The sequence below is a fragment of the Hydrogenophaga taeniospiralis genome (assembly GCF_020510445.1).
Taxonomy (GTDB): Bacteria; Pseudomonadota; Gammaproteobacteria; order Burkholderiales; family Burkholderiaceae_C; genus Hydrogenophaga.
Window position 1 is genome coordinate 1837438 of record NZ_JAHBAG010000001.1, and the last position, 112112, is coordinate 1949549.

The window sequence follows — 112112 nt, forward strand, 5'->3', positions numbered from 1 at the left end:
ACGAAGATCAGCTTGTAGTCCTTGTTGTACTTGCGGATGATGTCCCAGGTCGGGAATTTCTCGGCGTAGCGGCGCCGGTTGTTTTTCCACATGAAGTCGTACACGCAGTTGTGGAAGTAATAGAACTCCAGGTGCTTGAACTCGCTCTTGACGGCGCTGAACAGCTCCTCCACCCGCTGGATGTGTTCGTCCATCGTGCCGCCCACGTCCATCAGCAGCAGCACCTTCACGTTGTTGTGCCGCTCCGGGATCATCTTGATGTCGAGCCAGCCCGCGTTGGCGGCGGTGGCGCGGATCGTGTCGGGCAGGTCCAGCTCGAAGTCGTTGCCCTCGCGCGCGAACTTGCGCAGGCGGCGCAGCGCGACCTTGATGTTGCGCGTGCCGAGCTCCTGCGTGTCGTCGTAGTCGCGGTAGGCGCGCTGGTCCCAGACCTTCACGGCCGTCTTGTTGCCGCCCTTGCCACCGATGCGGATGCCCTGGGGGTTGGACCCGCCGTGGCCAAACGGCGAGGTGCCGCCGGTGCCGATCCACTTGCTGCCGCCCTCGTGGCGCTCCTTCTGTTCTTCGAGCCGCTTCTTGAGCGTCTCCATCAGCTCGTCCCAGTCCATCTTGGGCGCGTTCGCCTTCTGCTCGTCGGACAGCAGCCGCTCGATCTCCTGGCGCAGCCAGTCGGCGGGAATGGGCTTGGTGAAGTCCGCGATCAGCTCCACGCCCTTGAAGTAGGCGGCAAAGGCGCGGTCGAACTTGTCGTAGTGCTTCTCGTCCTTCACCAGCGCGGTGCGCGCCAGGTAATAGAAGTCGTCCATGGAACACGCATCGGGATTGCGCGGCCCCACCACATCGGCCTGCAGCGCTTCGAGCAGGGTCAGGTATTCCTTGACCGAGACCGGCAGCTTGGCCGAACGCAGGGTGTAGAAGAAGTCGATCAGCATGGCAAGACCTCCGGATGGGGGGCGCAAGGACTGTCGTTCAACGGTTCCTCTGGTTCATGAACACCAGCTTCTCGAACAGCGTGGTGTCCTGTTCGTTCTTGAGCAATGCGCCCACCAGCGGCGGGATGCTGACCTTGTTGTCGGCGCTTTGCAGCGCTTCGAGCGGAATGTCTTCGGCCATCAGGAGCTTGAGCCAGTCCAGCAGTTCGCTGGTGGACGGCTTCTTCTTCAGGCCGGGCAGGTTGCGCACGTCGAAGAAGGTCTTCATCGCGGCGGTGAGCAGTTCCTTTTTCAGCTCGGGGAAATGCACGTCCACGATCTTGTGCATGGTCTCGGCGTCGGGGAACTTGATGTAGTGGAAGAAGCAGCGGCGCAGGAAGGCGTCGGGCAGTTCCTTTTCGTTGTTGGAGGTGATGAACACCAGTGGGCGGTGTTTGGCGCGCACCAGCTCGCGCGTCTCGTAGCAGTAGAACTCCATGCGGTCGAGTTCGCGCAGCAGGTCGTTGGGAAATTCGATGTCGGCCTTGTCGATCTCGTCGATCAGCAGCGCCACCGGCTGGTCGGCGGTGAAGGCCTGCCAGAGCACGCCCTTGACGATGTAGTTGTGGATGTCCTTGACCTTCTCGTCGCCCAGCTGCGAGTCGCGCAGGCGGCTCACCGCGTCGTATTCGTACAGACCCTGCTGCGCCTTGGTGGTGCTCTTGATGTGCCACTGCAGCAGCGGCAGCTTGAGCGCCTGCGCCACTTCCTCGGCCAGCATGGTCTTGCCGGTGCCGGGCTCGCCCTTGACGAGCAGCGGGCGCTTGAGCGTGATGGCGGCGTTGACGGCCAGCATCAGGTCTTGCGTGGCGACGTAGTTTTCGGAGCCTTGGAATTTCATGGACGGGGTCGGGTGTGGTGGAGGTGGCGGGAGGGCCTTGGGGCCGGCCGATGCGGCATTCTGTGCGCGACTCGGGGGTGCGAAAGCCGGCGGCGTCAGGGTTATCAATAAGTCGGGGGTGATAGACCAGTCTATATAATCGAGCGTTGATTTTTATCAATCATCCATCTCATTGTGCTTGCAAAATGAACCAACTGTTGCCCATGATCGTCCGTTCCGTTGTCGCCGCTGCGACGTTTTCCGCAGCAGCACTGAGCGCTCAGGCTCAGGGTGTCACCGGCAGCGCCGAAGCCGGCCAGAAGAAGGCTGAAATGTGCATCGGTTGCCACGGCATTCCGGGCTACCAGAACAGTTTTCCCGAGATCCACAAGGTGCCCAAGATCTCCGGGCAGTCCGACAAGTACATCGTTTCCGCCCTGACCGCCTACAAGAAGGGCGACCGCAAGCACCCGTCCATGCGCGGCATCGCGGGCTCGCTGTCCGAGCAGGACATGGCCGATCTCGCAGCGTTCTACACCGCGCAGGGCGACCAGCCCGCCGACGAAGCCCCCAAGGCGGCCAACGTGGCCGCTGCGGCGCTGATCGAAAAAGGGGCCTGCGCGTCCTGCCACGGTGCCAACTTCAGCAAGCCGATCGACCCGAGCTACCCCAAGATCGGTGGCCAGCACGCCGACTACCTGTTTGTCGCGCTCAAGGCCTACACCGTCGAAGGCAACAAGGTCGTGGGCCGCTCCAACCCCATCATGGCCGGCGTCGCCAAGCAGTTCAAACCCGCCGAAATGCGCGAGATCGCCAAGTACCTGGCCTCGCTGGACGGTGAGCTCAAGACCGTGCCGCAGTCGCGTTTCCGCTGATCGGTGACCGCCCATGAAAAAGCCGCTCGATGAGCGGTTTTTTTTATTTCAGTCCTGCGTCGCTCGGCGGCGCACCTGGTCGATATAGGCCTGGCCGTCGGGCGGCCGGCCGGCGCGCTGGCTTTCCCAGAGCATGGTGCCCAGGCACTCCATCACCTCGTGGTGCGCGGCGTGCAGGTCGCCGCGCCGCGCCGCCAGCAGCTCCACCGCCTGGCGGATGCCCGGCGGCTGGTCGATGCTGCACTGTTCGCTGATGGACAGGTGCATGGACAGGTGCAGGAACGGGTTCTCGCGGGTGGCGCTGCCCGGTTCGCCCAGGCGAGCCAGGGCGGCGTCCACGTCGGCCAGCTCGGCGTGGTACTCGGGGTGCTCGGCGATCCACTGGCCCGCCAGCATCTCGATGGCCTCCATGGGCTGCTGTTGCAGGCTCTTGGCATAGACCGCGCAGAAGAAGCGGCGCACATCGGTTTGGGACGGACTGAACATGGGGGGATTGTCCCGCAAGCGGCCCGGCCCCTGGGTGGGCTTGGGTACAGTCGCTTGCCACCTTCAGGAGACACCCCATGACCCAGGCCTACATCTGCGACGCGATCCGCACCCCCTTCGGCCGCTATGGCGGCGCCCTCAGCAGCGTGCGCACCGACGACCTCGGCGCCATCCCGCTGCGCGCCCTGATGGCGCGCAACCCGGGCGTGGACTGGGCCGCCATCACCGACGTGCTCTACGGCTGCGCCAACCAGGCCGGTGAGGACAACCGCAACGTCGCCCGCATGAGCAGCCTGCTCGCCGGCCTGCCGCTGGACGTGCCCGGCGCCACCATCAACCGCCTGTGCGGCTCCGGCCTGGACGCCGTGGGCACGGCCGCCCGCGCCATCAAGGCCGGTGAGGCCGGCCTCATGATCGCCGGCGGCGTGGAAAGCATGAGCCGCGCCCCCTTCGTCATGCCCAAAGCCGAGAGCGCCTTCAGCCGCAACAACGCCGTCTACGACACCACCATCGGCTGGCGCTTCGTCAACAAACTCATGAAAGCCCAGTACGGCGTCGATTCCATGCCCGAAACGGCAGAGAACGTGGCGACCGAGTTCAAGATCGAGCGCGAAGCGCAGGACCGCATGGCCCTGGCCAGCCAGATGAAAGCCGTGGCGGCCATCAAAGCCGGCCACCTGGCGCGCGAGATCTGCCCGGTCAGCCTCCCGCAGAAGAAGGGCGACGCCCTCATCGTGGACACCGACGAACACCCGCGCGAGACCAGCCTCGAAGCCCTGGCCAGGCTCAAGGGCGTGGTCAAACCGGACGGCTCGGTGACGGCCGGCAACGCCAGCGGCGTGAACGACGGCGCCTGCGCCCTGCTGCTGGCCGACGAAGCCACGGCGGCGAAGAACGGTCTGACCCCCAAGGCCCGCATCGTCGGCATGGCCACGGCCGGCGTGGCCCCGCGCATCATGGGCATGGGCCCGGCCCCGGCCACGCAGAAGGTGCTGGCCCTCACCGGCCTCACGCTGGAGCAGCTCGACGTGATCGAACTCAACGAAGCCTTCGCCGCCCAGGGCCTGGCCGTTTTGCGCACCCTGGGCCTGCAGGACGACGATGAGCGCGTCAACGCCTGGGGCGGCGCCATCGCGCTGGGCCACCCGCTGGGCGCCAGCGGCGCACGCCTGGCCACCACGGCGGTCAACCGCCTGCACGCCACGGGCGGGCGCTACGCGCTGTGCACCATGTGCATCGGGGTGGGGCAGGGGATTGCGTTGGTCATCGAAAAAGTCTGATCCTTGATCACCGATCCGTATTTCTATCTGGTGGCGATCCCCGCCGTGCTGCTGCTGGGGGTGAGCAAGAGCGGCTTTGGCGCCGGCTTCGGCTCGCTTGCCGTGCCCATGATGGCGTTGGCGGTCACGGTGCCGCAGGCCGCGGCTATCCTGATGCCGGTGTTGCTGGTGATGGACCTGCTCGGCATGGCGGCGTTTCGCAAGAACGTGGATCGCCGGTTGCTGCGTTTCCTGCTGCCCTTCGGCCTGCTCGGCATCGTGGTCGGCGCGCTGTTGTTCAAACTGCTGGACGCCAAGGTGGTGGCCGGCATCGTGGGCGGTTTCACCCTGCTGTTTCTGGCCCAGCGCCTGCTGTTCCCGCCGAAGGCCGACAGCCCGCCGCCGCCGAAATGGGTGGGCGCCATCCTGACGGCGACCTCCGGGTTCACCAGCTTCATCGCCCACGCGGGCGGCCCGCCGATCAACGCCTACGTGATCCCGCTGCGGCTCTCGCCGGTGCTGTTCACCGGCACCATGGCCTTCTTCTTTTTCTTCATCAACATCGCGAAGTGGATTCCCTACGCCTGGCTGGGCCTGCTGGACCTGCGCAACATGTTGACCTCGCTGGCGCTGCTGCCGTTTGCGCCGATCGGGGTCTGGGTGGGGGTGCGCATCGCGCACCGCATCCAGCCGCGGTTGTTTTACCGGATGGTCTACGCCGGCATGTTTCTCACGGGCGTCAAGCTGGTGTGGGACGCGTGGCGCTGAGGGGCTGGCGATACCATAGGGCCTGTTTTCAGACAACGAGGAGGTCGGTATGCCTATCGTGGTGGTTGCGAATCCCAAGGGCGGGGTGGGGAAGTCCACCCTGTCCACCCATGTGGCGGGCTATTTCGCCGCCCAGGGCCATGCCGTCATGCTCGGAGACGCCGACCGCCAGCAGTCGGCGCGACTGTGGCTGCAACTGCGCCCTGCGGCCGCGCGCCCGATTCGCACCTGGGAGGTGTCCCACGACCTGATCGCGCGTCCTCCGCGCGGCACCTCCCACGTGGTGCTGGACACCCCCGCCGGTCTGCACGGCTGGCGCTTCAAGGACGTGATGCGCATGGCCGACAAGGTGCTGGTGCCGCTGCAGCCCAGCATCTTCGACATCTACGCCACGCGCGCCTTTCTCGACGAAATCGCCGAGTTCCGCAACGCCGACAAGCTCAAGATCGGCATCGTGGGCATGCGGGTGGATGCGCGCACCATCGCGGCCGACAAGCTGCAGGAGTTCGTCTCGGGCCTGGGCCTGCCGGTGCTGGGCTATCTGCGCGACACGCAGAACTACATCCACCTGGCCGCGCGTGGGCTCACGCTGTTCGACGTGGCGCCGGGGCGGGTGGAGAAAGACCTGCAGCAGTGGCAGGGCATCTGCGACTGGCTGGATCGGTAGGGCCCCCACGCTCCGCCGCTGCGCGGGTTGCTGCCCCCCGAGGGGGCTGTTTCGCCTTGGGGCGGCCCGGCGGCGAAACATGGCCCTCACATTCCGCCGTTGAGCGGATCGCTGTCCCGAGCGGGCTGATCCGGCTTGTCGCGAGGCCGACACCCGCCACCCGGCCGGCGGGCTAGAGTCGCATCCCATGAAAACCTTTGAAACCCTGGCCGATCTGGCGGCCTGCGTGGGTCAGGAAGTCGCGCTCAGCGACTGGGTCACGATCACCCAGGAACGTGTCAACCAGTTTGCCCAGGCCACCGGTGATCACCAGTGGATCCATGTGGACGTGGAGAAAGCGAAGCAGGGGCCGTTTGGCGGGACGATCGCGCACGGTTTCCTGACGCTGTCGCTGCTGCCGGTGTTTCTGGAGTCGGCGTTCGCGGTGCGCCAGTCCGGCATGGGCCTGAACTACGGGCTCAATCGGGTGCGCTTCACGGCGCCGGTGCCGGTGGGCAGCCGCCTGCGTGCGCGCCTGACCCTGCTGGCCGCCGAACCGATCGAACACCAGGGCCTGCAGCTGACGTGGTCGGTGGTGGTTGAGCGCGACGGGGCCGACAAGCCGGTGTGCGTGGCCGAGTCGCTGGTGCGGCTCTACCCCTGAGCCTTCGGCTGGCGCAATCAGCGGATCTTGACGAGCTGTTTGCGCTCCAGGCTGCCTTCAAACGCCCGGATCAGGTCGTTGATGCGTTCGGCGGCGATGGACTGGTTGTGGCGTTGGGAGATCAGCTGGTAGGCGTCGTTGCGCAGCATCCAGAGTTCCTGGGGTGTTTTGGCATTGTCGATTTTCAGGCGCAGGCGCTGCGCGGGCAGGCTGATGCAGTCTTCGATGCACGACAGCAGGGCCTGCCGGATGGTGGCCAGGTCTTTCACGCTGACCGGCTTTTTTGCGCCTTGGCGCGGTGTCAGGGCCGCCTGAACGATGCGGGCAATGGTGGGGATCAATGCGGTCTCCAGGCGGCCGGTGGGGTCGCGTGTGTCGGATGGGCCGCCGGCGTTCGTGACGGGCAGCGCGTGTCGGGAAGTGTGAGCATTGTGCGGCCGCTAGAGGGAATGGGGTGGGGCGTGCAGCTCACGAAAGAGTGAACTGCGTCACGCTGACGGGGCGCCAAAGCCCTGCTGCCGCCAGGCCTCGAAGACCACCACCGCCACCGCGTTGGACAGGTTGAGGCTGCGCTGGCCTTCGATCATGGGCAGGCGCAGGCGCTGCGTCGGGGCGAAGCGCTCGCGCAGGTCGGCGGGCAGTCCCCGGGTCTCGGAACCAAAGACCAGCCAGTCCCCCGGCTGGAAGCGGTTGTCGTACACCGACAGCGTGCCCCGGGTGGTGAGCGCGAACATGCGTTGTGGGTCGGGCTGTTCGGCGTGCAGGAAGCTGACCCAGTCGGCGTGGCGGCGCACGTCGGCGTATTCGTGGTAGTCCAGCCCGGCGCGACGCATCTGCTTGTCGTCCATCGAAAAGCCCAGGGGCTCGATGAGGTGCAGGGTGCAGCCGGTGTTGGCGCTGAGCCTGATCACGTTGCCGGTGTTGGGCGGGATTTCGGGCGCAACAAGGACGATGTGGAACATGGTTGCGCGGCAGGTACCGGTGGGCGTGGCAGAAATTGGAGCGGGCCAGTGGTCTGGTCTGTGGGCTCTCCCTGCAAGCTCGCGATGATAACGTTGGAATCGCGCTCCGCCTGACGGTGGCCCGCGGTTGCCGGGTGGCGGTCGTTCAGTGCGGCGGCGTGCGGGCCAGCACCAGCGCTTCGACCCGGTGAGCGCCCGCCTGCAGCAGGGCCTGGGCGGCGGTCTGCAGGGTGGCGCCGGTGGTGGTCACGTCGTCCACCAGCAGCACATGGGCCCGGGCCAACCGCTGCCGATGAAGCGGGTGGGCGGCGAACGCACCGCGCAGGTTGTGCAGGCGCTGCTCGCGCGGCAGGCTGTGCTGGTCCGGGGCTTCGCCGATGCGCAGCAGGGCATCGGCCAGCGCGGGGGGCATGGGGGTCGCCGTTGCGGCGGCTTGCCGGCGCAGCGCCTTCACCAGTTCCCAGGCCTGGTTGTAGCCACGGCTGGCCAGGCGCGGCGGGGTGAGCGGCACCGGCACCACCAGATCGTAGGGGCTGGACGGTGGCTGGGCCTGGTGCGCCCGCCACATCAGGGCGGCCAGGGTTCCGGCCCAACCGGGTTCGTTCCTGAATTTGAAGCGGGCGATCAGGGTGTCCCAGGGGTAGCTGTAGTCCACCGCCGCCACGCAGCGCTGCAGCGCTGCGGGCGCCGTTCGGGTCTGGCAGGCGCCACAGAGCGCCGGGCCAGTGGCCGCCAGAGGGGCGGCGCAGGCACCGCAGCGAGGCGTGGGTGCGGCAAAGCGCTGCTCGCAGGCCGTGCACACGGCCTGCGCTGGCCAGCCGCCGCACACCTGGCAGGTGGCGGGCAGGTGGCGCGTGAGCCGGGTCCACGTGTTGAACATGGGGCCAATATACTGGGCGGTCGGGCTGTGTCCCGTTTTCCGGGCCCGTTTCTGGCGCCCCTGTCCGGCGATGTCGCCCGCACACCACCCGCTCTGGTTTTCCCTTGAACAACACGCCCGAAGCCGAAACCCCCGTTCCGGGTCTGGACCCGGTCGCCGCGCAGCGCTGGCTGCGGCAACCCCGCACCCAGAGCCCCTGGCTGCACGAAGAGGTGGCCTCGCGCATGGCTGAGCGGCTGCAGTGGTTTCGCGACAAGCCCTCGAGCTGGCTGCACTGGGAGCCGGTGCTGGGCGGCCTTCAGGCTCACCAGCGCGTGCGGTCCTTGTTGCCGCAGGCGCGTTGTCATGTCGCCGCGCGGCAGTTGCCACAGGCCTTGCTGGCCACGCGCGAGCCGCTGTCGGCGTCGTGGAACCCCCTGAACTGGGTGCGGGGCAAGACACCCGCGGCCGCGCAGGACGAAACCCGCGTGGCCATGCTGTGGGCCAACATGGCGCTGCATCTGGAGCCACAACCCCAGGCCTTGCTGCGGCGCTGGCACGCGCACATCGAGACCAATGGTTTCCTGATGTTCTCCTGCCTGGGGCCGGACACCCTGCGCGAGCTCCGGCAGATCTACCAGCGCGCGGGCTGGCCCGAGCCCACCCATGCGTTCACGGACATGCACGACTGGGGCGACATGCTGGTGCACAGCGGTTTTGCCGAGCCGGTGATGGACATGGAGCGCATCACCTTGTCGTACAGCGCTGTGCCGCTCCTGCTCCAGGACCTGCGCGAGCTTGGCCGCAATCTGCACGCGGACCGGTTCGAGGGTTGGCGCTCGCGCGCCTGGCACGAGCGCTTGTGCCAGGCGCTGGAAGATGGGCTGCCCCGTTCGGAAGACGGGCGTCTGCTGCTGACCGTGGAGGTGATCTACGGTCATGCCTTCAAACCCGTTGCGCGGGCGCCACTGGGGTCCAGCACTGCGGTTTCGGTGGACGACATGCGGGCCATGCTGCGCTCCGGCCGCCGCTGAACCGGGCATTGCATCGCCGGCCGATGAGGTCGGCGAGGGGGTGGATGGGGCGCCCCGACAGGAAAGCCCCCCGTTTCTCGCCGCTACAATTGACATAAATCAAAGCCTTCGGGGTGCTTTCCCTGCAAGTACGCGCGGATTCTCGGATCGGTCGCGGATATGGCCAGCAATTGGTGCGTCAAACCTGCAACGCTTCCCCCGTGGGCAACCCTGTTCGCTGATGGACTGCGCTGGAGCTTGCGGTGCAGCGGTTCGGTCACGCCCGCGCAGCCCATGGCTGCGCTGGTCTTGCGGGGTTGCGGGGGTTGGGTATTCCCTGAGTGGGCGGCCCTATGAAAGTTTGTTCTAATCGGCATTGATATAAATCAATACTTATATTTGAGGCGCTTAAAGTGAGTACGACGAAGAAAACAGTTGATTCCATGCGTAAACGGCTGGTCACGGTGCGCGCGGCCGCCTCCACACTGGCGCTGAGCGCGGGTGTCTGGGCGACGCAGGCCGCCCATGCGGTGAACGACCTGCCCGGTGGTCCCGCTGTGAACCAGCTCAATTTCGCCCCGCCGGTCACCCGGATTGCCGAGGAGCAGCACTGGCTGCACTGGTTCATGATGGGCATCTGCGCGGTCATCTTCGTCGTGGTCTTCGGCGTGATGTTCTATTCCATCATCAAGCACCGCAAGTCGGTGGGCCACAAGTCGCAGGTGCTGGCCGAGCCGATCTGGGTGGAGCTGGGCTGGACCATCGTGCCGCTGCTGATCGTGATCGGCATGGCCCTGCCGGCCACCAAGGTGCTGGTGGCCCAGAAGGACACCACCAACAGCGACCTGACCATCAAGGCCACGGGCATGCAGTGGAAGTGGGGTTACGACTACATCAAGGGCGAGGGCGAGGGCATCGGTTTCCTCTCCACGCTGGACACCACCCAGCGCGAGATGTCCAGCCAGGGCAAGCCCGGGGGCGACGACTACCTGCTCAAGGTGGACCACCCGCTGGTGGTGCCCGTGGGCAAGAAGATCCGCATCATCACCACCGCCAACGACGTGATTCACGCCTGGATGGTGCCGGCCTTCGGCGTCAAGCAGGACGCCATCCCCGGCTTCGTGCGCGACACCTGGTTCCGTGCCGAAAAGACCGGTGATTTCTACGGCCAGTGTGCCGAACTGTGTGGCAAGGAGCACGCCTACATGCCCATCCACGTCAAGGTGGTCACGGCCGAGCAATACACCGCCTGGGTGACCGAGCAGCAAAAGGCCATGGCCGCGGCCGCCGACGACCCGAGCAAGGTCTGGGCCCTGGCCGACATGGTCAAGCGTGGTGAGTCCGTTTACGCGGCCAACTGCGTCGCCTGCCACCAGGCCAACGGCAAGGGCGCTGGCCCGATCAAGCCGCTGGACGGTTCGGCCATCGTGAACGATGCCGACAAAGGCAAGATGATGGCCGTGCTGCTCAATGGCGTCAAAGGCCCGGAGGCGGAGATGCCGGCCTGGAAACAGCTGTCGGACACCGAGCTGGCCGCCGTCATGACCTACGCCAAGAACAACTGGTCCAACAAAACCGAGCAGGTTGTGCAGCCTGCCGATGTGGTCGCTGCCCGCAAGTGATCCGGTTACAGAAAATCATTGAGTCTCAAAGGAATCGATCATGAGTGCAGTTCTCGACCACCACGATGCGCACGGTCACGACCACGACCACCACGCCCCGTCGGGCTGGCGCCGCTGGGTCTACGCCACCAACCACAAAGACATCGGCACGCTGTACCTGCTGTTCGCTTTCACCATGCTCATGGTGGGCGGCGTGCTTGCGCTGCTGATCCGCGCCGAGCTGTTCCAGCCCGGCCTGCAACTGGTCAATCCCGAGCTGTTCAACCAGCTCACCACCATGCACGGCCTGATCATGGTGTTCGGCGCCATCATGCCGGCCTTCGTGGGTTTCGCGAACTGGATGATCCCGCTGCAGATCGGCGCCGGTGACATGGCGTTCGCGCGCATGAACAACTTCAGCTTCTGGCTGATGATCCCCGCTGCGATCATGCTGGTGTCGTCGTTCTTCATGCCAGGCGGCGCCCCCGCCGCCGGCTGGACGCTCTACGCCCCGCTGACGCTGCAGATGGGCCCTTCGATGGATGCCGGCATTTTCGCGATGCACATCCTGGGTGCCTCGTCGATCATGGGTTCGATCAACATCATCGTGACCATCCTCAACATGCGCGCCCCCGGCATGACGCTGATGAAGATGCCCATGTTCTGCTGGACCTGGCTGATCACCGCCTACCTGCTGATCGCCGTGATGCCCGTGCTGGCTGGCGCCATCACCATGACGCTGACGGACCGCCACTTCGGCACCAGCTTCTTCAACCCCGCCGGCGGCGGCGACCCGGTGATGTACCAGCACATCTTCTGGTTCTTCGGCCACCCCGAGGTCTACATCATGATCCTGCCGGCCTTCGGCATCGTGAGCCAGGTCGTGCCCGCCTTCGCGCGCAAGAAGCTGTTCGGCTACGCCTCCATGGTGTACGCCACCGGCTCCATCGCCATCCTGTCCTTCGTCGTGTGGGCGCACCACATGTTCACCACCGGCATGCCGGTGACGGGCCAGCTGTTCTTCATGTACTCGACCATGCTGATCGCCGTGCCCACGGGCGTGAAGATCTTCAACTGGATCGCGACCATGTGGAAGGGTTCGATGACCTTCGAGACCCCGATGATGTGGGCCGTTGGCTTCATCTTCGTGTTCACCATCGGTGGCTTCACCGGGCTGATCCTGTCGGTCGCACCGATCGACATCCAGATGCAGGACACCTACTACGTGGTGGCCCACTTCCACTACGTGCTGGTGGCCGGTTCGCTGTTCGCCATGTTCGCCGGCATCTACTACTGGTTGCCCAAGTGGACCGGCGTGATGTACAGCGAAACCCGCGGCAAGATCCACTTCTGGTGGTCGATGATCTCGTTCAACGTCACCTTCTTCCCGATGCACTTCCTGGGCCTGGCCGGCATGCCGCGCCGCTACGCCGACTACCCGATGCAGTTCGCCGACTTCAACGCCATCGCCTCGGTGGGTGGTTTTGCCTTCGGTCTTGCACAGGTCTTCTTCTTCTTCGCCGTCGCGCTGCCTGCCATGCGTGGCAAGGGCGCCAAGGCGCCACAGAAGCCCTGGGAAGGCGCCGAGGGTCTGGAGTGGGAAGTGCCTTCGCCGGCCCCGTTCCACACCTTCGAGAACCCGCCCAAGCTGGATGCCAGCGCCACCAAGGTGATCGGCTGAACCCCGGCGCAGCAACGGTTGAAACATGACGCCTGACCAAAAAAAGAGCAACCTGCGCCTGGGTCTGATCCTGGGTTCGGTGGCGCTCGTCTTTTTCCTCGGTTTCGTGGGCAAGCTGGTGCTGTTCGGCGGCTGATGCCCGCCGACACGCCCGCACTTCCGAACCGGACACGCCCCATGGGACTTCGTCGCGAAAACCTCAAGATGGTGGGCAAGCTCGGCGTGATCACGCTGGGCATGTTCGGGTTCGGCTACGCCCTGGTCCCGGTCTACAACGCCATCTGCGAGATGACCGGCATCAACGTGCTGGCGCTCGCCGAGCGTGAGGTGCCGGGTGCCCGGCCCACCCTGCCGGTGAACACGCAGGTGGACCGCACGCGCAGCATCACGGTGGAGTTCGACGCGAATGCCCGCGGGCCCTGGCAGTTCAAGCCCGCGGTGCGTTCGCTTCAGGTGCATCCGGGCGAACTCACCACGGTGATGTACGAGTTCCAGAACGTCCAGAACCGCACCATGGCGGCGCAGGCGATCCCGAGTTACGCCCCCAAGCAGTCGGCGGCGCACTTCAACAAGCTGGAGTGTTTCTGTTTCAACCAGTACACGCTGGCGGCGGGCGAGAAAAAGGCCTGGCCGGTGGCGTTCGTGATCGATCCGAAGCTGCCCAAGGACGTGACCACCATCACGCTGTCCTACACCTTCTTCGAGGTGGGCGGCAAGGTGCCGGCGGCGCCCGAGGGCCATCTGCCTCAGGCCAGCGCCGTGCCGGCCGCCTCCTTGCCGGGGGCCGTATGACGCAGCCTGTGCACCAGCGCAAAGGTTCGCTCGTGGGCACGGTCAAGGCCGTGCTCTGGGGTTTTCTCGGTGTGCGGCGCAATGCCGACTACCAGGACGACATCGCCAAGCTCAATCCGATCCACATTCTGGTGGTGGGGGTGGTCATGGCCCTGCTGTTCGTGCTGGGCCTGATCCTGCTGGTGAACTGGGTCGTCGCCTGAGGCGGTGCCGTCGACAGCACAAGTTTTTTTCTTTCAGACATTCATACAAGCGCTTAGCAATTAGGAGTGAGCATGTCAGCAGCAACACACGGCACGACGCCTTATTACTTCGTCCCCGGGCCTTCGCGGCACCCGGTGATGGCGGCCATCGGGCTGTTTTTCGTCATCCTGGGCGCGGGCCAGTGGGTCAATGGCGCGGGCTGGGGCGCGTATTCGCTGGCCTTCGGTCTGGCCTTCTGGCTGATCGTGCTGTTCCAGTGGTTTAGCCAGTCGGTGGGTGAGAGCGAAAGCGGCCTGTACGGCCGCAAGATCGACCTGTCCTTCCGCTGGAGCATGAGCTGGTTCATCTTCTCGGAGGTGATGTTCTTCGGCGCCTTTTTCACCGCGCTGTGGTGGGCCCGTGTGCACTCGGTGCCTGCGCTGGGCAACATCGAGAACGCGCTGATCTGGCCCGACTTCACCGCGGTGTGGCCGAGTCTGCAGGCCGGCGCCACCGCCTCGCCGGCCGGCATCGTCGAGCCGTTCCAGACCATGGGCCCGTTCTGGTTGCCCACCATCAACACCGCGCTGCTGCTGTCCTCGGGCGTGACGCTGACCATCGCCCACCACGCCCTGCAGTCCGGTGAACGTGCCAAGACCATCGCGTTCATGTGGGTCACGGTGCTGCTCGGCATCACCTTCCTGTGCGTGCAGGGCTATGAATACGCTCACGCCTACAGCGAGCTGAACCTCAAGCTGTCTTCGGGTGTGTTTGGTTCGACCTTCTTCCTGCTCACGGGCTTCCACGGCTTCCACGTGCTGGTGGGCATGTTGATGCTGCTCTTCATCACCCTGCGCCTGCAGAAGGGCCACTTCACGGCACAGCGCCACTTCGGTTTCGAAGGCGCGGCCTGGTACTGGCACTTCGTGGACGTGGTGTGGCTGGGTCTGTACATCCTCGTGTACTGGATGTGATCGGCCGCCTGGGGTGGCATGCCACCCCATCCCCGCCAGCAACAAAAAAGCGCCCGCAGGCGCTTTTTTGTTGGTGGGCAATGGGATAGTGAGCCGGATCAGCGCTGCAATGGCAGCCCGGTGGGCTGGATCCAACCCATCAGGTAGCTGACCAGCACCACCACGAACAGCAGGATGGAAAAACCGACGCGAAACGCCAGTGCCCGTGCCATGTGGTTCTTGCGCGGCTTGTCGCTGCTGTCGGGCGATCCCTCGTCACCCCCCCGCATCATGAAAACCAGCGCGGCCGCCAGGCTGCCAATGATGGCGACGAAGGCCGCGATGACGAGTGTTTTCATGCGTGCGATTATCGGTTTCTTTTTTCCCCACCCGGGTGTTCCCGCATGAGTTCCCGCCACCTGCGTTTCTGGCTCGTCACGGCCGCCACCGTCTTCACCACGGCGACGACGGCGGCCCTGGGCGTGTGGCAGCTCGGACGCGCGGCGCAGAAGCAGGCGCTGCACGATCTGATCGACCAGCGCGGCCAGCTGGCGGCCTGGCGCGGGCCGGAGCTGCTGCGGGCGCCCGACCCGCAGGCCGGCCTGCACCGCCCGGTGACCCTGAGCGGGCGCTGGGTGCCCGAGGCCAGTGTGTTTCTGGACAACCGGCAGATGGGCGGTCGCACCGGTTTTTTCCTGGTCACGCCGTTGCGCATCGCGGGCAGCGAGCGGGCGGTGCTGGTGCAGCGCGGCTGGGTGCCTCGCGATTTCAACGACCGCAGCCGCCTGCCGGTCATCGACACCCCCACGGGCGAGGTCCGCGTCGAAGGGCGTTTGGCCCCGCCGCCGGGCCAGCTATATCAACTGGGCGAGGCGGGCACGGGGACGATCCGGCAAAATGTCGAACTCGCAGCGTTTGCGCAGGAGACCGGGCTGTCCCTGCTGAACGTTTCCGTCCTGCAGACCGGCGACACCGCCGACGGTCTGCAACGCGACTGGCCCCGCACCGGAGCCGACGTCTCCAGACACCACGGTTATGCATTGCAGTGGTTTGGCCTGTGTGCCCTTGCGGGTTTCCTGTATGTCTGGTTCCAATTCCTTTCCCCCCGCCGATCGCGCAAACCCCATGGCACAGACCCCCGATGAACCGCTGACCCTGACCGTGCACAGCCTGCCGCAGCTCGACCAGGCCAGCGCGCGCGACGCAGCGAGCACGCGCGCCGGGCGCTGGAAGATGCTGGCCCTGTTGCTGGTGAGCGCCGCGCCGGTGATCGCTTCGTATTTCACGTATTACGTGATCCGGCCCGAGGGCCGGCGCAACTACGGTGAACTGATCGACCCGCAGCGCCCGCTGCCCGTGTTCAGTGGCCGGGACGCGCAGGGTCGGCCCGTGCCCCTCACCGCGCTGAAAGACCAGTGGCTGCTCATCAGCGTGGCCGACAGCACCTGCGGCGAGGCCTGCCAGCAGCACCTGTACCTGCAGCGCCAGTTGCGGGAAACCCTGGGCAAGGAAAAAGACCGGTTGGACTGGGTGTGGCTGCGCACCGGCGACGCCGCGTTGCCCGAGCCGCTGCGCCAGGCCACGGCGGCGGCCCGGGTGTTGCAGGTGGACGCAGAGCAACTCGCGACCTGGCTGGTGCCCGCGCCGGGCCATCGCATCGAAGACCACCTGTACCTGGTGGACCCGCTGGGCAACTGGATGATGCGTTTCCCCGCCCCGCTCGACCCCAAACAGGCCAAGCGCGACCTGGACCGCCTGATGCGCGCCGCCGCGTTCTGGGACCATCCGGGTCGGCCGAACGACGCTGCGCCGGCGCCAACCCGCTGACCCTGGCCATGCAGACCCAGACCCTGTACGACCTCGCGCCTGTGGCCCGCATCATGCTTCTGGGCGTGGTGATCGCGCTTGGGCCGCTGGCCTGGGTGTGGCTGCGCAACCGGCGCGCCGAACCCACGCAACGCCTGCGGGTGCTGACACTGGTCACCCTGTTCCTCACCTTCGACCTGGTGCTGTTTGGCGCCTTCACCCGCCTGACCGACTCGGGCCTGGGTTGCCCGGACTGGCCGGGCTGCTACGGCAGCGTGAGCCCGGTGGGGGCGGGGGCTTCCATCGCCGCGGCGCAGGAGGCCATGCCCGGCGGCCCGGTCACTTTCTCCAAGGCCTGGGTCGAAATGATCCACCGTTACCTGGCCACGGCCGTGGGCGTGCTGATCCTGGTGCTGGTCATCGTGAGCTGGGTCGAGCGGCGGCGTCTGGCCGTGTCCTTCGCCTGGCCGTTGCTGACCCTGTTCTGGGTCTGCCTGCAGGGCGCGTTTGGCGCGCTGACGGTGACGATGAAGCTGTTCCCCGCCATCGTGACCCTGCACCTGCTGGGGGGGCTGGTGCTGCTCGCGCTGTTGCGCGCCCAGGCCGCCGGTTACGCCCACGCAACCCCAGGCGCTGCCGCTCCGGTGCCGCTGAGCGCGGGCCTGCGCGCCGCCCTGGGTCTGGTGTTTGCGCTGCTGTGGCTGCAGATTGCGCTGGGCGGCTGGGTCAGCACCAACTACGCCGTGCTCGCCTGCAGCGAGTTCCCCACCTGCCAGGGCAGCTGGTGGCCTGAGATGGATTTCCAGCGCGGCTTCGCACTGTGGCGTGCGCTGGGCCTGGACACGTTGGGTGAGGCGATCCCTTTTGCCGCGCTCACCGCCATCCACTACATACACCGGCTCAGCGCCTATGTGGTGCTGGCGGCCCTGTTCTGGCTCGCCTGGCGGCTGTGGCCGGTGGCGGGCATGCGCGCCACGGCGCGGCTGCTGATCGCCCTGGCCCTGTGGCAGTTCGCCAGCGGTCTGACCAACGTGGTGCTCGACTGGCCCCTGCTCGCGGCGGTGGGCCACACCGGTGGCGCCGCGGCGCTGGTCATCGTTCTGACGGGCGCGCTCTGCGGCACCCGAACCAACGCCGACACCGTGCGTTCCGTCCCCTTCAACACCTCCCAGGCGATCCGATGAGCTCCGCGTCCTCCACCCCCGCCGCCGTTGCCCTGCCGCCCACCTGGCGGCAGTTCTACGCGCTGACCAAGCCGCGCGTGATCCAGCTCATCGTGTTCTGCGCGCTCATCGGCATGGTGCTGGCCGTGCCCGGCGTGCCCACCTGGGCTGAGCTGCGGCTGGCCGCCATCGCGTCGCTGGGCATCTGGCTGGTGGCCGGCGCGGCCGCCGCGTTCAACTGCGTGGTGGAACAGCAGATCGACGCCAAGATGAAGCGCACCGCCTGGCGACCGACCGCCAAAGGCCAGCTCACCAACGCCAGGACGCTCAGCTTCTCCGCCGTGTTGTGTGGCGCCGGTTCGGCCGTGTTGTACTTCTGGGTGAATCCGCTCACCATGTGGCTGACCTTTGCCACCTTCGTCGGCTACGCGGTGGTCTACACCGTCATCCTCAAACCGCTCACGCCGCAGAACATCGTGATCGGCGGCGCATCGGGCGCCATGCCGCCGGTGCTGGGCTGGGCCGCCATGACCGGCGTGGTCTCGCCCGAGGCGCTGATCCTGTTCCTCATCATCTTCCTCTGGACGCCGCCGCACTTCTGGGCATTGGCGCTGTACCGCGTGGAGGACTACCGCAAGTCGGGCCTGCCCATGCTGCCCGTGACGCACGGTTCCGAATTCACGCGGCTGCAGATCTTCCTCTACACCCTGGTGCTGTTCGCCGCCTGCCTCATGCCCTTCATCATGCGCATGAGCGGCTGGTTCTACCTGGTGGCCGCGGTGGCCCTGAGCATCGGCTTCTGTGGCTACGCGTTCGTGCTCTGGCGCCACTACTCCGATGCGTTCGCCCGCAAGACCTTCCGTTTTTCGCTGATCCACCTCTCGCTGCTGTTCGCGGCGCTGCTCATCGATCATTACTTGTGAAACACCCCCGCCGCGCTTCGCGCGACCCCCTCAAGGGGGCGACACCAGCGGCCCGGCAGAGCCGGTTCCGCAGTGTCCTGGGTAGCATGCCTGCCGTACTGCCATGAAACCGACATCTCTTCTCCGCCGTGGTTGCCTTGTGCTGGCTCTGAGTGGTTTGCTGCTTGCGGCCTGCACCGACAAACCCGCCGACGCCACGGCCTCGGGCTTCTCCAGCATCGACATCACCGGCGCCGACTATGCCACCGGCTTCTCGCTGACCGACCACGACGGCAAGCCGCGCACCCTGGCCGACTTCCAGGGCAAGGTCGTGGTGATCTTCTTCGGCTACACCCAGTGCCCCGACGTGTGCCCCACCTCGATGAGCGAGCTGGCCGAGGCCAAGCGCCTGCTGGGCCCCGATGGCGAGCGCTTGCAAGGCCTGTTCGTGAGCGTGGACCCGGAGCGCGACACGCCCGAGGTGATGAAGGCCTACATGGCCAGCTTCGATCCCGGCTTTCTGGCGCTGTATGCCGCGCCCGACGCGCTGCCCGCGCTGACCAAGAGCTTCCGGATCTACTACAAGAAGGTCGAGGGCAAGACCCCCACCAGCTACACCATGGACCACTCCGCGGGCAGCTACGTCTACGACACGCAGGGACGCGTCCGCCTGTACACCCGCTACGGCAGCGGCGCGCAGGCGCTGGCCGGCGACGTGAAGAAGCTGCTGGACGAGGCGCGCTGAACCGCCAGAGAGGCCGCTGGCGCCATCACTAGAATCCCTGCGGGCTCTCATGTGGAGGAGCCCTTTTTCAGGAAACTATTGATGTCTCTTTCGACCATTCGTGCCGCTGCTTTGCTTTTGACGGCGGTGGCGCTGACCGCCTGTGGCTCCAGCCCCGAGAAATCCGCGGCACCGGAACTGCCCGGCAAATACACGCAGGCCTATGTTTCGACGGTCTCGGTCACCTTGCTGGACAAGGACCCGGACAACAACCGTGTGCAGGACAAACAGACTTTTGAAAAGAAGCTGCCCGGTGTGATCCAGGCGGCTCTGAAAGAGAGCGGCCTGGAGGTGTTGAGCGAACAACCCGGTCAGCGCGAAGGCGTGGTCGTGGTTCAGGCCAAGGTCAGCTACGACCCGGGGAACCAGGCTTTGCGCTGGGTGGGCGGCATTGTGGGCGCGGGCAAGGCCTCGGCCGATTTTTCCCTTGAAGCCATCGATGCCCGCACGGGCCAGGTGGTTGCGACGAAACAGGAAAGCGACACCAAACGCGGTGGCGCATTCGGTGGCAACTTCTACGAAGACGCGGCCGAAAAGCTGGGGGACGTGACCGAAGAGCTGGCCGAGACGCTGGCGCTCATCAAGCGCTGAGAGCGGCGCGGGCCGGCCCCCGTTGCCCGGCCCAGTCTCAGTCGACCTTCGCGCCGCTGAGTTGGACCATGCGCTGGTACTTGGTGCGCTCGCGGGTCATGAATTCGCCGAAGGCCTCGGGCGTGCTGGGCGCGGGCTCGGCCATCAGGCTTGCGAAGCGGGTCTTCACCTCGGAAGACTTCAAGGCCTCGCCGAAGGCCATGTTGAGCTTGCGCACCATCTCGGCCGGCGTGCCGGCGGGCACGACCAGGCCCCACCAGGTGTCGATCTCGAAACCCTTCAGCGTCTCTGCCACGGTGGGGACGTCGGGCATCACCGCGCTGCGCTGACCGGTGGTCACGGCCAGGGCCTTGAGCTTGCCCGAGCGGATGTTGGCCGCGGCGGTGGCGAGGTTGTCGAAGTTGAAATCGACCTGACCCGAGAGCAGGCCCAGTTGTGCGGGGTTGCCGCCGTTGTAGGGGATGTGCACGGCGAACACGCCGGCCTGGTTCTTGAACAGCTCGCCCGCGAGGTGGCCGGCGCTGCCGTTGCCGCCCGAGCCATAGTTGAGCTTGCCTGGGTTGGCCTTGCCGTAGGCGATCAGATCGGCCAGGCTGTGGATGCGCAGGCGCGCGGCGGCGTCGGCGTTCATCACCAGCACGTTGGGCACGCGCAGCATCTGCGTGACGGGCGCGAAGTCCTTGGCTGGGTCGTAGGGCAGCTTGCTGAACAGCCAGGGGTTGATGCCGTGCGAGGCGGTGGTCGCGATGCCCAGCGTGAGGCCATCGGGCGCGGCCTTGGCCACGGCGCTCACGCCGATGTTGCCGCCCGCACCCGGCTTGTTTTCCACGATCACGGTGCCCAGCGATCCCTTGACGGCATCGGCCAGGATGCGCGCCGTCACGTCGATCGGGCCGCCGGGGGCGAAGGGCACGATGATGCGCGTGGTGCCGCCGGCTTGGGCCTGAGCCAGCGTGGGCAAGGCCAGCGCCGAGGTGGCCAGGGCCATGGAGGTGATGAGGCGACGGCGGTTCAGCATGGTGGCGTGGTCTCCAGTCGGGGTGGGTGGACGGGCGGTCACACTTTGTCCGCGGCGCTGGTGAACGCGTCGGCGAAGAAGGCTTCTTCGGGCAGTCCGGCCCGCGCCACGTAGTCGCGCTTGGCCGACTCCACCACGATGGGCGCGCCGCAGGCATAGACCTGGTGGCCCGAGAGATCGGGGAAGTCCTGCAGCACGGCCTGGTGCACGAAGCCGGTGCGCCCGCTCCAGCCGTCTTCGGGCAGGGCATCGGAGACCACCGGCACGTAGCGCAGGTTCGGCATGCTGGCCAGCTGCGCCTCGATCCAGGCGCTCTGGTACAGATCGGCCGGGCGGCGGCCGCCCCAGTACAGGGTGGCGGGGCGCGTGATGCCCTTGAATTGCATGTGCTCGATGATGGCCTTGATGGGGGCGAAACCGGTGCCCGAGGCCAGCAGGATCAGCGGCAGCTCGCTGTCTTCGCGCAGGAAGAAGCCGCCGTAGGGGCCCTCGATGCGCAGGATGTCCTTTTCCTTCATGGTGCTGAACACGTGGTCGGTGAACTTGCCGCCCGGCATGTGGCGCAGGTGCAGTTCGAGGCCGGGCTGCGTGGCCTGGGTGTGGGGCGCGTTGGCCATGGAATAGCTGCGGCGCTCGCCGTCGCGCAGCAGGAATTCCACGTACTGGCCCGCGTGGTACTGGAAGGTGTCACTGGCGGGCAGCTGCAGGCGCATCACGATCACATCGGGCGAGACGCGCTCCAGCGCGTTCACGCGCACCGGCATCTTCTTGATGGGGAAGGCACCGGCCTCGGTCACCTGGCGCGATTCGAGCACCACGTCGTTCTGTGCCACGCCGCAGCAGGTCAACACGTAGCCGGCGGCCTCTTCCTCGGCGCTCAGGGCCTTGGCCTGGTGCGCGCCATGGACCACCTTGCCGCTGACCAGCTTGCATTTGCAGGAGCCGCAGGCGCCGTCCTTGCAGCCGTAGGGCAGACCGATGCCCTGACGGATGCCGGCGGCGAGGATGGTTTCTTCGGGGAGGGATTCGAACGCGCGTCCACTGGGCTGGACGGTGATGGTGAATGTCATACTGGCAGATCTGGGTGAGGTGGCGCACAAGCGGGCGCCACAGCGCGCCAGCAAACAAAGATTGTCGCAAATTCGGAACTCGCATGAGCCTCATCGGCGCTTTGCCCGCACGCTTCCGGCGTGAACGGGTCTTGATCATTGGCTGCGGCGACGTGGGGCTGCGCGCCGCGCGTGCGCTGGGCGGCGGTCGGCGGGCGCGCCTGTTCGCCCTCAGTTCCACGCCCGGGCGCCAGGCGGCGTTGCGGGCGCAGGGCATCACGCCCTTGTCGGGCGATCTGGACGACGCGCGCAGCCTGAGCCGCCTGGCCGGGCTGGGCACGCGGGTGCTGCATCTGGCCCCGCCGCCCTCGGGCGAACTGGCCGACTGGCGGCTGGACCCGCGCACCCGCGCCCTGGTGCGGGCGCTGGCGCAACGCTCCTTGCCCGCCGCGCTGGTGTATGGCTCGACCAGCGGGGTCTATGGCGACCGGCAGGGCCGCTGGGTGAGCGAAGCCACCCCCGCCCAGCCGCTCACGCCGCGCGCCTGGCGCCGGGTGGACGCCGAAGCCGCGGTGCACTGGCTGGGCCGCGCCACCGGCGTGCGCACCACGGCGCTGCGCATCCCCGGCATCTACGCGCCCGACCGCGAAGGCGGCACGCCGCGCGAGCGCCTGCTGCGCGGCACGCCGGTGCTGCGGGCCGAGGACGACGTGCACACCAACCACATCCACGCCGACGACCTGGCGCGCGCCTGCGTGCTGGCGCTCTGGCGCGGGCGGCCGCAGCGCAACGTCAACGTCTGCGACGACACCGAACTGAAGATGGGCGACTACTTCGATCTCGCGGCCGATCTCTACGGCCTGCCCCGGCCGCCCCGCGTGGCGCGCGATGCGGCGGGCGACCAGCTGCCGCTGGTGCTGCTGAGCTTCATGAGCGAGTCGCGCCGCCTGCACAACCAGCGCATGAAGACCGAGCTGGGCCTGCGTTTGCGGTACCCCACGGTGGCCGAGGGGCTGCGCGGCTGAAGTGCCTTGGTGGGGTCGTGGACGGTCACGGACCCATGGACCGCAGCACCACAACGGTGTAGATCAGATACACCGTCAGCAGCACCCCGGCTTCCACGCGGTTGATGCGCCCCGGGCCCCGAAAGCCCCAGCCCATCGCAAACAGCAGCACCGTGAGACCGGCCATCACGGGCAGGTCGCGGGTGAACACTTCGGTGTCCACGTCGATCGGTGCAATCACACCGGCCAGTCCCACCACGGCCAGGGTGTTGAACAGGCAGGAACCCAGGATGTTGCCCAGGGCAATGTCGTCTTCCCCTTTGCGGGCCGCCGTCACGCAGGCCGCCAGCTCGGGCAGCGAGGTGCCCACGGCCACCACCGTCAGGCCAATCACGAGGTCGCTCACGCCCAGCGACTGCGCGATGTCCACCGCGCCCCACACCAGTATGCGCGAGCTGCCCACCAGCACCAGCAACCCCACCACAAGCAGCAGCAGCGCGCGCCGCAAGGGCAGGGCGTGCGCGCGCAGCTCGGTGGCCGTCTCCCTGGCCAGCGTGTCGCCCTTGTTGCGGCGGGCCTCGACGATGGACCAGCTCACCAGTCCGGCGAACACCAGCAGCAGCACGGCCGCGTCGAGCCGCGACAACACCCCGTTCCACACCAGGAGGGCGGTGAGCGCGGTCACCGCCATCAGGATCGGCAGCTCCTTGCGCAGGACCACCGACTGCACCAGCACCGGTGCGAGCAGTGCCGTGACGCCCAGGATCAGCGCCATGTTGACGATGTTGGAGCCCCAGGCATTGCCCAGCGCCAGCCCGGGGTTGCCCTGGGCCGCCGCCAGGACCGACACCACCATCTCGGGCGCCGAAGTCCCAAAACCGACCACCAGCATGCCCACCAGCAGCGGCGGGACCGCGAAATGTTGGGCGGTGGCCGAGGCCCCGGCCACGAAACGATCGGCGCTCCAGACCAGCAGCAACAGACCGGCAAGGATGGCAAGCGATGGCAGCAGCATGGCGGGTCGGTCGGGCGTTGTTGGACAATGCCCGGATTGTGTCAGCTGACCCACGCCCCGATCATGAAGAGCCCAGCACCCCGGCGGCCCGCCCACCGGGCTTCTGGGACTCGCCCCTGCGTTCGCGGCTGGCGCTCACCGCGGGCGCCGTCGTGCTCATGCTGCTGTTGCTGTGGTGGTGGCGTCCCCTGCTGCTGATTCCCGGCACGCAGCCGCTGGTCATGTCCGGTGGCGACCCCTACCTGCGTGCCCTGATGCGCACCATCTCCGCGAGCGAGTCCAACGTGCTGCGGCCCTACCACGTGCTGCATGGAAACGATTACGTGTGGACGCTGGATGTGCACCCCAACCGCTGCGAATCCATCGGCCGGGGCCCCAACCGCGGCAACTGCTCCACCGCGGCCGGCCGCTACCAGTTGCTCTACAGCACCTGGCTGGAACTGGCGGCCCGCCACCACCCGCAGCGCACCGACGACCCGATGGACGCGACCGGCCTGAGCTTTGCACCCGTGTACCAGGACGAGGTGGTGCACGCCTGGCTGTCCGACCCGCGCTGGGGCAACCTGTCGGCGCAACTGCGCGCGGGTCGGGTGCAGCCGGTGCTGCGTCGCCTCTCGGGCACCTGGACCAGCCTCGGCTATGGCATTGAGAACAACAGCATGAGCCGCGAGCTGCCGGGCATCTACCGGCAGTTGCTCAAGGAAGAACTGGCACAGGCCGCGGAAGACGAAGAGGTACCCGCGCCGAAAAACAAGAAGGCCGCGCAGCGTTGACTGTGCGGCCTTGTCCGTGGTGCCCGGGGCCGGAACCGAAACAAGGCATGGCTTGACGCCGAGCCATCGCTGGCCATGGCGGGTGAAACATGGGGTGGCTCCAGGCACGGCGAGGGTGCCACACATCCGCCAAACGGGGGATGCGTCTCCAGCGGGCAGAGCCGCAAGTGCCCCCGATTTTCCTGCGCTCGGCGCACCCGTTTTCCGCAGTGGAAAAGAGGTGGCTGAACAGCCTCCGCACCCCGTTCGCTCCTGAGATGCGCGGCCGCGCGGCATCCCCTGTTTTAGGGTTGTGAGGCGCATGGGCGGCTCGTAGCATCCGCCCACCTTCCAAGTCTCCATGCCTCATCGGCCTCGCCCTGAACGGTCGGGCACAGATCAGGTCCAGATGCGGAGCCCTCAATTGGAGCTGTTGCCATGCCCATCCATCGCCTTGTTGAACTGCAGCGCGCTGCGATGGCTCCGCAACTGGCGACCGCGGCCACACGCCGGTCGGTGCGTGTGATGCCGGCTGCCGCCGGTAACCCGGTGTCACCCGCGCTGGACGCCACGGTGGCCACGGTGATTGCACCAAGGCAGGCGGACGCCGGCGCGCTGCGCGCCGTGCGGCTCGATCCGGGCGTGGCGCGCATGCGCCTGGACCGCCTCCGTCCGGAGCTGTTCGACCCGGTCAAACCGCTCGGCTTTGAGCGCAAGGACTCGCCGCACGCCATCAGCCCGGTGGCCCAACCGAGCGACGCCACGCTGTTCGAAGACGCGCACAGCGACGTGCGTTATTTTCTGCCGCGCTACCGGCTGCGCACCACGGCCCCGGGCCGCTACGACGTGAACGTGGTAGCCGACCCGCAGGCCAGCGGCCTGTGGGTGGTGAGTCTGGGTCTGGAGGCCTACCCGGCTCCCGAACTGGGCGATGCCGCGCGCACGGCCCAGACGCTGCCGCACCCGCTCGACGCGGCGCTGAGCTACCGTCTGCCCGGCTCCACGATCGAGCGGCGGCTGCCCGCCACCGAGCTGCTCAGCGATGCGCGCGGACCGGTGGTGATCTTTCGTCTGGGCCTGGCCGAGCGCGACGAACTGCTTGGTGCTTTCATGGCCCAGAGCGCCGGCGCCAGCCTGTCGGTCATGCGCCCGTACACCGTGGCGGTGCCGCTGGCGGCACCCGCGCCCACACCCGGCCCTGTGCCCGGGCGGCGCCCGCCAGTGGCCGTGCCCGTGCCACCGGGCATGCCGCGACCCAGGTTTCCGGTGGCGGACACGCTGCCCAGGCACAGCCTCAACCTGGCGGCCAACCGGCAACTGATGCTCAAGCGCCGCTTCGAGATCGACCCGCGGTTGGTGGCCGGGACCGGCATCGCCGCCGCCCCCGCGGCGGCCGTGCCGCAGCGCTACCGTGCCCTGACGCAGAGCCCGGCGGTGACCATGCCCTTGTGGTTCGACAGCGCGCTGCACGCCTACGTCTACCCCGGCGGCAGCCCCAGCGCCGGCAGCGCCGTGGCCAGCCTGCAGATGCACAGCGTGCCCTACAGCGCGCCCGGTCGCAGCGCCCGCCACCACAGCTATCTGCAAAGCAGCAGCCAGCCCACACGTTTTTATTTTTTGCCCGACGCGTTTCGCCTGGCGCGTACCGAACACCCGCCTTTCAAACCCGCGCTGGCCTTCGTGGTGGACCAGTCGCCCAGCACCGACCCGGGCGCGACGCAGACCGCGGTGGAGCTGATCGCCGACGTGCGCCCCGTGACCGACGGCAAGCGCCTGCTGGCCGCGCGCGAAGCCCTGAAAAGCAAGCTGCCCACCACCGGCGTGGCCCCGGGCGAGATTTCGTTGGAACCGTTGCTCGCCCCCTCGGTGCTGCGCCTGGGCCTGCCGCGCGGTGGGCGCATGCAGACGATCGAGGTGGCGGCCCAGGTCGATCTGGCCAACGGTTTTCAGCTGAACGAAAGCTTTGCGCTCGACGATTTTCAGGACGTGTTCGCCGCACTCATGGCGCCGCGATCGGCCGCCCTGCTGCAAGGCCACGTGGCGGTGTCCACCGGCCTGGGGGGCGGTGAAATCCTGGTGCCGGTGGAGCTGAACTTCCGCGCCCTCGAGGGCGAGCTGTTCCAGTACACCGAGACCACCGACAGCGCCACCGGCACGGTGGCGGTCCAGCTGATCAACCAGACCGGTGGCGCACTGCACATACCGGCCCTGCCGGTCTGGCTGAGCCGCGATGGCGCCATGGTGCCCGCGCGCACCGAGGGTCTGGACCTGAGCCAGGCGATCGAACTGCCGGCCGAGGGCGTGCTCGGTTTCCAGGTGCTGCCGGTCGATCCCTGGCCCGATGCGCTGCCCACCGGCCCGCTGGACGCGGTGTTCGACACCTCGGCCATCACCGCCGTGCCCGACCCCGAGGCGCTGTTCGCGCAGACCTTCGACAACAGCGTGGACCAAGAGACCGCGCGCGCCATCACCGTGATGACCGACGCCGAGGTGCTGACCAGCGCGCAGGCGCCCGACAAGGCCATTCGGTTCGTGATCATAGAGTTTCGCGGCAACAAGAGCGTGCGCCTGAGTGACAGCAAGCTCGAAGAAGCGGTGGAGGTGCCGGTGCCCTTGATGGACGTGCTGCTGCGGCGCGACACCGAGGGCCAGTACGAGTACCGCCAGACCGTGGTGTACCGCTCGGGCACGCAGACCAGCTCGGGCTGGCGCAAGACCGACCTGGGCCTGCTTTTCGTGCCTTTTGAAGGCGGAGACTGAGATGTTCGCTGGCCGCCCCGACTGGCACGCCCCCACCCATGTGGCGGGGCGGCCGGCGTATGCGGCTTTTGAACAGCCCGGGCGTTTCATGGTGGCGCCGCAGCGGCTGCGCACCGCTTCGCTGGCGCTGGACATCTATGAACAGGACCGTGGCGACGCCGGTCTTGAAAACTTCTCGCTGCTGCAGCTGGGTTTTGAGGCCGAGTACGGGTTGGAAGCGCTGCGCCAGGCCGCGCTGGAATGGCCGGTGTCGGCCGTCTTGGGCCCGTTGCCGGCCGAAGCCGCGTGGTTGCGGCTGCACGCGGTCCAGGCGCTTTCGCTGCCCCCCGAGGTGACGGCCTTGTTGAGCCTGGACCGGGTTGGCCTGGGCACCATGGGCCTCACGCTGCGCCTCGATGGCGCGGCCACCGAGCTGTTTGTGGGCAGCCTGCAAAGCGGGCTGCTCACGGTGGGCGCGCAGGCCTGGGTGCGGGTGCGCGGCGTGGCCGAGCGCTGGCCGCTGGCCGTGAGCTTCGATCCTGCGGCCTTGCGCGCGGCGCTGCCTGCACTGGAGCTGCCCTTGCCATCGCTGCGCCAGCGCCTGTTGGACGCCCCCGAGAGCCTGGGTTTCGCGGCCTTGCTCGAGGTGCCGCTCTCGAACCGGCCGCAGGCCGCCGACGCGCTGCTCGACCGCCTGGTCGAACGTTTCTGTGCCCTGATGCCCGGCCCGGCCGACGGCCCGGCGGCGGACGTGCGCGTGGTCTTCGATGCGGCCCTGATGCCGGCCGGTCGTGTGTCGTGGGCGCTGGATGAAGTCTTGCTGTGCCCGCGCCTGCTGGTGATGGACGCCGACCCGCTGGCGCCACTGCGCGAACTGCCGCCGGCCTCGTGGCCCGGGCAACTGGTGCGCCGCCACAGCGTGCCGGCCCTGGGCAGCGGCTGGCACAGCCTCACGCTCTTGCCCAACCTGCCGGGCCCGCGCGTGGGCCTGCTGCGCGCGCAAGTGGAGGTGATCGCGCCGCCCCGGCCGCCGGCCCGGCCCTTCAGCAGCCGCGCCTCGGCCACGCTGCCGGCCAACGACGCGCCGGTGCTGGTGAACCTGCGGCTCGCGCCCGACGAGCCGCTGCACTACCAATGGAAGATCAGCAGCTTCGTGCGGCAAGACGGCCACGCGGAGCTGGTGGAGGGCCCGGTCCAGACAGCGAACCGGCGCCACCTGGTCATCGGCGCCGATGCGCTGGGCCTGCGTTTTGTGGGCGTGGAGGCCGAGGCCGCTTTTCTGCGCGAAGCCCGCATCACGCTGAGCTGCCAGGGCCAACGCGCCGGCAAGCCCTGGGCGACGGAAGGCGCCATCGACAGCGCCCACCCGCGGCTCGCACTGGCCCTGCCGCCGGGGGTGACCGACGCCACCCTCAGCGCCACCGCCACCGCCCTGGCCGACGGCCGCACTTGCGCCACGCAGGCGCAGGCGGTGACCGAAAACCTGTACCTGGACGCCTTCAGCTTCGAGGGCAGCGGCGCACGTAGCCTGGCGCTGGAGTGCGACTTCGACGACGCCGCGCCGCAGGTGCTGATCGAGCTCGTGCCCGAAGACCGGGTCGACCAGGCCGGTCGGCGCGCCTTGCTGCGGCTCGCGCCGGCCGCGCCAGCAGCCACCTGGGGCTGGACCGCGCTGTCGCCGTTTCGCAGCGGCTACCGCTGGCGCTGGGCCGGCCAGGCCGAGTGGTCCGCCGCCACCTCACCCACGGTGCCGCTGCAACTTCGCAGCAGCCAGGACCCGACACGGAGCACACCATGAGCCTTGATCTGCACGGTCTTGTACTGACCCCCTTGCCCGAGCCGAACAGCTTCGCCTACCGGCCCGCCCGGCCCACGCTGGCACGCAACGACGACGGATCGGCGCAGTTCAGCTTCATCAAGGCCGGCAGCGTGAGCCTGCTGTCGTTCACCGCGGTGTGGGCGGCCCCGCAAGCCGCGCTCGACCAGGCGCGCGTCGACCTGGCCGCGCAACGGCAGTGCGCGCCCGACAAGATCGATCTGTTGCCCGAACCCCTGATCGCCAGCCCGGCCGAGCTGCGTTTTGGCGACGGCGCCGGCCAGTGGGTCACCGCCATCAGCACCGCCTCGTCGGGCGTGGCGCCGTTCCAGGCCGCCTTCAGTGCCATGTTGAATCCCGAGCAGGCGGACAAGCTGCGCCAGGCCGCGGCCGGTGAGACCGGCTGGGTGGGCGTGGCCTACCGCTTGACGCTCGCGGATGCGCCGGTGCGCAGCAGCACGCTGGACGCCCAGGCCTCGTTTCTGGGCGAGGCCAGCCTGAACCGCGGCGACCCGCAAGACCCCACCGTCGGTCTGCGCACCGAAGCCAGCGCCAGCCTGTCCGCCACCCACAGCAGCAGCCCCGCCGCGCCCGCCCCGGACGAAAGCTTTGGCGACGCCGCGCTGTGGGGCCTGCCCAAACCCTGACCGCTCTTTCAACGCCCTCTTCAACACCCCACCACCCAAGGACTTTCACCATGATGCAACTCGACAACGTTCGCCAACTGCTGGGTTTCCAGGTGCACGGCGACCACCAGAACGACCACACCTTTTACGTCTACCCCAACCGCCCGACCTTTGCGCGCATGGAGAACGGCGGCCTGGCGCTGCGTTTCGTGGAGTACGGCCAACTGCGCGAAGACGGAGGCAAGAAGTTCGGCGGCTTCGTGGCGTTTGATGCCGAGCTCACCGTGCCCGACGACGCCCTGGCCAAGATCACGGTGGAACTGCAGAAAGAGGTGGACGCCAAATACAAGAAGCGCGGCGCGCAGCCGCCCAAGGTGAAGATCGCCCCGATCCTCTGGACCGGCGGCACGGTGGAACTGCTGCTCACCGAAGGCGGCGCGCTGGTGGAGAAGGTGCGCGGCGCGGGCAAGCCTTCGCTCTATGGCCGCAACGTGGCCGCGTTCATGATGGAGCTCTCCGAGCTCGGCACCGCGATCTTCAAGGAAACGCTGAGCACCGGATCGGCCAGCGCCGTGACCGTGGTCTACAAGCTGGACCACTACATCCGCCTGCCCGAGATGAGCGCCTGGGGCACCTGGAACGCCTCCGAGTTCTACAGCTTCTTCCAGGACATCAACACCGAAGACAACTTCTGGAGCGAGGACAGCTACACCGAGGTGGTGAACTCCAGCCGCTACAAGAACGACGTCACCAAGACCCACTTCGAGTTCACCCAGACGCCCAATCTCTCGCCCGAAGAAAACGCCAAGCTCGAAGGCGATGTGCGCGCGCTCATCAACAAGCAGCTCGAAGCGGCGGTGCAGCGCAACATGCTCAAGGAGATCGCCGACGTCGACCCCAACGTGAAGGCCCTGCAAGAGGGCCAGGACATCGAGGACATCCGCCGCACCATCAACAAGAGCCAGATCGCCAACGTGCGCGTGGAGTGGAGCGAGGCCAAGACCATCATCACCAACAAGGCGCCGCAAGGCCAGCTGCCCACGGTGACCTCGCTCAAGGGCGCCGACGGCAAACCGGTGAAGTGGGAGGACTACTACAGCAAGCTCAGCGTCGACGAATTCCTGAAGACGGTGCAGGTGAACATGCGCGTCAACGCCAGCTTCGCCGACCTGCCGATCCACAGCGTGGAAGTGAAGATCAGCTACCCGCACGGCCCCAACGCCAAGACGCAGGAGTTCACCTTCACCAGCCCCGACGCGGTGGCCAAGTTCGAGTGCTTCGTGCACCAGGGCATCCGCAAGTTCAAGTACGCCTACACCGTCAACTACAAGAACAGCGCCTTCGTTTTCAAGAGCCCCGAGGTCGAGACCGACGACACCAACCTCACCATCAACGTCGACGACCTGGGCATCCTGGCGCTTGACATCGCCCCGGGCGACATCAACTTCGGCCAGGTCGACCGCGCGCTGATCACCGTGAGCTACGCCGGCGGGGCGCGGCCTTTCGAGGCCAAGTTCAACATGACCAAGGACAGCAACACCTTCAGTGTGCGCCAGGTCATCGAGCAGCGCCGCAGCGGCCCGGTACAGGTGCAGGTGGTCTACCAGATGGCCGACGGGCGCGAGATCAAGGGCCCGGTGCGCGAGCAGACCGCCAGCCAGCTCTACATCGACGATCCGTTCAGCGCCATGAAGACCATCGGCTTTCGCGCCGTCGGCGACCTGGAAAACGAGGTCGCCAGCATCACGGTCGACGCGGTCTACGAGGACGCGGGCAACAACTACCGCCAGCGTGTCAACAAGAACCTCAACAAGGACAACCCGGCCGACGACTGGACCTTTCCCGTGATCGACGACGCCCTGGGCGAGGTGCGCTACACCGCCACCGTGCTCTTCAAGGACGGCAAGATGAAGGAGCTGCCCGAGACGGTGGCCAAGCGATCCACCATCACCCTGGGCAGCGGCACGGTGGAGTTCCTGACCGTGAGCGTGGTGCCCGACCTGATGGACTGGGACCGGGCCAAGCTGGTCAACGTGGCGCTGTCCTATCAAGACACGGCCAACGGCGTGAACAGCCGCAACGAGTTGCGCTTCAAGTCCGGCGACGCGGAAAAGAGCTGGAAGGTCGCGCTCAAGGACGCGGCCAAGACCGAGTACGAGACCACGGTCACCTATTTCCTCCAGGACGGCAGCAAGAAGGTGGTCGGCCCGACCCGCCAGTCCGATCTGTCGGTGTTCCTTGAAATCCCCGCCTGAGCACCAGGAGAAAAACCATGCTCTTGCTCGACTCCCGTTCGCGCATCATCAACGGCCTCTCGGTATTCCCCGACCACGCCGACCCGGAGCAGTGGTACTACATGCCCACCGCGCCCCATCTGACCACCGTGCGCGACAGCGCGCTCGGGCTCGACATCCCGCAGTTCATGCTGCTGGGTTTTCGTGGCGACGCCGGCAACGGCGGTTTCCTGAACTTCGACTGCAACGTGGGCGCGAGCCAGCGCCAGGTCGATGACCTGGCGCGCGAGATCGCCAACGCCGAGAACCTGCGCAACGCGCCTCGCATCGCGCCGATCCCGCTCGAGGGCGGCACGGTGCGGCTGATGATGCTGGGCAAGGACAGCGCCGCGCCCCCGCCGACCGGAACGCCGGCCACGCCGGCCGGGCCGCAGTTCGTGCTGAAGATGGACCACAGCGCCAACCCCTCGCTTTACGGCGACAACCAGGCGGCGTTTTCGGTGCAGCTCGACCAGGACGGCTTCACCGTCATGCAGCAGGTGCTGGATGGCGAGATCCTGCCGGTGGCGGTGGTCTATTCGCTCGAGTTCCTGGGCCTGCGCCCGGCCTACAACATCCGCCTGAAGGTGGACTGGGACCGGGTGCAGAAGCACATGGACGAAAGCTTCTCGGCCAGCTTCCTGGTCGTCTCCACCGAGATCGGCAAGGCGGTCGACGAGCTGATCGACAAACGCGCCATCGTGCTCGAGTCCGACACCTTCGTGGCCGAGGGCGACGACACCAAGGGCATCATCGACCGGCGCGACGCCGCGCTGGCCCAGGTGCGCTCGATGATCACTGAGGCCTTCTTCAACGTCAGCCTGCCGCCCTGGACGCCCGAGAAGAAACCCGACTGGGAGCGCGCCATGGACGCCGTGGGCCGCTTTGCCGCGAACCAGTCGGCGCAGGCCGCGGGCGGGCCCGCCATGGGTCTGTTGCCCAGCTTCAGCTACAAGCGCATGGACTACAAGCGCATGGACAAGAAGGCGCTCAACGTCAATTTCTCCGAGCGCGTGGCGGTGAAGAAGCACATCCACCCGCAAGGCCATCTGCAGTCGCTGTTCGCCACGCTGCGCGACGGCCGCGTGCCGATGGACCGTTTCGTCAAGCAGGTCTCGCTCGACAACGAGTGGTTCAAGAAACGCAAGCTGCGCGTGACCGCGCGCAACGACCTGGCCGCCGACGACATCGCCAGCATCAACGTGCGCGCGGCCTATGGCGACAAGCCGCAAAACGCGCTGCTGACGCCCGCCGCGCTGGAAACCAAGTTCGAGTGGTTCAGCCAGATCGACGCCGGCAAACCGCTGCGCGACGTGGCGATGGAATTTGAAGTGCTGTTCAAGAACGTCGACACCACCAAGCGCCCCGCCAAACTCAAAAGCAAGCCCTGGACGGTGGACATCGACAACGTGGAGATCGTGCCGCGCGAGCTCTACAGCCTGATCACGGTTCCGGTGATCGCGGAGAACTTCCCCTGGGATCGCTACAGCTCGGTCGAGGTGCAGCTGCGCTACAGCGACGAAGCGAACGACATCGCTCAGCACGACACGCTGCGCCTGACCCAGGAGGCGCCGAGTGCGAACTGGAAGATGTTCGTGCTCGACCCGGACAAGACCACATTCGAGGTGAAGAAGGTCTTTCGCGCACTCGACAACCGCGATGTCGAACATGGCTGGCAGGCCAGCGACGAGACCCAGGTCACGCTGCGCAACCCCTTTCCCACGCGGCGCGTGGTGCAGGTGGTGCCCAGCGTCGACTGGACGCAGGTGCAGGAGGCCTTCGTCGACTTCCGCTACGAAGACCCGGCCAACAACGTGCTGGTCGAAGAGTCGATGAGCTTCACCGAGGGGTCGAGTTCGAAGGCCTTTTCCGTGGACCTGCGCAATCCGGCACAGAAGTCGGTGTTCTACCGCATCAGCCTGCAATACAAGGACAGCCGCTTTGTCGAGTTGCCCGAGTCCATGACCAACGCCAGCCGCATCGCGATCAAGCCCGACGCCAAGGGCCGGCGCATCGTCACCGTGCGCGCGCCGGCCGATTTTGAGCGGCGCCACCTGCGCAGGGCCAGCGTGTCGTTGCGTTTCGAGGACTTCGCCGGTGGCCTGTCGTTCGCCGACGACCTGGTGTTCGAGAACGGCCAGAGCTCGGGCGAGTTCGAGTACGACTACCTCGACCCCAACCGCATGCGCTTCGAATACCGAGTGCACTGGCTGTTTGAAAACGGCCTGGGCAAGGTGAGCGACTGGACCGCCAGCGCGGCCACCGAGCTGGCGCTGCGCATTCCCAACTGAACTTCCGCGAGAGGCCCCCCATGCTGCAACTCGATTCACGCTCGATCTCGATCGAAGGCGTCACGGTGTTTCGCGACCACGCCGATGCGTCCCAGTTCTGGTACCTGCCCGGGCCGGTGACGCTGGCGCGGCGCGAGGCCGACCAACGCACCCAGTTCACCTACCTCAAGTACAAGAACCGCGCCGGCGTGGCGCGGCGCGGCGGTGGCTTTCTGATGATCGAGACCCAGCTCAAGCTGGACGCCGATCTGGAGCGCCGCGTGCTCGAGCGCCTGCGCTCCATCAGCCGTGGCCAGCCACGCCTGGCGCCGGTGCCGTTCGACGACGGCACCGTGGCCTGCGTGGCGCTCAACCTGCAGGGCGCGGGCGGCACACGGGCCAGCCCATCGGCCAACGCGCCCGAGGGTTCGTTCAACGCGGTGGAAAGCATCCTGGGTGCGGGCAAGCCCTCGCTGGCCGGCAACAACACGGCGGTGTTCAGCCTGGAACTGTCGGCCGAAGGTGCGACCATCCTGGAGAAAGCCCTCAAGGATGGCACGACGCCGATCGGCGTGATCTACGACCTGAAATACACCGGTCTGCGACCGGCCTTCAACGTGAAGATCACCGCCGACTTCAACCAGGTGTTCACCCACTTCAGCACCTCGGCCGACGGTCAGCGCGGCTTTGTGCGCGCCGGCATCGACACCGGCTTCGAGCGCCTGGTGCGCAGCGGCGCGATCAAGATCGAGGTCGCCGACATGACCGGCACGCCCGAGAACGAGGCCCGCATCAAGGACGCGCTCGACTTCTTCAAGGCGCAGGTGCTCAGCACCTGGTTCACGCCGGTGCTCACGCCCGGTACCTTGGCCGCGACGGCGGCCAGCGCGGCGTCGCTGGACCAGGTGCGCGCCCTGGGCGAACAACTGCGCCCGCCGCAACCGCCCGCGCCCGCGCGCCCGGACGCCACACCCGCGGCGCCGGCCGCCGCCGACCCCGGTCCCAGCCCCACCGAAGGCACCGGCCATGGCCCCAGCGCCACGGGGTTGGCCGCGCCCAGCGCGTCGGCCGGTGCCAGCGCCAGCGACAGCCCGACCGAAGGCTCGGGCGAGCCGGCCACCAGCACGCCGCCGCCCGGTGGCGCGGGTGCACGCAGCGGCGCGGCCCCGGTGGCCGCGGCCGCCGACCGCAACGCCGCGGGCACACCGCAGCGCGATGACGCGGTGGCCGCGTTCCGGCTGCGCTCGATCCGCCAGGAAGAGCGGCGCACCGCGACCTTCGAATACAACCGCGCCGAGGCCCAGCAGCGCTCCTACGCGCCGCAAGGCTTCATCGGCCTGATGGCGCGCGAGCTCAACCGTCCGCCGTATTTCGTGGAGATCGATCTCGACGATCCGTTTTTCCAGACCCTCAAGATCGAGGCCAAGGCGCCGTTCGCGTTCGAGACCCTGGGCCTGAAAGAGATCCACCTGCAGCTGGACTACGGGCCGGTCAATGACCCGAACAACCACCGCCGCCAGGATCTTGTTTTCAACGCCGACGACCACGCGGCCCGGGCGGTGGAGTTCATGGTCAACCTCCGCAAAGACCAGACCTATGCCTGGCAGGCGCAGTACCACTTCGACCCCAACAGTGCCTGGGAAGGCGAACGCTTCAGCTATGACGCGCCGCGCGTGGCCGCGAGCGAAGACCGTACCCTGGTGCTCAACCCCATGGACGCGATCGGCTTTTTGCACATTCGCGTCGAGCCCGGTCGCATCGACCCGGGCGTGATCGACCACATCGAGCTGGATCTGAGCTATGAAGACCCGAGCGGCTGGAAGCGCGAGAAGAGCGGTCGCATCAACGCCGCCGCGCCGGCCGCGCTGGAATGGAAGCTGCGCGTCTCGCCGGCTTCCACACGCAGCTGGCGTTATCGGGTGCGCCACCACCTGAAAGACGGCAGCGTGGTCGAGCTGCCCGCGGTCAGCACGCGCGCCACCTCCGTCGTGATCGACGACCCCTACCCGGGCTCGCTCGATGTCACCATCTTCCCGATCGTGGACTTCAGCAGCGTGCGCGCCGCGATGCTGGATGTGAGCTACGCCGATCCGGCCCACCACTACGCGCGCCGCGAGCGCGTGCGCCTCACCCCCGAGATGACCGAGGCGCGGGTGCGCTTCTCCACGCCCGACCCCTTGAAGAAGCGCTTCAGCCACCAGCTCACCGTGGTGCACAGCGACGGCCGCACCGAGCGCCCGGCGCCGGTCGAGACCGAGGACGACGTGATCACCGTGGTGATCTGAGACCGCTGCCCCCCACATCCCCCCATTCGCATTCCGAGGAGATTTCACATGACCACCAAACGAGCCGTCATCGTCGGCGTGAACGACTACTCCGTGCAGGGCTACAACAGCCTGCGTTTCTGCGTGGCCGATGCGGCCTCGATGTACCACATGCTGGTCGACGCCTTCGGCTTCGCACCGCAGGACATCTTCTATCTCACCGATGGCGCGGCCACCTCGACCCGCATCCGCCAGGCGCTGCGCTACTGCGTGACCCAGTCGCAGCCGGGCGATGTGATCTGCTTCTACTACTCTGGCCACGGCGGGCGTGTGCCGCACCCGGTGGTGCCGACCCAGATGTTCGAGACCATCATCCCGTTCTCCGGCCAGCACATCAGTGACCACGAGATCCAGAGCCTGGCCGACTCGCTGGAACCCTCGGTTGCCAACTTCACCATCATCCTCGACAGCTGCCACTCGGGTGGCATGCACGACGAGAGCGAGATCGCGCGGCGTGCGCGCTCGCCGCAGTTCAGCGCCGATCTGCTGCAGCGGCTGGCCCAGTGCCGCACCCTGCTGCCCTGCGGCATCTGCCTGCCGCCGGCCAGCCGCTCGGTGCTGGACAACAACATCCGCAGCGTGACCACCCGCAACACCGGCGTGGTGGTGGAGGAAGACAACACGCGCCGTCTGGTACAGCAGGCCAAGTCCACGCTGATCGCGGCCAGCTCGGCCGCCCAGGTCGCCATGGAGACCGAGGCCATCGGCCACGGCCTGCTGACCAAGTCGTTCCTCGACCTGGTCAACGCCAGCAACTTCAGCATCGACCACCACGGGCTGATCGATTCGCTCACCACCTCTGTGGCTGCGCTGATGACCCAGCACTTCCCGGGTCAGCAGCAGACGCCGCAGCTGCGCGGCCAGGCCAACCGCATGGAAGAGACCTTCCTCGACGGTTGGCGCGATTCGCGCTGAGCCGGCCGTTCCACCCACCGAGGAGTTTTTATGCTCAGCCTGGAAAAGCCGCTCACCGTCGATGGCATCACCGTCTACCGCGATCACGCCGATGTGAATCAGTTCTGGTATCTGCCGGGGCCGGTCGGCCTGGCACGCCGTGCGGGGCCCGACAACCTGGCCGAATTCACATTCCTGAAATACAAGGCCGCCAGCGTGGACGTGGGCAAGACCGGCGGCGGTTTCGTGATGTTCAAGACCACGCTCAAGCTCACGCCGCAGCTGGAGTCGCGCATCCTGGGCCGCATCAATGCCGAACCCGGCGTGACGCCGCCGGTGCGTCTGGCCGCGGCGCCGTTTGAAGAAGGCACGGTGCAATGTCTGGCGCTGAACCTGCAAGGCTCGGGTGGCACCGCGGCCAGCGCCGCGCCCGAGGGCGCGTTCAACGCGGTCGAGCTGATCCTGGGCGCGTCCGTGCCGTCCATGGACAGCGAAAACGGCGCCGCTTTCAGCCTGGCGCTGTCCAAGGAGGGCGCGACGATTCTGGAGCAGGCCTTCAGCGACGGCATGGCGCCGATCGGCGTGATCTACAACATGAAGTACCTGGCGATGCGGCCCTCGATCGACGTGGAGATCACGGCCGATTTCGAGCGCATCTTCAACCACTTCAGCGCCAGCCTCGAAGCCCAGTACCAGTTCCTGCGCGGTGGCATCGAGGCGGCGTTCGAGTCGCTGGTGCAAAGCGGCGCGATCCACATCAAGGTGCTGAATTTCACCGACGAGGCCGATGAGCGCGAGCAGGAGAAGTGGGCGCTGGACTTTTTCAAGGACGATCTGCTGTCGAAGTGGTTCGAGCCCACGTTGACCCCGGGCCAGCTCGCCGCACAGCAGGCCACCAGCGACCCGCTGAGCGAGGTGATCGCCACCGGCCGCGACCTGCTGCGCGACGCCAACAACAGCACCAACACCCCCAGCACCCTCACGAACCCGGGCGGCACCAACACCAACCCCGGCGGTGCCACTGGCGGCGTGCAGCCTGCGGCCTTGACCGTGGAACAGCAAAGCCCCACGCCCCTGCCCGCCGGTCAGGGCGTCACCCACACGCCCGCGACCAGCGGTCTGGCCGAGACGGTCAGCATCACCGGTGCGGGCGCCAGTGTGCGGGTGGACGGGGCCCCGGTCACGCCCGATTCGGCCGGTCGCATCACGGTCACGGTGAACCCCGCCACCCAGAAGACCATCGAGGTGGAATGGCCCGCGCAGACCACCGAAGAGACTTTCGGCCTGTTCTTCGACTTCGACAAACCGGCCGAGGCCGGCTGGCGGGTCAACCCGCCCTCGACCGAGTACCGCGCCTACGTGGACAACAGCACCGCCGACCCGCGCTTTCAAAGCGCTTCGGGGACGCTGCGCATCGAAGGCGACGGCAATTGGAGCGGGCCGGAGCGCGGCGCCGATCGGCTGCGCGCCTGGATCCAAAGCCAGCCCGCGCCGCGCAACGTGCGCGTGGAAGCCTACGCCAGCCACGAGCACGCCGCGGGTCTCGCCGAATCACAGCGCGAGGCCTACAACCAGCGCCTGTCCGCCCGGCGCCGCGACGTGGCCCTGGCCATCGTGCAGCGCGCGGGTGGCACGGTCAGCGGCGGCAGCGCCAACGGCGACCATCCCGCGTCCAGCCGCCCCGGCACCCACAGCCCGATGGGCGGCGACCCCGACAACCGCGTGGCCCACATCATCGGCCGCACCGCGGGCACCACACCCTCGCGCTGGCGTGGCGTGCTGCGGCGGCCCGCGTCGAGTGCGCCTCCGCCGCCGCCCCCACCACCGCCTCCTCCGCCACCACCACCACCGCCGCCGCCGCCTCCTCCTCCGGCCCAGGGCGGCAGCTCGCTCCCGGTGGTGGCCAGCCTCAAGCTGAAGTTCGTGCGCCAGGAGGAACGCAAGAAGCTCACCCTGCGCTACAACCGCGCCGAGGCCACGCGCCGCAGCTACGCGCCGCAAGGTTTTTTTGGCCTGATGCTGGGCGATCTGCGCGACAAAGCCAAATACTTCAAGGAGATCGATCTCGACGATCCGTTCTTCCGCGAGTTCAAGGTCGAGGCCAGCATGCCGATCGACTTCGCGCCCATCGGCCTGGCCTCGGCCCAGGTCGCGCTGGACTACGGCGATCCGGCCAAACCGCAGGACCACAAGCACGCCGACTTCGTGTTCCTGCCGGGTGAGAACAAGGTCGAGACCTTCAAGGTGTTTCTCAACAGCACGCGCGACATCGACTACCAGGCCGGTTTCCAGTTCCACTTCGACCCGCAGTCGGGCTGGGCCGCCGACCGCCACTCCTACGACATCCCGGCCAAGAGCACGCTGGACCGCACGCTGTTCGTGAACCCCTACGAACACATCGAGTTCCGCGAGATCAGCGCGATCGCCGGCGACATCGACTGGGAGGTGGTCGAGTCGATCGAGCTCAACCTGAAGGCGCGCGGCTACGCCAGCCCGGAACCCCGCACCGTGCTCACGCTGCGCCGCGACAGCGCCCCGCAGATCTGGCGCCTGCGCGGGGCCAAACCCGCACCGGCCGACCGCGGGGTCGAGATGGAGCTGGTGCAGCGGCTGAAAGATGGCAGCGTCACGCGCCTGCCCGCCACCGACCTGGCGGTGTCGCAGATCGTGGTGCACGACCTGTTCGTGGGGGCGCTGCGGATCGAGTTCGTGCCCGCTTTCGACCCCGCCGCGGTGAACCGGGTGCTGGTCGATGTGGAATACCGCGATCCCGCCAACCAGTACGAGCGCACCGAGCGTCTGGAGATCCCGGGCACGGCCACCGACTCGGTGAAGCTGCGCATGGCCCTGCGCGACAAGAACCAGCGCCGCTACCGCTTCCGCCTGACCTTCATCGGCCCGAATCTGTTTCAGCAACGGGCCTGGGTGGAGACGGAGGAAGAGATCCAGCCGGTGAGCTGATGCCAGCCATGGTCGTTCACCCCGCCGAGATCCACAGTGCGTTGCCCAGCGCGGTGGGCCGCACGATGGACCGCCTTGAGCCCCTGCTGCCCGAGGCGGTGACCCGTGCCCGCGCGGCGCTGGCGCACAGCCTGGGTGCGGTCGGCCACTCGGTCTGGCCCGAAGTGGCCTGGCGCTTCAGCCGGCTCACCAACACCGGCCTGCCGATCGAGTTCGCTTGGTCCTCGCGCGAGGCGGCGCTGCGCTGCACGGTGGAAGTGGCGCCGCCCGAAACGCCCGACCACGAGCGCCTGGGGCTGGCGGCACGGTGCCTGGGCTGGCCGAACGAACCCAAGCACACGTTGGCGCCGTGGCAGGCGCTGCAACAGGGCCGGGACCTGCGCTTTGGCGCCTGGCTGGGAGCGCGTTTTTCGCGCGCCGGCAGCGCCACCAAGCTGTACGTCGATCTGCCGCCCGGGGCGCCGCTGTCGCAGCCTTGCTCACTGCGCTGGCTGCGCAGCCCCGCGCTGCGCTGGCGCATGGCCGGCCTGAACGCCGACCAGAGCCTGGAGCTGTATGCGCAGTGCGCCGATCTGGACCGGGAGCGCCTGCTGGGTTGGTGCCAGCGCTTCCTGGGCGCGTCGGCACCGGGCGTGGCCCTGGACCAGCGCCTGGCGCTGCTCTGCGGCGATCGGGACCTGCCCCGGCCATCGGGCCTGAGCCTGCTGTTCGACCGCGAAATGCGGCCCCGCGCCCTGACCTGGTTCTGTTTCGCCAAGGCCTTGTTCCGCGACGACCAGCAGGTGAGCGAGGCCCTGCGGTCGGCCGTGGACGGTGAACCCGCCGCGGTCTATGCCGCCCTGGCCGGCGGCCCGCCCGACGGCCGCTGGCGCCACGGCATGGTGGGCGCCGGCGTGGACGCGGGCGGCACCTCCTGGCTGCAGTGCGGACTGCGCCCCACATGAGCGACGCCCGGCCGTTCCGAAGGCGCTCAGCCCCGCAGTGCGCAGCACGGAGGGTCGTCCAATGAGCGACGCCCGGCCGTTCCGAAGGCGCTCGGCCCCGCAGTGCGCAGCACGGAGGGTCGTCCAGTGAGCGACGCCCGGCCGTTCCGAAGGCGCTCGGCCCCGCAGTGCGCAGCACGGAGGGTCGTCCAGTGAGCGCCAGCCAGGAGCCCATGGAAGGTCTTGTCGAGAGCGAGATGCACAGCGGTGGGCAGTGCGTGCCCGACCGCAACGGCTTTGCCACCGCCCTGGCTGTGCGCGCCTTGCGGCACGAAGGTCGCAAGCCGGGCCGGCCCATGCTGCGGGTGCTGGAGCGCTGTCGCTCGGCGCAGGGTGGCTTCGGTTTCTGGCCGCAGGGCCTGCGCCCGGTCTGGGCACCCCCATTGCCGGACGATGCCGACGACACCGCCATCATGGCGCTGGAGCTCTACCTGGCCGGGCGGCTGGACCGGACCGAAGCGCGGCGCATCGCCTGTCGGTGCATCGGCGTGCGCCGCATCGCCCGGCTGCCCGTGCTTCGCCCGCCCTGGCTGCAAGTGGGCGTGTTCGCGACCTGGAGCCGTTCGGGTGCGGGCCTGGACATGGTCGACTGCACCGTGATCACCAACGTGCTGGCGCTGCTGGCCGCGACCGGTCTGGAGGGCATCCCGGGCGCGCGCGAATCGCTGGCCCTGCTCGACCGGGCGTTGGACTGGGCCGGCGACGACGAAGCCCGCGCCAGCAGTCTGTCACCGTTCTACCCCGACGCCGCGGAGTGGTTGCCGGCTTTGAACAACGCGGCCGCGCTGGGCGCCAAAGGCCTCACGCGGCTGCAGGAGCGCGTGCAAAGCACGCCTTGGGGCCAGTCCGCCCAGCGGTTGTATGCGTCGCCCGAGCATGCGATCTGCTCCAGTCCCTATGGCCTCGCTGTGTGGCGTTCGCCGGCGCTGTGCGCTTTCCGGGCGGCCATCGCGCGGTAGGCGCCACAGCTTTCAGAGCCAGCGACCCAGACGGCCGTCGCGCCAAACGGCCAGCGCATGACCGACCAGACGCCGGTGTTCATGTTTCGAGGCGATGGCCGATGGGGCAAGAAAAAACCCGCAACGCCGGAGAGCGTGCGGGTTCTTGCGACCGTGTGAGGTGGTCTGACCTTGTTTGTGGTGCCCGGGGCCGGAATCGAACCGGCACGCCATCTCTGGCGGGGGATTTTGAGTCCCCTGCGTCTACCAATTTCACCACCCGGGCTGGAATCTGGGAGACGGAAATTATGGCACAGTGCGGCGTATGAACTACCCAACGATCGAAGACGCCATCGGCAAAACGCCGCTGGTGGCGCTGCAGCGGATTGGCGCGACGGAAAATCAGGCCCGGGGCAATGTGGTGCTGGGCAAGCTCGAAGGCAACAACCCGGCCGGCTCCGTGAAAGACCGGCCCGCGGTGTCCATGATCCGGCGCGCCGAGGAGCGCGGTGAAATCAAACCCGGCGACACCCTGATCGAGGCCACCTCGGGCAACACCGGCATCGCGCTGGCCATGGCGGCGGCCATCAAGGGCTACCGCATGGTGCTGATCATGCCGGAGGACCTGTCGATCGAGCGCGCCCAGACCATGAAGGCGTTTGGCGCCGAGCTGCTGCTCACGCCCAAGAGCGGCGGCATGGAGTACGCGCGCGACCTGGCCGACAAGATGGAGAAAGAGGGCAAGGGCCGGGTGCTCGACCAGTTCGCCAACGCCGACAATCCGCGCGTGCACTACGAGACCACCGGCCCCGAGCTGTGGGAGCAGACCGGCGGGCGCATCACGCACTTCGTCAGCGCCATGGGCACCACCGGCACCATCACCGGCGTCTCGCGTTTCCTGAAGGAAAAGAACCCCGCCATCCGCATCGTCGGCGCGCAGCCCAGTGAGGGTTCGCGCATCCCCGGCATCCGCAAGTGGCCGACCGAATACCTGCCCAAGATCTACGACCCGAGCGCGGTGGACGAGCTGGTCTACGTGAGCCAGTCCGATGCCGAAGAAATGTGCCGCCGCCTGGCGCGCGAAGAGGGCATCTTCGGTGGCATTTCCGCCGCCGGCGCCTGCTGGGTGGCCCAGCAGATCGCGCAGCAGGTGGAGCACGCCACCATCGTTTTCGTGGTCTGTGACCGGGGCGACCGCTACCTGTCCACCGGCGTGTTCCCCGCATAACATGACGCTCGCTCCGAAGTGCTTGCGGCGCCTTCCCCTGGGGCGACACCAGCCGTCCGTCCTGAGCTTGTCGAAGGGCGGCCCGGCGGTGTCCACGGTTGGGGGCCTTGGCTATCCGGGGAGGGGCCTGATCGCATGACGACAGACTTCCGCTTTTGCCCGGCTTGTGCCACCCCGCTGCGGCTCACGGGCGCCGAGGAGGATGGCGGTTTCAAGGAGCGGCTGCGTTGCCCCGCCTGCGACTTCACGCACTGGAACAACCCCACGCCGGTGCTGGCGGCCATTGTTGAGCTGCAAGGCCGTGTCCTGCTGGCGCGCAACGCCGCCTGGCAACACCGCATGTTTGGCCTGATCACCGGGTTCATGGAAGCCGGCGAGACGCCCGAGGAAGGGATACGGCGCGAGATCGCCGAAGAAACCAGCCTGGACGTGACCGAGCTGCGGCTGGTGGGGGTGCACGATTTCCAGCGCATGAACCAGATCATCATCACCTACCACGCCGTGGCCCAGGGCGAGGTCCGGCTTTCGCCCGAGCTGGTGGAGTACCGGCTGCTGGCACCCGAGCAGGTCAAATGCTGGCACGCCGGTACCGGTCTGGCGCTGGCCGACTGGCTGCGCAGCCGGGGCATCGAGCCAGCGTTCATGGATTGGCCACCGCCCGACACCACCACCGCGCCGGTCGATCGGGCCGACTGAAACACCGCGGGCCACGCGCCCGCGCCGTCCCGGCGGGCCGTGGCGCGGCTTAGAATCAGCGATCCAGAGGAACCCCCCATGCACGCCGACAAAGAACTTGATGCCCGTGGCCTGAATTGCCCGTTGCCCATTCTGAAGGCCAAGAAGGCCCTGGCCGACATGCACAGCGGTCAGGTGCTGCGCGTGATTTCCACCGACGCTGGATCGGTGCGCGATTTCCAGGCCTTCGCCAAGCAGACCGGCAACGAGCTGCTGGAGCAGCAGACGGTGGGTGGTGATCACTTCACCCTGATCAAACGCCGCTGAGCCGCCCGCGGCTCCCCCGGACCGCACCCCACGCACCGCCCTGCGCCATGGACGTCCTGCTGGTTGATCCCCTGGTCCCCGAAGCGCTGACCTGGCTGCAGGAGCGCCACGACGTCAGCTACCGGCCCGAGCTGGGCGACGACCCGATCAAGCTGCGCACGCACACCTACAAAACGCGTGCCATCGTGCTGCCGCCGCACGTGGTGGTGTCCCGCGAGTTCCTCGATTTTTCACCCAAGCTGCTGCTGATCGCGCGCATGCAGATCTCCAGCGACAACACCGACCTCGAAGCCTGCGCCCGGCGCCAGGTGCGGGTGGTCCAGGCGCGCAGCGCCACGGTGCGCTCCAACGCCGAATACCTGCTCTACGGCCTGCTCATGCTCTACCGCCGCGGCATGATCAGCGCGCTGCTGGGCCGCCAGCTCGCGCAGGTGCGCATGGGGCGCGAGCTCGCCGGCAGCACGGTGGGCCTGCTGGGGCTGGCGCCGGTGGCGCACGTCCTGGCGCCCATGCTCAAGGCGATGGGCGTGCGCCTGCTGGGCTACGACCCGGCCGTGCACCACGCCGCGCCGATCTGGGACAAGATCGGCGTGGAGCCGGTCACCCTGCCCGAGCTGTTGTCGCGCTCGGACGCGGTGTCCTTGCAGGTGGTGTACGCCGTGCGCTTTCGGGGCTGGCTCAATGACCATGTGCTGAACCATTGCAAGCCCGGCCAGCTCTGGGTGGGCGTGAGCCGCAGTTCCCTGTTCGACCCCGCGGCGCTGGCCCACGCCCTGACCGATGGCCGCATCGATGCCTGCCTGCTCGATGGGGCGAACCCGAACTTCGCCGCCGAAGGCTCGCCGCTGTTCGGCATTCCCAACCTGCACCTCACGCCGCGCCTGGGCTCACACACACGCGAGGCCAAGCTGCGCTCCAGCTGGTACGTGGCCCACCGCGTGCATGAAACGCTCACGCCTTCGACCACCCGTGGCGACCCCGGCATCCGGGCCAGCGACTTCGGCCTGCTGGACAGCCTGGACATCGCGGGAAACGACGATCCCCATTCGGTCTCGCCCTCGCAGTGGGGCTCATTCGAACCGCCCCGGCGATGAAGTCGCGCCGCCGGGCGGCGGCGCAGACTGTCCCGTTTTTCAGGCCCCGAGCCGCGCCAGTTGCTCGCGCACCTTGGCCAACGTGGCGCCGAAGTCGGCCACGCGCTTCTTCTCCTGCTCCAGCACCGCGGCCGGCGCCTTGGCCACGAAGGCTTCGTTGGCGAGCTTGGCCGTCGCCTTCGCGATCTCGCCTTCCAGCCGGGTGGCTTCCTTGGTCAGACGGGCCTTCTCGGCGGCCACGTCGATCTCCATGAACAGGCACAGGCGCGCCTCGCCCACCACGGCCACGGGTGCAGCCTGAGCCGCCGCGGCCCAGGCGGCCTCGTCGGTGAAGACCTTGACTTCGCTCAGCTTGGCCAGGCCCTGGAGCACCGCAGCGTTGGCCTGCATGAAGGCGGTGTCGCCCAGCACGTACAGCGGCAGTCGCGTGGCGGGTGACACGTTCATCTCGCCGCGCAGGGTGCGGCAGGCGTCCACCAGGCCTTTGAGCTTGGCCACGGCCGCTTCGGCGGCCTCGTCGATGCGCTCGGGCTGGCTCACCGGGTAGGCCGCCACGCTCACCGACTCACCGGCGCGGCCTGCCACAGGCGCGACCTTCTGCCACAGCTCTTCGGTGATGAACGGGATGACCGGGTGCGCCAGGCGCAGGATGGTCTCCAGCGTGCGGATCAGGGTGCGGCGCGTGGCGCGTTGCTGCGCCTCATTGCCGGTGTTGATCTGCACCTTGGCGATCTCCAGGTACCAGTCGCAGAACTCGTTCCAGACGAAGTCGTAGACCGTGTTGGCCACGTTGTCCAGCCGGTACTCGGCGAAGCCCTGGGCCACCTCGGCCTCCACGCGCTGCAGCTTGGAGACGATCCAGCGGTCGGCGGGGCTGAAGCTCAGGTAGCCGTGTGCCTTGCCGCCCACGTCGCAGTCGGCCTGGGTGTGCTCCAGCAGGCCGCAGTCCTGGCCCTCGCAGTTCATCAGCGTGAAGCGCGTGGCGTTCCAGAGCTTGTTGCAGAAGTTGCGGTAGCCCTCGCAGCGCTTGCTGTCGAAGTTGATGCTGCGGCCCAGCGAGGCCAGCGCGGCGAAGGTGAAGCGCAGCGCGTCGGCGCCGTAGGCCGGGATGCCGTCGGGGAACTCCTTTTCGGTCTGCTTGCGCACCTTGGGTGCGGTCTCGGGCTTGCGCAGGCCGGTCGTGCGTTTGTCCAGCAGGGGCGCGAGCGCGATGCCGTCGATCAGATCGACCGGGTCGAGCACGTTGCCTTCGCTCTTGCTCATCTTCTGGCCCTGCGCGTCGCGCACCAGGCCGTGGATGTAGACGTGCTTGAACGGCACGCGGCCGGTGAAGTGCGTCGTCATCATGATCATCCGGGCCACCCAGAAGAAGATGATGTCGTAGCCCGTGACCAGCACGGTGCTGGGCAGGTAGAGGTTGTAGTCGTCGGTGGCGCTGTTGCCTTGTTCTGGCCAGCCCATGGTCGAGAACGGCACAAGGGCGCTGGAGTACCAAGTATCGAGCACGTCTTCGTCGCGTCGTAGGCCGTGCTTATCGAATTGAGCAAGACGCTCTGCTGTGCTGCTTGTACCTTTGTGTGTCAGTTCTTCATAGTCGTCATCGGCTAGGACGTTTCTGAATTCCAAGAACTGCTCCTCGGCCTCCTCTTGGTTTCGGGCCACATAGACATTTCCTTCAGCGTCGTACCACGCCGGGATCTGGTGGCCCCACCAGAGCTGGCGGCTGATGCACCAGTCCTGGATGTTGTTCATCCACTGGTTGTAGGTGTTGACCCAGTTCTCGGGCACGAAGGTCACCTCGCCAGACTGCACGGCGGCAATCGCCTTGTCGGCGATGGAGGTGCCGCTGGTGTTGTGTTCATTGCCTTTGCTGGTCATGGCCACGAACCACTGGTCGGTCAGCATGGGTTCGATCACCTGGCCGGTGCGCGCGCAGCGCGGCACCATGAGCTTGTGTTTCTTGGTCTCGACCAGCAGGCCGGCGGCTTCGAGGTCGGCCACCACGGCCTTGCGCGCCACGAAGCGGTCCAGGCCGCGGTACTTCTCGGGCGCGTTGTCGTTGATGGTGGCGTTGAGCGCCAGCACGCCGATGATGGGCAACTGGTGGCGCTGGCCGACCGCGTAGTCGTTGGCGTCGTGCGCGGGGGTGACCTTGACCACGCCGGTGCCGAATTCGCGGTCCACATAGGCGTCGGCGATCACCGGGATCTCACGGTCGCACAGTGGCAGCTTCACGTACTGGCCGATCAGCGCGCTGTAGCGCTCGTCCTCGGGGTGAACCATCACGGCCACGTCACCCAGCAGGGTTTCGGGGCGGGTGGTGGCCACGGTCAGGTGACCGCTGCCGTTGACCAGCGGGTAGGCAATGTGCCAGAGCGAGCCGTCTTCCTCTTCACTTTCCACTTCCAGATCGGACACGGCCGACATCAGCACCGGGTCCCAGTTCACCAGGCGCTTGCCACGGTAGATCAGGCCCTGCTGGTACAGCTTCACGAAGGTGTCGGTGACGACCTTGCTGAGCTTCTCGTCCATGGTGAAGTACTCGCGGCTCCAGTCCACGGAATCGCCCATGCGGCGCATCTGCGTGGTGATGGTGTTGCCGCTTTCTTCCTTCCACTCCCAGACCTTGGCGACGAAGTTCTTGCGCGCTTCGGCGGGCGTGGGGCCCATGTCGTGGCGGCTGATGCCTTTTTCCTGCAGCTGGCGCTCCACCACGATCTGGGTGGCGATGCCGGCGTGGTCGGTGCCCGGCACCCAGACCGTGTTGGCGCCGCTCATGCGGTGGTAGCGCGTGAGGCTGTCCATGATGGTCTGGTTGAAGGCGTGGCCCATGTGCAGCGTGCCGGTCACGTTGGGCGGCGGCAGCTGGATGGCGAAGGACGGCGCGCCTTCCCTGGGCGCGCCCGTGCCACGGTAGCCCGCCACGCCGTGGCCCTGCTGTTCCCAGAACGGCCCCCAGTGGGCCTCGATGGCCGTGGGTTCAAAGGATTTGGACAGGCTGTTGAGGCCGGGTTGATCGGGGGTGTTTGACATGCTGGTTCCGGGGAGGGTTGCCGCGCCGAGCATGGCCCATGGAGGGCAGGGCCAGGCGGCGGAACCCCCGATTTTACGGGCCCGCCCGCGCCGCCGCCGGGCACGCGCCGGCGCTGTCAGACCTGACCGCGCCGGTCCGGGCGGGGCACCGCCATCGGGCAGAATGGCCCGCTTGTGGCGCCGGCCCGCTGGCCGCGCCGCGCACACCCGGGGGGACACACGATGAAGAAGGCTGGAATCGCTCTGTTGCTGCTGCTGGCGCTGCTGGTGGTGTATCTGCTGGTCTGGCCGGTGCCGATCGCTGCGGCGAGCTGGGCGCCCCTGGCGCCTCCGGGTTACCAGGGCGCGCATGCGGCGAACACCCGGCTGGCCGGTCTGCGCCTGATCGACCTGGGGGGCGAGGAAGGCCCCGAGCACGTGCGGATCGGCCCCGACGGTCGGCTCTACACCACGGTGGTCAGTGGCAAGGTGCTGCGCATGGCCCCCGATGGCTCGGACCTGCAGACGCACGTGAACACCGGCGGCCGGGTGCTGGGCTTCGATTTCGACCGCGAGGGCCGCCTGATCGCGGCCGATGCCATGCGCGGGCTGCTGCGCATCGGCGCCGGTGGCGAGGTCCAGGTGTTGAGCGACCGGCTGGGCGATGACCCGATCCGCTACGCCGACGCGGTGGTGGTCAGCCGCGACCCGGCCGCACCGCAGCAGATGTTCTTCACCGACGCCTCCACCCGCTTTGGCGCGCGCGAGTGGGGCGGCACCTTCGAGGCCAGCGTGCTCGACATCCTGGAGCAGTCGGCCACCGGCCGGGTGCTGGTCTACGGCGACGCCGATGGCCGCACCGCGCTGGTGGCCAAGGGCCTGTCGTTCGCCAACGGCATCGCGCTCTCGGCCGATGAGCAGACCCTGTTCGTCGCCGAAACCGGGCGCTACCGCATCTGGGCCATTCCCGCCTCGGCGCGCGGTCTGGACCTCAGCGGCGGCCCCACGGGCGGCGCACGCATCCTGCTCGACAACCTGCCGGGCTACCCCGACAACCTGATGCGCGGCGACGCCGGCCGCCTCTGGGTGGGCCTGGTCAAACCCCGCAACCCGGTGATCGACAACATGGCGGCCAAGCCCTGGCTGCGCGAGATGACGCTGCGCCTGCCGCGCTCGCTGTGGCCCGTGCCCAAGGCCTACGGCCACGTGGCAGCATTCACCGAGGACGGTCGCATCGTGGCCGACTGGCAGGACCCCTCGGGCCAGTACCCGGACACCACGGCCGTGACCGAAACGGCCGACCGGGTCTACATCCAGAGCCTGCACGCCCACAGCCTGGGCTGGATGCCGCGCCCGTCCACGCTGCCCTGAAGGCCCTGCCGCTTGGCGCTCAGGCGGTGGCCGGGGGCAGCTGGCGCGCCGCTTCGATGCACTCGCGCAGCACGCGCGCTTCGCCCACCTGGTTGGCCAGCAGCAGGATGAGCCGGGCGTTGAACAGCTCGGCCTCTTCGCGGCTCAGGCCCGCGTGGGCATCGAGCAGCTGTTCGTAGAACGCGTCGGCGTCCTGGAAATGGGGGTTCTGTTTCATGGAGTGTCTCCGCGCAGGCCCAGGGAGCGCTCAATGGCCGACACCAGGTGGCTGTCGACCGATTCGCCGGTGGCGGCCAGGTAGCCGTCGGGCCGCACCAGCGCCCAGGCGTGGCCGAACACGTGGCAGGCCCCCTGCAGGTGGCCCTGCGGGTCGCGCACATGTTCGAGCACCTGGGCCGGGGCGTCGGGGCCGAGCACCTGCACGCTGCGCACGGGGGAGTCGAAACACAGGCGGCGCAGGCGTTGCAGGGCCGCCGCCGACACATCGCCAAACACCAGCACCAGCAGATCGCCCACGGCCCAGTCGAGCAGGTCGTTCACGCAGCCGTGGCCGCCGTCGGCCCAGGCAAAACGCACGTTCTGCACCGACAGGCCGGCCCCGCCCCCGGGCGCGTAGGTGCAGGCGCTGGAATGGCTGTAGGGGTTGGCCACCGCCATGCGGCCGGTGTTGATGAGCGAGCGGGCAAACGGGAACTGCCGGGCCAGACCGATCGCGGCCTGGCGGAACAGGCGCTCGGCGCCGTCGGCCGGGCGCAGGAACCGCGCGGTGCGGTTGGTCACGCAGACGTTCTGCTGTGCGGCTTCCAGCCGTTCGTCGTTGTAGCTCGTCAGCAGCGAGGCGTCGGCCTTGCCGCGCAGGACGGCGGCGAGTTTCCAGGCCAGGTTGTCCGCATCGGCCACGCCGGTGTTGCCGCCGCGTGCGCCAAACGGGCTCACCACCTTGGCCGAATCGCCCATCAGGAAGACCCGGCCGTGGCGCATGGCGTGCACGCATTCGCTGCGGTAGGCGTAGGGGCCGACCCAGACGATCTCCACCGCCGCGTCGGGACCGAACTGGCGCGCCAGCCGCTCGCGCACGGCCGATTCGCGGCTCACCACCTCGGGGTCGCTGTCGGGCGCCATCTGGTAGTCGATGCGCCAGACGTCGTCGGCCATCAGGTGCTGCCAGACCGCGCGGTTCTCGTTGAACGGCGCTTCAATCCAGGTGTGGCGCTCCACCGGCGGGTGCCTGGAAAAGCGCACGTCGGCGATGCACCAGCGGTCGTCGCCCCGGCGCGAATCGAACGGCACCTGCAGCCACTGGCGCAGCGGGCTGTGCGAGCCCGTGGCGTCGATCACGTGTTCGGCTTCGATGCGGTAGCTGCCGGCGGGGGTTTCCACCGTGAGCGTGGCGCAGTCCTCGTTCTGCTCGAACCCCACCAGCCGGTTCTTCCAGCGCAGCTCCACGTGGCCGAGCTCCTGGATGCGCTCGACCAGGAAGCCCTCGATGTAGAACTGCTGGATGTTGATGAACGGCGGCTGGCGCGAGAGGTGGAAGCTGCCTTGCTGGCGCAGGTCGAAGCTGTAGACCTCGTCGGCGCCGGCGAAGGTGCGGCCCACGCTCCACTGCACGCCCTTGGCCGCGATGCGCTCGTAGATGCCCAGGCGCTCGAAGATCTCCAGCGACTTCTGCGTGTAGCAGATGCCGCGCGATGAAGCGCCCTTGACGCCCACCGTGTTGTCCTCGTCGATCAGCACCGCGCGCACGCCCAGGCGCGCCAGCGCACACGCCATGGTCAGCCCGGTGATGCCGCCCCCGGCGATCACCAACGGGTGGCGCACCGTGGTGCCGCTGTGCAGCTCGGGCGGCGGCACGAACGGGTACTCCGGCAGCTCGTACCCGGTGCCGCTGGTGTACTGATAACCGTTGGTGTGGGCCGCTTCCCGGTAGGCCAGGGTCGTGCTGTTCATGGGTGGGCTCCGGCCTCAGTTGGGGGTGTGGGCGCGCGCCGCCACCTCGGGGCGGTCGTTCTGCTGCGGCTTGAGCGGTGCGCTGGTCTTGCCCTCGGCGCGCTCGCGGCGCCACTGTTCCTTGCGCGCGTTCCATGCGGCCAGTCGGGCGTGGGCGGTCTTGCTGTCTTCCAGCATCTCGAACGCGTTGGCCAGCTGGGCAGTGAGTTCCAGCCGGATGCCGTTGGGGTCGAAGAAGTAGATGCTCTTGAAGATGTGGTGGTCGGTCACGCCCAGCACCTCGATGCCGCTGGCCTCCAGGCGGGTCTTGGTGTTCTCCAGCTCTTCGACCGTATCGACGCGAAAGCTGATGTGGTTGACCCACTTGGGCGTGTTCGGGCTGGGCAGGGCGGCCTCGTCGTCGCCGAGGTCGAAGAAGGCGATGAACGAACCGTCCTGCAGGCGGAAGAAGAAGTGCGTGTAGGGGCAGTACTCGCCGGTGCTGGGCACGAAGTCGCTCTGGATGATGTGGTAGAGCGGCAGGCCCAGGATGTCTTCGTAGAAGTGGCGCGTTTCTTCGGCGTCGCGCGCGCGGTAGGCGTAGTGGTGAAGCTGCTGGATGGGGGCCGGCGGGGGCAAGGGGGTGACGGTGGTCATGGCGGTCTCCTGATATTCACCTATGTGTAATTGATTTAACCCATCGAAATTCTAGAGGGGTGGTGAAGTGCTGTCAGTTTGAGGGTTTCCGGTGGCGCTGTCGATGATGTTGAGAATTGTTATCAAAGCTATCGCCTTCATAGATGCAAACAATATGTCACATAGCCCAGAACAATTAGACGGTCTCTTGCAAGGGGCGTAAGGTTTGCCGGTCCCATCGGGCCTGGCCTGATCCTGGCCTTCCGCTGGGCGTTTCTTCAACCACGACCAGGAGATACCCCATGGCTGCATTGAAAGGTTCAAAAACCGAGCAGTGCCTGAAAGACGCCTTCGCCGGCGAATCCCAGGCCAACCGCCGTTACCTGTACTTCGCGAACAAGGCCGACGTGGAAGGCCAGAACGACGTGGCGGCCCTGTTCCGCTCGACCGCCGAAGGCGAAACCGGCCACGCGCACGGCCACCTGGAGTTTCTGGAGCAGTCGGGCGACCCGGCCACCGGACTGCCCATCGGCCCCACACGCCAGAACCTGGAATCGGCCGTGGCCGGCGAAACCCACGAGTACACCGACATGTACCCGGGCATGGCCAAGACCGCGCGCGAAGAAGGTTTCGACGAAATCGCCGACTGGTTCGAGACCCTGGCCAAGGCGGAGCGCTCGCACGCGAACCGCTACACCAAGGCGCTGAATGAATTGGTGGATTGACGGTCTGAAACACCCCCGCCGCGCTGCGCGCGACCCCCTCAAGGGGGCAACGCTGGCGGCCCGGCGGAGCCGGTTCCGCGGCGTTCTGGGACTTCTCTCCGGACGCCGTTTTTGAAAGCGTTTTTAATTTTTCGAGCGCTTTCAAAAACCCACGATCCAACCCGCACAGACGAGGAGAAGAGACATGGCGACCGAAGGCAACCTGCAGGCACCGACGCGGCATGCGCTCGACTGGACGGGGCCCGACTTTTACGATGAAGGAAAGTGCTTTGTCGAGTTGGAGCGCATCTTCGACATCTGCCACGGTTGCCGGCGCTGTGTGAGTCTGTGCGGCGCGTTTCCCACCCTGTTCGATCTGGTCGACGAGAGTTCGACCCAGGAGGTGGACGGTGTCGCCAAGTCCGATTACTGGAAGGTGGTGGACCAGTGCTACATGTGCGACCTGTGCTACATGACCAAGTGCCCGTACACGCCGCCGCACGAATGGAACGTGGACTTCCCGCACACCATGCTGCGCGCCAAGGCCATCAAGTTCAAGCAGGGTGGGGTGAAGCTGGCCGAGCGTTTCCTCGCCTCCACCGACGTGCACGGTCAGTTCGCCGGCATTCCCGTCGTGGTGCAGGTGGCCAACGCGGTGAACAAGACCAAGGCCATGCGCAGCGTCATGGAAAGCGTGGCCGGGGTGGACAAGAACGCCTGGCTGCCCGAGCTGGCCACGAAAAAATTCCGCTCCGGCACGCCGCAGGCCACTTCGTCCAACGTGGTGGATGGCGAAAAGACACCGGGCAAGGTGGCGATCTTTTCCACCTGCTACATCAACTACAACGAACCCGGCATTGGGCTTGATCTGCTCAAGATCCTGAACCACAACGACATCCCGTACGTGATCGTCGAAAAGGAAAAATGCTGCGGCATGCCCAAGCTGGAGCTGGGCGATCTGGACTCGGTGCAGGCCAGCAAGGAAGCCAACATTCCGGTGCTGGCGAAGTACGCGAAAGACGGCTACGCCATCCTCGCCGCGGTGCCGAGCTGCGCGCTGATGTTCAAGCAGGAGATCCCGCTCATGTTCCCGGGCGACGCCGACGTGCAGCTCGTGAAGGAGCACCTGTGGGACCCGTTCGAATACCTCATGGCGCGCAAGCGCGACGGTCTCTTGAAGACCGAATTCCCGCAGCCGCTGGGCAACGTGAGCTACCAGATCCCCTGCCACGGCCGGGTGCAGAACATCGGCCGCAAGACCGAGGAGATGTTCAAGATGATTCCCGGCACCACGCTCAACACCATCGAGCGCTGCTCGGGCCACGCCGGCACCTTCGGCGTGAAGAAGGCCCACCACCACCAGGCCATGAAGATCGGCAAGCCGGTGTTCAAGGCCATGGCCACCATGAAGGACGGCGCCAAACCCGACTTCATCAGCTCCGACTGCCCGCTCGGCGGTCACCACATCGCCCAGGGGTTTGAAGTCAACGGCCTGGGCGCGCCGGAGCTGCAGCACCCGCTGTCGCTGGTCGCGCGCGCCTACGGCCTGAAGTAAGTGAAACGGGGTCAGATCCCCATTCAGGACAACGGCGCCATCGGAGAAAAAAGACATGCAACTCACCGGACACATCACCACCGACAGCCTCATGAGCCTGGAGGCCTACAGCAAGTGGCGCAAGGCGCACAAGCCCGAGGTCATCGCCCACCGCAAGCTGCGCAGCGTGCAGCTGGGCGAGCACATCAACCTGCAGTTCGAGAGCGAGACCACCATCCGCTACCAGATCCAGGAGATGCTGCGCATCGAAAAGATCTTCGAGGAAGAGGGCATCCAGCAGGAGATCGAGGCCTATGCGCCGCTGGTGCCCGATGGCAGCAACTGGAAGGCCACGGTGATGATCGAGTACACCGACGTCAACGAGCGCAAGCGCGAGCTGGCCCGCCTGATCGGCGTGGAAGACCGCTTGTTCGTCGAGGTCGACGGCCAGGCCCGTGTCTACGCCATCGCCGACGAAGACCTGGACCGCGAGAACGACGAAAAGACCTCGGCCGTGCACTTCGTGCGCTTCGAGCTCACGCCCTCCATGTGCGCCTCGGTCAAGGCCGGTGGTGCGGTCAAACTGGGCTGCGACCACACCAACTACCCCGCCCACACGCAGATCCCCATGGAAACCCTGGCCAGCCTGGCGGGGGATTTGAAGTGACTCAACCGGACCAGCTAGAAGTCCCTTCAGCGGCGGAACAACAGCTGGCAGAAGCGGCTGCCTGGTTCGAGAGTTGGCGCGAGCGGGCTCAAGGGGAACTGCTGCCGCCTGCGCGCGGCCTCAGCGACGAAGAAGTGAACGCTCTGGTGCACGAGCTGCGCTGAGGCCCTGCTGCACAATGCCCCGAACGATTCAAGGGGCGGCAGGATGGCAGACGACACCGAGAAAGACAACGGCGACTACCTGGGCTACGGCGTTTATGCGCGGACGCTGTGGGCGCGGATTCAGGCTGCGCTGGACAAAGACCTCGCCACAGGAAAAGCGCCGGGCGACGACCCCTTGGTCGTTGGCATCTTTGGCGAATGGGGGGCAGGGAAGTCCACGCTCTTAAAGCAAACCTTTGACCTTGCTGCGGATTTCCAAGCTCAACGGTCGCGCAGTCGCAGCGGCGCAGAAGGTGGATTCGGTGACCCAGGCTTTGGTTTGACGGTCCCGGTGCTATTTCAGCCCTGGAAATACGAACACGAGCCGCACCTGCTGGTTCCCCTGTTGTTGCACATCATTCAAGCCTTGCGCGACAGCATTCCCAAGGCGCAGACGATGCCGGAGAAGGCTGAGCAGGCGGCTGAAAAAGTCTGGGCTGCAAGCGTCGGTGCATTGCCCAATTTGGTGAAGGGGTTTGAGCAAATTTACAAGGCCACGGTGGCGGACTTTGCGATGGTCGATCCGGCCACGGCGGCAGGCGCCTCGGTGGGTTTCAAAACGGCGGGATGGCTAGCCAAGTGGCTCAAGAGGCCAGACGACGCTGACTGGTTGCGTGATTTCAAGTTCAGTTCCGAAGGCCGCTTCTATTACAACTTCCACAACGTCATGCTCACCTTGACTCGGCCTGGAAAGCGGGCTGAAGCCATTGGGGCATTGAAGTTTGACCCTACCGCCAGGATCAACTTCGTCATCTTCATCGACGACCTCGACCGCTGCCTGCCCGAAAAAGCCGTCGAAACCCTGGAACTCATCAAGACCGTCTTCAACCTGGAGAGCTTCGCCTTCGTGCTCGCGCTGGACGAGGAAGTGGTCGAGCGGGGCATCGGGCACCGCTACAAAGACTACGCACTGGTCAACAAGAAGCCCGAAATGCCCATCACCGGGTTTGAGTATCTGGAGAAGATCGTTCACCTGCCGTTTCGGTTGCCTCCGCTCACGGCGCGGCAGGCAATGTTGTTCGTGCGTCGACACGAAGCCGCTATTCAGCCAGACGCACAGCGTCGCTGGTTCGACGCGCCTTCCGTGGTCACCAAAACGGGGTCAAAAGAAGACGGCGAGGAAGTCCTTCGTGTTCGGGGGATAGACGCAGGGCAGCAACTCGATCTTCTGCCCTTGGTGCTGAGCTGCTTTGACCACTTTGTCCCGCGCAAGCTGATACGGCTTGTGGAGTTGATGAAGCAACTCACCGACGTCACCGATACCGTCGGGCGGCGTGCCATTGATCGGCGCTACGGTGGTCAGCTCGATCCGCGCGTGGTGATTGCCTTGGTTCTGCTGCAACTGTTTGCGCCCGAGCTGTACCGCTTCCTGCGCCGCCGACCCGAGGCGTTCTCCACTTTCCTGTCCGCGTTTGCGCCAAACGCCTCTCAGCCCTTGGGGCACCACGTGTCGGATGCCGATCTGTGCGACTGGGTGGTGCCACCAGTGGCCAAGCGGCGCGCCGCCCTGATCCAGAACGAGCGCGGCCTGACTGGGCTCATGGAACGCTTGTCCAGCGACATTGCCACGCACTGGGACAAGCCGCGCGAGCGGGCCAACGCACAGAACATCCGCCTGCCGCTGGTGCGGCTGCTGCTGGAACACCGTGCCTTGCACCGCAACGTGTTTGACCCGGTCAAGCTGTTTCAGGTCCTGGCAGCGGAGTTGCAGCACACCGGCCAGAACCCGGCGGCCGTGGTGTTGCGGCCCTACCTGAGCCTGTTGACCGAAAAGGTCGAGCGTAAAGCCGACGAACCCCGCGCTTACCGCCACCGGGTCCACCAATTGGAAGCCTTCTTTGACGACATGGTGTTTGACGAGGCGCCAGTTCGCGCCAACATCCTCGCGCGGCACGACGTGCCCGAAGATGCGTTCCTCAGTCGCCAGACGGTGCAGGGGCTGATGGAGCTGATCAGCAAGCGGTTCTACATTGTTTCAGAGGTGACCACTGCTTTTGAGGGTGAGGGCATAAGCCGGGCGCTGGCAACGGAACGCGCCAACATATTGCATGCACTCCTTCAACTGGACGAAGCCATTGCGGGAGGCGACAGACTGGTATGGGCTGAGATTCTGGAGTTGTTCCAGGGGTCGTATGAGACACCCTCGCCAGCCGTGGGTCTGGACAATCCCAGTGCCTCAGCCCACTTTTGGGAGCTTCAAAGCCGTTGGGGCTTTGACAAGCGGTTCGACAAGGACGCTCCGGGTTTGCCCACCGAGCGATGGCCCGCCAACGAAGATGCCACCAGCCAGGAGCCGATCAAGGGTTTCGTGAGGGTCGAACCTGAAAAAGACTTTGGCATCGGTTCAGAACACGATTCGGACAACCCGCCGAACACCGCCACGCTCAAGAACCCTTTCTACATGGCGCGCTTTCTTACCACTGTCGGCCAATACAAGCACTTTGTAGACGACGGCGGCTACACCAACAAGGACTGGTGGGATGAGCAGGGCCGGGCCTGGAAGGCCATGCAATGGGCGTCTGAAACCAACGAGCCCGACTTGCGCCAATGGCTGGACGAGCGCACCCAGGAGCAACGCACACAGCCCACGCGGTGGAAAGAACAGTTGCGCTCTCCCAGCCAGCCGGTGTGGGGCGTCAATTGGTTCGAGGCGCGCGCCTACGCGCGCTGGCTCACGGCACAGCTGCAACCCAGGTTGACGGGCGATCTCAGGGGGTTTGTAGCCTGCTTGCCCACCGAATGGCAGTGGGAGCGGGTGGCGCGCTTTGGGGACGAGGATCACACCAGCGATCATCACCAGTACCCCGGTGGTCTTGCCGAAGACGACGATGTTCACCGCTTGGCCAACATTCATGGCTCCGGCATTGGCTCGTGCAGCGTTGTGGGCTGCTTTGCGCCAAATGCGCTGGGCATCCACGACCTGCACGGCAACTTGTTGGAATGGCAGGACAACCTGTACACGTCCGAGCCCCTGCATCTGGGTTGTCAGCGCTTGGCCCGCAGCGAAAATCCGGCGACCCACACCGAGCCCGGCCAGGACTGGCTAAAAACCCATGAAAAATGGACCGAGTCGGATCGTCCGGCGCTGCGCGGTGGCTCGTGGGGCGACGCAGCCGGCTTCGCGCGCGCTTCGTTTCGCAGCTGGAATCCTCCCGATGTCTGGGACGACAGCATTGGGTTTCGGGTGGTGTTGTCCCTGGCAAATTTGAATTCTGAAACCTGACCCGGCGGTGTGCCAACTGAGCCGATTCAAGGCCCGGGCTTTTCGCGTTCAGGGTTGTTCAGCGCGGGCGCGGGCCGTTTTGAGCCAGGCGCCCAGCAGGCGGCCCACTTCTTCCATCAGGCGAATGCCGTGCCCCGGCTGACCGCTGTGGGGCAGCACCCATTCAAGAATGCGCTGCCAACCGAGGGTGATCTCGGCCTTGCCGAAAACAGCGTGGTGGCACGTGCCAGAATTCAGCCCATGCTGTTCCTCATTTCCCCCGCCAAGGCCCTCGACTACGAGACGCCGGCCCACGTTGCCACGCACACCCAGCCGCTGTTCGTGAAGCAGTCGTCCGAGCTCATCGACGTGTTGCGCGACAAGTCGCCGCAGCAGATCGCCGATCTCATGAGCCTGTCGGACCAGCTCTCGGGCCTGAACGCGGCGCGTTACCAGGCCTGGGTGCCGAAATTCACCGCGAAAAATTCCAAACAGGCGGTGCTGGCGTTTGACGGCGACGTGTACGGGGGCCTGGACGCCAAGAGCCTGGGCGAGGCCGAACTCGACTGGCTGCAGCAGCACCTGTGCATCCTCAGTGGCCTCTACGGCGTGTTGCGCCCGCTGGACCGCATGCAACCCTACCGGCTGGAGATGGGCACGCGCCTCGTCACACCCCGGGGCAAGAACCTCTACCAGTTCTGGGGCAGCCAGATCGCCGACTACCTGAACCAGCGCGCCCGGGCCGACAAGAGCCCGGTGGTGATCAACCTGGCGAGCGAAGAGTATTTCAAGGCGGTGGACCGCCGCGCGCTGCAGCCGCGCGTGGTCAGCTGCGTGTTCGAGGAGCGCAAGGTCGACGGCTACCAGATCGTCAGTTTCTTCGCCAAGCGCGCACGCGGCCTGATGGTGCGCTACGCGGTGAAGCACCGCCTGAGCACGCCCGAGCAGCTCAAGGCGTTTGATCTGGAGGGGTACCGTTTCGTGCCCGCCGCGTCCGAGGCCGACCGGCTGGTGTTCCGCCGCGACCAGAAGGCATGAGCGTCCGAGCGCTCGAAGCAACGCCATGAGCCAGCAGTCCATCACCCCCGAGTTGCGCCAGTGGGTCGCCGAGCAGATCCGCCTCGGTCACCTGCCCGAAGCGGTGATCGAGGCCATGGTCCAGGCCGGTTGGAAAGAGGACCTGGCCACGTCGGCGCTGGACGGCGCGCTGCAGACCCGGCGCGCGCGGGCCCCGAACTCTGCCGCGCTGGCAGCGGGCCCGGCGAGCGGCGCGGGCGAACGCATGCCCGGGCTGGACCTCACGCAGTCGCCGCGCCGCATCGACGCCGGCGACCGCTGGGTGGATGTGATTGCGACGTTGGGCCTGCCGCGCGTGGTGCTGCTCGGCGGTCTGCTGAGCGCCGAGGAGTGCGATGCGCTGGTGGAGGCCGCGCGGCCCCGTCTGGCGCGCTCGCTCACCGTGGAGACGCGCACCGGCGGCGAAGAGCTCAACCCCGACCGCACCAGCCACGGCATGTTCTTCAACCGGGGCGAGGGCGAATTGGTGACCCGCATCGAGCAGCGCATCGCGCGCCTGCTGCGCTGGCCGCTGGAAAACGGCGAAGGCATCCAGGTGCTGCAGTACCGCCCCGGGGCCGAATACAAGCCGCACTACGACTATTTCGACCCCGTCGAACCGGGCACGCCGACCATCCTCAAACGGGGCGGGCAGCGCGTGGCCACGCTGCTGATGTACCTCAACGAGCCCACGCGGGGCGGTGGCACCATCTTTCCGGACGTGGGCCTGGAGGTGGCGCCGGTGCGTGGCAACGCGGTGTTTTTCAGCTACGACCGGCCGCACCCGGCCACCCGCACCCTGCACGGTGGCGCACCGGTGATCGAGGGCGAGAAGTGGGTGGCCACCAAATGGCTGCGCGAGCGCGAGTTCGTGTGAAACACCCCCGCAGCGCCTGCGGCGCTTCTCCCCTCAAGGGGGCAACACCAGCGGCCCGGCAAAGCCGGTTCCGCGGTGTTCCCGGGTTGGCGCCGCTTCGTGCGTCGCCGATCGGCTTCAATATGGAAGACATTTGAAATGAACCAGAACTCCCCCGAACACTCCCAACTCGGCAAGGCCTCGGCCTACATTGACCAGTACGACGCTTCGCTGCTGTTCCCCCTGCCGCGCGAACCCAAGCGGCGCGAGATTGGTATCAGCGGCAGCGTGCCTTTTCTCGGCGCCGATCTCTGGACCGCGTTCGAGCTGAGCTGGCTCAACCCCAAGGGCAAGCCGCAGGTGGCGCTGGCGCACATCACCGTGCCCTGCGAGAGCACGCACATCGTCGAGAGCAAGTCGTTCAAGCTTTACCTCAACAGCTTCAACAACACGGTGTTTGCCAGCGCCGACGCGGTGCGCGACCGCATCCGCGCGGACGTGAGCGCGGCCATCTGGCACGGCGGTCCGGTGCAGGCCAGCGCCGGTGTGCGGGTGCTGCTGCCCGAGCTGTTCGATTGCGAACCGGTGCACGAACTCGACGGCCTGTGCATCGACCGGCTGGACGTGGAGTGCAGCCGGTACCAGCCCGCGCCCGAGCTGCTCACGGCCGCGTTCGACGAAAAACCGGTGGAAGAGACCCTGGTCAGCGACCTGCTCAAGAGCAACTGCCTGGTCACGGGCCAGCCCGACTGGGGCAGCGTGCAGATCCGCTACAGCGGTCCGCAGATCGACCAGGCTGGCCTGCTGCAGTACATCGTGAGTTTCCGCAACCACAACGAATTCCACGAGCAGTGCGTCGAGCGCATTTACATGGACATCATGGCGCGCTGCAAACCCGCCAAGCTCCTGGTGTACGCGCGCTACACACGCCGCGGCGGGCTCGACATCAACCCCTGGCGCGCCAGCCATCCGCAACTGCCGCCGGCCAACGTGCGCACCGCGCGGCAGTGAGGCCGGTCAGATCCGCCGCCGGGCCGTCCCAAGGCGGATCAGCCCCCTCGGGGGGCAGCGACCCGCGCAGCGGCGGAGCGTGGGGGCTCATCAGGCGCGGTTGAAGCCTTCGAGCAGGTTCATCGCGTTGGTGCCCACCGCGTCCACCGCGTAGCCGCCTTCGAAGGTGAACACCGTGGGCAGACCGGCGCCGGCCAGCGCCTCACCCACGGCGAAGTAATCGCCGCTTTGCAGCGTGAAGCCCGAGATCGGGTCGCCTTCGAAAGTGTCCAGGCCCATGGGCACCACCAGCGCGTTGGCATTGAAGGCTTTCACCGCGTCCAGCGCCTGGCCCAGCGCGGCGCGCCAGGTGGCGAAGTGGGTGCCGCGCGGCAGCGGCAGGTTGAGGTTGAAGCCTTCACCGGTCCCGGCGCCACGCTCGTCCGCATGGCCCAGGAAGAACGGGTACTCGGTCACCGGGTCGCCGTGGATCGAGACCGTGAGCACGTCGGCACGTTCGTAGAAGATGGTCTGCGTGCCGTTGCCGTGGTGGTAGTCCACGTCCAGCACCGCCACGCGCTGCTGGCCGCCATCCCGCAGCGCCTGAGCGGCAATGGCCGCGTTGTTCAGGAAACAGTAGCCGCCCAGGAAGTCCGGCCCGGCGTGGTGGCCCGGCGGGCGCGTGAGCGCGAACGCCGCACGTGCACCGCCCAGCACCTCGTGCGCCGCGGCCAGCGCGCAGGCCGCGCCGCCACGCGCCGCGGCCCAGGTGCCGGCCATCAGCGGCGAGCCCGAGTCGAAGGCAAACAGGCCCAGGCGCGCCGCGAAGTTTTGCGGCAGCACGTCGTTGCGAAAACCGTGGCGATTGCCCAGCGGCCACACCGAGGGCAGGGCGTCGCGCTGCGCGTTCGCCGGGTCCATGGCCACCCACTCGTCCCAGGCGCTGGCGAGGAACCGTGTGTAGCGCGCGCTGTGCACGCGGGCAATGGCGGCGTCCAGCGTGGCCTCGTCAACCAATGGGGTGTCCAGCGCACCCAGCGGGCGGCGCTGCAGTTCGGCCAACACGAAGTCCAGCCGTGCGGGCACTTCGTGACAAGGCACCATGCGGCCGCGGAACATCTCCTGCTGGCCCTGGTGCAGGGCGTGGTGGGGGTTGTGGAAGGTCTTCATGGGGGATGTGGCGGGGTGTGGAGGGCGGCGCAGTGCTTCTGGTGGCGCGGTCGGGCGTGTCGCAAGTGGCGATGGCAATGTACATCGACCCGTGTGCCCGCCGGGTGTCGCGGTAAGGGTTTGTCCTGAGCGGTTGGACAGCGAAGTGACAGCTTGCGGCCAGATCATTCCCCTGTCCAATCACTCCCCAAGGAGACAAGCATGCGTCGCGACACCTTCCTGAAGTCCCTGGCCGCCATGGCCGCCGCTGGAGCCCTGCCCAACCTGGCCTGGGCCAACGCCAACATCAAGATGATGATCCCCGCCAACCCGGGCGGTGGCTGGGACGGCACCGGCCGCGCCCTGGGCGAAGCCCTGCGCGACGCCGGCGTGGCCTCCTCGGTCACCTTCGAAAACAAGGGCGGCGCGGCCGGCGCCATCGGCCTGGCCCAGTTCTACAACGCCAGCAAGGGCGACCCCAACGCCCTCATGGTCATGGGCGCGGTCATGCTCGGCGGCCTGATCACCGGCAAACCCCCGGTGTCGATCACCCAGCTCACGCCCATCGCGCGCCTGACCACCGAATACAACGTGTTCGTGCTGCCGGCCAACTCGCCCTTCAAGAGCATGAAAGACGTGGTCGAACAGCTCAAGAAAGACCCCGGCAGCGTCAAATGGGGCGGCGGCTCGCGCGGCTCCACCGAACACATCGCGGCCGCGCAGATCGCGCAGTCGGTGGGCGTGCCCGCGGCCAAGATCAACTACGTGCCCTTCCGTGGGGGTGGTGAGGCCACGGCGGCCATCCTGGGCGGCAACGTCACGGTGGGCGGCAGCGGCTACAGCGAATTCCAGCAATACATCGACAGCGGCAAGATGAAGGCCGTGGGCATCACCTCGGGCCAGCGCGTGGCGGGCATCAACGTGCCCACGCTCAAGGAGCAGGGCATCGACGTGGAGATCGGCAACTGGCGCGGCGTGTACGGCGCACCGGACATCACGCCGGCGCAGCGCGACGCGCTCACCGAGATGATCGTCAAGGCCACCAAGAGCAAGGCCTGGGCCGAAGCGCTGAAGAAGAACAACTGGACGCCCGCGCTGCTCACGGGCAAGGCCTTCGACGAGTTCGTGGACCGCGACTTCTCCGCGCTGCGGGCCACCATGGTGCGCGCCGGCATGGTCTGACCCGGGTTCAACGCCACGGTTTGAAAGCCGCGCCCCGCCAGGGTCGCGGCTTTCTGGTTTTTTGGGGCGCGCGTTGCACCTGGGCCGCACCGCCTGCCCGCCGGGCTTCAAGGCGATGCCTGGGCGCTCGGGGTTTCCTTTTCCAGAACGCAGACGATGCTCTTGCCCAGCCTGTGCAGGGTCAGGGCGTCCACCACCCAGCGCGAAGCCCTCACCATCACCGAGTCCCAGAGCCGGATCTGGCCGGCGCTGGGGGAGTCCGATTTCAGGACCAGCCGGTTGGCCAGGCTCGCGAGCATGCCCACGCTGTCGAGGTAGTGCATCTTCCGAATGCGCAATGGCGCCGGCACGGCAGCACGCAGCAGCGCCTTGTTGTAGCGCCGGTGGTGGCCAATCTTGCGGTCGAACTCGGTGTACAGGAAGTTGTGCGCCGGGGCCACGATGACGATGTGGCCCCCGTCCACCAGATGGCGGGCCACCCGCTGCAACTCCTCGCGGTCGTGTTCGATGTGTTCGAGCACGTCGATGTACAGAATGGTGTCGAAGACCTCGTCGGCCCCGAGATCGCAGGACGTGCCATTGCGGATGGCGTACCCGGCGGGCAGCTCGCCCTGGCCCAGCATGCGCTCGACCTGCTGGCACATCCCCACGTCGGGCTCCAGCCCCACCCATTTGCGGTACGGCCGGTGGTTCAAGGCCCTGGCGGTGGCGCCCAGCCCGGCGCCGAGTTCGAGCACCTCGTCACCCAGGAACGGTGCAATCTCGCTGCCCCAGTAGGCCTTCCAGTGCACCGCCGCGGCAAAATTCTCCAGCTCGTTGCCGGAGTAGGAAAACGCGTCGGAAGACATGGGCATGTGGGCGTTCGGCGTGCGGGTTTCGGGGGCGAGAGCGCACATCGTACGCTCCCGTTCGGCCCATCGGATCGTGGGGTATCCGGCGCGGGTCGCGGGCCGCAGCGTGCTGGGCTATATTGGCCGTCGATGCCTCGGCATTGGCGCACGGCGCCATTTTTCTCTCGACGAAGCCATCGAAGGAGCAGACCCATGCCATCCGGAAAAATCCTCGTTGCCCAGGGCGGCGGCCCCACCGCCGTCATCAACCAGTCGCTGGTGGGCGTGGCGCTGGAAGCACGGCGCTTCCAGAACGTGAAGCTGGTCTACGGCGCGCGCCACGGCGTGCGCGGCATTGTGGACGAAGAGTTCGTGGACCTCACCCAGGAGACCAGCCACAACCTCGAAGCGGTGGCTTGTACCCCGGCCTCGGCGCTGGGCTCCACACGCGACAAGCCCGACCTGAAGTACTGCCAGGAAATTTTCAAGGTGCTCAAGGCGCACGAGATCGAGCACTTCTTCTACATCGGCGGCAACGACTCGTCCGACACGGTGCGCATCGTGAGCGAAGAGGCGCGCAAGGCCAACTACCCGCTGCGCTCGATCCACATCCCGAAGACGATCGACAACGACCTGGTTGGCAACGACCACACGCCGGGCTTCCCCTCGGCGGCGCGCTTCGTGGCCCAGGCCTTTGCCGGCGCCAACCTCGACAACGCCTCGCTGCCCGGTGTGTACGTGGGCGTGGTGATGGGGCGGCACGCGGGCTTCCTTACCGCCGCGTCGGCCCTGGGCAAGAAGTTTCCAGACGATGGCCCGCACCTGATCTACGTGCCCGAGCGGGTGTTCGAGATCCCGCGGTTCCTGGCCGACGTGAAGACCATGGTCGAACGCCATGGCCGCTGCGTGATCGCGGTGAGCGAGGGCATCCACGACGCCTCGGGCCAGCCCATCATCACCCAGCTGGCGAAAGACGTGGAGAAGGACGCGCATGGCAACGTGCAGCTCTCGGGCACCGGCGCGCTGGCCGATCTGTTGTGCGAAGAGATCAAGGCCAAGCTTGGCATCAAGCGCGTGCGCGGCGACACCTTTGGCTACCTGCAGCGCAGCTTCATCGGCTGCGTGAGCGACGTGGACCAGCGCGAGGCGCGCGAGGTGGGCGAAAAAGCGGTGCAGTTCGCCATGTGGGGCCAGGTCGACGGCTCGGTGGCGATCAAGCGCACCGGTTTCTATTCGGCCGACTACGAGCTGCTGCCGCTGGATGCCGTGGCCGGCAAGACCCGCACCATGGAAGACGAGTTCATCGCCCCCAGCGGTACCGACGTGACCGACGCTTTCCGCCTTTACCTGCGGCCCCTGCTCGGCTCTGGCATGCCCGACGCCTTCCGCCTGCGGCACAACCCCGTGGCCAAGGTGCTCAAACGGAACTGATGCGACAGGCGGGCGCGACGCGTCTGCCTACAATGCCGGAGCCCGGCCGCCGTGCCGGGCGACAAGCGTTCTCAGGGCGGGGTGAAAGTCCCCACCGGCGGTGATGGCGGCGTGGTGTTCCACCACGACCGCACGAGTGCCGCGAGCGCCTGCGCATCTCGGTGCGCAGGGTCAGCAGACCTGGTGAGATCCCGGGACCGACGGTCACAGTCCGGATGCAAGAGAGCGCGAGCATGCTGCCCGGGCGGTGCTGTTGCGCCGCCGTGGGCGCGTGTGCTTGTGCGCCCTGATTCTGTGCCACCCTCTTTGCCATGAGGCCACCATGAATCAGACAGTTTTCATCGCTGCTTCCGTTCCTTCTTCCCCCGCTGCGCCACTGCCCGCCTTGCCGCCGGGTCTGCGCTTCGCTTTTGTCGAGGCCTCGTGGCACGCCGACATCGTGCACCAGGCCCGCGACGCCTTCTTCGAGACCATGGCCAGCGCCGGTTTCGGGTCGGCCAGCATCGACGTGTTCGACGTGCCCGGCGCGTTTGAAATCCCGCTGCACGCCCAGCGCCTGGCGCGCTCGGGCCGCTACGCCGCCGTGGTGGGCAGCGCGCTGGTGGTGGACGGTGGCATCTACCGCCACGATTTCGTTTCGCAGACCGTGGTGCAGGCGCTGATGGACGTGCAGCTCGACACCGGCGTGCCCATGATCTCGGCCGTGCTCACGCCGCACCACTTCCACGAACATGCCGAGCACCGCAAGTACTTCCTGCGCCACTTCGCCGTCAAGGGCACCGAGGCGGCCGAGGCCTGTCTGCAGGTGGTGGCCGGGCTGCAGCGGCTGGAGGCGCTGTTGGCGGCGTGAGTGCGGGATGCCATCTGGCCCTCGCGGCCGGTCATCGGTAGACTCGCCTTTTTGCAGACCGGGCGCGGGCCCCGAATCCGATGTTGAAACGTTCCTTCCCTGTCTTTGCGGCCCTGCTCGCCAGCGGTGCCGCTTGGGCCGACAACTGCGAGCCGCTGCGCGCGAAGATCGAGACCCAGATCAGCGCCACCGGCGTGACGAACTTTTCGGTGACCACGGTGGACGCGGGCGCGGCCGTGGTGGGTGAGGTGGTGGGCTCGTGTGGCAACGGCACGAAGCAGATCGTGTACGCCAGGGGGCCGGCGTCCGCCCGCGTGACGCCGCCGTCGGTGCAGCCCGCGGCCAAGCCGCGTCCGTCGCGCGACGATGACATCCTGACCGAATGCAAGGACGGCACGGTGTCCCGAGGCGGCAACTGCGCCCCGTGAACATGCCGCGGTCGTTCAGCCCAGCGCCTTGAACGACTGCAGCGGCGAGAGCGGCGTGAAGTCGCCGGCGCGCTTTTCCTTCATGGCCATGATGGACTCGCGCACATGCGCATTGCTCCAGATCGCGCCCTGCAGCCAGCCCATCTGGCGCAGGCTGTCTTCCACCGAGTGGTCGCGCGCGTAGCCCACCGCCTGCTTGGTGCCCCAGATCGCGATCGGCGGTTTGCCCGCAATCTCTTTCGCGCATTGCAGCGCCGCGGCCAGCATGGCCTCGGGTGTGTCGAACACCTCGTTCACCAGCCCATACGCCAGCGCCCGGGCAGCCGGCAGGCGCCGCCCGGTGTAGGCCATTTCCTTCACCACCGCGAACGGGATCAGCTTGGGCAGGCGCTGCAGCGTGCCCACGTCGGCCACCATGCCGATGTTGATTTCCTGGATGCAGAAAAACGCGTCGACCGTGGCGTAGCGGATGCAGGCGGCCGTGACCATGTCCACCGCGCCGCCGATGCAGCCGCCCTGGATGGCGCAGATCACCGGGATGCGCAGGTTCTCGATCTTCGTGAACGTGGCCTGCATGTCGGTCAGCAGGTCGAAGATGGCGGCGCGGCCTTCGGGGCTCTGGTCGTCCATGGCGATGGCGCCGCTGAAGGTTTCCAGCGCCATGCCGGCGCTGAAGTGTTTGCCGGTGCTGCTGATCACCAGCGCGCGCGCCGTGCCCTCGGTGTGGATGCGGGTCAGCACCTCGTCCAGCTCACGCCAGAAGGTGGGGTGCATGGTGTTGAGCGTGTCGGGCCGGTTGAGCACCAGGTGGGCCACTTGGTCGTCAGTCGAGCTCAGGGAAAAGCAGGTCGGTGTGTTCATCGGTGGCCTTGTCTTTGGCGGTTCGGGGTTTGGCGATGGTGTTTTCACTGTAGCCCGCGTGTGGCCCGTCTTCTGTCCCGGGTTTGACCAGCTTGCCCACGCGCACGCCCAGCAGGCGGATGCGGCGCGAGAGGTCCACGCGCTTGAGGCACAGCCCCGCCTGGCGGCGGATGGTGGCGGCGTCGGCGGTGAAGTGGTCGATGGTCACGTCGCGCGTCACGCTCTGGAAGTTGTCGTAGCGCAGCTTGATGCCGATGGTCTTGCCGGCGTAGCCTTTGCGTTGCAGGTCATCGGCCACCTGCTCGCACAGCCGCGTGAACACCGCGCCCAACTCGGCGCGGTCGCGCACGGCGTGCAGATCGCGGTCGAACGTGGTCTCGCGGCTCATGCTCACCGGCTCGCTCTCGGTCACCACCGGGCGGTCGTCGCGGCCCCAGCTCACGGCGTGCAGCCAGCGGCCGTAGCTCTTGCCGAAGTGCTCGATCAGCCAGCCGGGCTCGCGCGCGGCCAGATCGCCGATGGTGTGGATGCCATGCCCCTGCAGCTTCTCGTCGGCCTTGGGCCCCACGCCGTTGACCTTGCGGCAGGGCAGCGGCCAGATCTTGTCCTGCAGGTCCTCGGGCCAGACGATGCTGATGCCGTTGGGCTTGTTGAATTCGCTCGCCATCTTGGCGATGAGCTTGTTGGGCGCCACGCCGATGGAGCAGGTGATGCCGGTGGCCTGGAAGATGCTCTTCTGAATGAGCCGCGCCAGCACGCGCCCGCCCTCGCGCTGGCCGCCGGGCACGTGGGTGAAGTCGATGTAGACCTCGTCCACGCCGCGGTCCTCCATCACCGGCGCGATCTCCAGGATGGTGCTCTTGAACAGGCGTGAGATGCGGCGCACCTCGTCAAAGTCCACCGGCAGCAGGATGGCCTGCGGGCAGAGCTTGGCCGCTTTCATGAGCCCCATGGCCGAGCCCACGCCGAACTGGCGCGCCGCGTAGGTGGCGGTGGTGATGACGCCGCGCCCGGTGTAGCTGGCCAGGCGGGGGAAGAAGTCGAGCGGGATGCGGCTCAGGTCGCCGTCGGACCAATCGCGCTCCGGGTAGGCCTCGCGCAGGCGGGCGAGCACGTCGTCTTCGCGCCGCCGCCCGCCACCGATCACCACCGGCAGGCCCTTGAGCTGCGGGTAGCGCAGCAGCTCCACCGACGCGAAAAACGCGTCCATGTCCAGGTGCGCGATGCGCCGGGGCAGGGGGTCGGTCGGGTGGGCGGGTCGGGTCACGGCGCCAAGCATAGCGCTGTGGATGCGCCGCGCCGCCGTCTAAGATGGCCGACCAGAGCGGCGCCGTCGCACCGCCTTTTTTCCGGGAGTTGAAACATGAACACACTGTCCCGCCTGATCGCCGCCCTGCTCGTGGGCGCGGGCATCGCCGCCGCCGGCTTCGCGGTGAGCCAGGGCCTGGAGCGCTTTCGCATGTCGGACCGCTCGGTCACCGTCAAGGGCCTGGCCGAGAAGGACGTGGAGAGCGACTTCGCCATCTGGACACTGAGCTTTCGGCGCGCCGGCAACGAGTTCGGCAGCGTGCAACAGGCGCTCGCGGCCGACCGCGACAAAGTGCTGGCCTTCCTGCAACAGCGCGGTTTCACCGAGGCCGAGGTGGAAGCCCGGCCGCTGCAGGTGCAGGACCTGTTTGCGCGCGAATACGCGCAGGGCAACCAGCCGCTGCGCTTCAACGGCACGGGCCAGGTGCTGGTGAAATCGGCGCGGGTGGGCGAGGTCGAAAAAGCGGCGCTGGCGGTGGACCCGCTGATCCAGAGCGGCATGCAGCTCGGCGGCGAGGGCGAGGGCGCCAGCGGTCCGCGCTACCAGTTGCGCGGCTTCAACGACATCAAGGCACCGCTGCTGGCCGAAGCCACGCGCAACGCACGCGAGCAGGCCGACAAGTTCGCTGCCGAAGCCGGCGCCCGCCTCGGCCCCCTGAAAAACGCCAACCAGGGCGCGATCCGCATCACCGGCGACGACGGCAACGACTTTGACGATGGCAGCTCACGCACCAAGCGGCTGCGGGTGGTGAGCACGTTCGAGTATGAATTGAGGTAAGGCACCCCCCGCAGCGCTTCGCGCTACCCCCCAGGGGGCGGCACTGGCCGTCCGGCAAAGCCGGCCCGGCGGTGCCCTGGGTGGCACCGCTTCGTGCGTCGGGGGGGCTCCGGAAGCTGGAAAACTGAGGTGATCGGTCGCAGGCAGGCCACGCCGGGCTGGATGGGTTCAGCCGGTGGCGCGGGCATCGGCGGCAGGCGCCTCTGCCGCAGGCGTGTCGTCTTCCATGTCCCCGGGAATGCCTGACCAGCTTTCCCAGCCCGGGCCGAAGGTTTCGATCGGGTGTTGGGTGCGCTCCGAGCCGTTGCCACACAGCAGGGCATCGGCCGCGCAGAAGCGGTCGCAGCCCCAGCAGTTGCGCTCGGGGTGGGCTGGGTTGATGGGGAAGCGTTTGGCCAAGTCGCGGTTCAGATCGACTTCTGCACCAGCCAGCCCTTGAACAGCCAGGGCAGGCTGGGGCCGGTGCCGGCGGGCACGCCGCCCTTGTTCTCGGCGCTGACGGCCAGCTCGGTCACGCCTTGCAGATCGGCCTCTTTCACCGGCATCTGCAGCGTCTTGTATTTGCTTTCGATCACGCCCAGCGAGCGCGGCGCGGCGTCGCCGGCGATGGCCCAGAGCTGCATGCTGTCTTCGCGGCCCTCTTTCACGTCGTTGAGCCGTTGCAGCAGCAGCGCGCCGTCTTTGGGGTTGTGGGTCGCGAGCATGGCGGGCTTTTGCTGGTCGTCCAGCAGCACGGCCACCTGGCGGATCTGCGGCACTTCGGTCAGCCGGGCCTGGGCGTGCTGGATCTGCGCCTGCAGCTGCGTCATCATGCTGCTGCTCGCCGCCCAGCCCACCAGCAACACCAGCAGCAGAAAGATGGCCAGCGCGCGCCACCAGGGGCTGACGCGGCGCGAGGCGGGGCTGGCGATGGGTTCGGTGCTGGCGGGGGGCTGGGTGTCGGTCATGGTCGGATCAGGTGGGAAAGGTACCGGGGAGGAGTATGCCCTTGTCCACCGTCTCGATCTTGGTGTGGCCGCAGAAGGCCATGGTCAGGTCCAGCTCGCGGTGGATGATCTCCAGGCACTTGGTGACGCCGGCCTCGCCCATGGCGCCCAGGCCGTAGAGGAAGGGGCGGCCGATGTAGACGCCGCGCGCCCCCAGCGCTCGGGCCTTGAGCACGTCCTGCCCGCTGCGGATGCCGCCGTCCATGTGCACCTCGATCTGGCTGCCCACCGCGTCCACCACGGCCGGCAGGGCTTCGATGCTGGATTGCGCGCCGTCGAGCTGGCGCCCGCCGTGGTTGCTGACGATGAGCGCGTCGGCGCCCGAGGCCACGGCCAGCTTGGCGTCTTCCACGTCCTGGATGCCTTTCAGGATGAGCTTGCCACCCCAGCGCTGCTTGATCCACTCCACGTCGCCCCAGTTGAGCGCGGGGTCGAACTGCTTGGCCGTCCATTCGCTCAGGGAACCCATGTTGTCCACGCCGCTCACGTGGCCGATGATGTTGCCGAAGCCGTGGCGCTTGGTGCCCAGCATGCCCAGGCCCCAGCGGGGTTTGGTCATCATGTTGAGGATGTTGGCGACGGTGAGCTTGGGCGGTGCCGACAGGCCGTTCTTCAGGTCCTTGTGGCGCTGGCCGAGGATCTGCAGGTCCAGAGTGAGCACCAGCGCCGAGCAGTTGGCGGCCTTGGCGCGGTCGATCAGGCGCTCGATGTAGGCGCGGTCCTTCATCACGTAGAGCTGGAACCAGAAGCCCTGGCCGGCGTGCTGCGCCACGTCTTCGATCGAGCAGATGCTCATGGTGGAGAGCGTGAACGGGATGCCGAAGCGGCGCGCGGCGCGCGCGGCCAGGATCTCGCCGTCGGCGTGCTGCATGCCGGTCAGGCCCGTGGGCGCGATCGCCACCGGCATGAACACCTCTTGCCCGACCATGGTGCTGGCGGTGCTGCGGTTTTCCATGTTGACCGCCACGCGCTGGCGCAGCTTGATCTTCTGGAAATCGCTGGCGTTGGCACGGTAGGTGCTCTCGGTCCAGGAGCCGGAATCGGCGTAGTCGTAGAACATGCGCGGCACGCGTTTTTCTGCCAGCACGCGCAGGTCTTCGATGTTGGTGATCACGGTCATGGGGCTTGTCTCCGGGAGTGTCGTTGGGTGAACTGCCCGCGATGTTAGCGAGGCGGACCGGAAAAGGCTTGTGAAACCCGGCCCTCTGGCTTTGAAAATTCTTCCGCGGTGTCGCGCAGGGGGCTGTCCAGCTCGCTTTTTGCAGGCGGCGGCGTAAGATCAAAAATCGGGGCCGGGAGCAGGGCCCCGCAGGCCCATGCCGTCCGCTGCCGGTGTTGCCTGCTGCCTGTTCTCCCCTGCGCCGTGGGGGAGTACCCATGTGCTGGCAGCGACACCGAACCCCGGAGGACCCGCATGAACCGCCCTTCCACCCCCGCCCGTCGCCTCGCCGCCTGCTCCGCGGGCCTGGCCACGGCACTCGCCGCACCGTTCGCCCTGGCGCAGACCGCCCCCACCCAGCTCTGGGTCGATGTGTCCACCTCCACCTTCGCCGGCATGCCCGAGTTCATGCAGTCCGGCAGCGGTTTTCTCGGTGGGCTCATGGGCAAGGTCACGGGCAGCAGCGCCGCGCTGCGCCAGTACGGCCACGCCAGCGGGCGCTTCATCCAGCAGGGGACGGACCAGAGCCGCATGGGCGGCGGCATGCCGCCCACGCGCGTGGTCGATGTGGCCCTGCTCAACCCGCGGCGGCCCGGTGTCGAGGCCGCGCTGGCCATCCCGCCGGGCATGCGCATGGGCGAGGCCCTGCCGCTGGTGCCCCCCAACCCGGGTGAGCGCGAAGCGGGCGACGCCGACCCCGGGAAACCGCCCGAGATCAAAGGCCGCATCCTGGTCTACTGGGGCTGCAGCCCCACCGTGCGCCCCGGCCAGCCGCGCATCGCCAATCTCGGCGGCGACCCGGCCAAATGGGCCCAGGTGCTGGCCGGGCGCCACGCGCCGGAGCGCGCGGCCCGCGTGGGGGCGCAGCACGCGCTGTACCCGAACGAGAAAAACCAGGTCAACCCCAGCGCTGAAAGCTCGCTGCAGGGCGAACACCGCGTGCAGGGCGAGGGCGTGCCCGAGTCCATGGGCTTCACGCTCGGCCCCGGCCAGGACCTGATGCCCTCGATCCAGCTGCAGAGCCAGGGCGCCGTGACCGACAGCATCCAGCTCCGCTGGGAGCCAGTGGACCGCGCCCACGCCTACCACCTGCACGCCATGGGCATGGTCGGGGACGACATGGTGCTCTGGTCCAGCTCGGAGATCGCCGACGCCGGCCTGGGCCTGTTCGACTACCTCGGCGAATCGACCACGGCCAAGTGGGTGCGCGACAAACTGCTGCTGCCTGCGAGTGCCGCCGAATGCGCGGTGCCCAAGGGCATCTTCGCGGGCGACGGGGCGGGCCGCTCGGGCGAGGCCGGCGCGGCCATGCTGCGCATGATCGCCTACGGCCCCGAGAGCCACTTCAGCCACCCGGTGCGCCCGGCCAAGCCGCCCGCGGGCTGGAAGCCCGAGTGGACGGTGCGCGTGCGCACCAAGAGCCAGACCATGGCCATGCTGGGGGTGGACATGGCCGGCATGGCCGCCGGCCAGCGGGCACCGGGCGGCAACGACCGCGAGGGCGACGAGTCCACGGGCCAGCGCCCCGAGCCCCAGGCGCCAGGGGCCATCAACATCCTGCGCGGTCTGTTCGGGCGCTGAGGCGGCGCCGCAGCGGCTCAGGGCGCGATCGGGTGCAGCTCGCGCAGGCCGTCCAGGAAAGCGTGCGTCACGCGCAGCGCCTCGGGCGAGCGCCGCACGATGGCGCTGTAGCCGCAGGTGTAGCGCAGCAGCGCCGGGTTGACGGCGCGCAGGCGACCGTCGGCCACAAAGCCCTGCGCGTAGTGATCGGGCAGAAAACCCAGGTAGTGGCCCGAGAGGATGAGCAGCGCCACGCCCTCCTGGTCGGACGCGGTGGCCGCGCGTTGCAGCCGCCGCTGGTGGGTCAGTTCCATGTTTTGCGAGTGGTAGCCCAGCGCGGCCAGGGGCTGCTGGCGCAGCGCGCGCCAGTCGGCCCGGGCCGGGGGCGACTCGAACCACGCGTGGCCCGCGCCCGCGTAGAGCAGCATGTTTTCGTCGAACAGCGGGGTGTAGTCCAGGCTGTCCGAGCGCCGGTGCTCGGGCACGATGCCGAGCTGGAACTGGCCGTCCATCACGCCGCGTTCGATCACCGCGATGCCGTTCACGTGCAGGTGCAGCTGGACCTGCGGCGCGCGTTCGCGCAGCAGCGCCAGCGCCTCGGGGATGCGCGCGGCCGGGTTGCTGGCGGTTTTTTCGAACACCGCCACGTGCAGGTCGCCGCCCAGGCGCTGGTGGATGTCGTGCAGGCTGCCGCGAAAACCTTCGGTGGCGGCCAGCAGGCGCTGGGTGGCCTCGTAGAGCTGCTGGCCCTCGGGCGTGAGCGCGAAACCGGCGCGCCCGCGCCGGCACAGCACCAGGCCCACGCGGGTTTCCAGGTCCTTGATGTGGCGGCTGATGGTGGACATGGCGATGTTGAGCTCCAGCTCGGCCGAGGCCATGCCGCCGCAGTCCACCACCGCCTTGAACACCCGCAACAGGCGGATGTCCACGTCGCCCAGCTGGCCGATCACGGCCCGGTGTTTCACTTGCATGTTTTGTAAAGTCAATGTGGATAGGTTGTCATTTATACGAGTAAACCGTGCGCCCCAGAATGCGCTCAACCCCAACCCCCCCGGAGAACCCCCATGGACCTGACCGACAGCCAGCGCCTGCAGAACGCGCCCCGCACCGACGCCGCCTGGCTGGCGGCGCACTGGATGCCCTACACCGGCAACCGCGAATTCCAGGCCAACCCCCGCCTGATCACCAGCGGCCAGGGCGCCTACTACACCAGCCACGACGGCCGCCAGATCTTCGACGGCCTCTCTGGACTGTGGTGCACCGGCCTGGGCCATGCGCGCCGGGAAATCGTCGACGCCGTGAGCCGCCAGGTGGCCACGCTCGACTATTCGCCCGCCTTCCAGTTCGGCCACCCGCTGGCGTTCGAGCTGGCCAACAAGATCGTTGAGCGCATGCCCGCCGGCCTCAATCGCGTGTTCTTCACAGGCTCGGGCTCGGAGTCGGCCGACACGGCGCTGAAGATGGCGCGCGCCTACTGGCGCACCAAGGGGCAGGCCAGCAAGACGCGGTTGATCGGTCGCGTCAAGGGCTACCACGGCGTGAACTTCGGCGGCATCTCGGTCGGCGGCATCGCGGCCAACCGCAAGCTGTTCGGCCAGGGCGTGGAGGCCGACCACCTGCCCCACACCCAGCCGCCCAACGGCAGCTTCCACCGCGGCATGCCACCCGAGGCCGGGCCGCATGGTGCCGCGCTGGCCGACGAGCTGCTGGCGCTGATCGCGCTGCACGACGCTTCGAACATCGCCGCCGTGATCGTCGAACCCTTCTCCGGCTCGGCCGGCGTGGTGATCCCGCCCGTGGGCTACCTGCAGCGCCTGCGCGAGATCTGCACCGCGAACAACATCCTGCTGATCTTCGACGAGGTCATCACCGGCTTTGGCCGCACCGGCAGCTGGACCGGCTCGGAAGCCTTCGGCGTCACGCCCGACATCCTCAACATCGCCAAGCAGGTCACCAACGGCGCGCAGCCGCTGGGCGCGGTGATCGTGCGCCAGGACATCTGCGACACCTTCATGGCCGCGGGCGGCCCCGAGTACATGCTGGAGTTCCCGCACGGCTACACCTACTCGGCCCACCCGGTGGCCTGCGCCGCCGGCATCGCCTCGCTCGACCTGCTGGAGAGCGACAACGCCCTGCAGCGCGTGCGCGAACTCTCGCCGCATTTCGAGAACGCCGTGCACGGCCTGCAGGGCGCGAAACACGTGGCCGACGTGCGCAACTTCGGCCTGGCCGCGGGCATCACCATCGCGCCCCTGCCGGGCGAGCCGGCCCGCCGGCCCTACGAGATCGCCATGGCCATGTACCAGAAGGGTTTTTACGTGCGCTACGGCGGCGACACGATCCAGCTCGCACCGCCTTTCATCAGCACGCCGGCCGAGATCGATCGCATGGTGAGTGCGCTGGGCGACACGCTGAATACCACGGCATGAGGTGAGCCCCGCAGCGCATCGTGCTGCGGGGCTGCACCGTTTCACGCGCCGGGTTGCCCCGGCGCCAGCCCGCTGGCCACCAGGTGCACGATCAGTTCTTCCGCGTTGTCGTAGTCGCGCGCGGTCAGCGCCGGCTTGCCCAGCAGCAGGGCGAACTGCGCCTGCTGTTCGGCGTAGGCCTGCGTGACCGACCAGATGATGAACATCAGGTGCGTGAAGTTCACGCGTGCGATGCGGCCCTCACGCGCCCAGCGCTCGAAGGTGCGCACCTCCTTGCGCAGCAGCGGCCCCACGCGCGCGGTGATGGCTTCGCCGTACCTTGGTGCACCGGCGATCACCTCTTTGGTGAACACCTTGACCCCATTGGGGCGTTCGCGCGAAAAGCGCAGCTTCAGACCGACGTAGGCGCGCAGCGCGAGCATGGGGTCGTCCCCGTGTGAGAGCTCGTCCATGCCGGCCAGCCACTGGTCGAGCACATCGTCGAGCACGCGCCGGTACAGCGCCTCCTTGCTGGCGAAGTAATAGAGCAGGTTGTGCCGGCTGATGCCGGCGGCGGCGCCGATGTTTTCGAGGGAAGCGCCCTCGAAACCGAACTGGGCGAACTGGTTTTCGGCCTCCTGCAGGATGGCCGCTTCCTTGCGCAGGCGCGAGGCCGTGGGGGCCTTCGAAGGTGCTGTGTCGGGCCCGGATGGGTTGGGTGTTTTTGCCATCGCACCATTGTGGCGCAAGCCCTGTGCCGTTTTCTGGCATGGCGTTTGCTATAGGGATTTCACCAATTGGTAAAACTTTACCAGTCGGTAAATTGCGACGAACCGCCGTGGTTGTGCGCAGGGTCAGGGTGCCGCAGAGCACACCGCCCGGCGCATGCCGTTTGTTGTTGCCCGAACCCGCCCCACAAGGAAAACCGATGGACACCCCCACGAGCCGCGCCTGCGGCGTCCACGCCGCCCGCCTCAACCTGGCGGACTATGCCGTCAACTTCAGCGACGCGCACCCGCCGCTGACCCGCCCCCAGGCGCTGATCGAAGCCGAGCGCTGCTACTACTGCCACGACGCGCCCTGCGCCACGGCCTGCCCCACGGGCATCGACATCCCCTCGTTCGTGCACCGCATCGCGCAGGGCAACAACCGCGGCGCGGCGCGCGCCATTCTGGAAGCCAACCCGCTGGGCGGCATGTGCGCCCGCGTCTGCCCCACCGAGGTGCTGTGCGAACAGGCCTGCGTGCGCAACACCCACGAAGACAAACCGGTGGAAATCGGCTTGCTGCAGCGCCACGCCACCGATGCCTTCTTTGCCCAGCCGGGTGCGCCCCTGTTCCAGCGCGCGGCGCCCACGGGCCAGCGCGTGGCGGTGGTGGGCGCGGGGCCGGCGGGGCTGGCTTGCGCCCATGGCTTGGCGCTGCGGGGGCATGACGTGGTGCTGTTCGAGGCGCGACCCAAGCTCGGTGGCCTCAACGAATACGGCCTGGCCAGCTACAAGACCACGGACGACTTCGCGCAGAAGGAAGTGGCGTGGCTCCTGTCGGTAGGTGGCATCGAGGTGCGCACCGGCCAACAGCTCGGGCGCGACATCACGCTCGACGGCCTGCTCGCCAGCTTCGACGCTGTGTTCCTGGGTCTGGGCCTGCAGGGCGTGAACGCGCTGGGCATCGCCGAGCCCACGGCCACGGGCCTGCGCAACGCGGTGGACTTCATCGCCGAACTGCGCCAGAGCACCGATCTCTCCACCCTGCCGGTGGGTCGCCGCGTGGTGGTGGTCGGTGGCGGCATGACGGCGGTGGACGCTGCCGTGCAGTCGCGCAAGCTGGGGGCTGAAGAAGTCACCATCGTCTACCGCCGGGGCGCGGAGAGCATGTCGGCGTCGCGCGTGGAGCAGCAGTGGGCGCAGACGAACGGCGTGCGCATCCGCCACTGGGCCGCGCCGCAGGAGCTGCTGTGCGAAGACGGCGCCGTCACGGGCATGCGCTTTGCCGCCACCGCGCTGCGCGACGGCCAACTGGTGGAGACCGGCGAGACCTTCACGCTGGAAGCCGACATGGTGCTCAAGGCCATCGGCCAGACCTATGTGACCGAGCCTGTGGGCAAAGCGATCGCGCTGCAGGGTGGACGCATCGCCACCGACGCCGTTGGCCGCACCAGCCTGGCGCGCGTGTGGGCCGGCGGCGACTGCCGCGCGGGCGGGCGCGACCTCACCGTTGAAGCCGTGGAGCACGGGAAAGTGGCTGCGCTATCCATCCACGAAGCGCTGAGCGTGCCGGTGGCAATAGCGGCCTGAGGCTCGCCTAGATACCGCCCACCACCCCACGAGCACCCCAGCACACAACGCATTTCACCGGAGCACCCCATGGCAGACATCCGCAGCAATTTCCTGGGCATCCACAGCCCCAATCCCTTCTGGCTCGCCTCCGCGCCGCCCACCGACAAAGAGATCAACGTCACCCGCGCTTTTGAAGCCGGCTGGGGTGGCGTGGTGTGGAAGACGCTGGGCGAAGACCCGGCCGTCGTCAACGTGAACGGCCCGCGCTATGCCACGCTCCTGTCGCAAGACCGCCGCGTGATCGGCCTGAACAACATCGAGCTGATCACCGACCGGCCGCTGCACACCAACCTGGAAGAGATCAAACGCGTGAAGCGCAACTGGCCCGACCGCGCCATGATCGTCTCGCTCATGGTGCCGTGCGAGGAGCAGAGCTGGAAGAACATCCTGCCGCTCGTGGAAGACACCGGCGCCGACGGCATTGAACTCAACTTCGGCTGCCCCCACGGCATGAGCGAGCGCGGCATGGGCGCCGCCGTGGGCCAGGTGCCCGAATACATCCAGATGGTCACGGCCTGGTGCAAGCACTACAGCCGCCTGCCCGTGATCGTGAAGCTCACGCCCAACATCACCGACGTGCGCCAGCCCGCGCGCGCGGCGAAGGCGGGCGGGGCGGATGCGGTCTCGCTCATCAACACCATCAACTCCATCATGGGCGTGGACCTGGACCGCATGGTGATGAGCCCGAGCACCGACGGCTGGGGCTCACACGGTGGCTACTGCGGCCCGGCCGTGAAACCCATCGCGCTCAACATGGTGGCCGAGATCGCGCGCGATGCGCAGACCGCCGGCCTGCCCATCAGTGGCATAGGCGGCATCACCACCTGGCGCGACGCGGCCGAATACATCGCCCTGGGCTGCGGCACGGTGCAGGTGTGCACGGCCGCCATGGTCTACGGCTTCAAGATCGTGCAGGACATGTGCGACGGGCTGTCCAACTTCATGGACGACCACGGCTACGCCACGCTGGGCGATTTCAAGGGCCAGGCCGTGCCCACGGTGAAGGACTGGAAGAACCTCAACCTCAACCACATCGAGAAAGCGGTGATCAACCAGGACGCCTGCATCCAGTGCGGCCGTTGCCACGTGGTGTGCGAAGACACCTCGCACCAGGCCATCACCTTCACCAAGGAAGGAGGCGTGCGCAGGTTCGAGATCAACGAGGCCGAGTGCGTGGGTTGCAACCTGTGCGTGTCGATCTGCCCGGTGCCCGAATGCATCACCATGCGCAGTCTCGCGCCCGGCGAGGTGGACGTGCGAACGGGCCAGACCGTCACGGGTGAATACGCCAACTGGACCACCCACCCCAACAACCCGCAGCGCGTGAGCGCATCCGCCTGACGGCGCCGGTGCGGTTCTTGCGTGGGCCGTCACCTGTTGTGTTTCCTTTTCCCCCGCATCTGCCAGCTCCGGGGCGCCGGCGCAGACCGCGGACTGTGTGTTAACCCACGAGGTCTTTGACAGGAGTACAGGCATGAACAACAGCATCGGCAGCACCGCCCAGGCGGCGGGGCCCATTCCCGCCAAGGCGACCAATCCGCTGGCCAACGAGGACTTGCTTCCCACCACCGCGGCGCAGCGCCACTGGGCCTGGAAGGACTACGCGGCCCTGTGGGTCGGCATGGTGGTGTGTGTGCCCACCTACACCATGGCCAGTTCCATGCTGGATCAGGGCTTTACCTGGCAGATGGCGGTGTGGCTGGTGTTCCTGGCCAACTGCATCGTGTTGGTGCCCATGCTGCTGATCGGCCGCGTGGGGCCCAAATATGGGGTGCCGTTCCCGGTGCTGGCGCGGGCCTCGTTCGGTGTGAAAGGCGCCAACCTGCCGGCCGTGTTGCGCGGTCTGGTGGCCTGCGGCTGGTTCTCCATCAACTGCTACTTCGGCGCGCTCGCGCTGCATGGTTTCCTGAACATCCTGGGCATGGGGCTGGCGGGCCCGGCCGAGGGGCAGACCATCAGCACCTCGCAGTTCGTGTGCTTCCTGGCGTTCTGGGCGGTGCACCTCTGGTTCATCTGGAAAGGCCCCGAGTCGATCCGCGTGCTGGAGGTGATCGCCGCGCCGCTGATGATCGGCGCGTCCCTCCTGCTGGTGGTGGTGCTGATGATGAAGGTGCCCTCAGGCCAGCTCTTCAACCTGCCCGCCAAGGTGGTCGAAGGGGGCCCCAAGACCTGGGCCGCGCTCACCGGGCTGGTGGGCTTCTGGGCCACGCTGGCGCTCAACATCCCGGACTTCACGCGCTTCGCCAAGTCGCAGAAAGACCAGATCGTGGGCCAGGCCATCGGCCTGCCGATTCCCATGGCGCTGTTCTCCATGGTGGGCATCATCGGCTTCTCGGCCTCGTCCATCCTGTACGGCAAGGCCCAGCTGTTCCCCGACGGCCTGCTCACCCAGATGGGCAGCGTGGCCGCGGGCGTCGGCCTGCTGGTGATCCTGCTGGCCAACCTGACCACCAACGTCGCCGCCAACCTGGTGTCGCCCTCGTACGACTTCAGCCAGGTTGCACCGTCCAAGATCAGCTTTCGCACCGGCGGCCTGATCGCCGCCGTCATCGGCCTGCTGTTCATGCCCTGGAAGCTGCTGGCCACCTCGGGCGGCTACCTGTTCACCTGGCTGGGCGGCTACGGCACGCTGCTGGGCGCCATCGCCGGCATCCTGCTGGTGGACTACTACCTGGTGCGCAAGAGCGTGCTCAAGGTGGACGACCTTTACCGCCGGGGCGGCGACTACGAGTACAGCAACGGCTGGAACCTGAACGCGCTCATCGCGTTTGCCCTGGGTGTGCTGCCCTGCCTGCCGGGTTACCTGGCGGTGTCTGGCGTGATCGACAAAGCCGCCGTGCCCGGCCTGCTGCTGGGCCTGTTCGATTTCGGCTGGTTCTTCAGCCTGGCCGTGGCCGGCGGTTACTACTACCTGACGGCCAAGAAAAAGTGAGCCCATGACAACCCCGCCGTGGCCCCTGGCCACCGGCGGGGTTTCCCGTTCCGAACGCACGCACCCTGAAGGAGACCCCCATGACCCAAGCCCTTGTGATCCGCGGTGGCACCGTGGTCAACGCCGACCGCGAACAACTGGCCGATGTGCTGTGCGTGGACGGCCGCATCGTGGCCGTGGGCGAACGCGCGGCCGAGCTGGCACCGGCCGGGGCGCAGACCCTGGACGCCAGCGGCCAGTACGTGCTGCCCGGCGGCATCGACCCGCACACCCACATGCAGCTGCCGTTCATGGGCACGGTGACCATGGACGACTTCTTCACCGGCACGGCCGCTGGCCTGGCCGGTGGTACCACCAGCATCATCGACTTCGTGATCCCCGACCCGCAGGAGCCCATCCTGGACGCCTACCGCAAGTGGCGCGGCTGGGCCGAGAAGTCGGCGGCCGACTATTCCTTCCACGTCGCCATCACCTGGTGGAGCGAACAGGTGCGCGCCGACATGGGCACTCTGGTGCAGGAAGAGGGCGTGAACAGCTTCAAGCACTTCATGGCCTACAAGAACGCCATCATGTGCGACGACGAAACCCTGGTGAACAGCTTCAAGCGCGCGCTGGAGCTGGGCGCCATGCCCACGGTGCATGCCGAGAACGGCGAGCTGGTCTACCTGCTGCAGCAGGAGGTCGCCAAGATGGGCATCACCGGCCCCGAGGGCCACCCGCTCTCGCGCCCGCCCATGGTCGAGGCCGAAGCCGCCAACCGCGCGATTGCGATTGCCGACGTGCTGGGCGTGCCCATCTACGTGGTGCACGTGAGCTGCCTGGAGTCGGCCGACGCCATCGCCCGCGCCCGGGCACGTGGCCAGCGCGTGTACGGCGAGGTGCTGGCCGGCCACCTGCTCATCGACGACAGCGTCTACCGCGACCCGGACTTTGCCCGCGCCGCCGCCCACGTGATGAGCCCGCCGTTTCGCCCCAAGGCCCACCAGGAGGCGCTGTGGCGCGGCCTGCAGTCGGGCCAGTTGCACACCACCGCCACCGACCACTGCACCTTCTGCGCCGCGCAAAAGGCGGCGGGCAAGGACAACTTCGCCAAGATCCCCAACGGCACCGGCGGCGTGGAAGAGCGCATGGCCGCCATCTGGGACGGCGGCGTCAACACCGGCCGCCTCACGCCCAGCGAGTTCGTGGCCATCACCTCGGCCAACGCGGCCAAGCTGTTCAACATCTACCCGCGCAAGGGCTTCGTGGGCGAGGGCGCCGACGCCGACCTGGTGCTGTGGGACCCGCAAGGCACCAAGACCTTTTCAGCCAAGACCCAGCACAGCAAGGGCGACTTCAACATCTTCGAAGGCCGCACCGTGCGCGGCATCCCCAGCCACACCATCAGCCAGGGACGCGTGGTGTTTGCCCACGGCGAGCTGCGCGCTGAGCCCGGCACAGGCCGTTACGTCAAACGCCCCGCGTTTGGGGTCAACTTCCAGGCGGTGCAAAAGCGCGCGCAGGACCTGGCACCCACCGCCGTTGCGCGCTGACTGCTGATACGCATCTGGAGAACACCATGGACACCAAAGTCAAACCCAATATTGAAAACCTGCGCATCAACGGCGAGCGCCTCTGGGCTTCGCTCATGGAGCTGGCGCAGATCGGCGCCACGCCCAAGGGCGGCGTGTGTCGCCTCACGCTCACGGACCTGGACAAGCAAGGCCGCGACCTGGTCACGCGCTGGGCGCGCGAGGCGGGCATGACGGTCACCATCGACAAGATCGGCAACGGCTTCATGCGCCGCCCCGGCCGCAACAACAGCCTGCCGCCGATCATGACCGGCAGCCACATCGACACCCAGCCCACCGGCGGCAAGTTCGACGGCAATTACGGCGTGCTGGCCGGCATCGAGGTGGTGCGCACGCTCAACGACCACGGCATCGAGACCGAGGCGCCCATCGAAGTGGCGTTCTGGACCAACGAAGAAGGCTCGCGCTTCGTGCCCGTGATGATGGGCTCGGGCGTGTTCGCCAAGGCCTTCACGCTCGAGCACGCCTACGCCGCCACCGACACCGAAGGCAAGACGGTGAAGGGCGAGCTGGAGCGCATCGGCTACGTCGGCGAGCAGGAGCCGGGCGACCACCCCATCGGCGCCTACTTCGAAACCCACATCGAACAAGGGCCGGTGCTTGAAGACAACCACAAGACCATCGGCGTCGTCACCGGCGTGCTCGGCATCCGCTGGTACGACTGCACCGTGACCGGCATGGAGGCCCACGCCGGCCCCACGCCCATGGCATTGCGCCGCGACGCGCTGCAGGTCGCCGCCCACCTGATGCAGGAAGTGGTGGCCTGCGCCCACCGCCACCCACCGCACGGGCGCGGCACGGTGGGCATGGTGCAGGTGCACCCCAACAGCCGCAACGTGATCCCGGGCCAGGTGAAGTTCAGCATCGACCTGCGCAACGCCACCGACGCCGACTGCGAGCGCATGGACCAGGACATCCGCGCCGTGGCCGCGAAGCTCAGCGCGGACACGGGCCTGCCCATCAATATCGAACTGGTGTCCAACTACCCGGCCCAGGTCTTCCACCCCGACTGCGTGGACGCCGTGGGCCGCGCCGCCGCCAAGCTCGGCTACAGCCACATGCCCGCCGTCTCGGGCGCCGGGCACGATGCCGTGTACATGGCGCGCCTGGCGCCCGCGGGCATGGTGTTCATCCCCTGCAAGGACGGCATCAGCCACAACGAGATCGAAAGCGCCGAGCCCGAGCACATCACCGCGGGCTGCAACGTGCTGCTGCACGCGATGCTGGAGCGCGCGGGTAGGTGAACACCTTCGCACCGTTTCATGGCTGTTCGCACCGCACGCGAAACTTCCAGAAGTAGTACCCCAACAGCTGTTGGGATTGGCCGTCTTCGGCCAGCGTGTACAGGGCGAAGTCGGCGTTCAGGACCCTCGATTTCAGGGCGATGAATCTTGCGTTCAGGCTGCTGAAATTCGTTTCGACATGAAGGGGCGGTATTCCCCCGTTGCTCGAATCGGGGTCGGGCTGTACCGCCTCTTCCCGCGTCACCACGACCGGCTTGAAGCTTTTTGAGACCCGGTTTTCTTCCCCGTTCCGGGTGTCGACCGCGTAAACAATCACGGCGTCGTCCGAGTTGTTGGAGATGGAAACCCCCCTCAGCGCGACCCGGCTTCCATGGCCGATGTTGACGCATGGCTCGTCCGTCTCCTGTTCAGGGGCATCGTCGCGCCATCCCGGGCAGATCATGAACACCCCGCCGGGGCCGATTTCTGTCGGATGTTTGGCGTCCTGGCTCGGGTCGGGGCAGGTCGATTTCACATGGCCGGTGTCGATGACGGCGAGCAGATTGATCCATGCAGCGCCAATTTCTGGTTCCATAAGAGCCACCTAATAAAAAAGCACAGTGCCGCTGGGGCGGCACTGTGCTTGTGTGACCGCGATGCCGGTACCGATCAACCCTGCACGGTGATGGTGGGGTCCCAGTAGAAGTACCCGAACAGGTTCTGGGTCTGGCCGTCCGACCCCAGCGTGTAGAGGCCGAAGTAGACGTAGAAGTTTTCCGTGCCCGATTTGCCCACCTTCGAGTCCAGGCTGCTGAAGTTCTGCACCGTCTGGAGGGGCGGAATGCCGCCGTTCGCGACCTGCTCCGGATTGGGTTGCACGGCACGGTTGCGGGTGATCACGTTGGGCGTGAAGCTGTTGAACACCTGGGTGCCGCTCCAGTACTTGATGCCGTAGACGATCACGGCGTCGTCCGAATTGGCGTAGACGGAGGTGCCGGTGAACGACGCGTAGTCACCGACGTTGAGCTTGAACGACAGATCCGCCGTTCCTTGGCCGCTGATGATCCCGCGCGTTCCGGTGGCGATCATGAACTGGCTGTTGTGATTGATGCCGGTGGGCTTGGTCGGGTCCTTGCTGGGGTTGGAATAGGTGGACTTGACGTACTCCGTATCAATGACGACAAGGATGTTGGCGGTCTGACCCGATGCGGTGAGTGCTGTCATTGCAATAGCCTTTTAAATGAACGTTGAATACCCACAAGGCCTTTCGGACTTGCTCCAGAATCATCCGTGAATGCCCGATCAATCCTCCCTCTGCCGGGGCGCTGTCAATCAATGTGCCTTGATTTTTGGATCGCTCTGGAAAGCCCTGGATGAGACGCTGCAAACGTTAACGGCACGGGCGGTTGCAGATAAGTAACGTTACGGTAAAGGCCAACCGTTGTTACGGTAACTTCGTGGGACTGCGCGATTGGAATCTATGGGAAAAAGCGCTTCAGGGAAGCGCAAATGGAAGAAGCGAGGTCTTCCTGAAGTGCGATGGTCAGGGAGCCATTTCGATTGAATTGCTCCGACAGCGTGATATGGCATGTGGACGCATCGATCAGGCGAATGGACGCTTTGACGACGCCTGCGGCGATCTGGATGCTGCCTTCAAGGCGGTGTTTGATCGGTTGGTGGAGGGCGTCGTAAGACGCATGGGGTTCGCGCACGGCGTTTTTGGGCGCGAAATCGGCACCCGCGACAACGATTTCCCCGAACGTCTTGTACAGCTGGTGCACCAGTTCGTCGTGCAAGCCGTGCGCGAAGGACTTCCCGCTGCTTTGGTGCGAAAGGCATTTGAAGGGGTACACCGCGAATCTGGATGGCGGCTTGAAAGAACCGCTTGCGGCGTTGGTGCGCTGGATGGACGGCATGTAGCTGCCTACGGGAATGCATATCCTGCAATCGTTGTTGGCGCCCGGCATCGCATAGTACGCCTTGAGCTTGGCCCGCAGGCGCCCGACCTGAACCCGCACAATCGGGTCTTCGCTGGTGTAGTACTTGGAGGGATCGCGGTTGAAAACGGCAATACCAATGGCGTATTCCGTGGTGTCCTGAATCGTGCCGGAGATGGCTTTTTCAACCAGAAAACGCAGCAAACGACTTATGCGCGGCGATTGACGAAACAGGTCACTGGCCAAAATCGAATCGCAGGCTGCTCGAACATCATTGGCCTGGAAAGGCGCAGCGCCATTTGAGTCGGTTTCCATGTCGTTCATCGTGTTTGTTTCAAGCACGGCAAGGACGCTGATGGCCAGGCATTACAGGGTTTTCTGAATCATCGTTCCATTCATGAAGTGTTCCGTCGGGTGAAGGGTGCATGTCTGGCTTGCTCGGTTGGTCAGCGGGCCGCCCCTCCGTTCGGCTGCAACGCCGTGTCACGGAATTCGGGGGCGATTTGAGATGGATGAAATGATTTCGGGAAATGGTGGCCATTTGTCCACCATTTTCCGTTCGCCCTCCTTGTGCGAAAAAAATGTACCTGAAAACGCCGACGCTGAAACCTGTCAGACATGACAGGATGGGCGCTCAGATCAGGCGTGCCCGCTCGCCCGCATCCAGCGGCTCCAGCCAGCCCAGTTGCTGCTCCAGCACCGACACCGTGGCCTCGGACGCGTCGGCCCCGCGCGCCTGCCGCTCGGTGATGCGCTGGCGCAGCAGGTCCACCGGCGCCTCGCAGGCGAGGATGTGGAACGGCACGCGCTGTTCATCGGCCAGTGCGGCAAACGCGGCGCGTTCGGCCGCGCGCAGAAAGGCCGCGTCCACCAGCACCGTCCAGCGCTCGGCGAGCAGCCGGCGCGCGCGCGCCAGCAGCGAGGTGTAGGTGTCCGTGTGGGCCTGCGGGCTGTAGAGCCCGGCGTTCAGGCCCGAGCCGCTGGGCGCCAGCGCGCTCAGGCCGTGCATGCGCTTGCGTTCCACGTCGGAGCGCAGGCGGATCGCGCGCCCGCTGGCTTCGGCGGCGAGCCAGCGGCTGGAGGCCCAGGTCTTGCCACTGCCGGAGAGGCCGTGGGTGATGATCAGTTGCGGTGAGGGCGGGTGGGCGATGTCGCGCGCCAGCGCGAGGTAGCGCCGCGCCTCGGAGAGCAAGTGCTCACGCTCGTCTTCTGCCGCCGTGCCCAGCACATCCGGCCGCCCCGAGCCGGTCGAAGGGCGCGCCGGATTTCCACCCAACTGCCCCAGGCGGATCGCAGCCACCTTGGCGCGCACGCCGGCGCGGTAGCTGGCGAAAAAGCTCCACACGGTGGGCGCCGACACGTCGCCGCTGGCGTCGAGCCAGGCGCTCAGCAGCACGTTGGCCAGGCCGGGGCACCCGTGGCCCAGCAGGTCCATCCAGGCGAAGGCCATGTCGTTGGCCACGTCGATCCAGCGCAGCGAGTCGTTGAACTCAATGGCGTCGAAGGGCAGGACCTCGTCCTCGCCGTTCCCCTGGATCAGCACCAGGTTGGCCAGGTGCAGATCGCCATGGCCTTCGCGCACGCGGCCCTTCTGGCGCCGCCGGGAGAGCAGCGGTTCGATGGCGTTGAAGCGCTGCTCGGTCCAGTCGCTCAGCTCGCGCACCAGGGCGGCGTCGGCGGGTGCGGTCAAGGCCGTGCGCAGGGTGCTGAAGTTGTCGCGCGGCCAGCGCATGGCTGCGGTCGGGTGGCCCCAGGCCTGGCCGGTGCCGGCCACGGCGGCCCGGGCCTGAAACGCCGCCATGCGCCGCGCCAGGCCGATCAGGTGCTCGGGGCTCAGGGCACCGCGCTCGCACAGGTGGTCCAGCCGGCAGGCCTCGTCAAAGCGGCGCATCAGCACCGCGAATTCGATGGCCTGCGCCTCGTCGCCCGTGCCGGGCTTGCCCCAGCGCGGCTGCGCCGGCGTGCCGACGATGGGCAGCACGCCCAGGTACAGCTGCGTGGCGGGTCGGTCGTGCTGCTGGAAACGCCGGTTGACCCGGATCTCGGTCTCGCAGGCGTGGCGGCGCAGGGCCAGGGTGCTGAAATCCATGAAGGGAAAACGCACCGGCTTCTTGATCTTGTAGGCGTGCTCCCCCGCCAGCAGCACCCAGGCGCCATGCGTTTCCATCAGTTCGACGCGCTCCACCGGGTGCGGGTAGCGGGCTGGGTCCAGCAGGGCCGCAATCAGGGGAGGGGTTCGATCGGTCATGCGGGCACTGTATCGAATCGGCACGCAAGACGCTGAGGGTGGTCCGTGAAAGAGGTGGCGGCAGTGAGCAGCCCAGTCGCACCAGGGCTTCAACAAATTAGTGTTGACTAATCAATTAGAGGCTACTAATATGACCCCATGATTGAAGCCGCCCCCATCAATGCCGTCATGCGCACGCTGGCCGACCCGACACGCCGGGCCGTGTTCGAGCGGGTCGCCAGCTGCGACGAGATCACCGTGGCCGAGCTCACCCGGGGCAGTGGCGTGACCCAGGGTGCCATCTCGCAGCACCTCAAGTCGCTGAAGCAGGCCGGCCTGGTCGCCGAACGCCCCGAGGGGCGCAACGTCTATTACCGCGCCGAACCCAACGGCCTCGCACCGCTTGTCGACTGGATGAGCCACTACGGCGTGTTCTGGCGCGAGCAATTCACCAACCTCCGCACGCTTCTGAAGGAGATCGACCCATGAAACAGGACATCGTGGTTGACGAAGTCTTCCCGCACGCCCCAGAGACGCTCTGGAAAACGCTGACCACCGGCGAGCTGATCGGCCGCTGGATGATGGCGCCGACCGGGTTCGAAGCGGTGAAAGGCAAGCGTTTCACCTTTCAGACCAAGCCCGCCGGTGCGTGGGACGGGACCATCCACTGCCAGGTGCTGGAGGTCGTGCCGTGCGAGCGGCTCGTCTACGAGTGGAAAGGCGGACACGAGTCCAACGTGGGGTACGGCTCGCGGCTGGACACCGTGGTCAGCTGGCACCTTTCCAGGGTGGACAACGGGACACGGCTGCGCCTGGTCCATTCCGGCTTCGTCACCCCGAAGAACGACAGCGCCCTGAAGAGCATGGGCGAAGGCTGGAAAAAAGTGGTGCAAAACATCGGCGCCGTCGCCGGCGAGGAGAAAAAGGCATGAACAACGCATACACCGGCGGGTGCGCCTGCGGCGCGATCCGATATGAAATCGCCGACGAACCGATGGTGATGAGCGACTGCCAGTGCCGCGACTGCCAGCGCAAGAGCGGCACCGGGCACGGCTCCTACCTCACCTTCCCGAGCAGGGCGCGCGTGACGCTCCAGGGCGAAGCCAAGCAGTGGGACATGGTCGGCGACAGCGGCAACGTGAAGACCCGCGCCTTCTGCCCCCACTGCGGATCGCCCGTGTACCTCACGTTCGCGGCCATGCCCGAGCTCTTCACCGTGCACGCCGCCAGCCTGGACGACCCGAGCCGCTACCGGCCGCAGATGGTGACCTACGGCGTGCGTGGCCACGCCTGGGACCACCTCGACCCGACCGTGCCCGTGTTCGACAGGATGCCGCCGGGGGTGTGAGCCGTCTGGCGACGGGGCGCGGGTGCTGCTGGCGCTGGGCCGGGCTGCCGCTTCGGCGAATGCCGCAGAATGCCACCATCCCCACCCGGCGCCTGGTCGCCCGCCCGCTTGTGAACACCTCCAACACCCGCCGCCACGGCTTCTCGCTGATCGAATTGATGGTCGTGGTGGCCATCATCGCCATCCTCGCGCTCATGGCCGTGCCCAACCTGGCCAGCAAATACATCCGCGAAAACATCGTCGAGGCCATGCCGCTGGCCAAGATCGCCAAAGACCCGGTGGCCGCCGCCTGGGCCGCCACCAAGACCATGCCCGACGACAACGCCAGCGCCGGGCTGCCGGCGGCCGACAAGATCGTCAACAACGTGGTGAAGTCGGTCACGGTGGACGGCGGCGCGATCCACATCCTGTTCGGCAACCGCGCCAATGGCGCCCTGCAGGGCAAGACGCTGACCCTGCGCCCGGCCGTGGTGGAAGACGCGCCCATCGTGCCCGTGGTCTGGGTCTGCGGCCACGCGAAGGCGCCCGACAAGATGAAGGCGCTGGGCACCGACAAGACCGACATTCTTCCCGCCCACCTGCCTGTGAACTGCGTTTAGGAGCGCGGAAGTGACGACCCATTGATGTCGCTCAACTGCGCTGGCTTCTGGCTGCCTATAACGAAAGCTGTGCGCGTGCCACGCGCAGCATTCAGGAAGGACCCACCATGCAGACCAATGCACTCCCCCACTACGACATGTCGGTCAACACCACCGGCTGTTGCCCCAAGTTCAACCCCGAGGGTTGGGACGCGCAGGAGCTCCATTTCCGCGACAAACCGTTCGTGCGCGCCAAGACGCACAGCCTCATGCATGTGCCCGTTGACATGGGCCGGGTTTTCTCGCGCGTGCAGAAACACATGGAAGCCGCGGGCGCCATCGACGAGTCGGACACCATCGTGCTCTCGCGCGACACCTCATCTTTCGCTGGTGAGCACTTGTTCGCGGTGCCCAAGGCGGTACCGGAAGAAGAGATGACCACGCTCTCGGGCGACTTCGTCACCAAGGTCTTTGAAGGCCCCTACCAAGAGACCCGCCATTGGCACGAGCAGATGGAAAACCTGGTTCGCGCCCGCGGCAGCGAGCCGAAATCGATCTGGTTTTTCTACACCACCTGCCCCAAATGCGCGAAGGCCTATGGGAAGAACTACGTGGTGGGTGTCGCCGAGGTTTGACGGGTCGGCTTGCGGTGGGCGGCAGTATTACGGTTTGTTACGAATGAGGCGGGCGCGCTTTAACCCCGTTCGGGCTGCTGCGTCGTTTCAGTCGGGGCATCCCTTTCATTCATTCACAGGAGCCCCCCACCATGTCCCCTACCGGTCCCCATTTGCTGCTGGTTGTTCTGATCGCGGCCCAGCTGGCCGCCTGTTCCAGCGGCGCCCCCGTGCCTGCAACTGCACCGGCCGAGCCGCTGGCGGAGCGGGCCGACGCCGCGCCCGCCCCCCCGGCGCTGACCATGCCCGCATCAGCGCCGGCCGCCGCTGGGTCCCCACAGGCGGTGGGCAAGGTGGCGCGCATGCGGGTGATGCCGATGCACATGCCGGTCCCCATGCCCGTACCCGACCAGCCGTCGAACGAGCGCTACGGCCAGATCAGCGACAACCCGATCCACCGCGTGGCAGAGGCGCCGGTGTCCACATTCAGCGTCGATGTGGACACGGGCAGCTACAGCAATGTGCGGCGCCTGCTCAACGGCGGCGCGCTGCCTCCGGCCGATGCGGTGCGGGTGGAGGAGCTGATCAACTACTTCCCCTACGACTACGCGCTGCCGCGCGACGGCCGGCCGTTTGCGGTGCACACCGCACTGGCGCCCGCGCCATGGAATGCGCAGCGGGTGCTGCTGCGGGTGGCGATCAAGGGGCAGGACGTGGCGAAGCAGAGCCTGCCGCCGGCCAACCTGGTGTTCCTGGTGGATGTGTCGGGCTCAATGGAGAGCGCGGACAAGTTGCCGTTGCTGCGGTCGTCGCTGAAGCTGCTGGTGGATCAGATGCGGCCGGTGGACCGCATTTCGCTGGTGACCTACGCCGGGGGCACGCGGGTGGTGCTGCCGCCGACCTCGGGCGCCGACAAGGCGGCCATCAAGGCCGCCATTGACGCGCTGCGCGCGGGCGGCGGCACGGCCGGCGCGTCGGGCATCGCACTGGCCTACAGCACCGCGCAGACGGGCTTCATCCCGGACGGCATCAACCGCATCCTGCTGGCTACCGACGGCGACTTCAACATCGGCATGACCGACACCGAGCAGCTCAAGAAAATGGTCGAGCAGAAGCGCCGTTCCGGCATTTCGCTCTCGACCCTGGGCTTTGGCACGGGCAACTACAACGAGGCCCTGATGGAGCAGATCGCCGACGTGGGCGACGGCGCCTACTCGTACGTGGACAACCTGATGGAAGGCCACAAGGTGCTGGTCAGCGAGATGAGCTCGACGCTGGCGACCATCGCCAAGGACGTGAAGGTGCAGATCGAGTTCAACCCGGCGCTGGTGCAGGAGTACCGCCAGATCGGTTACGAGAACCGGCAGCTGCGGCGCGAGGACTTCCACAACGACAAGGTGGACGCGGGCGACATCGGCGCCGGCCACACGGTGACGGCGCTGTACGAGCTGACGCTCACCGGCGCGCGCGGCGCCATCGACCCGCTGCGTTACGGGGCGGCGGTCACGGCGGGTGATGCGCGTTCGGGCGAGCTGGCGCAAGAACTGGCCCATCTGCGCTTGCGCTACAAGCAGCCGGGCCAGAGCAGCAGCGAACTGACCGAGACGCCGATCCGGCGCGAGGCGATGCGGCCGCTGGACCAGGCGGATGCGGAGTTCCGCTTCGCGACGGCGGTGGCCGGCTTCGGGCAGGTGCTGCGCGGCGGCCGCTACACGGGCGACTGGACCTATGCGGACGCACGGGCACTGGCGGCGGGCAGTCTGGGCAATGACCGGTTCGGCTACCGCGGCGAGTTCCTGCGCCTGGCCGGGCTGGCGCAGGCGCTGGCCAAGTGAGGCGGGCACCAGTCAGCAACCCCGACGGGTAACAACAGCTGCGTGTGGCGACGCAGCTCGCATTCAGTTCAGGGAGCCGACCCAGTTGTCCAGCAGCAGGTCGGTTTTGGGGCAAAAGGCAAGAGCTGATTCTGGGCCGCCAGACCCTAAGCACCGCCCCGAACCCGCATCAGCGCAAAGCCCAAGAGATTCAGCCCAGGCCATAGGTTCGGGTTGTTCACCTTCTCGTCGTCCTGAGCGAGGCCAATCCCCCAAACGCTGTCCACTGGACTGGCCTCGACGAGTATGCGGCCCCCGGTTTTCTGGAGAAACTCACCCAGCTCCGGGTTTTGCGCGAACTTGGCCACATTGGCGCGAACAACGATGGAGAACCTGCTGTTCAACCAGACAGCCTCATCGAAGCCACGGACCTGACGACCCAGTGCCTTGGCTGCGCCCGGATTCGGCGCTTGAAGCACCTGTGCCCTCGTTTCTTGATCCCCAAACAGGGTCGCCTTCTCGGCCATCATGAAGTGCTCCGCGGTGGGGTAGCGCTGGCCATCCACGACGAATGGAGCGCCGTACCACTGGCTGAAGCACGAGGCCGTGACCCCGCCCTTGCTGTGCTGGTGGCCCCAGAAGAAGACGTACTTCAGCCGCTCACCGCGGTTGAAGCGAGCGCGGAGGTCTTCAAGAAGCTGCGTGTCGTGCATTGGTGTTCTGCTGATGCTTGGCGTTGAAATTAGACCGTACGGCTTGAAGCCTCCGAGAGCAGTTGCAGAAAACTCTCTCCAGATAGCCCGTGACCTGCCCTCAAGAACCGCCAAAGCCTGACCCAATTGCCCCCGTTGCCCCTTCATCCGCTCAGGGGAGGTCGAGAATGCTCGCGACGGACTGCTCCAGCATCTCGACCAACTCCGGGTCCATGTACTTGTACTCGTCCGGAATGTCGAGCACGTGCAAGGGCTTGCCGGCCAGCAGCCCGGTGAACTCGGCGGCCAGCCGGGACTTGTGTTTCTGCTCCATCACGAAGATGACGTCGGCCCAGAGCACGTCGTCGACAGACACCGTGTGGCGGGCGTTGGGGCTCGTGCCCCCCGAGCGCGCCTGAACCCCGGGGCGCTTGCGCCAGATCTGCTCGGCCGTCGGGCTGCGCCACTGGTTGCGGCTGCACACGAACAGCAGCTTCAGCCGCCTTCCAGCGCCTGCGCCGCCTGACAACCGCTTGCTCATCGGTTGGCCTTCCATGCCGGCGAAGGTGGTGGCCGGCCCGCTGGCTTTGAAACCATGGCGTTCGTAGAACGGCAGTGCCGTTTTCGTGCTCTCCAGCCGCAACCCGGTCAACCCGGCGGCCACGGCCCAGCGCTCCATCGCTTGCAGCAACGCCTTGCCGACACCTTGAAAGCGAACCGACGGCGCGGCGTAGCACAGCAACAGCTCCCCCACAGCCGACGCCATAGCAAAGCCGACCACACCGGCTTCGCCCTCCGCCACAACGCAGCAGAGGTCGTCACGTTGAATCCATGCGAGGAAGTTGTCGGGCGTCTTGTTGCTGAGCCAAGCGTCCAGGCGCATCGGGTCGCCTTCGTGGTCTTCTGCACAGCACTGCTCGATGGAGTCGCGAACAACCCGGCACGCGGCTGCCGCATCTTCAGGCCTGGTTCGACGCACGCTGATGGTCATTGATGGTGATTGTTTAAGGTGGAAAGAGGTGATCGGGGCGGAGCTGGCCTTTTGCTTGAAGGATATGACGCTGGGCAAAAACAGGATCTGACCCCATTCCCACATGACCCCATTCCCCACACTCCGCCTTGTCCTCTTGAGGCTTGGCATTCTTTCGACTCAATGTACGACATGAGCACCGTCTCACGGCTTTCCAGAAGATGCCCGCTTGGTGGAGTGGCTGGGTATCACACGCCGACGAATCAGCGACACCATCACGCCGCCAAAGATCAGGTAGATAACGCCCACCGTTTGATTGAGCAACGACACTCCCAGGCAGCCCAAGAGAAAGCCAATCGACAAGTACAACGTTTCTTCTTTCCGCGACTCAGCCCACAACGCGACGCCGATCGCCCAAGAGCCGAGCCACCACACGTGCAGACGTAGAAATTCAATGGCGTTCGAATCGTTGATGGACGTCACGTAGGCGGGACTCAGTACAACCGCCGCTTGCATATCCGGCGCATTGACAAGACCCATGCGATCCAGCAGACCGAGAATGATCGCTGGGGCATTTGGATCAAAGTCGATGAATCTGTCTATTTGAAATAGTACCGCCGCTCCTGTAAGAGAAAGTGCTCCCAAAACGAGCGAGACAACCCCTAGGCGGCATTTGCTGTGCATGACTTGGTGCTTAATGTGCTATCGACATGTGATGGCTTTCGCATATGGGTGTCAGACCCTTGCGAGTGTGGCGACATGCAAAGACAAGACATAGACGCAGAGCAGCACAACCGAGAAAGCGACTGCTTTGAGCATTGCAATGCCTGCAGCAAGCAGGGAAAGGGTGCGCAAGAAATATAGCGGTATGCCAATTGGCGCCCAGAACGCTGCAATCACCGACGAACCGTAGGGCGGCTCTATGCCTTGTGCAGCGGCGTGGGCGTGGCACCAACGATAGATGAGAGCAGCTATGGCAAAACCATAGGGCAGGGCGAAAGGACTGATCGACTGTGGGGCCAAGGTCAAGTGCGCGTCGATGAGGCCCATTGTTGCCCATGTGGCGACCATCAATATGAGCAGGCGGTTTGGCTTTGACATTGGGACGGGTCGAAAGATGGGGTGATGGAATTTTTCCACCTATTTTATGGATATGACTCGTGGGCAAAACGCAAGACCTGACCCCGATGCATGCTCTGACCCCGATGCATGCGAAGTACATGTGCGGGGAAAAGGCAAGACCTTATTGTGGCGCCGTTGTCCGAGTTGGTCTGTTTATTTGTGTAGCCAGGAGTATTAGGTGATGAGTGGCTCGTATTTAATTGATGGCGCCAGTGCCATATCTGAACCAAAGACCACATCCCAAACCTCTGCAGTGGTCAAGGGTGTGTCGTTACGTGTAGCGTCGGATGTAAGTGCATGTAGGCGATACTTCTCCCAAGTCGTAAGGTATTGAAGAATGCCATCGATATTTTGTCGTTCGGTGGATATGGAGGCGACCTTCTGAATCGATTTTATTAGTGTGTCGAGATAAACGTGTAGATTTTCAACTAGCGTCGGCAAATAAGGAAGTGCGCTTGCTGTATGCATAATTGAATTTCGAGTGTGATAAATTCTGGATAGATGCCATCTCACCTTTTGGCGATGATGTCTTAGTGTTTGTTGTGTTTCGGCGCGACTTTTGAAAAGTTCTGATAATCGCCAAACCCTGTTTAATAAAAGTGGGTGCATCACCAATAGCGCGGAAACGCTATCCTGTACAGCCTTGTGCTCAGGGCACAATACAAGTTGAACAAACTTCGAAAAAATAGATGCTTCTCCTGGTATTGAACTTATTAGGTCTTTGGTTTCGGGTGAAATTTTACTTACGTCACAATATGCAGAAACAAATATCTTTTGTGGATAGGTGAGGGTTAGCGCGGGAAGCAAACAGTCTGAGAAATACTCTAGTCTTTGATTTTCTTTTCCAGGACGCGATACTAATCCTTCGAGGCCGGCCCAGAGATCGATCAATTGATTTTCTGCTGAGTTGGAAAGAAGGGCTGATCTATGTAAGCGCAGAGTTCTCCGGATTCTGCTGGCTGACTCAGTTGTTAGATGGTCGCCATGAGTGACTGCCCCCATTTCAAGCATTTCATTTTCGGTTGCACTGGTATGGCTAACCCAGCAATGCATTGGGTCCGGAGCTTCGTGAAGACGGTATATTTTGTTTGTTTTCTTGTCTTTTACTAGTGCAAGCTTAGACGACGAAAAATCGTCCTTGTGCTCGTAGAATCTAACCAATCCAACAAATTCTTCAATTATGGTTGCGGAGGTTTTCTGCGCTTGTGCTGGACTTCGCCTCTTTTTGACTTCAATTGTTACGTAGAATTGATTGGGTTCGATCGAGTCAAGAAAACTATGTTGATCTGATGTAATTTCATTCCATTTTGGTTTTTTGTTTGATATTTGAATATTGAATTTTTCCAGTAATTTTGGGTATTTTTGAAAACTATTTGAGCCGATAAAAAGGCATTCATAGTCGGTTTCGATGCCTATGAAGTGGGCGAAGAATTCGTTTAGAAGTTCGGCGGGCTCAATCTGCCCACCTTTTTTTAGACCATTTATGAGTGTGTTTTGCGTAACGTGAAACGTATGCCGTCTTGGAAATCCTAATGTTTCTGCTTGTACAATAAATGAGGATGCGAGATTCAGGAGCTTCTTCTTTTCATTTGGTCTGTTGAGAATTGTGTCGATAATCGAATTAATGATGGATGAAAAGTAGTCCCCCATTGCAATTCTTAGGCCAGAAGCGCCTCGCGCGATTCGATCAGCCTCTGTTAGACTTTCATTTATGCTGTCAATGTGAAATTTTCCCAGTTTCTTTTGACGGTTTGTAAGTGCTGCGTCTTGCCCGATGCTTGCAGACAACTCTTCGATAAATGGTTTTAATGCATCCTTTGATATTCCAGCTGAATGGTTGGCTTGGGCTACATTTTGAAGCTCCAGAGTTCTTGTGAAAGAATTCAATGCCGGAGCCTTGAAGCTATCGTCTGTTAAATCATATAGTTGCTCATCAAGTGTCAATGCAAAGAATACAAGCGCAGTGTGGCTCTGTGAAGGTGTGTCAGTGTTTATTTTGATTTTGCGCATAATAATTCAATGACCTCAAGATATATTTAATTGAAGCTATCTATTTTGGAATTAAGGATGGCTAGAAGTTTCTTAGGTGCTTTGATCGCGCTAGTAGGTGCTCTTTTAAGCCCGGTCTACGGTCCAAGTCATAAACCGACTAAACGGATCCTCCCGATAATCCGCAAACGGCCCACATTCCACAAACCCGAATTGCCGGTACATCGCAACCGCCGCCTCAAACCCCGGCGTGCTGCCGGTTTCCAGGCTCACGCGGGCGTAGCCGCGCTGCCGTGCGGTGGCGAGGATTTCGGTGAGGATGGCGCGGGCTGCGCCCTGGCGCAGGTGGCGGGCGCTGGTGCGCATGGACTTGATTTCGCCGTGGGTGGCGTCCAGCTCTTTGAGCGCGCCGCAGGCCAGCAGTTGTTCTTCTTCAGCGCCGCCGCTGGCGGGGTTGGCCGCTTTCCAGGCGGTCCAGAAGGTGATGGCGGGGTCGCGCAGGGCGCTCACGTCGAGCGCGTGCACGCTCTCGGGGGGTGACTCGGCGTGCATGCCGGCCATGTGCTCTTGCAGCAGGGCGATCACCTGTGGGTGGGTGAGTTCGCGGTCGATGCGGATGTCCACAGGGCTCCCTGATGTGGTTTTTCTGGGAGCCATTCTGTACGTCTTGTTACCCGTACGGCAAGGGGTATGGGCCCGGGTGTGCGTGATTTGGCACACGCCGCGCTGGCGTTTGTGCCTTGTGGGTGCCTTCTTTCTTCTTCGCGTTGGCTTGGGCCTTTACGGCGCGATCTTGCGTTTGAGCGCCTGCGCCAGCGGCTGGGGCAGGCTGGGCAGGGAGCGCAGCAGCCAGGGCAGCAGCCTGCGTTTGGCGCCGCTGAGCGATTCGGGCACCACCGCTTCAATCAGGTGCGGCCCGGGGTGGGCGAGCGCGTATTCCAGTGCTTTCAAGAAGTCTTCGGTGGTGGTGGCGCGCACGGCGTGCACGCCCATGCCCTGGCCGAGCTGGGCGAAGTTGAGCACCGGGCCGTGCAGGTCCAACTGCGACTTGGCCTTGGGCCCGGCTTCGCTGGCGCCCACGCGCTCCAGCTCCACGTTGAGCACCGAGTACGAGGCGTTGTTGAAGATGATGGAGGTGACGTTGAGCTGTTCGCGCGCCATGGTCCAGAGCGCTTGCAGGGTGTACATGGCGGTGCCGTCGCCAATGAGGGCGATCACGGGCCGGGTGGGGCAGGCGATGGCGGCGCCCACGGCGTTGGGCAGGCCCTGGCCGATGGCGCCGCCGGTGAGGGTGATGAGGTCGTGGCGCGGTGCGCCGGCGGTGAGCGCCGAGAGCATGAGGCCCGAGGTGATGGCTTCGTCGATGACGATGGCGTGTTCGGGCAGCAGGTGGCCCACGGCTTTGCAGACCTTGGCGGCGTTGAGCTTGCCGCGCGGGCGGCCGGGGCGCTGCGCGGTTTGCAGCGCGGGGTGGGCCTGGGTCGCGCCCAGGGCGGCGGCGAGTTTGTGCAGGCTGGCCACGGCGTCTTGCTCGGGGCTGGCCAGGGTGTGCACGGTGCAGCTGTCGGGCACCAGATAGCTTTGTTTGCCGGGGTAGGCAAAAAAGGACACGGGGGCTTTGGCGTCCACCAAGACCAGGTGTTCAAGGTCGGCCAGCTGCACGCCGGCCATTTCGGCCAGGTAGGCGATGCGCTCCACCGGCGGCAGGCCGGCGCCGCGCTCCAGCCGGGTGGGGAACACCTCGGCCAGCAGCTTCACGCCGCTGTGGGCGGCCACGCGCGCGGCGGCCAGCAGGCCGGGCTCGCGCAGCGCCTGCCCGCCGAGCAGAAAGGCGGTCTTGCGGCCCGAGCGTGCGGCGTCCGCAATGGCCTGGGCGATGGTGGCTACGGTGGCGTCGCTGGCGGCTTCGGGCTGGGGCAGCGGGGGCGGCGGGCAGGGCTCGCCGCCTTCGCCCCAGGACACGTCGGCCGGCAAGATGAGCGTGGCCACCTGCCCGGGCAGGCCGCGCGCGGCGGTGATGGCGTCGGCCGCATCGCGGCACAAGGCGGCGGTGGTTTGCGAGGTGCGCACGAAGCCGGGCGAGACGTTGCGGGCCACGGTTTCGATGTCGGACTGCAGCTGGGCGTCGTAGCGGGTGTGGTGGGTGGCGTGGTCGCCCACGATGTTGAGCACCGGCACCTTGCCTTTGCGGGCGTTGTGCAGGTTGGCCAGGCCGTTGCCCAGGCCGCAGCCCAGGTGCAGCAGGGTGGCGGCGGGTTTGCCGGTCATGCGGGCGTAGCCGTCGGCCGCGCCGGTGGCCACGCCTTCAAACAGGGCCAGCACGGCGCGCATGCGCGGCTCGTGGTCGAGCGCGGCCACGAAGTGCATTTCGCTGGTGCCGGGGTTGGTGAAGCAGACGTCGATGCCGGCGTCCACCAGCGTTTTCATGAGGGCTTGTGCGCCGTTGGGCATGGGGGTCTCCTGGGCGGGGTGGAAGCGAAAAGGGAGGAGCGGCGCAAGGCCTCAGCCGAGCGCGCGCCCGTTGGCGATGGAGCGCGCCGCGGCCCGCGCGGTGAGGATGCAGCCGGGCAGAAACGTGCCTTCCAGCGAGCGCTTGCCGTTGGCCCCGCCGCCGCCAAAGCCGGCCGCCTCGCCCACGCAGTACAGGCCGGCAATGGGCTGGCCAGCCGCGTCGAGCACGCGGCTTTGCAGGTCGGTGCGCAGGCCGCCCAGGCTCTTGCGGGTGATGAGCTGCATCTGAATGGCGATGTACGGCCCGGCCCCGCGCTGCTGCAACGGGGCGGGCTTGCAGGTGCGCAGCTTGTCGGGCCCCCACTGGCGGGCGTGCTGGATGCGGCGGATCTGGTCGTCGTTGTGCAGGCGGTTGCCGTGGGCGAAGTTGGCGTCGAAGCTGTCGGCGGTGGCCTGCAGCGTGGCGGGGTCGACGTCGTGCGAGCAGGTCAGCGCGTTCATCTTCGCGGCCAGCCCGCCGAGCGTGTCGTCCACCAGAAAGTGGCGGCTCTCGCGCTGCATCTGGCGCACCAGGCGGTGGTTGCCGAGCAGCGTTTCTTTCAGGAACGGCAGGAACTGCTGGTCGCGGATGCGCTGGTTGTGTTCGGCGCCCGAGATGGCGAACTCCTTGGCCGCGATGCGCCAGTTCAGCAGGTGCCAGGTCCAGGGCTTTTCCTGCGCGGCCACGCGCTGGCACAGCCAGTGGGTGTCGAAGCCGGTCACCAGCGGCTCGGGGCCGATGCGCTCGCCCCGGTGGTTGAGCCACAGGGCCGATTTGCAGGGGATGCCGGACAGGCCATGCCCCTCGAAATGCGGGAAGGGGTGGGGGAAGCCGGCGGCGTAGTTCCACATCTCGCCGGCGTGGGCGATGTGCCCGCCCAGGTGGTCGGCCACCCAGTGGTGCAACTGGCCGTCGGCGAACGGGTGGGCGCCGTTGAGCATGGCCGCGGGCATGGGGCGGTCTTTCGGCCAGTTGGCGCGGGTCTGCGCGTGGCCGCCGTTGAGGCCGCCCATGGCCAGCACCACCACCGGCGCCCGCAGGTGCAGCTCGGCCCCGCTGGCTTCGTCCACCGCCACCGCCCCGGCCACCTGGCCGGCCTGCCGCTCCAGCGCGGTGACGCGGTGGCCGTGCAGCACGGTCAGGCGCCCGCCCTGGCCGGCCTGGCGCAGGGCGTCCACCAGGCGGCGGGTGAGTTCGCGCGCGGTGCCCCAGACGATGTGGTAGCGCGGCAGGCTGTTGCCGTCGCCGTGCAGGCCGCGTTCCACCCAGTTCACCGCGGGCATGAACTTCACGCCTTCGCCCAGCAGCCAGTCGTGCACCAGCGGGCGCGAGTGCTCCACGTAGTGGCGTGCCCACTGCAGGGGGTGTTCGTCGTCGGGGTCCAGCTCGCCAAAGCGCAGCCAGTCGCGCAGCGCCCGCTCAGGCGTGTCGGGAATCTTCATGCGCGCCTGCAGCGGCGTGCCCACCAGTGCCATGCCACCAAAGGCCCACAGGGCCAGTCCGCCGAAGCGCTCGGGCGTGTCGCGGTCCACCAGCGTCACGCTCTGGCCCGCGCGCAGCGCCTCCAGCGCCGTGACGATGCCGGCCAGCCCGCCCCCGGCCACCACCACATCGGAAAACCAATGCTCTGCCATGTCTTGTCTCCTTGCGCCGTTGTGCCGGCACCTTTGGGGTGCCCGGTTGCTGGAGCACACGTTAGCCGTCTATCATCGCCAGCGATTGACTTTGCAGGACAAGCAGATTGACTTTACAGGCCACAGTCTCCATGAGCTGGGTGAACACGGTGCTGGACGCGGCGCAGCGCCAGGGCGTGTCGCGCGAGGCGGTGCTGGCCGCCGCCGGCATCGCCACGGCCGAGCTGCAGGCCGAGCGCTGGCCCATCGACCACATCACCCGCCTGTGGCGCGCGGCGGTGCGGTGCACGCAAGACCCGGGCTTCGGTCTCAAGGCCGGCGCGGTGGTGGGGCCGGCCAGCTTCAACGTGGTCAGCTACCTGCTGCAGTCGTCGCCCACGCTGCGCGAGTCGATCGCGGTGGTGCAGAAATACCAGCGCCTCATCAGCGACGGCGGGCGGTTCCAGGTGATCGCGGGCCCGCAGGCCAGCTGGGTGGTGTACCACCCGCGCCAGGGCGAGCTGGCCTTCAGCCCGCACCAGATCGAGGCGGTGCTGGCCGCCGTGGTGGCGTTTTCGCGCTGGGTCACCGGCCGCGCCGTGCGGCCACTGAAGGTGCAGTTCAGCCAGGCGGCGCTGGGCCCGCTGGGCGGCTACCGCGAGGTGTTTCAGTGCCCGGTGGCGTTCGACCAGGCCTTCAGCGGCGTGCTGCTGGACAACGCCGTGCTGGACACCCCGCTGCCCCAGGCCGACGCCCAACTGGCCCACCTGCACCACGAATACGCCGCCGCCAGGCTGGCGGCGCTGACGCCACCCGAGAGCGACACCCTGGCGCAAGAGCTGCGCCGCTGGCTCGACGCGCAACTGCAAAGCCCCAGCGGCCAGGCCAGCCCGGTGCCCAGCCGCGAACGCGCCGCCCAGATGCTGGGCCTGGGCCCGCGCACCCTGGCGCGGCGCATGCAGGCGCAAGGGCTGGACTTTTCCACCCTGCTGGACCAAGCCCGCCGCGACGCCGCCCTGCACGCCGTGGCCCACACCCAGCGCGCACTGGCCGACATCGGCCACAGCCTCGGCTTCGCCGAACCCAGCACCTTCTGGCGCGCCTTCAAACGCTGGACGGGCAAGACGCCCGCGCAGTGGCGGGGGCGGTAGGGGGCGAGGCGGCGCTGTGTCGCCAAAAGACGTCAATACCCGCCACCAACGTTTCCATTTCGCGCGCCAGCCGCTACAGTTCGTGCCCTGCGGTTGGGCCGTGGTCTTCAACGATCACCTGAGCGCAGCAACCCCCACCCATCAACCCCCTCAACAGGAGAGCAACATGCAAAAAAACACGACCTCCCTGTGGGCTGGGTCAGCGGTGGCGGGGCTTTCGGTTTAACCGTCGGTTAAGCCTCCCCCACTTTTTGTTCCGCGCCCCACGGCGCTGTCTGACGCGAAAGCGTTGGCGGCGTGGTCGTGGTGCGCGCGTGTCTGTCCCGGTCCGGTTTCAACGTTTTTTGAATCTGGATTTTTCATGGGCAATTTTGTCAAGAAGCTGTCGGACCGCGCCTGCGTGCTCGTGTCCGACTCGACGTGGATGGAAGACGCGGCCATCGCGCAGCTCATCACCACGTCACAACTCGAGGGCATGCAGCGCGTGGCTGGCATGCCCGATCTGCACCCCGGTCGCGGCTACCCGGTCGGGGCCGCGTTTTTCTCGACGCAGCGGTTCTACCCCGCCCTGGTGGGCAACGACATCGGCTGCGGCATGGGGCTGTGGCAGACCGACTTGCAGGCGAGCGCGACCCGGCTGGACAAGCTGGAGAAGCGCGTGGGCAACATCGACGGTCCGATGGACGACGGGGACGCGCGGGCGCAGGCCATGCAGGACGCCGGTGTGCAAGCCAACGGCCACGAGGCCTCGTTGGGCACCCTGGGCGGCGGCAACCACTTCGCGGAGTTTCAGCAGGTGGACACGGTGTATGTGCCCGAAGCGCTCGCTGCGCTGGGCATCGACAAGCAGCGTCTGCTGCTGTTGGTGCACAGCGGCTCGCGGGGCTTGGGCGAGCGCATCCTGCGCCAGCATGTCGATGCCTTTGGCCACCGCGGTCTGGAGGCCGACACGCCCGAGGCCGCGGCCTATCTGGCGCAGCACGACGCGGCCATGCGCTATGCGCGCTGCAACCGCACGCTGGTGGCGCACCGGCTGCTGGCGAATGTGCGGGCCGAGGGCCGCAGCGTGCTGGACGTGCACCACAACTTCGTGGCGCCGTCCGTCATCGACGGGCAGGCCGGCTGGCTGCACCGCAAGGGCGCGACACCGTCGGACGCCGGGTCGGTGCTGATCCCCGGCTCGCGCGGGGACCACAGCTACCTGGTGCGCCCCATCCGCGAATGCCACGACAGTTTGTTGTCGCTGGCGCACGGCGCCGGGCGCAAGTGGGTTCGTTCGGCCTGCAAGGACCGCCTGTTCACGCTGATGACGCCCACGCAGATGGGGCGCACCGCGCTGGGCAGCCGCGTGATCTGCAACGACCGCCAGCTGATCTACGAGGAAGCGCCACAGGCCTACAAAAGCATCGACAGTGTGGTGCAGGTGCTGGTGGGCTCGGGACTGATCGAGTTGCTGGCGCGGACCAGGCCGGTGCTGACCTACAAGACACGTGGGGAGTGCTGCGAATGATCTTGCTGCAATTGACGGCCAACACGGGCCCTGAAGAATGCTGCCTGGCCGTGCGCAAGGCGCTGGCGCAGCTGCTGCGCGAATGCGAGGGTGCGGGCGTCAGCGCCGAGTTGCTGGAGCAGGTGCCCAGCGAGGTGCCGGGCAACTTTCGTTCGGTGCTGCTGGCGCTGGAAGGTGCCGCCGCCGAAGCGCTGGCCAAACGCTGGCGCGGCAGTGTGCTGTGGATGTGTCCGAGCCCGTACCGGCCGGGGCACAAGCGCAAGAACTGGTTCATCGGTGTGGAGGTCTTTGAGACCGATGCACCGATGGGCGGCGCGCAAGCGCTGGAAGACAAGGACCTGCGTTTCGAAACCCTGCGCGCCAGCGGCCCGGGCGGCCAGCACGTCAACAAGACCGATTCGGCCGTGCGCGCCACGCACGTCCCCAGCGGTTTGAGCGTGAAGGTGCAGACCGAGCGCAGCCAGCACGCCAACAAGCGCCTCGCCCGCGCCCTGCTGGCGCACAAACTGGCGGCCCAGGCGGATGACGCCGCCAGCGCGGCCCGCAACCAACGCTGGCGGCAGCACCACGGCGTGGAGCGCGGGAACGCGGCACGCGCGTTTCGGGGGGAGGGGTTTGTGGAGGTGTAGGCACCCTGTCTTGGGCCGCTCGCTCCTGTGTGGAGGGAGCGGCTCAACCCGCTGGCGGGATGCCAGCGCCCCCGCTACCGCCGTCTCAGCATGCGCGCCGCCAGCACGCTGGCCAGCAGCATCAGCGCGCTGCCGGTGAGCGCGGTGAATTGCAGTGCGTCGGTGAAGGCGGCGCGGGCCATGAATATCAGCGCTTGCGCCGCTTCGGCGGGCAGGCGTTCGGCCACCGCGAGGGCGCCGCCCAGGGTGGCCAGCGCTTCCGGGGGCAGGCCCTGGCCGCTGGCCTGCGTGAGCTGCTGGCGGTAGATCAGCGTGCCCGCGCTGCCAAACAGCGCGATGCCCAAAGCGCCGCAGAACTCCGAACTGGTTTCGGCGATGGCCGAGGCGGCGCCGGCGCGTTCGGGTGGCGCCGAGGTGATGATCTGCTCGGTGCCGATGGCGAACACCGGCGCCATGCCCAGGCTGACCACGACCATGCCGGCCACCAGCACCCACAACGCCCAGGGGCCGTCGGCCCACACCATCATCAGCATGCCGGCCGCCGCCGCAGCGAGGCACCACACCATCACCGGCCCGGGCCCGAAACGCCGCGCCAGCCAGGGCGCCAGCACCATGGAGCCGAACACGAAACCGCCCGCCCACGGCACCGTGGCCCAGCCGGCCTGCAGCGGCGAAAGCGCCAGCACCATCTGCAGGTGTTGGGCAATGAAGATGTAGATGCCGAACATGGCCAGGCACGACAGGCCGTAGGCCATGATGGCCGTGCGGAAGCTGGGGATGGCGAACAGCCGCAGTTCGAGCAGCGGGTAGTCGATGCGCTTCTGGCGCCGCACGAACGCCACGCCAATGGCCAGCCCGGCGAGCAGCAAGGCCAGTCGTCCCGGGCTCGGCCCGTATTCGGCCATGGCCTTGACGGCGTAGATCAGGCTGAGCACCGCGGTCAGCGAGAGCAGCACGCTGGCCGGGTCGATGCGGCCGGCGTGTTCGTCGCGGTATTCGGGCAGCAGGCGCGGCCCGAGCACCAGCAGCAGGGCCATCACCGGCACGGCGGGCAGGAACACCGAGCCCCACCAGAAGTGCTCCAGCAGCCAGCCGCCCACCAACGGGCCGATGGCGCTGCCGACCGAAAACGCGGTGATCCACACGCCGATGGCGAACTGGCGCTGCGTGTCGTCGTGGAACATGTTGCGGATCAACGAGAGCGTGGACGGCGCCAGGGTGGCGCCGGCAATGCCCAGCAGCGCGCGCAGCGCGATCAGCTCAGCGGGGGTGCGCGCGAACGCGGCCAGCACCGAGGCCACGGCGAAGAAGGCCGCGCCGATCAGCAGCAGGCGGCGGCGCCCGATGCGGTCCCCCAGCGTGCCCATGGTGATCAGGAAACCGGCGACGAGAAAGCCGTAGATGTCGATGATCCACAGCAGTTGCGAGGCGCTGGGTACCAGCGCCCGGCTGAGCGCCGGTACGGCCAGGTTGAGCACCGTCAGGTCCATGGCGTAGACCAGACAGGGCAGGGCGATCACGGCCAGCCCCCACCATTCGCGGGGGGTGGCTTTCGTGGGCGGAGCGGGTGAAGCGTCGGGCAGGGTGGGCGAGGAATGGCTCATGGGGTCGGCTGTCTGCCCCCGGCTTGGTCCGGCCAGGACGACGGCAGGCGGTCTGCGGGGATGATCGGGGCGGCGGAAGGCTGGCGCCCCCCAGGCTCAGAGGCTCTTGCCGTCGAAATGGTGCACAGGAATGGCCGCGAGGTCGATGCCGTCGATGCAGCGCAGGTTGATCGCCGCGATGGCGTTGCCCTTGGGGTCGGTGCCTTCGCCGTAGGGGTGGATGCCGCAGACGGGGCAGAAGCGGTGCCGGATCGCGTGTTTGTTGAACAGGTAGGTCGAGGCCGCGTCCTCGGGCGTTTTCAGGACCAGGCTGGCGCGCGGCGCGAACCAGAGCAGCGAGCCCTTGCGCGAGCAGATCGAGCAGTTGCAGGCGAGCGCGCTGTCGATTGCGCCGTGGACTTCAAATACGATGCGGCCGCAATGGCAGCTGCCGGTGTGGGTCGGGGTGGGGGTTGATTCAGAGGGCATGGTGGGTGCAGTGTGGTGGATCTGAAGAGGGCCTTCAAGATCCACGACGAACGACCCGCCCTGTTTTCGACAGCGGGGGCTCCTTTTGAGGACCCACCATGGTCATGTCTCCCGCCGTGCCCGTGGTCGCTCGTGCCGACCTCGCGCCTTCCCCACAAGCGATCACCAGCTCACTTCCCGGTCCGGCGTGGCGCTGATGCGGTGGATGCTCAGGTCCGCGCCGTCGTATTCCTCTTCCTGGCTCAGCCGCAGGCCCATGACCGCCTTGAGCGTGCCATAGACCACCGCGCCGCCCAGCAGCGCCCAGACCACGCCCAGGCCGGTGCCGATGACTTGCGCGCCGAAGCTCACGCCGCCCAGCCCGCCCAGCGCCTGTTGGCCGAAGATGCCGGCGGCGATGCCGCCCCAGGTGCCGCACAGGCCATGCAGCGGCCAGACGCCGAGCACGTCGTCGATCTTCCAGCGGTTCTGCGTCAGCGTGAACATGCCCACGAAGAGCGCGCCCGCCACGGCGCCGACCACCAGCGCGCCCAGTGGGTGCATGAGGTCGGAGCCCGCGCACACGGCCACCAGGCCGGCCAGCGGGCCGTTGTGCACGAAACCGGGGTCGTTCTTGCCGGCCAGCAGCGCGGCCAGCGTGCCGCCCACCATGGCCATGAGCGAGTTCACCGCCACCAGGCCCGAGATGTTTTCCAGCCGCTGCGCGCTCATCACGTTGAAGCCGAACCAGCCCACGCAGAGAATCCACGCGCCCAGTGCGAGGAAGGGGATGCTCGACGGCGGGTGGGCCGACATGCCGCCGTCCTTGCGGTAGCGGTTGGCGCGCGCGCCCAGGAAGATGACGGCGGGCAACGCGATCCAGCCGCCCACGGCGTGCACCACCACCGAGCCGGCGAAGTCGTGGAAGACCGCGCCGGTGGTGGCCTCGATCCAGGCCTGCACGCCGAAGTGGCCGTTCCAGGCGATGCCCTCGAAGAAGGGGTAGACCAGGCCGACGATGACGGCCGTTGCGATCAGTTGTGGCCAGAACTTGGCGCGTTCGGCAATGCCGCCGGAGATGATGGCGGGGATGGCGGCCGCGAAGGTGAGCAGGAAGAAGAACTTCACCAGCTCGTAGCCGTTTTTCTGGGCCAGCGTCTCGGCGCCGACGAAGAACGAGGCGCCGTAGGCCACGCCGTAGCCGACGACGAAGTAGGCGATGGTCGAGACCGAAAAGTCCACCAGGATCTTGACCAGGGCGTTGACCTGGTTCTTCTTGCGAACCGTGCCCAGCTCCAGAAAGGCGAAACCCGCGTGCATGGCCAGGACCATGATGCCGCCGAGCAGGATGAACAGGGCATCAGCGCCCTGTTTGAGTGCGTCCATGTGAATCTCCGTGCAGAAATAACTTGTTTTGGTGCGTTGAAAGCGCCAAAACAGGGTCTGCATGGCGAATCGCACCATTCGCAAGCAAAAAACAAGCCAGATACTTCATGGTGGTGCGGTAGGCACCGAATGGGTGCCTTGGGCCCGATGTTCAGGCCGTGCGGCGCCGGCGCCGCGCGCACCGGTGGTGTGCGGTCAGACGCAGGGGATGCATTCCGGTGTGCTTCAGCCAATCGCCCGCAACGTCGCGGGCACGATCAACCGGTGCATGGGCGTGACCGGCAGCATGTACAGCCTGCCCAGCGCGTTCTTGGTGTGGACCACAGTGGTGACGGTTACACGGGCCCGGTCGTTGGCGGCGGGTGCGCGGTGCACGGAGATCACCACGCTCAGGTGCTTGTCGTTGTCACCGAGCAGCACCTCGTCGGGCGTGTTTTCGATCAGGGTGAAGATGCCCACGCGGTCGCCAGGGCGGTAGTCGGCGTCGGGGCGGGCGGGGTCGATCTGCGAGAGCGCACCCAGGTTCTTGATGCCGAAGACCTGCACGATGCGGTTGCGCAGCGCCATGCAGGCGTTGACCCAGCCGGGCGTGGCCTGTGCGGCCTTGAGAAACTGGCCGAGCGCGCTGCGCTGGGGGTCGGCGGCGTCGATGGCCCAGGCGTCGAAGAAGTCGGCACCCTCCAGACGGGGAGCGATGCGGCTGTCGGCGGGCGGGCTGGTTTCGGAGGGGATGTTCATGGGGGGCTTCTTTCGCTGGGCATCAGCCGCACGACCCGCGTCCACGCCCCTGGCCCGACTATAGCCAGCGGCCACAGCGCGCCCACAAAAAAGCCACCCGGCGGGTGGCTTGGTCGTGGCGTTCGGCCGTTCAGCTGCAGCTCACGCTGCCGCAGCCGCTCATGGAGGCGGGCCGCACCTTGCTCGGGTCGGCCAGGGTTTCGGTGCGGGAGTCGAAGCCCACATCTTTCATGTGCAGCGCCAGGCCGGCGTCCATGCTGGCGGCGTGCTGCGGAAACCACTCGACCAGCGCCTCGGCCAGGCGCGAGATGATTTCCGTGTCGCCCTGCTCGTAGTGCTCGACCACGGCGCGCAGGGTGTCCAGGATGGTGGCGTGGTGCGAGGCGTGGCAGTTGTCGGCGGCGAAGCCGGTGGCCAGCATCCAGCGCTCTTCCTGCGCGAAATGCTCCACCGTGTGCGCCACGAATGTGCGGTACAGCGGCAGTTGCTGGTCGTGCGGCGTGGCCAGCAGCTCGTTGAGCATGACCACGAACTCTTCGTGCGTGTCGTCCATGCGGGCGTCGCCCGTCTGCAGTTGGGGGGACCAGTCCAGCCCAGCCGTGGCTGGCGTGGGCGTGTGGGGGGCGGTGGAGGTTGCAGTGGTGTCCATGGTCCGGAAATGTAGCCGCAGTGGCGGCGACGGGGCTTGATGGAGGTCAAGCGGGCCCCGGCTATCATGCCGCCACCAACTACCTTCTGGAGGATGAGATGAACTTTGTCGATGCCGTCAAGACCTGTTTCACCAAGTACGTGGGGTTCGAGGGGCGCGCGACGCGCTCGGAGTATTGGTGGTGGGTGCTGTTCCTGATCGTTGTGGGGGTGGTGCTGGGCATGCTCCGCATGGGGATGGTGCACAACCTGTTTTCGCTCGCCACGCTGCTGCCGTCGATCGCGGTGGGCGCGCGCCGTCTGCACGACATCGGCAAGAGCGGTTGGTGGCAGCTCATCGGCCTGATCCCGGTGATCGGTTGGTTGGTGTTGATCTACTGGGCCGTGCAGCCCAGCCAGGGCAGCAACGCTTACAGCGGGGCACCGTCCCAGTAACAACGGCCTTGTCGGGCGGCGGGCCGGCCCGTTCTCAGGCCCGCGGGTCGTCCAGCATCTGCAGCACGGCGGCCTGCACGTCGGGCGATGCCAGGGCCTGCTCCAGCCGCGCGAGCGCCGGGTGGGAGAGGCTGGCGCGCAGATGGTGGGTGTCCGCGCCCTGGTCCTGCCGCAGCTCGTAGCCTTCCAGGCCGCGCATCTGGCCGAGTGCCAGCCGTTCGCCCAGGCGGGCGCAGAGGTAACCCAGCGCCAGCCGGGGTGCGCGAGCGGGGTCGGTTGCCAGGTACGGGGTGACGAGTTGCCGCCCCATGGCGCTGACCTCGCCGACGAGGCTGGTGGGCAGTTCCCAGGTCTTCATCAGCAGGGCACCGATCTCGCAGGCGTTCAGCCCCAGCAGGTCCTGCTCCAGCCGGGCGCGCTCCAGGCGGCCGCTGGCGAGCCACCGGCCCAGTTCCGAAGGCGGGATGAGCGAGGCGGTCGCCAACTGGCCGACGAAGCTCAGCACCACCTGGGTGGAGAGCGAGCCCTGCTCGGGCAGGTTGAGGGCCTTGCCCAGGCGCACGGCCAGTTCGCTGGCGATGGCGCTGGCCTTCCAGATCACGTCAAACGCCTTTTGCGTGTTCGCCAGCGTGGGCTTGAAGGCCTCGGCCAGCATGTATTGCAGGCAGATGCCGCGCACCGAGTTCATGCCCAGAAAGGTGACCGCCTGGCCGATGTTGGTCACCGGTCTGTGCAGACCGTAGAAGGGCGCGTTGACGGTGGAGATCACCCGCGCGGCGATCAGTGGCTCGCCCATCACGAGATCGCTGAGTTCGGCCGAGCCGGCCGTGGCAACGAATTCGGGCGACAGCAGTTGCTGCATGGAGCGCGGCGGGCGCGGGATGCCGCGCACGGCGGCGATCATGGTGGCGCGGTGCTCGGCGTCGAGCTCGGTTTCGGCGCGCCAGCGGAAGTTCGCCAGCTCGGGCGGCAACGGTTGTTCGGGTGGGGCGGCGGCGGGCGCCTGGGCGGGCGAGGCGGTTGTGGCTGCGCTGCGTTCGGTGCTTGCCCTGGGCGGCCGGGTGGTCTGGGCGGTGGTGGGGGTACGCCCTGCCGGGCGGAGGAACCACCACGAGGCCACGGCGAAGGCCAATGCGGCGGCGATCCACAAAGAGAGTGAAGACACGGGGCTCCTCCGATTCGGGGTTGTGGCCACGCAGAACGCGGACCTTGTTTTTCCCCTTTATCGGCGTCCCAGCGGTGATCTTGAG

The 112112-nt window shown here is 66.7% G+C and carries 105 protein-coding genes, 1 tRNA gene and 1 riboswitch (1 of these 107 running past the window's edge); of the genes, 64 read left to right on the forward strand and 42 right to left on the reverse strand.

Going from position 1 to position 112112, the window contains the following annotated elements; genetic code table 11:
* Together KIH07_RS08835 and KIH07_RS08840 are read right to left on the reverse strand one after the other, a co-directional pair.
* Positions 1-932, reverse strand: partial view of a vWA domain-containing protein gene (locus KIH07_RS08835; RefSeq protein ID WP_226491614.1) — the 5' portion only. The gene continues 256 nt to the left of window position 1, outside the view; the window shows 932 of its 1188 coding nt (coding positions 1-932); its start codon is at positions 930-932; its stop codon lies off the left edge, out of view.
* Positions 933-969: 37 nt separating this feature from the next.
* On the reverse strand, positions 970-1812 hold the full coding sequence (locus KIH07_RS08840; protein WP_226491615.1) for an AAA family ATPase: 843 nt from the start codon (positions 1810-1812) through the stop codon (positions 970-972).
* A gap of 185 nt (positions 1813-1997) precedes the next feature.
* On the opposite strand from KIH07_RS08840, the gene KIH07_RS08845 reads away from it, so the two are divergent.
* A complete protein-coding gene (locus KIH07_RS08845) occupies positions 1998-2666 on the forward strand; it encodes a c-type cytochrome (RefSeq protein WP_226491616.1) in 669 nt (222 codons plus the stop codon).
* A gap of 48 nt (positions 2667-2714) precedes the next feature.
* Here KIH07_RS08845 and KIH07_RS08850 read toward each other — a convergent pair whose 3' ends face one another.
* Positions 2715-3152: a DUF1841 family protein gene (locus tag KIH07_RS08850; RefSeq protein ID WP_226491617.1), complete on the reverse strand. Its 438-nt coding sequence runs from the start codon at positions 3150-3152 to the stop codon at positions 2715-2717.
* A 77-nt stretch (positions 3153-3229) separates the two neighbouring features.
* Between KIH07_RS08850 and pcaF the strand changes: the two genes are divergently transcribed.
* From pcaF to KIH07_RS08870, 4 genes are all read left to right on the forward strand, one after another.
* The gene (pcaF, locus tag KIH07_RS08855) at positions 3230-4432 is read left to right on the forward strand and encodes a 3-oxoadipyl-CoA thiolase (RefSeq protein WP_226491618.1); all 1203 of its coding nucleotides are present in this window, start codon (positions 3230-3232) and stop codon (positions 4430-4432) included.
* Between the two features lie 3 nt (positions 4433-4435).
* Entirely contained in the window at positions 4436-5179 is a 744-nt protein-coding gene (locus KIH07_RS08860; RefSeq protein WP_226491619.1) for a sulfite exporter TauE/SafE family protein, read from the forward strand.
* A 49-nt stretch (positions 5180-5228) separates the two neighbouring features.
* Entirely contained in the window at positions 5229-5846 is a 618-nt protein-coding gene (locus KIH07_RS08865) for a ParA family protein (protein WP_226491620.1), read from the forward strand.
* 187 nt (positions 5847-6033) lie between these two features.
* Positions 6034-6489, forward strand: a complete 456-nt coding sequence (locus KIH07_RS08870; RefSeq protein ID WP_226491621.1) for a MaoC family dehydratase — start codon at positions 6034-6036, stop codon at positions 6487-6489.
* A 17-nt stretch (positions 6490-6506) separates the two neighbouring features.
* Here KIH07_RS08870 and KIH07_RS08875 read toward each other — a convergent pair whose 3' ends face one another.
* The 3 genes from KIH07_RS08875 to KIH07_RS08885 all read right to left on the reverse strand — a co-directional run bounded on the left by KIH07_RS08875 (position 6507) and on the right by KIH07_RS08885 (position 8331).
* A complete protein-coding gene (locus tag KIH07_RS08875; protein WP_226491622.1) occupies positions 6507-6830 on the reverse strand; it encodes a hypothetical protein in 324 nt (107 codons plus the stop codon).
* 147 nt (positions 6831-6977) lie between these two features.
* Positions 6978-7451 (reverse strand): tRNA (uridine(34)/cytosine(34)/5-carboxymethylaminomethyluridine(34)-2'-O)-methyltransferase TrmL, encoded by a 474-nt coding sequence (gene trmL, locus KIH07_RS08880; RefSeq protein ID WP_226491623.1) that lies wholly within the window; start codon positions 7449-7451, stop codon positions 6978-6980.
* Positions 7452-7596: 145 nt separating this feature from the next.
* Positions 7597-8331, reverse strand: a complete 735-nt coding sequence (locus KIH07_RS08885; protein WP_226491624.1) for a ComF family protein — start codon at positions 8329-8331, stop codon at positions 7597-7599.
* A 104-nt stretch (positions 8332-8435) separates the two neighbouring features.
* Here KIH07_RS08885 and KIH07_RS08890 point away from each other — a divergent pair, with 104 nt between their 5' ends.
* The 7 genes from KIH07_RS08890 (at position 8436) to KIH07_RS08920 (ending at position 14554) form a co-directional block, all read left to right on the forward strand.
* The gene (locus KIH07_RS08890) at positions 8436-9344 is read left to right on the forward strand and encodes a biotin synthase (RefSeq protein ID WP_226491625.1); all 909 of its coding nucleotides are present in this window, start codon (positions 8436-8438) and stop codon (positions 9342-9344) included.
* A 422-nt stretch (positions 9345-9766) separates the two neighbouring features.
* Complete coding sequence (gene coxB, locus KIH07_RS08895) at positions 9767-10945, forward strand: cytochrome c oxidase subunit II (protein ID WP_226491626.1); 1179 nt, start codon at positions 9767-9769, stop codon at positions 10943-10945.
* A gap of 40 nt (positions 10946-10985) precedes the next feature.
* The gene (ctaD, locus tag KIH07_RS08900) at positions 10986-12605 is read left to right on the forward strand and encodes a cytochrome c oxidase subunit I (RefSeq protein ID WP_226491627.1); all 1620 of its coding nucleotides are present in this window, start codon (positions 10986-10988) and stop codon (positions 12603-12605) included.
* Positions 12606-12630: 25 nt separating this feature from the next.
* Positions 12631-12741, forward strand: coding sequence for a cytochrome oxidase small assembly protein (locus tag KIH07_RS08905; RefSeq protein WP_218017389.1), 111 nt, complete (start codon positions 12631-12633; stop codon positions 12739-12741).
* A 41-nt stretch (positions 12742-12782) separates the two neighbouring features.
* Complete coding sequence (locus tag KIH07_RS08910) at positions 12783-13397, forward strand: cytochrome c oxidase assembly protein (RefSeq protein ID WP_226491628.1); 615 nt, start codon at positions 12783-12785, stop codon at positions 13395-13397.
* The gene (locus tag KIH07_RS08915) at positions 13394-13600 is read left to right on the forward strand and encodes a DUF2970 domain-containing protein (RefSeq protein WP_226491629.1); all 207 of its coding nucleotides are present in this window, start codon (positions 13394-13396) and stop codon (positions 13598-13600) included. The genes KIH07_RS08910 and KIH07_RS08915 overlap by 4 nt, the downstream gene beginning before the upstream one ends.
* Positions 13601-13672: 72 nt before the next feature.
* Complete coding sequence (locus KIH07_RS08920) at positions 13673-14554, forward strand: cytochrome c oxidase subunit 3 (RefSeq protein WP_226491630.1); 882 nt, start codon at positions 13673-13675, stop codon at positions 14552-14554.
* 98 nt (positions 14555-14652) lie between these two features.
* On the opposite strand, the gene KIH07_RS08925 is transcribed toward KIH07_RS08920, so the two are convergent.
* Positions 14653-14892 (reverse strand): twin transmembrane helix small protein, encoded by a 240-nt coding sequence (locus KIH07_RS08925; RefSeq protein ID WP_226491631.1) that lies wholly within the window; start codon positions 14890-14892, stop codon positions 14653-14655.
* 45 nt (positions 14893-14937) lie between these two features.
* On the opposite strand from KIH07_RS08925, the gene KIH07_RS08930 reads away from it, so the two are divergent.
* The 6 genes from KIH07_RS08930 (at position 14938) to KIH07_RS08955 (ending at position 19779) form a co-directional block, all read left to right on the forward strand.
* The gene (locus KIH07_RS08930; RefSeq protein ID WP_226491632.1) at positions 14938-15678 is read left to right on the forward strand and encodes an SURF1 family protein; all 741 of its coding nucleotides are present in this window, start codon (positions 14938-14940) and stop codon (positions 15676-15678) included.
* On the forward strand, positions 15659-16360 hold the full coding sequence (locus KIH07_RS08935; protein WP_226491633.1) for an SCO family protein: 702 nt from the start codon (positions 15659-15661) through the stop codon (positions 16358-16360). The genes KIH07_RS08930 and KIH07_RS08935 overlap by 20 nt, the downstream gene beginning before the upstream one ends.
* 8 nt (positions 16361-16368) lie before the next feature.
* Positions 16369-17523: a COX15/CtaA family protein gene (locus KIH07_RS08940; protein ID WP_226491634.1), complete on the forward strand. Its 1155-nt coding sequence runs from the start codon at positions 16369-16371 to the stop codon at positions 17521-17523.
* Positions 17520-18425 (forward strand): heme o synthase, encoded by a 906-nt coding sequence (gene cyoE, locus KIH07_RS08945; RefSeq protein WP_226491635.1) that lies wholly within the window; start codon positions 17520-17522, stop codon positions 18423-18425. The genes KIH07_RS08940 and cyoE overlap by 4 nt, the downstream gene beginning before the upstream one ends.
* Positions 18426-18528: 103 nt before the next feature.
* Positions 18529-19149 (forward strand): SCO family protein, encoded by a 621-nt coding sequence (locus tag KIH07_RS08950; protein WP_226491636.1) that lies wholly within the window; start codon positions 18529-18531, stop codon positions 19147-19149.
* Between the two features lie 81 nt (positions 19150-19230).
* The gene (locus KIH07_RS08955; protein WP_226491637.1) at positions 19231-19779 is read left to right on the forward strand and encodes a DUF4410 domain-containing protein; all 549 of its coding nucleotides are present in this window, start codon (positions 19231-19233) and stop codon (positions 19777-19779) included.
* Between the two features lie 37 nt (positions 19780-19816).
* Here KIH07_RS08955 and KIH07_RS08960 read toward each other — a convergent pair whose 3' ends face one another.
* Both KIH07_RS08960 and KIH07_RS08965 read right to left on the reverse strand, forming a co-directional pair.
* Positions 19817-20797: a Bug family tripartite tricarboxylate transporter substrate binding protein gene (locus KIH07_RS08960; RefSeq protein WP_226491638.1), complete on the reverse strand. Its 981-nt coding sequence runs from the start codon at positions 20795-20797 to the stop codon at positions 19817-19819.
* A 38-nt stretch (positions 20798-20835) separates the two neighbouring features.
* Positions 20836-21867 carry a CDP-6-deoxy-delta-3,4-glucoseen reductase gene (locus tag KIH07_RS08965; RefSeq protein ID WP_226491639.1) on the reverse strand — a complete coding sequence of 344 codons (1032 nt, stop codon included), beginning with the start codon at positions 21865-21867 and terminating at the stop codon, positions 20836-20838.
* A gap of 83 nt (positions 21868-21950) precedes the next feature.
* Between KIH07_RS08965 and KIH07_RS08970 the strand changes: the two genes are divergently transcribed.
* Positions 21951-22871, forward strand: a complete 921-nt coding sequence (locus KIH07_RS08970) for an SDR family oxidoreductase (RefSeq protein ID WP_226491640.1) — start codon at positions 21951-21953, stop codon at positions 22869-22871.
* 25 nt (positions 22872-22896) lie between these two features.
* Here KIH07_RS08970 and KIH07_RS08975 read toward each other — a convergent pair whose 3' ends face one another.
* Positions 22897-23865 (reverse strand): calcium/sodium antiporter, encoded by a 969-nt coding sequence (locus tag KIH07_RS08975; RefSeq protein WP_226491641.1) that lies wholly within the window; start codon positions 23863-23865, stop codon positions 22897-22899.
* Positions 23866-23903: 38 nt separating this feature from the next.
* Here KIH07_RS08975 and KIH07_RS08980 point away from each other — a divergent pair, with 38 nt between their 5' ends.
* The 11 genes from KIH07_RS08980 to KIH07_RS09035 all read left to right on the forward strand — a co-directional run bounded on the left by KIH07_RS08980 (position 23904) and on the right by KIH07_RS09035 (position 42462).
* Entirely contained in the window at positions 23904-24638 is a 735-nt protein-coding gene (locus tag KIH07_RS08980) for a glycoside hydrolase family protein (RefSeq protein WP_226491642.1), read from the forward strand.
* A 417-nt stretch (positions 24639-25055) separates the two neighbouring features.
* On the forward strand, positions 25056-27377 hold the full coding sequence (locus KIH07_RS08985; protein WP_226491643.1) for a hypothetical protein: 2322 nt from the start codon (positions 25056-25058) through the stop codon (positions 27375-27377).
* 1 nt (position 27378) lies between these two features.
* A complete protein-coding gene (locus KIH07_RS08990; RefSeq protein WP_226491644.1) occupies positions 27379-29154 on the forward strand; it encodes a hypothetical protein in 1776 nt (591 codons plus the stop codon).
* Positions 29151-29819 carry a hypothetical protein gene (locus KIH07_RS08995; protein WP_226491645.1) on the forward strand — a complete coding sequence of 223 codons (669 nt, stop codon included), beginning with the start codon at positions 29151-29153 and terminating at the stop codon, positions 29817-29819. Before KIH07_RS08990 ends, KIH07_RS08995 begins: the two co-directional genes overlap by 4 nt.
* A 50-nt stretch (positions 29820-29869) precedes the next feature.
* Positions 29870-32053, forward strand: a complete 2184-nt coding sequence (locus KIH07_RS09000; protein WP_226491646.1) for a hypothetical protein — start codon at positions 29870-29872, stop codon at positions 32051-32053.
* Positions 32054-32070: 17 nt separating this feature from the next.
* Positions 32071-34362 (forward strand): hypothetical protein, encoded by a 2292-nt coding sequence (locus KIH07_RS09005; RefSeq protein ID WP_226491647.1) that lies wholly within the window; start codon positions 32071-32073, stop codon positions 34360-34362.
* Positions 34363-34382: 20 nt separating this feature from the next.
* Positions 34383-36626 (forward strand): hypothetical protein, encoded by a 2244-nt coding sequence (locus tag KIH07_RS25345; protein WP_264181823.1) that lies wholly within the window; start codon positions 34383-34385, stop codon positions 36624-36626.
* A gap of 48 nt (positions 36627-36674) precedes the next feature.
* Positions 36675-37580 carry a caspase family protein gene (locus KIH07_RS09020; protein WP_226491649.1) on the forward strand — a complete coding sequence of 302 codons (906 nt, stop codon included), beginning with the start codon at positions 36675-36677 and terminating at the stop codon, positions 37578-37580.
* A gap of 30 nt (positions 37581-37610) precedes the next feature.
* Positions 37611-40520, forward strand: a complete 2910-nt coding sequence (locus tag KIH07_RS09025; protein ID WP_226491650.1) for a hypothetical protein — start codon at positions 37611-37613, stop codon at positions 40518-40520.
* Between the two features lie 8 nt (positions 40521-40528).
* Entirely contained in the window at positions 40529-41464 is a 936-nt protein-coding gene (locus KIH07_RS09030; RefSeq protein WP_226491651.1) for a hypothetical protein, read from the forward strand.
* A gap of 191 nt (positions 41465-41655) precedes the next feature.
* Positions 41656-42462, forward strand: a complete 807-nt coding sequence (locus KIH07_RS09035; RefSeq protein ID WP_226491652.1) for a hypothetical protein — start codon at positions 41656-41658, stop codon at positions 42460-42462.
* 178 nt (positions 42463-42640) lie between these two features.
* Here KIH07_RS09035 and KIH07_RS09040 read toward each other — a convergent pair.
* Positions 42641-42727, reverse strand: a tRNA-Leu gene (locus tag KIH07_RS09040).
* Between the two features lie 39 nt (positions 42728-42766).
* On the opposite strand from KIH07_RS09040, the gene cysM reads away from it, so the two are divergent.
* The 4 genes from cysM (at position 42767) to KIH07_RS09060 (ending at position 45765) form a co-directional block, all read left to right on the forward strand.
* Complete coding sequence (gene cysM, locus KIH07_RS09045) at positions 42767-43669, forward strand: cysteine synthase CysM (protein WP_226491653.1); 903 nt, start codon at positions 42767-42769, stop codon at positions 43667-43669.
* 135 nt (positions 43670-43804) lie between these two features.
* Entirely contained in the window at positions 43805-44365 is a 561-nt protein-coding gene (locus tag KIH07_RS09050; RefSeq protein ID WP_226491654.1) for an NUDIX domain-containing protein, read from the forward strand.
* A gap of 78 nt (positions 44366-44443) precedes the next feature.
* Positions 44444-44671 carry a sulfurtransferase TusA family protein gene (locus KIH07_RS09055; RefSeq protein ID WP_226491655.1) on the forward strand — a complete coding sequence of 76 codons (228 nt, stop codon included), beginning with the start codon at positions 44444-44446 and terminating at the stop codon, positions 44669-44671.
* Positions 44672-44718: 47 nt separating this feature from the next.
* The gene (locus tag KIH07_RS09060; protein WP_226491656.1) at positions 44719-45765 is read left to right on the forward strand and encodes an NAD(P)-dependent oxidoreductase; all 1047 of its coding nucleotides are present in this window, start codon (positions 44719-44721) and stop codon (positions 45763-45765) included.
* Positions 45766-45804: 39 nt separating this feature from the next.
* On the opposite strand, the gene KIH07_RS09065 is transcribed toward KIH07_RS09060, so the two are convergent.
* The gene (locus KIH07_RS09065; RefSeq protein ID WP_226491657.1) at positions 45805-48798 is read right to left on the reverse strand and encodes a valine--tRNA ligase; all 2994 of its coding nucleotides are present in this window, start codon (positions 48796-48798) and stop codon (positions 45805-45807) included.
* A gap of 222 nt (positions 48799-49020) precedes the next feature.
* On the opposite strand from KIH07_RS09065, the gene KIH07_RS09070 reads away from it, so the two are divergent.
* Entirely contained in the window at positions 49021-50148 is a 1128-nt protein-coding gene (locus KIH07_RS09070; protein WP_226491658.1) for an SMP-30/gluconolactonase/LRE family protein, read from the forward strand.
* Positions 50149-50167: 19 nt separating this feature from the next.
* Here KIH07_RS09070 and KIH07_RS09075 read toward each other — a convergent pair whose 3' ends face one another.
* The 3 genes from KIH07_RS09075 to KIH07_RS09085 are packed head-to-tail and all read right to left on the reverse strand — an operon-like array spanning position 50168 to position 52734.
* Complete coding sequence (locus KIH07_RS09075) at positions 50168-50365, reverse strand: DUF2783 domain-containing protein (RefSeq protein ID WP_226491659.1); 198 nt, start codon at positions 50363-50365, stop codon at positions 50168-50170.
* Positions 50362-52098: an FAD-dependent oxidoreductase gene (locus tag KIH07_RS09080; protein WP_226491660.1), complete on the reverse strand. Its 1737-nt coding sequence runs from the start codon at positions 52096-52098 to the stop codon at positions 50362-50364. Before KIH07_RS09080 ends, KIH07_RS09075 begins: the two co-directional genes overlap by 4 nt.
* Before the next feature lie 15 nt (positions 52099-52113).
* Complete coding sequence (locus tag KIH07_RS09085) at positions 52114-52734, reverse strand: VOC family protein (RefSeq protein WP_226491661.1); 621 nt, start codon at positions 52732-52734, stop codon at positions 52114-52116.
* A gap of 281 nt (positions 52735-53015) precedes the next feature.
* On the opposite strand from KIH07_RS09085, the gene KIH07_RS09090 reads away from it, so the two are divergent.
* The 7 genes from KIH07_RS09090 (at position 53016) to queF (ending at position 61946) form a co-directional block, all read left to right on the forward strand.
* On the forward strand, positions 53016-53438 hold the full coding sequence (locus KIH07_RS09090; RefSeq protein ID WP_068176239.1) for a rubrerythrin family protein: 423 nt from the start codon (positions 53016-53018) through the stop codon (positions 53436-53438).
* Between the two features lie 184 nt (positions 53439-53622).
* Positions 53623-54972, forward strand: a complete 1350-nt coding sequence (locus tag KIH07_RS09095; RefSeq protein ID WP_226491662.1) for a (Fe-S)-binding protein — start codon at positions 53623-53625, stop codon at positions 54970-54972.
* Between the two features lie 55 nt (positions 54973-55027).
* Positions 55028-55618 carry a DUF3501 family protein gene (locus KIH07_RS09100; RefSeq protein ID WP_226491663.1) on the forward strand — a complete coding sequence of 197 codons (591 nt, stop codon included), beginning with the start codon at positions 55028-55030 and terminating at the stop codon, positions 55616-55618.
* Between the two features lie 207 nt (positions 55619-55825).
* Positions 55826-59044: an SUMF1/EgtB/PvdO family nonheme iron enzyme gene (locus KIH07_RS09105; RefSeq protein WP_226491664.1), complete on the forward strand. Its 3219-nt coding sequence runs from the start codon at positions 55826-55828 to the stop codon at positions 59042-59044.
* A 240-nt stretch (positions 59045-59284) separates the two neighbouring features.
* On the forward strand, positions 59285-60061 hold the full coding sequence (gene yaaA / locus KIH07_RS09110) for a peroxide stress protein YaaA (RefSeq protein WP_226491665.1): 777 nt from the start codon (positions 59285-59287) through the stop codon (positions 60059-60061).
* Positions 60062-60086: 25 nt separating this feature from the next.
* Positions 60087-60956, forward strand: coding sequence for a 2OG-Fe(II) oxygenase (locus KIH07_RS09115; RefSeq protein WP_226491666.1), 870 nt, complete (start codon positions 60087-60089; stop codon positions 60954-60956).
* Between the two features lie 138 nt (positions 60957-61094).
* A complete protein-coding gene (gene queF, locus KIH07_RS09120) occupies positions 61095-61946 on the forward strand; it encodes an NADPH-dependent 7-cyano-7-deazaguanine reductase QueF (RefSeq protein ID WP_226491667.1) in 852 nt (283 codons plus the stop codon).
* Between the two features lie 90 nt (positions 61947-62036).
* Here queF and KIH07_RS09125 read toward each other — a convergent pair whose 3' ends face one another.
* The gene (locus KIH07_RS09125) at positions 62037-63095 is read right to left on the reverse strand and encodes a histone deacetylase family protein (RefSeq protein ID WP_226491668.1); all 1059 of its coding nucleotides are present in this window, start codon (positions 63093-63095) and stop codon (positions 62037-62039) included.
* 201 nt (positions 63096-63296) lie between these two features.
* On the opposite strand from KIH07_RS09125, the gene KIH07_RS09130 reads away from it, so the two are divergent.
* Positions 63297-64256 carry a Bug family tripartite tricarboxylate transporter substrate binding protein gene (locus KIH07_RS09130; RefSeq protein ID WP_226491669.1) on the forward strand — a complete coding sequence of 320 codons (960 nt, stop codon included), beginning with the start codon at positions 63297-63299 and terminating at the stop codon, positions 64254-64256.
* A 107-nt stretch (positions 64257-64363) separates the two neighbouring features.
* Here KIH07_RS09130 and KIH07_RS09135 read toward each other — a convergent pair whose 3' ends face one another.
* Positions 64364-65110, reverse strand: a complete 747-nt coding sequence (locus tag KIH07_RS09135; protein WP_226491670.1) for a class I SAM-dependent methyltransferase — start codon at positions 65108-65110, stop codon at positions 64364-64366.
* A gap of 189 nt (positions 65111-65299) precedes the next feature.
* Here KIH07_RS09135 and KIH07_RS09140 point away from each other — a divergent pair, with 189 nt between their 5' ends.
* The 3 genes from KIH07_RS09140 to KIH07_RS09150 all read left to right on the forward strand — a co-directional run bounded on the left by KIH07_RS09140 (position 65300) and on the right by KIH07_RS09150 (position 67795).
* Positions 65300-66517 (forward strand): 6-phosphofructokinase, encoded by a 1218-nt coding sequence (locus KIH07_RS09140; RefSeq protein ID WP_226491671.1) that lies wholly within the window; start codon positions 65300-65302, stop codon positions 66515-66517.
* A gap of 63 nt (positions 66518-66580) precedes the next feature.
* Positions 66581-66748, forward strand: a riboswitch (FMN riboswitch).
* 91 nt (positions 66749-66839) lie between these two features.
* The gene (locus KIH07_RS09145; RefSeq protein WP_226491672.1) at positions 66840-67367 is read left to right on the forward strand and encodes a 6,7-dimethyl-8-ribityllumazine synthase; all 528 of its coding nucleotides are present in this window, start codon (positions 66840-66842) and stop codon (positions 67365-67367) included.
* 80 nt (positions 67368-67447) lie between these two features.
* The gene (locus KIH07_RS09150; RefSeq protein WP_226491673.1) at positions 67448-67795 is read left to right on the forward strand and encodes a DUF1161 domain-containing protein; all 348 of its coding nucleotides are present in this window, start codon (positions 67448-67450) and stop codon (positions 67793-67795) included.
* Between the two features lie 15 nt (positions 67796-67810).
* Here the strand turns inward: KIH07_RS09150 and KIH07_RS09155 are convergent, their stop codons facing one another.
* Together KIH07_RS09155 and KIH07_RS09160 are read right to left on the reverse strand one after the other, a co-directional pair.
* The gene (locus KIH07_RS09155) at positions 67811-68656 is read right to left on the reverse strand and encodes an enoyl-CoA hydratase-related protein (protein WP_226491674.1); all 846 of its coding nucleotides are present in this window, start codon (positions 68654-68656) and stop codon (positions 67811-67813) included.
* Entirely contained in the window at positions 68619-69935 is a 1317-nt protein-coding gene (locus tag KIH07_RS09160) for a Y-family DNA polymerase (RefSeq protein ID WP_413465724.1), read from the reverse strand. Before KIH07_RS09160 ends, KIH07_RS09155 begins: the two co-directional genes overlap by 38 nt.
* Before the next feature lie 84 nt (positions 69936-70019).
* Between KIH07_RS09160 and KIH07_RS09165 the strand changes: the two genes are divergently transcribed.
* Complete coding sequence (locus KIH07_RS09165; RefSeq protein ID WP_226491675.1) at positions 70020-70742, forward strand: SIMPL domain-containing protein; 723 nt, start codon at positions 70020-70022, stop codon at positions 70740-70742.
* A gap of 168 nt (positions 70743-70910) precedes the next feature.
* Here the strand turns inward: KIH07_RS09165 and KIH07_RS09170 are convergent, their stop codons facing one another.
* From KIH07_RS09170 to KIH07_RS09180, 3 genes are read right to left on the reverse strand one after another with little or no spacing between them, the layout of a single operon-like run.
* Positions 70911-71141 carry a DUF3079 domain-containing protein gene (locus KIH07_RS09170; RefSeq protein ID WP_226491676.1) on the reverse strand — a complete coding sequence of 77 codons (231 nt, stop codon included), beginning with the start codon at positions 71139-71141 and terminating at the stop codon, positions 70911-70913.
* Positions 71142-71149: 8 nt separating this feature from the next.
* Entirely contained in the window at positions 71150-71689 is a 540-nt protein-coding gene (locus KIH07_RS09175) for an anti-sigma factor (protein ID WP_226491677.1), read from the reverse strand.
* Between the two features lie 7 nt (positions 71690-71696).
* Positions 71697-72848, reverse strand: a complete 1152-nt coding sequence (locus KIH07_RS09180) for an alpha-hydroxy acid oxidase (RefSeq protein ID WP_068174554.1) — start codon at positions 72846-72848, stop codon at positions 71697-71699.
* 294 nt (positions 72849-73142) lie between these two features.
* On the opposite strand from KIH07_RS09180, the gene KIH07_RS09185 reads away from it, so the two are divergent.
* The gene (locus KIH07_RS09185) at positions 73143-74468 is read left to right on the forward strand and encodes a hypothetical protein (RefSeq protein ID WP_226491678.1); all 1326 of its coding nucleotides are present in this window, start codon (positions 73143-73145) and stop codon (positions 74466-74468) included.
* 17 nt (positions 74469-74485) lie between these two features.
* Here KIH07_RS09185 and KIH07_RS09190 read toward each other — a convergent pair whose 3' ends face one another.
* Entirely contained in the window at positions 74486-75418 is a 933-nt protein-coding gene (locus tag KIH07_RS09190; protein ID WP_226491679.1) for a LysR family transcriptional regulator, read from the reverse strand.
* 93 nt (positions 75419-75511) lie between these two features.
* Here KIH07_RS09190 and KIH07_RS09195 point away from each other — a divergent pair, with 93 nt between their 5' ends.
* Positions 75512-76876 (forward strand): aspartate aminotransferase family protein, encoded by a 1365-nt coding sequence (locus tag KIH07_RS09195; RefSeq protein WP_226491680.1) that lies wholly within the window; start codon positions 75512-75514, stop codon positions 76874-76876.
* 41 nt (positions 76877-76917) lie between these two features.
* Here the strand turns inward: KIH07_RS09195 and KIH07_RS09200 are convergent, their stop codons facing one another.
* Positions 76918-77586 carry a TetR/AcrR family transcriptional regulator gene (locus KIH07_RS09200; protein ID WP_226491681.1) on the reverse strand — a complete coding sequence of 223 codons (669 nt, stop codon included), beginning with the start codon at positions 77584-77586 and terminating at the stop codon, positions 76918-76920.
* 197 nt (positions 77587-77783) lie between these two features.
* Here KIH07_RS09200 and KIH07_RS09205 point away from each other — a divergent pair, with 197 nt between their 5' ends.
* From KIH07_RS09205 to KIH07_RS09225, 5 genes are all read left to right on the forward strand, one after another.
* A complete protein-coding gene (locus KIH07_RS09205) occupies positions 77784-79151 on the forward strand; it encodes an NAD(P)-dependent oxidoreductase (RefSeq protein WP_226491682.1) in 1368 nt (455 codons plus the stop codon).
* A gap of 69 nt (positions 79152-79220) precedes the next feature.
* A complete protein-coding gene (gene preA, locus KIH07_RS09210) occupies positions 79221-80534 on the forward strand; it encodes an NAD-dependent dihydropyrimidine dehydrogenase subunit PreA (RefSeq protein ID WP_226491683.1) in 1314 nt (437 codons plus the stop codon).
* 133 nt (positions 80535-80667) lie between these two features.
* On the forward strand, positions 80668-82125 hold the full coding sequence (locus tag KIH07_RS09215; protein ID WP_226491684.1) for an NCS1 family nucleobase:cation symporter-1: 1458 nt from the start codon (positions 80668-80670) through the stop codon (positions 82123-82125).
* A gap of 80 nt (positions 82126-82205) precedes the next feature.
* Positions 82206-83657, forward strand: a complete 1452-nt coding sequence (gene hydA / locus KIH07_RS09220; RefSeq protein ID WP_226491685.1) for a dihydropyrimidinase — start codon at positions 82206-82208, stop codon at positions 83655-83657.
* Positions 83658-83683: 26 nt separating this feature from the next.
* Positions 83684-84940 carry a Zn-dependent hydrolase gene (locus KIH07_RS09225; protein ID WP_226491686.1) on the forward strand — a complete coding sequence of 419 codons (1257 nt, stop codon included), beginning with the start codon at positions 83684-83686 and terminating at the stop codon, positions 84938-84940.
* Between the two features lie 16 nt (positions 84941-84956).
* Here KIH07_RS09225 and KIH07_RS09230 read toward each other — a convergent pair whose 3' ends face one another.
* The 4 genes from KIH07_RS09230 to KIH07_RS09245 all read right to left on the reverse strand — a co-directional run bounded on the left by KIH07_RS09230 (position 84957) and on the right by KIH07_RS09245 (position 89104).
* Entirely contained in the window at positions 84957-85514 is a 558-nt protein-coding gene (locus KIH07_RS09230) for an AidA/PixA family protein (protein WP_226491687.1), read from the reverse strand.
* A gap of 74 nt (positions 85515-85588) precedes the next feature.
* Complete coding sequence (locus tag KIH07_RS09235; protein WP_226491688.1) at positions 85589-86143, reverse strand: inclusion body family protein; 555 nt, start codon at positions 86141-86143, stop codon at positions 85589-85591.
* A gap of 254 nt (positions 86144-86397) precedes the next feature.
* Complete coding sequence (locus KIH07_RS09240) at positions 86398-87180, reverse strand: hypothetical protein (RefSeq protein ID WP_226491689.1); 783 nt, start codon at positions 87178-87180, stop codon at positions 86398-86400.
* A 310-nt stretch (positions 87181-87490) separates the two neighbouring features.
* A complete protein-coding gene (locus KIH07_RS09245) occupies positions 87491-89104 on the reverse strand; it encodes an AAA family ATPase (protein WP_226491690.1) in 1614 nt (537 codons plus the stop codon).
* Between the two features lie 138 nt (positions 89105-89242).
* On the opposite strand from KIH07_RS09245, the gene KIH07_RS09250 reads away from it, so the two are divergent.
* The 6 genes from KIH07_RS09250 (at position 89243) to KIH07_RS09275 (ending at position 93458) form a co-directional block, all read left to right on the forward strand.
* Positions 89243-89572 carry an ArsR/SmtB family transcription factor gene (locus tag KIH07_RS09250; RefSeq protein ID WP_264181825.1) on the forward strand — a complete coding sequence of 110 codons (330 nt, stop codon included), beginning with the start codon at positions 89243-89245 and terminating at the stop codon, positions 89570-89572.
* Complete coding sequence (locus KIH07_RS09255) at positions 89569-90015, forward strand: SRPBCC family protein (protein ID WP_226491691.1); 447 nt, start codon at positions 89569-89571, stop codon at positions 90013-90015. The genes KIH07_RS09250 and KIH07_RS09255 overlap by 4 nt, the downstream gene beginning before the upstream one ends.
* Positions 90012-90431 (forward strand): GFA family protein, encoded by a 420-nt coding sequence (locus KIH07_RS09260; RefSeq protein ID WP_226491692.1) that lies wholly within the window; start codon positions 90012-90014, stop codon positions 90429-90431. Before KIH07_RS09255 ends, KIH07_RS09260 begins: the two co-directional genes overlap by 4 nt.
* 59 nt (positions 90432-90490) lie before the next feature.
* Positions 90491-91030, forward strand: a complete 540-nt coding sequence (locus tag KIH07_RS09265) for a pilin (protein WP_226491693.1) — start codon at positions 90491-90493, stop codon at positions 91028-91030.
* A 107-nt stretch (positions 91031-91137) separates the two neighbouring features.
* Entirely contained in the window at positions 91138-91644 is a 507-nt protein-coding gene (locus KIH07_RS09270; protein ID WP_226491694.1) for a hydrolase, read from the forward strand.
* Positions 91645-91775: 131 nt separating this feature from the next.
* Complete coding sequence (locus KIH07_RS09275) at positions 91776-93458, forward strand: vWA domain-containing protein (RefSeq protein ID WP_226491695.1); 1683 nt, start codon at positions 91776-91778, stop codon at positions 93456-93458.
* Between the two features lie 146 nt (positions 93459-93604).
* Here the strand turns inward: KIH07_RS09275 and KIH07_RS09280 are convergent, their stop codons facing one another.
* The 8 genes from KIH07_RS09280 to KIH07_RS09315 form a co-directional block, all read right to left on the reverse strand.
* The gene (locus tag KIH07_RS09280; RefSeq protein WP_226491696.1) at positions 93605-94150 is read right to left on the reverse strand and encodes an NADAR family protein; all 546 of its coding nucleotides are present in this window, start codon (positions 94148-94150) and stop codon (positions 93605-93607) included.
* Positions 94151-94301: 151 nt separating this feature from the next.
* Positions 94302-95120, reverse strand: coding sequence for a GNAT family N-acetyltransferase (locus KIH07_RS09285; protein ID WP_226491697.1), 819 nt, complete (start codon positions 95118-95120; stop codon positions 94302-94304).
* Positions 95121-95303: 183 nt separating this feature from the next.
* Positions 95304-95783, reverse strand: coding sequence for a hypothetical protein (locus tag KIH07_RS09290; RefSeq protein ID WP_226491698.1), 480 nt, complete (start codon positions 95781-95783; stop codon positions 95304-95306).
* 51 nt (positions 95784-95834) lie between these two features.
* Entirely contained in the window at positions 95835-96200 is a 366-nt protein-coding gene (locus tag KIH07_RS09295; protein ID WP_226491699.1) for a hypothetical protein, read from the reverse strand.
* Positions 96201-96395: 195 nt separating this feature from the next.
* Positions 96396-98231: a hypothetical protein gene (locus KIH07_RS09300; protein WP_226491700.1), complete on the reverse strand. Its 1836-nt coding sequence runs from the start codon at positions 98229-98231 to the stop codon at positions 96396-96398.
* A gap of 105 nt (positions 98232-98336) precedes the next feature.
* Positions 98337-98867, reverse strand: a complete 531-nt coding sequence (locus KIH07_RS09305; RefSeq protein WP_226491701.1) for a GNAT family N-acetyltransferase — start codon at positions 98865-98867, stop codon at positions 98337-98339.
* 123 nt (positions 98868-98990) lie between these two features.
* Positions 98991-100661: an acetolactate synthase large subunit gene (locus tag KIH07_RS09310; protein WP_226491702.1), complete on the reverse strand. Its 1671-nt coding sequence runs from the start codon at positions 100659-100661 to the stop codon at positions 98991-98993.
* 51 nt (positions 100662-100712) lie between these two features.
* The gene (locus KIH07_RS09315) at positions 100713-102335 is read right to left on the reverse strand and encodes an FAD-dependent oxidoreductase (protein WP_226491703.1); all 1623 of its coding nucleotides are present in this window, start codon (positions 102333-102335) and stop codon (positions 100713-100715) included.
* A 131-nt stretch (positions 102336-102466) separates the two neighbouring features.
* Here KIH07_RS09315 and KIH07_RS09320 point away from each other — a divergent pair, with 131 nt between their 5' ends.
* From KIH07_RS09320 to prfH, 3 genes are all read left to right on the forward strand, one after another.
* The gene (locus KIH07_RS09320) at positions 102467-103465 is read left to right on the forward strand and encodes an AraC family transcriptional regulator (RefSeq protein ID WP_226491704.1); all 999 of its coding nucleotides are present in this window, start codon (positions 102467-102469) and stop codon (positions 103463-103465) included.
* A gap of 361 nt (positions 103466-103826) precedes the next feature.
* Positions 103827-104975, forward strand: a complete 1149-nt coding sequence (locus KIH07_RS09325) for an RNA ligase RtcB family protein (RefSeq protein WP_226491705.1) — start codon at positions 103827-103829, stop codon at positions 104973-104975.
* Positions 104972-105604 (forward strand): peptide chain release factor H, encoded by a 633-nt coding sequence (prfH, locus tag KIH07_RS09330; protein ID WP_226491706.1) that lies wholly within the window; start codon positions 104972-104974, stop codon positions 105602-105604. The genes KIH07_RS09325 and prfH overlap by 4 nt, the downstream gene beginning before the upstream one ends.
* Before the next feature lie 74 nt (positions 105605-105678).
* Here prfH and KIH07_RS09335 read toward each other — a convergent pair whose 3' ends face one another.
* From KIH07_RS09335 to KIH07_RS09355, 5 genes are all read right to left on the reverse strand, one after another.
* Complete coding sequence (locus tag KIH07_RS09335; RefSeq protein ID WP_226491707.1) at positions 105679-107208, reverse strand: MFS transporter; 1530 nt, start codon at positions 107206-107208, stop codon at positions 105679-105681.
* Between the two features lie 96 nt (positions 107209-107304).
* Positions 107305-107676: a GFA family protein gene (locus KIH07_RS09340; RefSeq protein ID WP_226491708.1), complete on the reverse strand. Its 372-nt coding sequence runs from the start codon at positions 107674-107676 to the stop codon at positions 107305-107307.
* Positions 107677-107838: 162 nt separating this feature from the next.
* Positions 107839-109041 (reverse strand): ammonium transporter, encoded by a 1203-nt coding sequence (locus tag KIH07_RS09345; RefSeq protein ID WP_226491709.1) that lies wholly within the window; start codon positions 109039-109041, stop codon positions 107839-107841.
* Positions 109042-109266: 225 nt separating this feature from the next.
* Positions 109267-109779, reverse strand: coding sequence for a DUF2867 domain-containing protein (locus KIH07_RS09350; protein ID WP_226491710.1), 513 nt, complete (start codon positions 109777-109779; stop codon positions 109267-109269).
* A gap of 130 nt (positions 109780-109909) precedes the next feature.
* The gene (locus tag KIH07_RS09355) at positions 109910-110428 is read right to left on the reverse strand and encodes a bacteriohemerythrin (RefSeq protein ID WP_226491711.1); all 519 of its coding nucleotides are present in this window, start codon (positions 110426-110428) and stop codon (positions 109910-109912) included.
* A 98-nt stretch (positions 110429-110526) separates the two neighbouring features.
* On the opposite strand from KIH07_RS09355, the gene KIH07_RS09360 reads away from it, so the two are divergent.
* The gene (locus KIH07_RS09360; RefSeq protein WP_226491712.1) at positions 110527-110862 is read left to right on the forward strand and encodes a DUF805 domain-containing protein; all 336 of its coding nucleotides are present in this window, start codon (positions 110527-110529) and stop codon (positions 110860-110862) included.
* 34 nt (positions 110863-110896) lie between these two features.
* Here the strand turns inward: KIH07_RS09360 and KIH07_RS09365 are convergent, their stop codons facing one another.
* Positions 110897-112027, reverse strand: coding sequence for an HDOD domain-containing protein (locus KIH07_RS09365; protein WP_226491713.1), 1131 nt, complete (start codon positions 112025-112027; stop codon positions 110897-110899).
* Positions 112028-112112 lie beyond the last annotated feature (85 nt).

Bases quoted from the DNA above. Each gene is read 5' to 3' on its own strand.
- KIH07_RS08840 (WP_226491615.1), bottom strand. From the start codon at position 1,812: ATGAAATTCCAAGGCTCCGAAAACTACGTCGCCACGCAAGACCTGATG.
- KIH07_RS08845 (WP_226491616.1), top strand. From the start codon at position 1,998: ATGAACCAACTGTTGCCCATGATCGTCCGTTCCGTTGTCGCCGCTGCG.
- KIH07_RS08850 (WP_226491617.1), bottom strand. From the start codon at position 3,152: ATGTTCAGTCCGTCCCAAACCGATGTGCGCCGCTTCTTCTGCGCGGTC.
- pcaF (WP_226491618.1), top strand. From the start codon at position 3,230: ATGACCCAGGCCTACATCTGCGACGCGATCCGCACCCCCTTCGGCCGC.
- KIH07_RS08865 (WP_226491620.1), top strand. From the start codon at position 5,229: ATGCCTATCGTGGTGGTTGCGAATCCCAAGGGCGGGGTGGGGAAGTCC.
- KIH07_RS08870 (WP_226491621.1), top strand. From the start codon at position 6,034: ATGAAAACCTTTGAAACCCTGGCCGATCTGGCGGCCTGCGTGGGTCAG.
- trmL (WP_226491623.1), bottom strand. From the start codon at position 7,451: ATGTTCCACATCGTCCTTGTTGCGCCCGAAATCCCGCCCAACACCGGC.
- KIH07_RS08885 (WP_226491624.1), bottom strand. From the start codon at position 8,331: ATGTTCAACACGTGGACCCGGCTCACGCGCCACCTGCCCGCCACCTGC.
- coxB (WP_226491626.1), top strand. From the start codon at position 9,767: ATGCGTAAACGGCTGGTCACGGTGCGCGCGGCCGCCTCCACACTGGCG.
- ctaD (WP_226491627.1), top strand. From the start codon at position 10,986: ATGAGTGCAGTTCTCGACCACCACGATGCGCACGGTCACGACCACGAC.
- KIH07_RS08905 (WP_218017389.1), top strand. From the start codon at position 12,631: ATGACGCCTGACCAAAAAAAGAGCAACCTGCGCCTGGGTCTGATCCTG.
- KIH07_RS08910 (WP_226491628.1), top strand. From the start codon at position 12,783: ATGGGACTTCGTCGCGAAAACCTCAAGATGGTGGGCAAGCTCGGCGTG.
- KIH07_RS08915 (WP_226491629.1), top strand. From the start codon at position 13,394: ATGACGCAGCCTGTGCACCAGCGCAAAGGTTCGCTCGTGGGCACGGTC.
- KIH07_RS08920 (WP_226491630.1), top strand. From the start codon at position 13,673: ATGTCAGCAGCAACACACGGCACGACGCCTTATTACTTCGTCCCCGGG.
- KIH07_RS08925 (WP_226491631.1), bottom strand. From the start codon at position 14,892: ATGAAAACACTCGTCATCGCGGCCTTCGTCGCCATCATTGGCAGCCTG.
- KIH07_RS08930 (WP_226491632.1), top strand. From the start codon at position 14,938: ATGAGTTCCCGCCACCTGCGTTTCTGGCTCGTCACGGCCGCCACCGTC.
- KIH07_RS08935 (WP_226491633.1), top strand. From the start codon at position 15,659: ATGGCACAGACCCCCGATGAACCGCTGACCCTGACCGTGCACAGCCTG.
- KIH07_RS08940 (WP_226491634.1), top strand. From the start codon at position 16,369: ATGCAGACCCAGACCCTGTACGACCTCGCGCCTGTGGCCCGCATCATG.
- cyoE (WP_226491635.1), top strand. From the start codon at position 17,520: ATGAGCTCCGCGTCCTCCACCCCCGCCGCCGTTGCCCTGCCGCCCACC.
- KIH07_RS08950 (WP_226491636.1), top strand. From the start codon at position 18,529: ATGAAACCGACATCTCTTCTCCGCCGTGGTTGCCTTGTGCTGGCTCTG.
- KIH07_RS08955 (WP_226491637.1), top strand. From the start codon at position 19,231: ATGTCTCTTTCGACCATTCGTGCCGCTGCTTTGCTTTTGACGGCGGTG.
- KIH07_RS08960 (WP_226491638.1), bottom strand. From the start codon at position 20,797: ATGCTGAACCGCCGTCGCCTCATCACCTCCATGGCCCTGGCCACCTCG.
- KIH07_RS08965 (WP_226491639.1), bottom strand. From the start codon at position 21,867: ATGACATTCACCATCACCGTCCAGCCCAGTGGACGCGCGTTCGAATCC.
- KIH07_RS08970 (WP_226491640.1), top strand. From the start codon at position 21,951: ATGAGCCTCATCGGCGCTTTGCCCGCACGCTTCCGGCGTGAACGGGTC.
- KIH07_RS08975 (WP_226491641.1), bottom strand. From the start codon at position 23,865: ATGCTGCTGCCATCGCTTGCCATCCTTGCCGGTCTGTTGCTGCTGGTC.
- KIH07_RS08985 (WP_226491643.1), top strand. From the start codon at position 25,056: ATGCCCATCCATCGCCTTGTTGAACTGCAGCGCGCTGCGATGGCTCCG.
- KIH07_RS08990 (WP_226491644.1), top strand. From the start codon at position 27,379: ATGTTCGCTGGCCGCCCCGACTGGCACGCCCCCACCCATGTGGCGGGG.
- KIH07_RS08995 (WP_226491645.1), top strand. From the start codon at position 29,151: ATGAGCCTTGATCTGCACGGTCTTGTACTGACCCCCTTGCCCGAGCCG.
- KIH07_RS09000 (WP_226491646.1), top strand. From the start codon at position 29,870: ATGATGCAACTCGACAACGTTCGCCAACTGCTGGGTTTCCAGGTGCAC.
- KIH07_RS09005 (WP_226491647.1), top strand. From the start codon at position 32,071: ATGCTCTTGCTCGACTCCCGTTCGCGCATCATCAACGGCCTCTCGGTA.
- KIH07_RS25345 (WP_264181823.1), top strand. From the start codon at position 34,383: ATGCTGCAACTCGATTCACGCTCGATCTCGATCGAAGGCGTCACGGTG.
- KIH07_RS09020 (WP_226491649.1), top strand. From the start codon at position 36,675: ATGACCACCAAACGAGCCGTCATCGTCGGCGTGAACGACTACTCCGTG.
- KIH07_RS09025 (WP_226491650.1), top strand. From the start codon at position 37,611: ATGCTCAGCCTGGAAAAGCCGCTCACCGTCGATGGCATCACCGTCTAC.
- KIH07_RS09030 (WP_226491651.1), top strand. From the start codon at position 40,529: ATGGTCGTTCACCCCGCCGAGATCCACAGTGCGTTGCCCAGCGCGGTG.
- cysM (WP_226491653.1), top strand. From the start codon at position 42,767: ATGAACTACCCAACGATCGAAGACGCCATCGGCAAAACGCCGCTGGTG.
- KIH07_RS09050 (WP_226491654.1), top strand. From the start codon at position 43,805: ATGACGACAGACTTCCGCTTTTGCCCGGCTTGTGCCACCCCGCTGCGG.
- KIH07_RS09055 (WP_226491655.1), top strand. From the start codon at position 44,444: ATGCACGCCGACAAAGAACTTGATGCCCGTGGCCTGAATTGCCCGTTG.
- KIH07_RS09060 (WP_226491656.1), top strand. From the start codon at position 44,719: ATGGACGTCCTGCTGGTTGATCCCCTGGTCCCCGAAGCGCTGACCTGG.
- KIH07_RS09065 (WP_226491657.1), bottom strand. From the start codon at position 48,798: ATGTCAAACACCCCCGATCAACCCGGCCTCAACAGCCTGTCCAAATCC.
- KIH07_RS09070 (WP_226491658.1), top strand. From the start codon at position 49,021: ATGAAGAAGGCTGGAATCGCTCTGTTGCTGCTGCTGGCGCTGCTGGTG.
- KIH07_RS09075 (WP_226491659.1), bottom strand. From the start codon at position 50,365: ATGAAACAGAACCCCCATTTCCAGGACGCCGACGCGTTCTACGAACAG.
- KIH07_RS09080 (WP_226491660.1), bottom strand. From the start codon at position 52,098: ATGAACAGCACGACCCTGGCCTACCGGGAAGCGGCCCACACCAACGGT.
- KIH07_RS09085 (WP_226491661.1), bottom strand. From the start codon at position 52,734: ATGACCACCGTCACCCCCTTGCCCCCGCCGGCCCCCATCCAGCAGCTT.
- KIH07_RS09090 (WP_068176239.1), top strand. From the start codon at position 53,016: ATGGCTGCATTGAAAGGTTCAAAAACCGAGCAGTGCCTGAAAGACGCC.
- KIH07_RS09095 (WP_226491662.1), top strand. From the start codon at position 53,623: ATGGCGACCGAAGGCAACCTGCAGGCACCGACGCGGCATGCGCTCGAC.
- KIH07_RS09100 (WP_226491663.1), top strand. From the start codon at position 55,028: ATGCAACTCACCGGACACATCACCACCGACAGCCTCATGAGCCTGGAG.
- KIH07_RS09105 (WP_226491664.1), top strand. From the start codon at position 55,826: ATGGCAGACGACACCGAGAAAGACAACGGCGACTACCTGGGCTACGGC.
- yaaA (WP_226491665.1), top strand. From the start codon at position 59,285: ATGCTGTTCCTCATTTCCCCCGCCAAGGCCCTCGACTACGAGACGCCG.
- KIH07_RS09115 (WP_226491666.1), top strand. From the start codon at position 60,087: ATGAGCCAGCAGTCCATCACCCCCGAGTTGCGCCAGTGGGTCGCCGAG.
- queF (WP_226491667.1), top strand. From the start codon at position 61,095: ATGAACCAGAACTCCCCCGAACACTCCCAACTCGGCAAGGCCTCGGCC.
- KIH07_RS09125 (WP_226491668.1), bottom strand. From the start codon at position 63,095: ATGAAGACCTTCCACAACCCCCACCACGCCCTGCACCAGGGCCAGCAG.
- KIH07_RS09130 (WP_226491669.1), top strand. From the start codon at position 63,297: ATGCGTCGCGACACCTTCCTGAAGTCCCTGGCCGCCATGGCCGCCGCT.
- KIH07_RS09135 (WP_226491670.1), bottom strand. From the start codon at position 65,110: ATGCCCATGTCTTCCGACGCGTTTTCCTACTCCGGCAACGAGCTGGAG.
- KIH07_RS09140 (WP_226491671.1), top strand. From the start codon at position 65,300: ATGCCATCCGGAAAAATCCTCGTTGCCCAGGGCGGCGGCCCCACCGCC.
- KIH07_RS09145 (WP_226491672.1), top strand. From the start codon at position 66,840: ATGAATCAGACAGTTTTCATCGCTGCTTCCGTTCCTTCTTCCCCCGCT.
- KIH07_RS09150 (WP_226491673.1), top strand. From the start codon at position 67,448: ATGTTGAAACGTTCCTTCCCTGTCTTTGCGGCCCTGCTCGCCAGCGGT.
- KIH07_RS09155 (WP_226491674.1), bottom strand. From the start codon at position 68,656: ATGAACACACCGACCTGCTTTTCCCTGAGCTCGACTGACGACCAAGTG.
- KIH07_RS09160 (WP_413465724.1), bottom strand. From the start codon at position 69,935: ATGCTTGGCGCCGTGACCCGACCCGCCCACCCGACCGACCCCCTGCCC.
- KIH07_RS09165 (WP_226491675.1), top strand. From the start codon at position 70,020: ATGAACACACTGTCCCGCCTGATCGCCGCCCTGCTCGTGGGCGCGGGC.
- KIH07_RS09175 (WP_226491677.1), bottom strand. From the start codon at position 71,689: ATGACCGACACCCAGCCCCCCGCCAGCACCGAACCCATCGCCAGCCCC.
- KIH07_RS09180 (WP_068174554.1), bottom strand. From the start codon at position 72,848: ATGACCGTGATCACCAACATCGAAGACCTGCGCGTGCTGGCAGAAAAA.
- KIH07_RS09185 (WP_226491678.1), top strand. From the start codon at position 73,143: ATGAACCGCCCTTCCACCCCCGCCCGTCGCCTCGCCGCCTGCTCCGCG.
- KIH07_RS09190 (WP_226491679.1), bottom strand. From the start codon at position 75,418: ATGCAAGTGAAACACCGGGCCGTGATCGGCCAGCTGGGCGACGTGGAC.
- KIH07_RS09195 (WP_226491680.1), top strand. From the start codon at position 75,512: ATGGACCTGACCGACAGCCAGCGCCTGCAGAACGCGCCCCGCACCGAC.
- KIH07_RS09200 (WP_226491681.1), bottom strand. From the start codon at position 77,586: ATGGCAAAAACACCCAACCCATCCGGGCCCGACACAGCACCTTCGAAG.
- KIH07_RS09205 (WP_226491682.1), top strand. From the start codon at position 77,784: ATGGACACCCCCACGAGCCGCGCCTGCGGCGTCCACGCCGCCCGCCTC.
- preA (WP_226491683.1), top strand. From the start codon at position 79,221: ATGGCAGACATCCGCAGCAATTTCCTGGGCATCCACAGCCCCAATCCC.
- KIH07_RS09215 (WP_226491684.1), top strand. From the start codon at position 80,668: ATGAACAACAGCATCGGCAGCACCGCCCAGGCGGCGGGGCCCATTCCC.
- hydA (WP_226491685.1), top strand. From the start codon at position 82,206: ATGACCCAAGCCCTTGTGATCCGCGGTGGCACCGTGGTCAACGCCGAC.
- KIH07_RS09225 (WP_226491686.1), top strand. From the start codon at position 83,684: ATGGACACCAAAGTCAAACCCAATATTGAAAACCTGCGCATCAACGGC.
- KIH07_RS09230 (WP_226491687.1), bottom strand. From the start codon at position 85,514: ATGGAACCAGAAATTGGCGCTGCATGGATCAATCTGCTCGCCGTCATC.
- KIH07_RS09235 (WP_226491688.1), bottom strand. From the start codon at position 86,143: ATGACAGCACTCACCGCATCGGGTCAGACCGCCAACATCCTTGTCGTC.
- KIH07_RS09240 (WP_226491689.1), bottom strand. From the start codon at position 87,180: ATGAACGACATGGAAACCGACTCAAATGGCGCTGCGCCTTTCCAGGCC.
- KIH07_RS09245 (WP_226491690.1), bottom strand. From the start codon at position 89,104: ATGACCGATCGAACCCCTCCCCTGATTGCGGCCCTGCTGGACCCAGCC.
- KIH07_RS09250 (WP_264181825.1), top strand. From the start codon at position 89,243: ATGATTGAAGCCGCCCCCATCAATGCCGTCATGCGCACGCTGGCCGAC.
- KIH07_RS09255 (WP_226491691.1), top strand. From the start codon at position 89,569: ATGAAACAGGACATCGTGGTTGACGAAGTCTTCCCGCACGCCCCAGAG.
- KIH07_RS09260 (WP_226491692.1), top strand. From the start codon at position 90,012: ATGAACAACGCATACACCGGCGGGTGCGCCTGCGGCGCGATCCGATAT.
- KIH07_RS09265 (WP_226491693.1), top strand. From the start codon at position 90,491: ATGCCGCAGAATGCCACCATCCCCACCCGGCGCCTGGTCGCCCGCCCG.
- KIH07_RS09270 (WP_226491694.1), top strand. From the start codon at position 91,138: ATGCAGACCAATGCACTCCCCCACTACGACATGTCGGTCAACACCACC.
- KIH07_RS09275 (WP_226491695.1), top strand. From the start codon at position 91,776: ATGTCCCCTACCGGTCCCCATTTGCTGCTGGTTGTTCTGATCGCGGCC.
- KIH07_RS09280 (WP_226491696.1), bottom strand. From the start codon at position 94,150: ATGCACGACACGCAGCTTCTTGAAGACCTCCGCGCTCGCTTCAACCGC.
- KIH07_RS09285 (WP_226491697.1), bottom strand. From the start codon at position 95,120: ATGACCATCAGCGTGCGTCGAACCAGGCCTGAAGATGCGGCAGCCGCG.
- KIH07_RS09290 (WP_226491698.1), bottom strand. From the start codon at position 95,783: ATGCACAGCAAATGCCGCCTAGGGGTTGTCTCGCTCGTTTTGGGAGCA.
- KIH07_RS09295 (WP_226491699.1), bottom strand. From the start codon at position 96,200: ATGTCAAAGCCAAACCGCCTGCTCATATTGATGGTCGCCACATGGGCA.
- KIH07_RS09300 (WP_226491700.1), bottom strand. From the start codon at position 98,231: ATGCGCAAAATCAAAATAAACACTGACACACCTTCACAGAGCCACACT.
- KIH07_RS09305 (WP_226491701.1), bottom strand. From the start codon at position 98,867: ATGGCTCCCAGAAAAACCACATCAGGGAGCCCTGTGGACATCCGCATC.
- KIH07_RS09310 (WP_226491702.1), bottom strand. From the start codon at position 100,661: ATGCCCAACGGCGCACAAGCCCTCATGAAAACGCTGGTGGACGCCGGC.
- KIH07_RS09315 (WP_226491703.1), bottom strand. From the start codon at position 102,335: ATGGCAGAGCATTGGTTTTCCGATGTGGTGGTGGCCGGGGGCGGGCTG.
- KIH07_RS09320 (WP_226491704.1), top strand. From the start codon at position 102,467: ATGAGCTGGGTGAACACGGTGCTGGACGCGGCGCAGCGCCAGGGCGTG.
- KIH07_RS09325 (WP_226491705.1), top strand. From the start codon at position 103,827: ATGGGCAATTTTGTCAAGAAGCTGTCGGACCGCGCCTGCGTGCTCGTG.
- prfH (WP_226491706.1), top strand. From the start codon at position 104,972: ATGATCTTGCTGCAATTGACGGCCAACACGGGCCCTGAAGAATGCTGC.
- KIH07_RS09335 (WP_226491707.1), bottom strand. From the start codon at position 107,208: ATGAGCCATTCCTCGCCCACCCTGCCCGACGCTTCACCCGCTCCGCCC.
- KIH07_RS09340 (WP_226491708.1), bottom strand. From the start codon at position 107,676: ATGCCCTCTGAATCAACCCCCACCCCGACCCACACCGGCAGCTGCCAT.
- KIH07_RS09345 (WP_226491709.1), bottom strand. From the start codon at position 109,041: ATGGACGCACTCAAACAGGGCGCTGATGCCCTGTTCATCCTGCTCGGC.
- KIH07_RS09350 (WP_226491710.1), bottom strand. From the start codon at position 109,779: ATGAACATCCCCTCCGAAACCAGCCCGCCCGCCGACAGCCGCATCGCT.
- KIH07_RS09355 (WP_226491711.1), bottom strand. From the start codon at position 110,428: ATGGACACCACTGCAACCTCCACCGCCCCCCACACGCCCACGCCAGCC.
- KIH07_RS09360 (WP_226491712.1), top strand. From the start codon at position 110,527: ATGAACTTTGTCGATGCCGTCAAGACCTGTTTCACCAAGTACGTGGGG.